Source organism: Streptomyces sp. NPDC002309, from assembly GCF_053593375.1.
The window spans coordinates 114,416-226,741 of record NZ_JBSFCI010000007.1; the positions used below are offsets into that span (position 1 = coordinate 114,416).

Annotated in this window: 95 protein-coding genes, 1 rRNA gene and 6 pseudogenes (1 of these 102 running past the window's edge); 40 read left to right on the plus strand and 62 right to left on the minus strand. The window is 72.7% G+C overall.

Features of this window, described 5'->3' with window-relative positions; all coding sequences use genetic code 11:
- Together ACWCPM_RS08525 and ACWCPM_RS08530 are read left to right on the plus strand one after the other, a co-directional pair.
- Positions 1 to 640: the 3' portion of a phosphotransferase family protein gene (locus ACWCPM_RS08525; RefSeq protein WP_450975367.1), read on the plus strand. The gene continues 383 nt to the left of window position 1, outside the view; the window shows 640 of its 1,023 coding nt (coding positions 384–1,023); its start codon lies beyond the left edge, outside the window; the stop codon is at positions 638 to 640.
- Between the two features lie 5 nt (positions 641 to 645).
- Positions 646 to 1,860 carry an acyl-CoA dehydrogenase family protein gene (locus ACWCPM_RS08530; RefSeq protein ID WP_450975368.1) on the plus strand — a complete coding sequence of 405 codons (1,215 nt, stop codon included), beginning with the start codon at positions 646 to 648 and terminating at the stop codon, positions 1,858 to 1,860.
- A gap of 51 nt (positions 1,861 to 1,911) precedes the next feature.
- On the opposite strand, the gene ACWCPM_RS08535 is transcribed toward ACWCPM_RS08530, so the two are convergent.
- Positions 1,912 to 2,505: a TetR/AcrR family transcriptional regulator gene (locus ACWCPM_RS08535; RefSeq protein ID WP_450975369.1), complete on the minus strand. Its 594-nt coding sequence runs from the start codon at positions 2,503 to 2,505 to the stop codon at positions 1,912 to 1,914.
- Positions 2,506 to 2,746: 241 nt separating this feature from the next.
- Positions 2,747 to 3,511 carry an SDR family oxidoreductase gene (locus ACWCPM_RS08540; RefSeq protein ID WP_450975370.1) on the minus strand — a complete coding sequence of 255 codons (765 nt, stop codon included), beginning with the start codon at positions 3,509 to 3,511 and terminating at the stop codon, positions 2,747 to 2,749.
- Positions 3,512 to 3,689: 178 nt separating this feature from the next.
- Between ACWCPM_RS08540 and ACWCPM_RS08545 the strand changes: the two genes are divergently transcribed.
- The 4 genes and pseudogenes from ACWCPM_RS08545 (at position 3,690) to ACWCPM_RS08560 (ending at position 7,603) form a co-directional block, all read left to right on the plus strand.
- On the plus strand, positions 3,690 to 4,934 hold the full coding sequence (locus ACWCPM_RS08545) for an exo-beta-N-acetylmuramidase NamZ family protein (RefSeq protein ID WP_450975371.1): 1,245 nt from the start codon (positions 3,690 to 3,692) through the stop codon (positions 4,932 to 4,934).
- A gap of 368 nt (positions 4,935 to 5,302) precedes the next feature.
- Positions 5,303 to 5,905 carry a hypothetical protein gene (locus tag ACWCPM_RS08550; RefSeq protein ID WP_450975372.1) on the plus strand — a complete coding sequence of 201 codons (603 nt, stop codon included), beginning with the start codon at positions 5,303 to 5,305 and terminating at the stop codon, positions 5,903 to 5,905.
- Positions 5,906 to 5,974: 69 nt separating this feature from the next.
- Positions 5,975 to 6,463 (plus strand): annotated as a pseudogene (locus tag ACWCPM_RS08555) (3-keto-5-aminohexanoate cleavage protein); the annotation flags it as partial.
- 72 nt (positions 6,464 to 6,535) lie between these two features.
- A complete protein-coding gene (locus tag ACWCPM_RS08560; protein WP_450975373.1) occupies positions 6,536 to 7,603 on the plus strand; it encodes an RNA ligase (ATP) in 1,068 nt (355 codons plus the stop codon).
- Between the two features lie 64 nt (positions 7,604 to 7,667).
- On the opposite strand, the gene soxR is transcribed toward ACWCPM_RS08560, so the two are convergent.
- Positions 7,668 to 8,183, minus strand: coding sequence for a redox-sensitive transcriptional activator SoxR (gene soxR, locus ACWCPM_RS08565; protein ID WP_450975374.1), 516 nt, complete (start codon positions 8,181 to 8,183; stop codon positions 7,668 to 7,670).
- Positions 8,184 to 8,295: 112 nt separating this feature from the next.
- Between soxR and ACWCPM_RS08570 the strand changes: the two genes are divergently transcribed.
- Positions 8,296 to 8,757: a MaoC family dehydratase gene (locus tag ACWCPM_RS08570; RefSeq protein WP_450975375.1), complete on the plus strand. Its 462-nt coding sequence runs from the start codon at positions 8,296 to 8,298 to the stop codon at positions 8,755 to 8,757.
- 159 nt (positions 8,758 to 8,916) lie between these two features.
- On the opposite strand, the gene ACWCPM_RS08575 is transcribed toward ACWCPM_RS08570, so the two are convergent.
- The 3 genes from ACWCPM_RS08575 to ACWCPM_RS08585 form a co-directional block, all read right to left on the minus strand.
- The gene (locus ACWCPM_RS08575; RefSeq protein ID WP_450975376.1) at positions 8,917 to 9,558 is read right to left on the minus strand and encodes a TetR/AcrR family transcriptional regulator; all 642 of its coding nucleotides are present in this window, start codon (positions 9,556 to 9,558) and stop codon (positions 8,917 to 8,919) included.
- A gap of 101 nt (positions 9,559 to 9,659) precedes the next feature.
- The gene (locus ACWCPM_RS08580; protein WP_450975377.1) at positions 9,660 to 9,947 is read right to left on the minus strand and encodes a YiaA/YiaB family inner membrane protein; all 288 of its coding nucleotides are present in this window, start codon (positions 9,945 to 9,947) and stop codon (positions 9,660 to 9,662) included.
- Between the two features lie 59 nt (positions 9,948 to 10,006).
- Positions 10,007 to 11,158, minus strand: coding sequence for an acyl-CoA dehydrogenase family protein (locus ACWCPM_RS08585; protein ID WP_450975378.1), 1,152 nt, complete (start codon positions 11,156 to 11,158; stop codon positions 10,007 to 10,009).
- An 88-nt stretch (positions 11,159 to 11,246) separates the two neighbouring features.
- Here ACWCPM_RS08585 and ACWCPM_RS08590 point away from each other — a divergent pair, with 88 nt between their 5' ends.
- Entirely contained in the window at positions 11,247 to 11,942 is a 696-nt protein-coding gene (locus tag ACWCPM_RS08590) for a TetR/AcrR family transcriptional regulator (protein ID WP_450975379.1), read from the plus strand.
- 13 nt (positions 11,943 to 11,955) lie between these two features.
- On the plus strand, positions 11,956 to 12,894 hold the full coding sequence (locus tag ACWCPM_RS08595) for a DMT family transporter (protein ID WP_450975461.1): 939 nt from the start codon (positions 11,956 to 11,958) through the stop codon (positions 12,892 to 12,894).
- A 10-nt stretch (positions 12,895 to 12,904) separates the two neighbouring features.
- Here ACWCPM_RS08595 and ACWCPM_RS08600 read toward each other — a convergent pair.
- Positions 12,905 to 13,297: pseudogene (locus ACWCPM_RS08600) on the minus strand (MFS transporter); the annotation flags it as partial.
- Between ACWCPM_RS08600 and ACWCPM_RS08605 the strand changes: the two are divergent.
- Positions 13,296 to 13,460 (plus strand): annotated as a pseudogene (locus ACWCPM_RS08605) (transposase); the annotation flags it as partial. The pseudogenes ACWCPM_RS08600 and ACWCPM_RS08605 sit on opposite strands and share 2 nt — an antisense overlap.
- A 115-nt stretch (positions 13,461 to 13,575) precedes the next feature.
- Here ACWCPM_RS08605 and ACWCPM_RS08610 read toward each other — a convergent pair.
- The 7 genes and pseudogenes from ACWCPM_RS08610 to ACWCPM_RS08640 form a co-directional block, all read right to left on the minus strand.
- Positions 13,576 to 14,047, minus strand: a pseudogene (locus ACWCPM_RS08610) (MFS transporter); the annotation flags it as partial.
- Positions 14,048 to 14,205: 158 nt separating this feature from the next.
- Positions 14,206 to 15,291 (minus strand): Zn-dependent alcohol dehydrogenase, encoded by a 1,086-nt coding sequence (locus ACWCPM_RS08615; RefSeq protein WP_450975380.1) that lies wholly within the window; start codon positions 15,289 to 15,291, stop codon positions 14,206 to 14,208.
- A gap of 14 nt (positions 15,292 to 15,305) precedes the next feature.
- Entirely contained in the window at positions 15,306 to 16,694 is a 1,389-nt protein-coding gene (locus tag ACWCPM_RS08620) for an aldehyde dehydrogenase family protein (protein ID WP_450975381.1), read from the minus strand.
- A gap of 100 nt (positions 16,695 to 16,794) precedes the next feature.
- Complete coding sequence (locus ACWCPM_RS08625) at positions 16,795 to 17,256, minus strand: DUF3574 domain-containing protein (RefSeq protein ID WP_450975382.1); 462 nt, start codon at positions 17,254 to 17,256, stop codon at positions 16,795 to 16,797.
- Positions 17,257 to 17,417: 161 nt separating this feature from the next.
- Positions 17,418 to 19,670, minus strand: coding sequence for a molybdopterin oxidoreductase family protein (locus ACWCPM_RS08630; RefSeq protein WP_450975383.1), 2,253 nt, complete (start codon positions 19,668 to 19,670; stop codon positions 17,418 to 17,420).
- 257 nt (positions 19,671 to 19,927) lie between these two features.
- On the minus strand, positions 19,928 to 20,545 hold the full coding sequence (locus ACWCPM_RS08635) for a TetR family transcriptional regulator (RefSeq protein WP_450975384.1): 618 nt from the start codon (positions 20,543 to 20,545) through the stop codon (positions 19,928 to 19,930).
- The gene (locus ACWCPM_RS08640; protein ID WP_450975385.1) at positions 20,542 to 21,132 is read right to left on the minus strand and encodes a hypothetical protein; all 591 of its coding nucleotides are present in this window, start codon (positions 21,130 to 21,132) and stop codon (positions 20,542 to 20,544) included. The genes ACWCPM_RS08635 and ACWCPM_RS08640 overlap by 4 nt, the downstream gene beginning before the upstream one ends.
- Before the next feature lie 166 nt (positions 21,133 to 21,298).
- Between ACWCPM_RS08640 and hmgA the strand changes: the two genes are divergently transcribed.
- From hmgA to ACWCPM_RS08655, 3 genes are read left to right on the plus strand one after another with little or no spacing between them, the layout of a single operon-like run.
- Complete coding sequence (gene hmgA / locus ACWCPM_RS08645) at positions 21,299 to 22,651, plus strand: homogentisate 1,2-dioxygenase (RefSeq protein WP_450975386.1); 1,353 nt, start codon at positions 21,299 to 21,301, stop codon at positions 22,649 to 22,651.
- Between the two features lie 46 nt (positions 22,652 to 22,697).
- A complete protein-coding gene (locus ACWCPM_RS08650) occupies positions 22,698 to 23,447 on the plus strand; it encodes a GntR family transcriptional regulator (RefSeq protein ID WP_450975387.1) in 750 nt (249 codons plus the stop codon).
- Positions 23,448 to 23,473: 26 nt separating this feature from the next.
- Positions 23,474 to 24,616, plus strand: coding sequence for a type ISP restriction/modification enzyme (locus ACWCPM_RS08655; protein ID WP_450975388.1), 1,143 nt, complete (start codon positions 23,474 to 23,476; stop codon positions 24,614 to 24,616).
- A gap of 629 nt (positions 24,617 to 25,245) precedes the next feature.
- Here the strand turns inward: ACWCPM_RS08655 and ACWCPM_RS08660 are convergent.
- The 3 genes from ACWCPM_RS08660 to ACWCPM_RS08670 all read right to left on the minus strand — a co-directional run bounded on the left by ACWCPM_RS08660 (position 25,246) and on the right by ACWCPM_RS08670 (position 27,037).
- A complete protein-coding gene (locus tag ACWCPM_RS08660) occupies positions 25,246 to 25,515 on the minus strand; it encodes a hypothetical protein (protein ID WP_450975389.1) in 270 nt (89 codons plus the stop codon).
- A gap of 126 nt (positions 25,516 to 25,641) precedes the next feature.
- Positions 25,642 to 26,451, minus strand: a complete 810-nt coding sequence (locus tag ACWCPM_RS08665; RefSeq protein WP_450975390.1) for an anti-sigma factor — start codon at positions 26,449 to 26,451, stop codon at positions 25,642 to 25,644.
- Positions 26,452 to 26,494: 43 nt separating this feature from the next.
- On the minus strand, positions 26,495 to 27,037 hold the full coding sequence (locus ACWCPM_RS08670; protein ID WP_450975391.1) for a sigma-70 family RNA polymerase sigma factor: 543 nt from the start codon (positions 27,035 to 27,037) through the stop codon (positions 26,495 to 26,497).
- A 204-nt stretch (positions 27,038 to 27,241) separates the two neighbouring features.
- Here ACWCPM_RS08670 and ACWCPM_RS08675 point away from each other — a divergent pair, with 204 nt between their 5' ends.
- From ACWCPM_RS08675 to ACWCPM_RS08690, 4 genes are all read left to right on the plus strand, one after another.
- Positions 27,242 to 28,765, plus strand: coding sequence for a DUF4331 domain-containing protein (locus tag ACWCPM_RS08675; protein ID WP_450975392.1), 1,524 nt, complete (start codon positions 27,242 to 27,244; stop codon positions 28,763 to 28,765).
- Positions 28,766 to 28,864: 99 nt separating this feature from the next.
- On the plus strand, positions 28,865 to 30,370 hold the full coding sequence (locus tag ACWCPM_RS08680) for a tetratricopeptide repeat protein (protein WP_450975393.1): 1,506 nt from the start codon (positions 28,865 to 28,867) through the stop codon (positions 30,368 to 30,370).
- A complete protein-coding gene (locus tag ACWCPM_RS08685; protein ID WP_450975394.1) occupies positions 30,367 to 31,971 on the plus strand; it encodes a HoxN/HupN/NixA family nickel/cobalt transporter in 1,605 nt (534 codons plus the stop codon). The genes ACWCPM_RS08680 and ACWCPM_RS08685 overlap by 4 nt, the downstream gene beginning before the upstream one ends.
- Before the next feature lie 58 nt (positions 31,972 to 32,029).
- Positions 32,030 to 33,634: a serine/threonine-protein kinase gene (locus tag ACWCPM_RS08690; protein ID WP_450975395.1), complete on the plus strand. Its 1,605-nt coding sequence runs from the start codon at positions 32,030 to 32,032 to the stop codon at positions 33,632 to 33,634.
- 3 nt (positions 33,635 to 33,637) lie between these two features.
- Here the strand turns inward: ACWCPM_RS08690 and ACWCPM_RS08695 are convergent, their stop codons facing one another.
- On the minus strand, positions 33,638 to 34,441 hold the full coding sequence (locus ACWCPM_RS08695) for an SGNH/GDSL hydrolase family protein (protein ID WP_450975396.1): 804 nt from the start codon (positions 34,439 to 34,441) through the stop codon (positions 33,638 to 33,640).
- Between the two features lie 380 nt (positions 34,442 to 34,821).
- Between ACWCPM_RS08695 and ACWCPM_RS08700 the strand changes: the two genes are divergently transcribed.
- The 7 genes from ACWCPM_RS08700 to ACWCPM_RS08730 all read left to right on the plus strand — a co-directional run bounded on the left by ACWCPM_RS08700 (position 34,822) and on the right by ACWCPM_RS08730 (position 43,569).
- A complete protein-coding gene (locus ACWCPM_RS08700; RefSeq protein WP_450975397.1) occupies positions 34,822 to 35,142 on the plus strand; it encodes a DUF6191 domain-containing protein in 321 nt (106 codons plus the stop codon).
- Between the two features lie 316 nt (positions 35,143 to 35,458).
- Entirely contained in the window at positions 35,459 to 35,884 is a 426-nt protein-coding gene (locus tag ACWCPM_RS08705) for a hypothetical protein (RefSeq protein WP_450975398.1), read from the plus strand.
- 1 nt (position 35,885) lies between these two features.
- Positions 35,886 to 36,983, plus strand: a complete 1,098-nt coding sequence (locus tag ACWCPM_RS08710) for a GNAT family N-acetyltransferase (protein ID WP_450975399.1) — start codon at positions 35,886 to 35,888, stop codon at positions 36,981 to 36,983.
- Between the two features lie 324 nt (positions 36,984 to 37,307).
- Entirely contained in the window at positions 37,308 to 38,129 is an 822-nt protein-coding gene (locus tag ACWCPM_RS08715; protein ID WP_450975400.1) for a glycosyltransferase family 2 protein, read from the plus strand.
- Positions 38,126 to 39,124, plus strand: a complete 999-nt coding sequence (locus ACWCPM_RS08720) for a glycosyltransferase (protein ID WP_450975401.1) — start codon at positions 38,126 to 38,128, stop codon at positions 39,122 to 39,124. Before ACWCPM_RS08715 ends, ACWCPM_RS08720 begins: the two co-directional genes overlap by 4 nt.
- Positions 39,117 to 39,917 carry a polysaccharide deacetylase family protein gene (locus ACWCPM_RS08725; RefSeq protein ID WP_450975402.1) on the plus strand — a complete coding sequence of 267 codons (801 nt, stop codon included), beginning with the start codon at positions 39,117 to 39,119 and terminating at the stop codon, positions 39,915 to 39,917. The genes ACWCPM_RS08720 and ACWCPM_RS08725 overlap by 8 nt, the downstream gene beginning before the upstream one ends.
- Entirely contained in the window at positions 39,910 to 43,569 is a 3,660-nt protein-coding gene (locus ACWCPM_RS08730) for a lipopolysaccharide biosynthesis protein (RefSeq protein WP_450975403.1), read from the plus strand. Before ACWCPM_RS08725 ends, ACWCPM_RS08730 begins: the two co-directional genes overlap by 8 nt.
- Positions 43,570 to 43,573: 4 nt before the next feature.
- On the opposite strand, the gene ACWCPM_RS08735 is transcribed toward ACWCPM_RS08730, so the two are convergent.
- Positions 43,574 to 44,986: a GH39 family glycosyl hydrolase gene (locus tag ACWCPM_RS08735; RefSeq protein ID WP_450975404.1), complete on the minus strand. Its 1,413-nt coding sequence runs from the start codon at positions 44,984 to 44,986 to the stop codon at positions 43,574 to 43,576.
- A 168-nt stretch (positions 44,987 to 45,154) separates the two neighbouring features.
- Here ACWCPM_RS08735 and ACWCPM_RS08740 point away from each other — a divergent pair, with 168 nt between their 5' ends.
- The gene (locus tag ACWCPM_RS08740; RefSeq protein ID WP_450975405.1) at positions 45,155 to 46,264 is read left to right on the plus strand and encodes a DUF5925 domain-containing protein; all 1,110 of its coding nucleotides are present in this window, start codon (positions 45,155 to 45,157) and stop codon (positions 46,262 to 46,264) included.
- Positions 46,265 to 46,368: 104 nt separating this feature from the next.
- Positions 46,369 to 47,142 (plus strand): DUF72 domain-containing protein, encoded by a 774-nt coding sequence (locus ACWCPM_RS08745; protein WP_450975406.1) that lies wholly within the window; start codon positions 46,369 to 46,371, stop codon positions 47,140 to 47,142.
- A 95-nt stretch (positions 47,143 to 47,237) separates the two neighbouring features.
- Here ACWCPM_RS08745 and ACWCPM_RS08750 read toward each other — a convergent pair whose 3' ends face one another.
- Positions 47,238 to 47,627, minus strand: a complete 390-nt coding sequence (locus tag ACWCPM_RS08750) for a GntR family transcriptional regulator (protein ID WP_450975407.1) — start codon at positions 47,625 to 47,627, stop codon at positions 47,238 to 47,240.
- 70 nt (positions 47,628 to 47,697) lie between these two features.
- Here ACWCPM_RS08750 and ACWCPM_RS08755 point away from each other — a divergent pair, with 70 nt between their 5' ends.
- Positions 47,698 to 48,660, plus strand: a complete 963-nt coding sequence (locus tag ACWCPM_RS08755; protein WP_450975408.1) for a GNAT family N-acetyltransferase — start codon at positions 47,698 to 47,700, stop codon at positions 48,658 to 48,660.
- 45 nt (positions 48,661 to 48,705) lie between these two features.
- Here ACWCPM_RS08755 and ACWCPM_RS08760 read toward each other — a convergent pair whose 3' ends face one another.
- Positions 48,706 to 49,287 (minus strand): class I SAM-dependent methyltransferase, encoded by a 582-nt coding sequence (locus ACWCPM_RS08760; protein WP_450975409.1) that lies wholly within the window; start codon positions 49,285 to 49,287, stop codon positions 48,706 to 48,708.
- A gap of 139 nt (positions 49,288 to 49,426) precedes the next feature.
- On the opposite strand from ACWCPM_RS08760, the gene ACWCPM_RS08765 reads away from it, so the two are divergent.
- Both ACWCPM_RS08765 and ACWCPM_RS08770 read left to right on the plus strand, forming a co-directional pair.
- Entirely contained in the window at positions 49,427 to 49,564 is a 138-nt protein-coding gene (locus ACWCPM_RS08765; protein WP_450975410.1) for a hypothetical protein, read from the plus strand.
- A 188-nt stretch (positions 49,565 to 49,752) separates the two neighbouring features.
- Positions 49,753 to 49,974: an LAETG motif-containing sortase-dependent surface protein gene (locus tag ACWCPM_RS08770; protein ID WP_450975411.1), complete on the plus strand. Its 222-nt coding sequence runs from the start codon at positions 49,753 to 49,755 to the stop codon at positions 49,972 to 49,974.
- Positions 49,975 to 50,038: 64 nt separating this feature from the next.
- On the opposite strand, the gene ACWCPM_RS08775 is transcribed toward ACWCPM_RS08770, so the two are convergent.
- The 6 genes from ACWCPM_RS08775 to ACWCPM_RS08800 form a co-directional block, all read right to left on the minus strand.
- Positions 50,039 to 50,893 carry an esterase/lipase family protein gene (locus tag ACWCPM_RS08775; RefSeq protein WP_450975412.1) on the minus strand — a complete coding sequence of 285 codons (855 nt, stop codon included), beginning with the start codon at positions 50,891 to 50,893 and terminating at the stop codon, positions 50,039 to 50,041.
- 255 nt (positions 50,894 to 51,148) lie between these two features.
- Positions 51,149 to 52,159, minus strand: a complete 1,011-nt coding sequence (locus ACWCPM_RS08780; RefSeq protein WP_450975413.1) for a DNA polymerase Y family protein — start codon at positions 52,157 to 52,159, stop codon at positions 51,149 to 51,151.
- Complete coding sequence (locus ACWCPM_RS08785; protein WP_450975414.1) at positions 52,156 to 55,719, minus strand: DNA polymerase III subunit alpha; 3,564 nt, start codon at positions 55,717 to 55,719, stop codon at positions 52,156 to 52,158. The genes ACWCPM_RS08780 and ACWCPM_RS08785 overlap by 4 nt, the downstream gene beginning before the upstream one ends.
- A gap of 407 nt (positions 55,720 to 56,126) precedes the next feature.
- Complete coding sequence (locus ACWCPM_RS08790; protein WP_450975415.1) at positions 56,127 to 57,209, minus strand: S1 family peptidase; 1,083 nt, start codon at positions 57,207 to 57,209, stop codon at positions 56,127 to 56,129.
- 439 nt (positions 57,210 to 57,648) lie between these two features.
- Positions 57,649 to 58,554, minus strand: coding sequence for a S1 family peptidase (locus tag ACWCPM_RS08795; RefSeq protein WP_450975416.1), 906 nt, complete (start codon positions 58,552 to 58,554; stop codon positions 57,649 to 57,651).
- Positions 58,555 to 59,423: 869 nt separating this feature from the next.
- Positions 59,424 to 60,611 carry a DUF5685 family protein gene (locus ACWCPM_RS08800; RefSeq protein ID WP_450975417.1) on the minus strand — a complete coding sequence of 396 codons (1,188 nt, stop codon included), beginning with the start codon at positions 60,609 to 60,611 and terminating at the stop codon, positions 59,424 to 59,426.
- Between the two features lie 335 nt (positions 60,612 to 60,946).
- Between ACWCPM_RS08800 and ACWCPM_RS08805 the strand changes: the two genes are divergently transcribed.
- A complete protein-coding gene (locus ACWCPM_RS08805) occupies positions 60,947 to 61,384 on the plus strand; it encodes a cell division protein SepF (protein ID WP_450975418.1) in 438 nt (145 codons plus the stop codon).
- A 35-nt stretch (positions 61,385 to 61,419) separates the two neighbouring features.
- Here ACWCPM_RS08805 and ACWCPM_RS08810 read toward each other — a convergent pair whose 3' ends face one another.
- Positions 61,420 to 62,610, minus strand: a complete 1,191-nt coding sequence (locus tag ACWCPM_RS08810) for an acyl-CoA dehydrogenase family protein (RefSeq protein ID WP_450975419.1) — start codon at positions 62,608 to 62,610, stop codon at positions 61,420 to 61,422.
- A gap of 125 nt (positions 62,611 to 62,735) precedes the next feature.
- Positions 62,736 to 64,358, minus strand: a complete 1,623-nt coding sequence (locus tag ACWCPM_RS08815) for an MFS transporter (RefSeq protein WP_450975420.1) — start codon at positions 64,356 to 64,358, stop codon at positions 62,736 to 62,738.
- Between the two features lie 262 nt (positions 64,359 to 64,620).
- On the opposite strand from ACWCPM_RS08815, the gene ACWCPM_RS08820 reads away from it, so the two are divergent.
- Both ACWCPM_RS08820 and ACWCPM_RS08825 read left to right on the plus strand, forming a co-directional pair.
- Positions 64,621 to 65,862 (plus strand): mannosyltransferase family protein, encoded by a 1,242-nt coding sequence (locus tag ACWCPM_RS08820; protein WP_450975421.1) that lies wholly within the window; start codon positions 64,621 to 64,623, stop codon positions 65,860 to 65,862.
- Positions 65,863 to 66,102: 240 nt separating this feature from the next.
- Positions 66,103 to 67,155 (plus strand): phosphatase PAP2 family protein, encoded by a 1,053-nt coding sequence (locus tag ACWCPM_RS08825; protein WP_450975422.1) that lies wholly within the window; start codon positions 66,103 to 66,105, stop codon positions 67,153 to 67,155.
- Between the two features lie 81 nt (positions 67,156 to 67,236).
- On the opposite strand, the gene ACWCPM_RS08830 is transcribed toward ACWCPM_RS08825, so the two are convergent.
- On the minus strand, positions 67,237 to 67,446 hold the full coding sequence (locus ACWCPM_RS08830) for an I78 family peptidase inhibitor (RefSeq protein ID WP_450975423.1): 210 nt from the start codon (positions 67,444 to 67,446) through the stop codon (positions 67,237 to 67,239).
- 411 nt (positions 67,447 to 67,857) lie between these two features.
- Here ACWCPM_RS08830 and ctaD point away from each other — a divergent pair, with 411 nt between their 5' ends.
- Positions 67,858 to 69,558 carry an aa3-type cytochrome oxidase subunit I gene (gene ctaD, locus ACWCPM_RS08835; RefSeq protein ID WP_450975424.1) on the plus strand — a complete coding sequence of 567 codons (1,701 nt, stop codon included), beginning with the start codon at positions 67,858 to 67,860 and terminating at the stop codon, positions 69,556 to 69,558.
- Positions 69,559 to 69,560: 2 nt separating this feature from the next.
- Here the strand turns inward: ctaD and ACWCPM_RS08840 are convergent.
- From ACWCPM_RS08840 to ACWCPM_RS08855, 4 genes and pseudogenes are all read right to left on the minus strand, one after another.
- Positions 69,561 to 69,920: pseudogene (locus tag ACWCPM_RS08840) on the minus strand (DNA-binding transcriptional regulator); the annotation flags it as partial.
- An 81-nt stretch (positions 69,921 to 70,001) separates the two neighbouring features.
- Positions 70,002 to 72,176, minus strand: a complete 2,175-nt coding sequence (locus ACWCPM_RS08845; RefSeq protein ID WP_450975425.1) for an acyltransferase family protein — start codon at positions 72,174 to 72,176, stop codon at positions 70,002 to 70,004.
- 175 nt (positions 72,177 to 72,351) lie between these two features.
- Complete coding sequence (locus ACWCPM_RS08850; RefSeq protein ID WP_450975426.1) at positions 72,352 to 72,954, minus strand: transglycosylase family protein; 603 nt, start codon at positions 72,952 to 72,954, stop codon at positions 72,352 to 72,354.
- 115 nt (positions 72,955 to 73,069) lie between these two features.
- A complete protein-coding gene (locus ACWCPM_RS08855) occupies positions 73,070 to 73,726 on the minus strand; it encodes a LysM peptidoglycan-binding domain-containing protein (RefSeq protein WP_450975427.1) in 657 nt (218 codons plus the stop codon).
- 546 nt (positions 73,727 to 74,272) lie between these two features.
- On the opposite strand from ACWCPM_RS08855, the gene ACWCPM_RS08860 reads away from it, so the two are divergent.
- The gene (locus tag ACWCPM_RS08860; RefSeq protein ID WP_450975428.1) at positions 74,273 to 75,055 is read left to right on the plus strand and encodes a hypothetical protein; all 783 of its coding nucleotides are present in this window, start codon (positions 74,273 to 74,275) and stop codon (positions 75,053 to 75,055) included.
- Between the two features lie 132 nt (positions 75,056 to 75,187).
- Positions 75,188 to 75,565 carry a hypothetical protein gene (locus ACWCPM_RS08865; protein WP_450975429.1) on the plus strand — a complete coding sequence of 126 codons (378 nt, stop codon included), beginning with the start codon at positions 75,188 to 75,190 and terminating at the stop codon, positions 75,563 to 75,565.
- Positions 75,566 to 75,603: 38 nt separating this feature from the next.
- Here the strand turns inward: ACWCPM_RS08865 and der are convergent, their stop codons facing one another.
- The 16 genes from der to ACWCPM_RS08945 all read right to left on the minus strand — a co-directional run bounded on the left by der (position 75,604) and on the right by ACWCPM_RS08945 (position 92,945).
- A complete protein-coding gene (gene der, locus ACWCPM_RS08870) occupies positions 75,604 to 77,088 on the minus strand; it encodes a ribosome biogenesis GTPase Der (protein WP_450975430.1) in 1,485 nt (494 codons plus the stop codon).
- A 122-nt stretch (positions 77,089 to 77,210) separates the two neighbouring features.
- Complete coding sequence (locus ACWCPM_RS08875) at positions 77,211 to 77,882, minus strand: lysophospholipid acyltransferase family protein (protein ID WP_450975431.1); 672 nt, start codon at positions 77,880 to 77,882, stop codon at positions 77,211 to 77,213.
- Positions 77,879 to 78,559 (minus strand): (d)CMP kinase, encoded by a 681-nt coding sequence (gene cmk, locus ACWCPM_RS08880; protein ID WP_450975432.1) that lies wholly within the window; start codon positions 78,557 to 78,559, stop codon positions 77,879 to 77,881. The genes ACWCPM_RS08875 and cmk overlap by 4 nt, the downstream gene beginning before the upstream one ends.
- Before the next feature lie 114 nt (positions 78,560 to 78,673).
- Positions 78,674 to 79,759, minus strand: a complete 1,086-nt coding sequence (locus tag ACWCPM_RS08885; protein ID WP_450975433.1) for a prephenate dehydrogenase — start codon at positions 79,757 to 79,759, stop codon at positions 78,674 to 78,676.
- Positions 79,756 to 80,118 (minus strand): chorismate mutase, encoded by a 363-nt coding sequence (gene aroH, locus ACWCPM_RS08890; RefSeq protein ID WP_450975434.1) that lies wholly within the window; start codon positions 80,116 to 80,118, stop codon positions 79,756 to 79,758. Before aroH ends, ACWCPM_RS08885 begins: the two co-directional genes overlap by 4 nt.
- A gap of 117 nt (positions 80,119 to 80,235) precedes the next feature.
- Positions 80,236 to 81,258: an ADP-ribosylglycohydrolase family protein gene (locus ACWCPM_RS08895; protein ID WP_450975435.1), complete on the minus strand. Its 1,023-nt coding sequence runs from the start codon at positions 81,256 to 81,258 to the stop codon at positions 80,236 to 80,238.
- On the minus strand, positions 81,255 to 81,974 hold the full coding sequence (locus ACWCPM_RS08900) for an NUDIX hydrolase (RefSeq protein WP_450975436.1): 720 nt from the start codon (positions 81,972 to 81,974) through the stop codon (positions 81,255 to 81,257). The genes ACWCPM_RS08895 and ACWCPM_RS08900 overlap by 4 nt, the downstream gene beginning before the upstream one ends.
- Before the next feature lie 67 nt (positions 81,975 to 82,041).
- The gene (locus ACWCPM_RS08905; RefSeq protein ID WP_450975437.1) at positions 82,042 to 83,163 is read right to left on the minus strand and encodes a pseudouridine synthase; all 1,122 of its coding nucleotides are present in this window, start codon (positions 83,161 to 83,163) and stop codon (positions 82,042 to 82,044) included.
- Positions 83,163 to 83,816 carry an SMC-Scp complex subunit ScpB gene (scpB, locus tag ACWCPM_RS08910; protein WP_450975438.1) on the minus strand — a complete coding sequence of 218 codons (654 nt, stop codon included), beginning with the start codon at positions 83,814 to 83,816 and terminating at the stop codon, positions 83,163 to 83,165. The genes ACWCPM_RS08905 and scpB overlap by 1 nt, the downstream gene beginning before the upstream one ends.
- Positions 83,813 to 84,961 carry a segregation and condensation protein A gene (locus ACWCPM_RS08915; protein ID WP_450975439.1) on the minus strand — a complete coding sequence of 383 codons (1,149 nt, stop codon included), beginning with the start codon at positions 84,959 to 84,961 and terminating at the stop codon, positions 83,813 to 83,815. Before ACWCPM_RS08915 ends, scpB begins: the two co-directional genes overlap by 4 nt.
- Before the next feature lie 18 nt (positions 84,962 to 84,979).
- Positions 84,980 to 85,549, minus strand: a complete 570-nt coding sequence (locus ACWCPM_RS08920) for a hypothetical protein (protein ID WP_450975440.1) — start codon at positions 85,547 to 85,549, stop codon at positions 84,980 to 84,982.
- Positions 85,534 to 86,712: a ParA family protein gene (locus ACWCPM_RS08925; protein ID WP_450975441.1), complete on the minus strand. Its 1,179-nt coding sequence runs from the start codon at positions 86,710 to 86,712 to the stop codon at positions 85,534 to 85,536. Before ACWCPM_RS08925 ends, ACWCPM_RS08920 begins: the two co-directional genes overlap by 16 nt.
- Before the next feature lie 357 nt (positions 86,713 to 87,069).
- A complete protein-coding gene (ald, locus tag ACWCPM_RS08930; RefSeq protein WP_450975462.1) occupies positions 87,070 to 88,185 on the minus strand; it encodes an alanine dehydrogenase in 1,116 nt (371 codons plus the stop codon).
- A gap of 140 nt (positions 88,186 to 88,325) precedes the next feature.
- Positions 88,326 to 90,389: a tetratricopeptide repeat protein gene (locus tag ACWCPM_RS08935; protein WP_450975442.1), complete on the minus strand. Its 2,064-nt coding sequence runs from the start codon at positions 90,387 to 90,389 to the stop codon at positions 88,326 to 88,328.
- 172 nt (positions 90,390 to 90,561) lie between these two features.
- Positions 90,562 to 91,188, minus strand: a complete 627-nt coding sequence (locus ACWCPM_RS08940; protein WP_450975443.1) for an NUDIX domain-containing protein — start codon at positions 91,186 to 91,188, stop codon at positions 90,562 to 90,564.
- A gap of 107 nt (positions 91,189 to 91,295) precedes the next feature.
- Positions 91,296 to 92,945 carry a CTP synthase gene (locus ACWCPM_RS08945; RefSeq protein WP_450975444.1) on the minus strand — a complete coding sequence of 550 codons (1,650 nt, stop codon included), beginning with the start codon at positions 92,943 to 92,945 and terminating at the stop codon, positions 91,296 to 91,298.
- A gap of 505 nt (positions 92,946 to 93,450) precedes the next feature.
- On the opposite strand from ACWCPM_RS08945, the gene ACWCPM_RS08950 reads away from it, so the two are divergent.
- The 3 genes from ACWCPM_RS08950 to ACWCPM_RS08960 all read left to right on the plus strand — a co-directional run bounded on the left by ACWCPM_RS08950 (position 93,451) and on the right by ACWCPM_RS08960 (position 98,458).
- On the plus strand, positions 93,451 to 95,253 hold the full coding sequence (locus tag ACWCPM_RS08950) for a glycoside hydrolase family 15 protein (RefSeq protein ID WP_450975463.1): 1,803 nt from the start codon (positions 93,451 to 93,453) through the stop codon (positions 95,251 to 95,253).
- A 90-nt stretch (positions 95,254 to 95,343) separates the two neighbouring features.
- Entirely contained in the window at positions 95,344 to 96,723 is a 1,380-nt protein-coding gene (locus tag ACWCPM_RS08955) for an FAD-binding oxidoreductase (RefSeq protein WP_450975445.1), read from the plus strand.
- Between the two features lie 88 nt (positions 96,724 to 96,811).
- Positions 96,812 to 98,458, plus strand: a complete 1,647-nt coding sequence (locus ACWCPM_RS08960; protein ID WP_450975446.1) for a PucR family transcriptional regulator — start codon at positions 96,812 to 96,814, stop codon at positions 98,456 to 98,458.
- Positions 98,459 to 98,540: 82 nt separating this feature from the next.
- Here ACWCPM_RS08960 and ACWCPM_RS08965 read toward each other — a convergent pair whose 3' ends face one another.
- The 5 genes from ACWCPM_RS08965 to ACWCPM_RS08985 all read right to left on the minus strand — a co-directional run bounded on the left by ACWCPM_RS08965 (position 98,541) and on the right by ACWCPM_RS08985 (position 103,779).
- The gene (locus tag ACWCPM_RS08965) at positions 98,541 to 99,677 is read right to left on the minus strand and encodes a glycosyltransferase family 4 protein (protein ID WP_450975464.1); all 1,137 of its coding nucleotides are present in this window, start codon (positions 99,675 to 99,677) and stop codon (positions 98,541 to 98,543) included.
- Positions 99,678 to 99,935: 258 nt separating this feature from the next.
- Complete coding sequence (gene recN, locus ACWCPM_RS08970; RefSeq protein WP_450975447.1) at positions 99,936 to 101,678, minus strand: DNA repair protein RecN; 1,743 nt, start codon at positions 101,676 to 101,678, stop codon at positions 99,936 to 99,938.
- Between the two features lie 97 nt (positions 101,679 to 101,775).
- Entirely contained in the window at positions 101,776 to 102,681 is a 906-nt protein-coding gene (locus tag ACWCPM_RS08975) for an NAD kinase (protein ID WP_450975448.1), read from the minus strand.
- Positions 102,678 to 103,493: a TlyA family RNA methyltransferase gene (locus tag ACWCPM_RS08980; RefSeq protein ID WP_450975449.1), complete on the minus strand. Its 816-nt coding sequence runs from the start codon at positions 103,491 to 103,493 to the stop codon at positions 102,678 to 102,680. The genes ACWCPM_RS08975 and ACWCPM_RS08980 overlap by 4 nt, the downstream gene beginning before the upstream one ends.
- Positions 103,494 to 103,500: 7 nt before the next feature.
- The gene (locus ACWCPM_RS08985; RefSeq protein WP_450975450.1) at positions 103,501 to 103,779 is read right to left on the minus strand and encodes a hypothetical protein; all 279 of its coding nucleotides are present in this window, start codon (positions 103,777 to 103,779) and stop codon (positions 103,501 to 103,503) included.
- 42 nt (positions 103,780 to 103,821) lie between these two features.
- Between ACWCPM_RS08985 and ACWCPM_RS08990 the strand changes: the two genes are divergently transcribed.
- A complete protein-coding gene (locus ACWCPM_RS08990; protein WP_450975451.1) occupies positions 103,822 to 104,169 on the plus strand; it encodes an SCP2 sterol-binding domain-containing protein in 348 nt (115 codons plus the stop codon).
- 94 nt (positions 104,170 to 104,263) lie between these two features.
- On the opposite strand, the gene ACWCPM_RS08995 is transcribed toward ACWCPM_RS08990, so the two are convergent.
- The 4 genes from ACWCPM_RS08995 to ACWCPM_RS09010 all read right to left on the minus strand — a co-directional run bounded on the left by ACWCPM_RS08995 (position 104,264) and on the right by ACWCPM_RS09010 (position 108,335).
- Positions 104,264 to 105,139 carry an ABC transporter ATP-binding protein gene (locus tag ACWCPM_RS08995; RefSeq protein WP_450975452.1) on the minus strand — a complete coding sequence of 292 codons (876 nt, stop codon included), beginning with the start codon at positions 105,137 to 105,139 and terminating at the stop codon, positions 104,264 to 104,266.
- Positions 105,136 to 106,182 (minus strand): FecCD family ABC transporter permease, encoded by a 1,047-nt coding sequence (locus tag ACWCPM_RS09000; protein WP_450975453.1) that lies wholly within the window; start codon positions 106,180 to 106,182, stop codon positions 105,136 to 105,138. The genes ACWCPM_RS08995 and ACWCPM_RS09000 overlap by 4 nt, the downstream gene beginning before the upstream one ends.
- Entirely contained in the window at positions 106,179 to 107,222 is a 1,044-nt protein-coding gene (locus ACWCPM_RS09005; RefSeq protein ID WP_450975454.1) for a FecCD family ABC transporter permease, read from the minus strand. Before ACWCPM_RS09005 ends, ACWCPM_RS09000 begins: the two co-directional genes overlap by 4 nt.
- A gap of 84 nt (positions 107,223 to 107,306) precedes the next feature.
- The gene (locus tag ACWCPM_RS09010) at positions 107,307 to 108,335 is read right to left on the minus strand and encodes an HAD hydrolase-like protein (RefSeq protein ID WP_450975455.1); all 1,029 of its coding nucleotides are present in this window, start codon (positions 108,333 to 108,335) and stop codon (positions 107,307 to 107,309) included.
- A gap of 82 nt (positions 108,336 to 108,417) precedes the next feature.
- Here ACWCPM_RS09010 and ACWCPM_RS09015 point away from each other — a divergent pair, with 82 nt between their 5' ends.
- Positions 108,418 to 109,704, plus strand: a complete 1,287-nt coding sequence (locus ACWCPM_RS09015; protein ID WP_450975456.1) for a DUF1015 family protein — start codon at positions 108,418 to 108,420, stop codon at positions 109,702 to 109,704.
- A gap of 71 nt (positions 109,705 to 109,775) precedes the next feature.
- Here the strand turns inward: ACWCPM_RS09015 and ACWCPM_RS09020 are convergent, their stop codons facing one another.
- From ACWCPM_RS09020 to rrf, 3 genes and pseudogenes are all read right to left on the minus strand, one after another.
- Complete coding sequence (locus ACWCPM_RS09020) at positions 109,776 to 110,615, minus strand: tetratricopeptide repeat protein (RefSeq protein WP_450975465.1); 840 nt, start codon at positions 110,613 to 110,615, stop codon at positions 109,776 to 109,778.
- A 510-nt stretch (positions 110,616 to 111,125) separates the two neighbouring features.
- Positions 111,126 to 111,908: pseudogene (locus ACWCPM_RS09025) on the minus strand (tetratricopeptide repeat protein); the annotation flags it as partial.
- A 125-nt stretch (positions 111,909 to 112,033) separates the two neighbouring features.
- A 5S ribosomal RNA gene (gene rrf, locus ACWCPM_RS09030) occupies positions 112,034 to 112,150 on the minus strand.
- Positions 112,151 to 112,326: the final 176 nt, after the last annotated feature.

Below are 112,326 nucleotides of genomic sequence, written 5' to 3' on the forward strand. Positions count from 1 at the left end.
CACCCGCGAGGTGGTCCTGTCGCTGGTGGACACCCTGGTCGACCTGCACGCGGTCGACCCGGGGCAGGTCGGGCTCGGAGACTTCGGCCGCCCCGAGGGCTTCCTGGACCGCCAGCTGCGCCGCTGGGGCAAGCAGCTGGACGCCTCCCGCAACCGCGACCTGGCCGGCATCGACGAGCTGCACGCGGCCCTCGGCCGGTCCCTGCCCGCCTCCCCCGCCCCGGCCGTCGTCCACGGCGACTTCCGCCTCGACAACGTCCTGGTGGGCGCCGACGACGAGATCAACGCGGTCCTCGACTGGGAGATGTCCACACTGGGCGACCCGTTGACCGACCTGGGCCTGCTGGTGATGTACAGCATGCCGCTCGGTATGCCGAAGTCGCCGGTCTCCACCACGGCCGAGGCCCCGGGGCACCCGAGCCCGGCCGAGCTGATCGAGCGCTACGCGGCCCGTTCCGGCCGCGATGTCTCCTCGGTCTCCTGGTACACCGCGTTCGCCTGGTTCAAGCTCGCCGTGATCCTGGAGGGCATCCACTACCGCTACACCCTCGGCCAGACCGTCGGCCGCGGCTTCGACCGCATCGGCGACCTCGTCCCCGTCTTCATCGAGCACGGTCTCACCACACTTCAGGAAGGCTGACCGGCATGGACTTCGCGTTCGACGCACGTACCGAGGAGCTGCGCGCCCGGCTGCTCGCCTTCATGGACGAGTACGTGTACCCGGCCGAGGCCGTTGCCGAGGAGCAGCGGGCCGCGCTCGCCTCCCCGTGGGACACCCCGGCGGTCGTCGGGGAACTGAAGGCCGAGGCACGCCGCCAGGGCCTGTGGAACCTCTTCCTGCCCGACGCCGAGCACGGCGCCGGCCTCACCAACCTGCAGTACGCCCCGCTCGCCGAGATCACCGGACGCTCCCCGCAGCTCGCGCCGACGGCGACGAACTGCGCCGCGCCGGACACCGGGAACATGGAGGTGCTCGCGCAGTTCGGTGACGACGCGCAGAAGAAGCAGTGGCTCGAACCGCTGCTCGCCGGTGAGATCCGGTCGGCCTTCGCGATGACCGAGCCCGACGTGGCCTCCTCGGACGCCACGAACATCACCACCCGCATAGAGCGGGACGGCGACGAGTACGTCGTCACGGGGCGCAAGTGGTACATCTCCGGGGCGATGAACCCGGACTGCAGGATCTTCATCGTGATGGGCAAGACCGACCCGGACGGGCCGGACATCCGCCGCCAGCAGTCCATGATCCTGGTCCCCCGCGACACCCCGGGCGTGACGGTGAAGCGGGCGATGCGGGTCTTCGGCTACGAGGACCACTCCCACGGCGGCCACGCCGAGGTGGTCTTCGACCACGCGCGCGTGCCGGTGTCCCACCTCGTCGGCGAGGAGGGCGGCGGCTTCGCGATCGCCCAGGCCCGGCTCGGTCCCGGCCGGATCCACCACTGCATGCGGCTGATCGGCATGGCGGAGCGGGCGATCGAGCTGATGTGCCGGCGCGCGGTCGCGCGCGAGGCGTTCGGCAAGCCGCTGGCCGGGCAGGGCGTGGTGCACAACTGGATCGCGGACGCCCGGGTGGCCGTCGAGCAGCTGCGCCTGCTGGTCCTGAAGACCGCCTGGATGATGGACACGGTCGGCAACAGGGGTGCCCACACCGAGATCCAGGCCATCAAGATCGCCACGCCGCGCACGGTCGTCGGCATCCTCGACAAGGCGATCCAGCTGCACGGCGCGGGCGGTGTGAGCCAGGACTTCCCGCTGGCCGAGCTGTACGCGGGCGCGCGCACGCTGATGATCGCGGACGGCCCGGACGAGGTGCACCAGCGGTCGCTGGCACGGCGAGAGCTGAAGAAGTACGTGTGAGGCGCGCGTGCGGGGCGAGCGCCGCGGCGGGCGCCCCGCACGCGCGGGGCGTTACGGCCGCAGCGCCCGCAGCAGCAGGTCGGCGAGGTGGTCGGCGACCTGCTGGGGGCTCATCGGCCCGTCGGGGCGGTACCAGGTCGACAGATGGTGGACGGACCCGAAGTGGTAGTCCACCACCAGGTCGGCCGGGGTCGCCGTGGAGAAGACGCCCGCCTGCTGGCCCTCCTCGATGAGCGCGCGGAAGCGCTCGTGGTAGCGCCGGCGCTCCGCGCGGACCTGCTTGTTCTTCTCCGGGCTGAGATGGTGCATCGACCGGAAGAAGATCATCGCGTCGTCGAGGTTGTCGATGGTCGTCACCACGACGTCGGCGGCGGCGTCCCGCACCCGCTTCTCCACCGGCTCGTCGGCGTCCGCGAGCGCGTCGAGGCGTTCCTGCTGGACCCGCAGCACGCGCGCGTACACCTCGTGCAGCAGATCGTCCTTCGAGCCGAAGTAGTGGTACAGGGCTCCCTTGGTGACGCCCGCCGCCTCGACGATCTCCTGCACCGAGGTGCGGTCGTAGCCCTGCTCCGCGAAGAGCCGGGTGGCGGCGGCCAGCAGCCGCTGCGGCACAGGCGTCCCGTCCGTGTCCGTCGTCCTGGGCACTGCCGCCACCTGCCTTCCGTGATGTCCTACTGATTTTCTCGCGAACGGGAGCGCAACTCCCGACGGAGGATCTTCCCACTCGCCGTCCTCGGCAAGTCCGGCAGGATCTCCACGAGCCGCGGGTATTCGCAGGCGGCCAGTCTCCCCCCGCGGAACGCCGCGAGTTCGTCGGGGCTGACGGGCGCCCGCCGGGCCTCGTCGAGCGGCGCGAGGCAGGGCCCGGCGGCGCGGCGCGAGCGGGTCACGGGGCCGACTCCCACTTCTGCTGGATGTGGTTCATACCGGTCAGCCAGCGGTCGGGCCGCGTGGCCCGGGCCTCGTAGTACGCGGCGACCTCGGGGTGCGGCAGGATGAGGAACCGGTCCTCCTCGATCCCCGCGAAGAGCGCGTCGGCGACGGCCTCCGGCTCGATCGCGGTCGGCGCCAGCACCAGGTCGCCCGCGCTGCCGGTGGCCGCGAGCATGTCGGTGCGCACGCCCTGCGGGCAGATGGCGTGCACCTTCACCCCGCGGTGGCGGTAGGTGAGGGACAGCCACTCCGCGAAGGCGTAGGCGCCGTGCTTGGTGACGCTGTAGGGGGCGGCGCCGATCATGGTGAGCAGCCCGGCGGCCGACACGGTGGACACGAACCGGCCGCCGCCGCGCTCCAGCCAGTCCGGCAGCAGCGCGTGGGCGGCCCGCACATGGGCCATGACATTGACGTCCCAGGCCAGCTGCCAGACCTCCTCGGGAGCCGCCTCGGTTCCGCCGGAGCCGACCCCGGCGTTGGCGCAGTAGACGTCCACGGCACCGCCGAGCGCGTCCTTGGCCTCGGCGACGATCGCGGAGGCGTCGCCGGGGACGGCGATGCCGCCGATCTCCTCGGCGACGGCCTTGGCCTTGTCCGGGTCGAGGTCGTTGACCACGACCCGGCCGCCCGCCGCGGCGAACCGGCGGGCCAGCGCGGCCCCGATCCCGCCTCCTGCACCGGTGACGACCACTCCCGCACCCTGCATGGCTCCCACCATCGGTTCGGTCTCCTTCGACGCGCCTCGGCCTACCCCCGCGCGGTCAGACTAACCGGTCGGTATGTAGTGGCGGAAGGGCGAAGCGGGAGCCGAAGTCCGGCCCGGTTCGTTCCGGTGACGGAGGGGGCGCGCTAGCGTGCGTGAGCATGACACCCGCCGCGATCACGGAGGCCCTCGCATGAAGTTGTCCCGACGCAGCCTGCTCGCCACCACGACCGCGGCGGTCGCGGCATCGGGGGCCCCGGCGGCGGCCACCCCCGCGGCGGGCGGCACCCGCCGGTTGCGCACCGGGTTCGAGCGCCTCGCCGCGGCGGGCTACGACGTCCTCGACGGCGACCGCGTCGGCATCGTCACCAACCCGACCGGCGTCACCCGGGACGTACGCCACATCGTCGACGTGATGCACGCCGACGACCGGGTGAACCTCACCGCGGTCTTCGGCCCGGAGCACGGCTTCCGCGGCACCGCGCAGGCCGGCGGGTCCGAGGGCCGCCACGACGACCCGGCGACCGGCCTGCCCGTCTACGACACCTACCAGAAGAGCGGTCAGCCGCTGGCCGACATCTTCACGGCCTCCGGCGTCGACACGGTCGTCTTCGACATCCAGGACGTGGGCGCGCGCTTCTACACCTACATCTGGACCCTGTACGACTGCATGGAGGCCGCGCGCCTCGCGGGCAAGCGCGTCGTCGTGCTGGACCGGCCCAACCCGGTGACCGGCCGGTCGGCCGAAGGGCCCGTGCTGCACAAGGAGTTCGCCACCTTCGTGGGGCGGCAGCCGATCTCGCAGTCGCACGGTATGACGGTGGCGGAGCTGGCGCTGCTGTTCAACGAGGAGTTCCTGACCGCACCGGTACGCCTGGACACCGTCCGCCTGAGCGGATGGCGGCGGTCGGAATTCCATGACGCCTCCGGGCTGCCGTGGGTCCCGCCGAGCCCCAACATGCCGACGCCCGAGACCGCCCTGGTCTACGCGGGCACCTGCCTGTTCGAGGGCACGAACCTCTCCGAGGGCCGGGGCGCCACCCGCCCCTTCGAACTGCTCGGGGCGGAGGGCATCGACCGCGGCTGGGCGGCGGCGGCGAACGAACTCGCCCTGCCGGGCGTGCACTTCCGCGAGGCCTACTTCGCGCCCACCTTCTCCAAGTTCCAGGGCCGCACCGTCGGTGGGGTGCAGGTGCACGTGCACGACCGGGCCGCGTTCGACCCGGTGCGCACCGGGATCGCGCTGCTGATCACCGCGAAGCGCGCCTGGAGCGGCTTCACCTGGCGCTCCGACAACTGGATCGACAAGCTGACCGGTTCGACGCTCGTGCGCACGATGATCGACGCCGGGGCGGAGACGGACGACGTGGTGGCGGGCTGGGAGCAGGAGCTGACGGCGTTCCGGAGGATCCGGCGGGAGTACCTCCTCTACCGCTGAACCCTGCGCGGTGCCACCCCTGTATCCGCACCTGCGCCGGGCACGGATCCGGACCCGCGCCTGCGCCCGCACCTGTACCGACCGGCCCGATGGCCGTCCCTCCTGGCAAAGCCTGGACAAAGGACCGGCAATCAGCACGCATACGGTAGCCGTCTCCAGGAACCCGTGGGATATGCGGCGAGTTCTCGGACTGTCGAGCGCGATTCCCGGTTTCCACGGGTGGCGACGACCGTCCGGGAGCCGCCGCCGGCACGCGGAGGACATCGGATGGAGCCGAATCGCCGGTCGAGACGTCTATTCGGCGACGTCCGTACGACGACGCCGAAGTGACCGAAGTACAGGTGCAGGTGTGACGGAGGTGCAGGGCGATGGCCGGTTTCCGGAGTCTGGCGAGACAGGTACGCGACCCCCGATGCGATCTGGCGCTACGGCGCTACTCGCTGCGCAAGTGCCTTGAGCGATTCGCCCCCTACGGGCACAGGGCGACGTGGAACCACTTGTGCACCCGGGCCGGCTTCGGCCCGGAGGACCGTTCTCCCGACCCTGCGCGGCTCGTGGCCGCGTTGGAGGAGCTGGAGGCGGCGCGCGCGGTGTGGCTGGCCTACGAACTCGAGTTCGCCGAGCGCCGCAAGAAGGAGAAGCACGACGGGCTGCGCCGGCCGGGCACGGTCGACGACTGGCACCGGCTGACCTGGGGCGGGTTCGGGGTCGCCTGGTGCGACGACCCCGAGGTGCACCCGGCGGAGCCGCTGGCCGAGGTGCTGCGGCAGCTGATCGCCGCGCTGGAGCGCGAGCCCGGATCGGCGTGTCCCGTCTGTGACGGGGAGCGCCTGCGCTGGAAGTACGACCTGGATCACGAGCCCTCGTCGGGCCCGGTCTGCGCGGAGTGCGGAATCCTCGTCCCGCGTCCCGTGCTCACTCCCGAGGCGTTGGCGTACGCCCGGCGCGAACGACTGCTGATGTCCGCCTGAGATGCGACGAGTGCCACGGCCACGGGGGAACGGGGAGTGCGTGGCGGGCCATGTGCCGTCCGCCGCGGGCCGGCTGGGGGTGCACGGCTGGAACGCGTGCGCGGCTGGACGGTGCTGCCCGACCACGCGTCGGTCGACTGGCACGAGCCGGGCGCCGAGGAGCTGGCCGCCGCGTTGATCGGCGTGGGAGTGGGTGTCGAGGCGGCCATCCGGTCCGGGACGGACGGGGCGGCGCGGTTCGCCCGCTCGCCGCTCGGGCCGAAGGTGCTGCGGGTGCTCGCGGAGGTGGCCGATCCCTCGCCGGCGACGGCCGAGGACAGCGCGCGGGCGCTGCTGGCCGAGCTGGGCTCCGCGCACGGCCGCCCGGTGCTGCTGCACGGCACGGACGGCAGCGCGTGGCCCGTGCTGCGCCTGGCCGGGCGGCTGGGGCTGGCGGCACGCGCCGGTCTGGAGGACATGCTCGTCCTGCCGGACGGGCGACCGGCCGACTCCAACGCGCGGTTGGTCGTGGAGGCGGTGCGGGCGTATGCGCGGGCCCGGGACGGTAGCAGCCGGTAAACCGGTCGCTCCAGTGCTTTCGGCTGAGGACAGTTGGGGCGAGAGGAACCGCCGAGGACCGAGGAGTCCCCCATGTCGACGCTGCGCGTCACCGCCGAAGTGCTGACCGTCCACGAGCATCCGAACGCGGACGCGCTCGATCTGGCCCAGGTCGGCCTGTACCGGGCCGTCGTCGCCAAGGGCGCCTACCGCACCGGCGACGCCGCGCTCTACATCCCCGAGCAGGCCGTGCTGCCGGCGGCGCTGATCGAGGAGCTGGGGCTGACCGGGCGGCTGGCGGGCGGCGACGCGGACCGCGTCAAGGCGGTGCGGCTGCGCGGTGAGCTGTCGCAGGGCATCGTGTGCCGGCCCGAGGCACTGGCGGACGTCGACCTGGCGGACGCGGCGGCGCGCGGCACCGACTTCGCGGAGCGGCTCGGCATCACCAAGTGGGTCCCGCCGGTGCCGCCCACGATGAGCGGCGAGGTCGAGTCCGCACCCGAGCTGCTGCCCTGGGTCGACATGGAGAACGTCCAGCGCTACCCGGACGTCTTCGCACCGGGCGAGCCCGTCGTGCTGACGGAGAAGCTGCACGGTTCGGCCTGCCTGGTGACCTACGTCGCCGGCGAGGACCGGGTGTACGTCTCCTCCAAGGGCTTCGGTGTGAAGTCGCTGGCGCTGCGGGAGGACCCGCGCAACCTGTACTGGCGGGCGGTGCGCGGGCACGGCGTCGCCCGGGCCGCGGCACGGCTGGCCGAGCGGCTGGGGGCGCGGCGGGTCGGGATCTTCGGCGAGGTGTACGGCGCGGGGGTGCAGGACCTGACGTACGGCTCGGACGGGCGGCGCGACACCCTGGGGTACGCGGTGTTCGACGTCTCGGCGGAGGTGGACGGCCAGGTGCGCTGGCTGGACGCGGAGCAACTGCTGGGCGGCGAGCTGCCGTTGGTGCCCCGTCTGTTCGCCGGGCCGTACGACATCGACCGTGTGATGGAGTTCGCCTCGGGCCGCGAGACAGTGTCCGGGCGGGCTCTGCACCTGCGCGAGGGCGTGGTGATCCGTCCGGCGAGGGAACGCCACAGCCCGGTGACCGGCGGCCGGGCGATCGCCAAGGCGGTGAGCCCCGCGTATCTGACGCGGAAGGGCGGGACCGAGTTCGAGTGAGCGGCGGCGGGCGGGGCGGGCGGGAGCGTGCCGGGGGCGCGTCCCCTCGCGTCGGCCGTTCCCGTCAGCGGCACTCCTCCGGCTCGGGCCGCCGCTCCGGCGACGCCCGCCGCCGCCCGCCGGACGGACGGTCCACCAGGAGGCGCGAGCCCGAGAGGTGTTCGCCGGAGATGTCGTCGGGGTTGGACAGGACACAGGTGTCCAGGGAGAGGCAGCCGCAGCCGATGCAGTCCGTCAGGTGGTCGCGGAGCCGGTTGAGCTGCTTGATCCGCTGGTCGAGCTCCGAGCGCCACGCCTCGGACAGCCGGGCCCAGTCGTCCCGTGTGGGCGTGCGTTCCTCGGGCAGTTCGGCGAGCGCCTCGCGGATCGTCGCCAACGGGATGCCGACACGCTGGGCGGCGCGGACGAAGGCGACCCGGCGCAGCGTGTCCCGGGTGTAGCGGCGCTGGTTGCCGGAGGTGCGGCGGCTGCTGATCAGCCCCTTGGCCTCGTAGAAGTGCAGGGTGGAGACCGCGGCGCCGCTGCGCGCGGCGAGCCGGCCGACCGTGAGCTCGTGGACCTTCTCGGGAATCTGGGGCACCTCTCGAAGCCTACCGAGTCGCCGACGGCCCGGGTCCGTTGACAGCGCCCCGGGACGGCACCATGCTAAGCAGTTGCTTAGACATTGCTGTCGCCACGCGAGAGGCCGGGACATGGCAGAGCCGAGGATCTTCACGTCAACCGACGAGCTGAAGGCGGCGGTGGGCGAGCAACTGGGGTACACGGACTGGCTGGAGGTCGACCAGAAGCGGATCGACCTGTTCGCCGAGGCCACCGGCGACCACCAGTGGATCCATGTCGATCCCGAGAAGGCCGCCTCCGGCCCCTTCGGCACCACGATCGCGCACGGCTATCTGACACTCTCCCTGCTGCCGCTCTTCGGTCCGCAGCTGATCGGTGTCGAGGGTGTGAGGATGGGTGTCAACTACGGCACCAACAAGGTCCGTTTCCCCGCCCCCGTCCCGGTCGGCTCCCGGCTGCGGGCCACCGCGAAGATCACCGGGGTCGAGGACGTGACCGGCGGCGTCCAGGTCAGCGTCGCCTTCAGTGTGGAGCGCGAGGGCGGCGACAAGCCGGTGTGCGTGGCCGAGTCGGTGTCGCGGTACTACCTCTGAGCCCCGGCCGCGCCTGAGCAGCGGCCGTCTACCGGGTCCCGCCGCCCCCGAACGGCGACCGTCTCCCGGGTGCCGCCGCCCCCGAACGGCGGCCGTCTCCCGGGTGCCGCCGTCACTGAGCCGCCGCCGTCTCCGGGAGGCCACCGTCGTCGACCGCCGCTAACGCGCCGACGGGGCCTTGCGCGCGCCCACCATCCGCAGCACGAGGTCGGCGTAGAGCGCGCCGACCTCGTCGGGCGTCCAGGGCCCGTCGATGCTGAACCAGCGGGCGACGTCGATGCACAGCGACAGCACCGCGAGCGTCGTCCCGTGGACGTCGAGGACCTCGAACTCGCCCGCGGCGACGCCGTCCTCGATGATGCCGCGCACCTCGGCGTCGCACTGCCGGCGCAGGGCGACGATCTCCGCGCGCGCCTCGGGGCCCAGCGAGTCCAGTTCGTACTGCACCACACGCGCGGTGGTGCGTCCCCCGGCGTGCCAGCGGACGAAGGAGCTCACCGCGTCGGCGAGCCGCTCGCTCGCGCCGCCCTCGCGCCGGGCGGCGGTGCGCAGGATGTCGAGGGCCCGTTCGTGGCCGATCCTGCTGATGCGGTGCAGCAGTTCTTCCTTGGTCTTGTAGTGGATGTAGAGCGCGGCCGGGCTCATCCCGGCGCGGCCCGCGATGTCGCGGGTCGTCGTGGCGTGGTAGCCGCGCTCGGCGAAGGCCTCCACGGCGGCGATCAGCAGTCGCCGGGCCGCCTCGGGGGTGACCTCGGCCCATGGCTGCGTCTCGCCGCCGGCCGTCTCCTCCGCCGTAGTCATCGCTCGTTAGCCCCTCTCACCGATCAGAGGCACCACCATACCGCCGAAGCTGAGCGAGCGCTTAGCGAGGCCGCCGGGAAGGGCGTCCGCGCTCCGCTCCCTCAGAGCTTCTCGAAGGGGTCGTGCTCGGCGAGCAGTTTCTCCAGCCGGGCCTGGTCCACCCGGCTCACGATCTGCCCGGCCTCCTGCCGGTCCCGGATGACCTTGGCGAGCGTGAAGGCGGACGTGACGAGATAGAGGACGGCGACGGCGAGGAAGGCCCGGACCCAGGGGTCGGTCTCGAGCTGGAAGATGCCCACGGCGGTGGCGCCGAGGGCGACGGCGAACGAGGCGACGGCCTGTCCGTAGAAGGCGGCCGTGCTCTGCTGTCTGACCGGTGAGTCGCTCATGGGGAACAGGGTCGGCGGTTGTGCCGCCCACCACATCCGCCGAAGTACTCAGAACGTACTCAGAACGCCGAGACCCCCGTCAGAGCCCGCCCGATGAGCAGCTTCTGGATCTGGCTCGTGCCCTCGTAGAGGGTCATCACCCGGGCGTCGCGCAGCAGCTTGCCCGCCGGGTACTCGTCGATGTAGCCGTAGCCGCCGTGGACCTGGAGCGCGTTGTTGGCCGCGCGCACGGCGGCCTCCGAGGCGAAGAGCTTGGCCTTGGACGCCTCGGTGGCGAAGGGCAGCCCTCGGTCGACCAGGTCGGCGACCCGCCAGGTCAGCAGCCGGGCCGCGTCGACATCCACGGCGATGTCGCTGATCAGCTCCTGGACGAGCTGGTGATGGGCGATGGACCGGCCGAACTGCTCGCGCTCGCCCGCGTGGCGGACCGCCGCGTCGAGGGCGGCCTGGGCGATGCCGACGCAGCCCGCCGCGACCGACATCCGCCCCTTCGCCAGGGCGGACATGGCCACGGAGAAGCCCTTGCCCTCCGGACCCAGCATCGCGGAGGCGGGGACCCGGACGTCCTGAAGGACCAGCTCGGCGGTGGCCTGGCCGCGCAGGCCGAGCTTGCCGTGGAGCGTGCGCCGGGTCAGTCCGGGGGTGTCGGCGGGGACGAGGAACGCGGAGACGCCCCGGTGACCGGGCTCGGGGGTGGACCGGGCGAAGAGCAGGACGACGTCGGCCCAGGTGCCGTTGGTGATGAACATCTTGCTGCCGTTGATGACGTAGTCCCCGCCGTCACGGACCGCGCGCGTGGTCAGGTTGCCGGCGTCGGAGCCGGTGCCCGGTTCGGTGAGGCCGAAGCAGCCGATGTAGGCGCCCGACGTCAGACCGGGCAGCCAGCGCCGCTTCTGCTCCTCGTCGCCCCACGCCGCGACGGTCTTGGCGACCAGGCCGAGGGAGACGGAGACGATGCCGCGCACGGAGGAGTCACCGCGGCCGAGTTCCTCCGTGACCAGGCAGTACGCGAGATGGTCGCCGCCGCTGCCGCCGTACTCCTCGTCGACGGTCAGACCGAGGAAGCCGACCTCGCCGAGTTTCTCGACGATCCCCCGGTCGACCTCCTCGGCGCGGTCCCAGGCGACGACGTGAGGGGCGATCTCGCGGTCCACGAAGTCCCGGGCGAGCTGCCGTACGGCGGCCTGCTCCTCGCTCAGTTCCAGGTTCACGACACGTCACCCCACTGGGAAAGACACCTTGGACGTCGAGCATTAAATTAGCAGTGCTAGTTTCTGGCTCCGCCCTACTATGTGCGCCATGGCCCGACCGCGCAAGCCCCTGCTCAGCACCGACCGGATCGTCGACGCGGCCCGGGCTCTGGTGGACGCGGAGGGCCTCGCGGCCGTCTCCACCCGTCGGCTCGCCGCGGAGCTGGGAGTGAGCGGGCCCTCTCTCTACAACCACTTCCGCACCAAGGACGAGATCCTGGAAGCGGTCGCCGACTCGGTGAGCGCGCAGGTCGACCTGTCGATGTTCGAGGACGGGCGGAACTGGCGGACCGCTCTGCACGACTGGGCGGTCTCCTACCGTGCCGCCCTGCGCGACCACCCGAACATCGTGCCCGTGCTGGCTCGCGGTCCAGGCCGCCGCCCGGCCGCGCTGCGCCTCGCGGACGCCGTCTACGGCGCGATGGTCGCGGCGGGCTGGCCCCCGGCGCAGGCCACCTCCATCGGCGCGCTGATGCGGTACTTCATCATGGGTTCCGCGCTCGGCTCGTTCGCCGGGGGCTTCGTGACCGACGAGAGCGCGTACGACCCCGGCGACTACCCCCACCTCGGGCAGGCGCACCTCCTCGCCGAGCGGCAGGAGAAGATCGACGAGCGGGCCTTCGAGACGGGGCTCGGCGCCCTGCTGGACGGGCTGGCGCAGCAGTACACGCAGGTCGCGCGGCCCGCCCGGGCGGCCTGCTCCCCGTCCGAATTCCGCGAGCCCCCGGCCGCCTCCTCCTCCTAGTCTCGAGACCATGATGAACGTCGCCCCTCGCTCCCAGCTGCCGGCCGCCGGTGCCGCCACCGTCACGGTGGTGCTCTGGGCCTCCGCCTTCGTCTCGATCCGCAGCGCGGGAACCGCGTACTCGCCGGGCGCGCTGGCCCTGGGGCGACTGCTCGCCGGGGCCCTCGTACTGGGGGCGGTCCTCCTCGTCCGGAGGGAGGGACTGCCGCCGCGCGAGTCCTGGCGCGGGATCGCGATATCGGGCGTGCTGTGGTTCGGCTTCTACATGGTCGCCCTCAACTGGGGCGAACAGCAGGTCGACGCCGGTACGGCGGCCCTGGTCGTGAACGTCGGCCCGATCCTCATCGCCCTGCTCGGCGCCCGGCTGCTCGGTGACCGGATGCCGCCGCGGCTGCTGGCCGGGATGGCGGTGTCGTTCGCCGGTGCGGTGACCGTGGGGCTGTCGATGTCGGGCGAGGGCGGCTCGTCGGTGCTCGGGGTGGTGCTCTGCCTGCTGGCCGCGGTCGCCTACGCGGGCGGGGTCGTCGCGCAGAAGCCGGCCCTCGGGCGGGCGAGCGCGCTCCAGGTGACGACGTTCGGCTGCCTGGTGGGCGCGGCGTGCTGCCTGCCCTTCTCCCGGCAGCTGGTGACGGAGGCCGCCGCCGCGCCCCTGTCCGCCACACTCAACATGCTGTACCTGGGCGTCTTCCCGACCGCGCTGGCGTTCACCACCTGGGCGTACGCCCTGTCCCGTACGACCGCCAGCCGCATGGGCGCGACGACGTACGCCGTGCCCGCCCTGGTCGTGCTGATGTCGTGGCTGGCGCTGGGCGAGGTGCCCGGGCTGCTCACGCTGACGGGCGGCGCGCTGTGCCTGGCCGGGGTGGCGGTGTCGCGGTCCCGGCCGCGGCCCGCGGCGCCGGGGACGGAGCCGGCGCCGCGGACCGGACAGGCGGCCTCGAAGTCGGTCTGAACGCGCCGGGTCAGTCTGAAAGCGCCCGGTCCGCGAGGACCTTGATGGACAGCAGCGCGATCACGGCGAGGCCGATGATGTAGGCGGACACCGCCATCGACGTGCCGGTCGCCTCCAGCAGCAGCACCATGACGAACGGCGCGAGACCGCCACCGGCGACCGCCGCGATCTGGTAGCCGAGAGAGGCGCCCGTGTAGCGCATCTCGGGCGTGAACAGCTCGGCGAACAGGGCGGCCTGGGGGCCGTACATGATGCTGAGGAAGCAACTGGCGACGAAGGTGCCGACCGCCAGCCACAGCAGTGATCCGGTGTCGATCAGCAGGAAGTGCGGTACGGCCCACAGCCCGATGCCGACCGCGCCGAACGCGTAGATCCTTATCCGGCCGACCCGGTCGGAGAGCGTCAACTCCCTCAAGGGCGTCAAGTCCCGCAGGCTCCGCCCGGAGTACGACAGCCACGTCCACCGGAACCTATGGAACGGACACTTCCGGTCCGGCCCCTACTTCGCAGGATCATGCGACGGGGCACCCCCGACCGTCGTCAAGCAGTACATCGAAAACCAGCAGCGTCCCGTCCGACCGTCACCCCTCAAACGCAGAGCACGCCAGCGCTCCACGCCTCCGGGCCAAGGGACGGCCTTCACCCCCGCCCTGAAGGGCCGAGCACTGGCCAAGATCAGAGGTAGACGCCGCGTTTGCACTCGGGGGCGTACTCGGTGGCCAGGAGCATCGCGCCGCCCCACTGGGCGCCGACGGCGACGCCCTGCGCCACCCGCAGCAGGACGAGGAGGACCGGCGCGGCGACGCCGATCGTCTCGTACGTCGGCAGCAGGCCGATGGCGGTGGTGGCGACGCCCATCAGCGTGAGCGCGAGGACCAGCATCGGTTTGCGGCCCCGTTTGTCGCCGAGGTGTCCGGCGACGATGCCGCCGAGCGGGCGGGCGAGGAAGCCGACGGCGAAGGTGGCGAAGGCGGCCAGCACGCCGGCGGTGGAGCTGCCGGAGGGGAAGTACAGGTCGCCGAGGACCAGGGCGGCGGCGATGCCGAAGACGAAGTAGTCGTACCACTCCACGGCCGAGGCGAGGGCGGCGGCGGTTGCCCGTGGGGTGGGCGGTGGTGGCGGGGGCGGGGTGAGCGGAGGGAGGCGTGTCCATGCCTGCACACGCCGGTGGGTGCGGTGGGGACGTTCCCGGGAACGTACTGACCGGACGGTATGGGGTCAACGGTCGTGCGGGAAGTTGCCGGGGAGACGAGAGGGACCCGGGTGGCACCCGGGTCCCCTGAGGTCAGAACTCCACGTCCGCGCCCGGCGTCAGAAGATCACCAGCGCCCGGCCGCCCTTGCCCGCCAGCATGTTCTCGAACGCCGCCGGGATGCCGTCCAGGGCGATCCGCTCCGTCACCAGCGCCGAGAGGTCCAGACGGCCCGCGCGGATGTGCTCGGCCAGCACCGGCAGGTCCCGCTCCGGGTCGGAGTTGCCGTAGACACAACCGGACAGGGTGCGGCCCCAGTGGAAGATCTCCAGGGCGTTGAACGTGACCTGCTGGTCCTTGCCGCCGATGCCGACCACCGTGGTGCGGCCGCCGCGCCGGGTCGACTCCCAGGCCGTGCGGATGGTGACCGCGCGGCCCACGCACTCCACGGCCACGTCGACGCCCTGCTTGTCGGTCAGGGCGCGGATCTCGCGGGCCGTGGTGTCGGAGGCGACGAGGTAGTCGGTGGCACCGGCGGCGCGGGCCAGTCCCTCCTTCTCCGGGGTGACGTCCACCGCGACGATCCGTGAGGCACCCGCGATCCGCGCCGCCTGGAGCGCCGCGAGTCCCACCCCGCCGACGCCGAACACCGCGACCGTCTCGCCGGGCCGGACCCGCGCCGAGTGGCGCACGGCGCCGTAGCCGGTGAGGACCGCGCAGCCCAGCAGCGCGGCATCGGCCAAGGGCACCCCGGCGGGCGCGGGCAGCGCGCAGGACGTCGGCACCACCGTCTCCTCGGCGAACGCGGCCACGTTCAGCCCGGGGTGCAACTCCGCGCCGTCGGAAACGCGGTGGGCGTGGACGGCGGCGGCACCCTTCAGGGCGTCGGCGCACAGCCACACCTCGCCGCGCGCGCATGCCGGGCAGTCGCCGCAGGACGGCGCCCAGTTGAGGACCACGCCGTCGCCCGGCGCGAAGCGGGTGACCCCTTCGCCGACGGCGACCACCGTGCCCGCGCCCTCGTGGCCGAGGACGGCCGGGACGGGGACGCGCATGGTGCCGTCGGAGAGCGAGAGGTCGGAGTGGCACACCCCGGCGGCGGCGAGGCGGACCCGGATGCGGCCGGGTCCCGGTGCGGGAAGGTCGATCTCCGTGACCTCCAGCGGGGCACCGACAGCCGGAAGGACGGCGGCACGCACAGCCATGGCAATGGACTCCTCTAGAACTGGAGGGACTTGGTCTGGAGGTACTCGGTCAGGCCGTGCACCCCGAGTTCACGGCCGACACCCGACCGCTTGTGGCCGCCGAAGGGCGCAAGCGGGTTGAAGCGCCCCCCGTTGATGTCGACCTGGCCGGTCTCCATCCGGCGCGCGAAGGCCACGGCCTCCGCCTCCTCGCCGGCCCAGACCGCACCGGCGAGCCCGTACACCGTGCCGTTCGCGATCCGCAGGGCGTCCGCCTCGTCCTCGTAGCGCAGGATCGACAGGACCGGGCCGAAGATCTCCTCCTGGGCGATGGTCATCTCCGGCGTGACGTCCGCGAAGACGGTCGGGCTGACGAAGTAGCCGCGCTCGCGTGGGGCGTCCGGGCCGCCCGCGACCAGACGGGCGCCCTCGGCCACGCCCTTGTCGATGTAGCCGCGCACCCGGTCGCGCTGCCGGGCGTTCACGAGGGGCCCGATGCGCTCGCCGTACTTGGCGGCAGCGGCGGCGGCCAGTTCGACGGCCGCGGCGTACTGCGAGGTGTGCACGAGCATCCGCGTCCACGCGCTGCACGTCTGACCCGAGTTGGACATCACGTTGGCCACACCCACGTTGACCGCCTTGGCCAGGTCGGCGCTGGGCAGGATGACGTTGGCGGACTTGCCGCCGAGTTCGAGGGCGACCTTCTTCACGGCGGCGCCCGCCACGGCGGCGATCCGGCTGCCGACGGCGGTGGAGCCGGTGAAGGAGACCATGTCGACGCCCGGGTGCTCGGCGAGCGCCTGCCCGGCCACCGGCCCGAGACCGGTGACCAGGTTGAACACACCGGCCGGGAGGCCGGCCTCGTGCACCGCCTCCGCGAAGGCCTGGGCGGTCAGCGGGGTGTCCTCGGCGGGCTTCAGGACGACCGTGCAGCCCGCGGCGAGTGCCGGGGCGACCTTGGCGACGATCTGGTGCAGGGGGTAGTTCCAGGGGGTGATCGCGCCGACCACGCCGACGGGCTCCTGGTAGACCGTCGAGTTGCCCGCCTTCTCCTCGAAGGCGTAGGTCGCGGCCAGTTCGGCGTACGAGCCCGCGACCGCGATCGGGGCGCCCAGGTGCACCGCCTGCGAGAAGGACAGGGGCGAGCCCAGCTCGGCGGTGATCGTCTCCGCGATCTCGTCCTTGCGGGCGACCAGTGCGTCGCGCAGGGCGGCCAGGCGCGCGGCGCGTTCGGCGGGCGGCGTCGCCGACCAGCCCGGCAGGGCGGCGCGGGCGGCCCGCACGGCCTGGTCCACGTCCTCGGCGGTGCCCGCGGGGACCCGGCCGACGACCTCCTCGTCGGCCGGGTTCACGACGTCGATCACGTCCTGGCCCGCGGCCGGGCGCCAGGCGCCGTCGATGTACATCCCGTCCCGGGCCTTCATGGCCTACCTCCCGAACAGCGGCGTCGTCGGCACCCAAACTAGCGGCGATAGTTTTTCCGCGCCAGGCCCGGCGGAGGGCACCGGAAGCCCGCGGGGCGGCTCAGAAGTCGACCCGCACCTCGTCGTCCACACGGCCGACCGACTCCTGCCCGAACGCCTTCTCGTAGTCCCGGCGGATCTCCTCCACCTTGCGGTCCCTGGCCGCCGCCTCGCCCGCCGGGTAGAGCAGGATCAGCTCGTACGACCGTTCCTTCGCGATCGTGCCGCTCGCGTCCCGCCACTGTCCGCGCCCGCTCTGCACGGTCAGCCCCTCGGGGAAGTCCGGGGTCACCTCCTTGTCGACGAAGGCCATGAACTGCCGCTCGGTGACCGCCGATCCGCCGTCGGGCCGCGCGGTGCCGAAGAGCAGCCGCGTCTCGGCGTACACCGCGCCGCGCACGGAGGCGGGGGCGGGGGCGCGCGTCTCCTCGCCCAGCGTGGCGTACGCGGCCGGCGCACCGAGGGCGAGCAGGGCGGAGGCGGTCACCGTGGCGACCCGGGCACGGGTGAGTCGAGGAGTCATGTCCCTTCTCCTACCGGGCTTGCCGGCAGGAGATGCGGTGGCCTCGCCGGAGAGCCGGCGTCAGTCGGCCGTACGGGAGCGCGGGGAGGCGCACCGGGGGGCGGGGGACGGACGGGGGCACGTACGGTCAATCGGCGCAGAACTCCTGGTCAGGGCATTGCTCAGGTCAGCGCGGTGAGCTCTTCGGGCACCGGCGCGAGTTCCACGGGCACGCCGTTGAGGACGGCGTTGCCGGAGAGCGGGTCGAGCAGGCTGCCGTCGAGGAGCTGGTTGACGTTGACGCCGGGGTCGGCGGCGGCGTGCGTGAGACGGGTGCCGGGGCGGTCGTGGCCCCAGCCGTGCGGCAGGCTGACCACGCCGGGCCGTACGCGGTCGGTGACCTCGGCGGGGGCCGTCACCTCTCCCCCGGCCCCCTTCACCCGCACCGCTGCCCCGTCGCGCACGCCGAGCCGGTCGGCGTCCTCGGGGTGGATGTGGAGCGTGCAGCGGTTGGTGCCGCCGGTCAGGGCGGGGACGTTGTGCATCCAGCTGTTGTTGGACCGCAGATGGCGGCGCCCGACGAGCACGAGACCGTCGGCGCGCTCCGTCATGGCCCGCCGCAGGCGCGGCAGATCCCCGGCGATGGGCGCCGGCAGCAGCTCGACCTTGCCGCTCACCGTCTTCAGCGGCTGCGGCAGCCGGGGGCGCAGCGGCCCGAGGTCGACGCCGTGCGGGTGGGCGAGCAGCTTCGCGAGGCTCAGCCCGTCCGGGCGTGCGCCGAAGCCGTCGCCGTACGGGCCGAGGCGCAGCATCATGTCGAGGCGCCGCTCGGGGCCCGTGTCGCCGTCGAGCGCGGCGGCGAGTTCCCGCGGGTCCCGGCCGTGCACGGGTGAGTGGGGCTCCGTCACGGCCTTGCCGAGGGTCTGGTCGACGACCATCGCGTCGACGGCACCGGGGTCGGCTCCGTGCATGCCGGAGACGGCCAGCACGAGCCGCGCGAGGATCTCGGTCTCGGCCGTCCGGCCCGGCTCCAGCGGGACGGCGGGGCGGGTGTAGCGGACCTGGTTGCGCACGGCGAGGGTGTTGAAGGCGAAGTCGTGGTGGGCGCTCTGGGACGGCGGGGGCGGCGGCAGGACGACATGGGCGTGACGGGAGGTCTCGTTGAGGTAGGGGTCGACGCTGACCATGAAGTCCAGCGAGTCGAGGGCCTTGTCGAGCCGGGCGCCGTCGGGCGCGGACAGCACCGGGTTGGTGGCGACGGCGATCAGCGCCCGGACCGGCTCCCCCTCCTCGGTGGCGGTGTCGATCTCCTCGGCGAGCGCGGAGAGCGGCATCTCGCCCTTCGCCTCGGGGTGTCCGCTCACCCGGGAGCGCCAGCGCCCGAGGGCGAAGCCGCGGCCGGGTCCGGCCGGGCGGGGTGTCCGGTCGGTGGCGGCCTGCGGGAAGAGGGCGCCGCCGGGCCGGTCGAGGTTTCCGGTGAGGATGTTGAGGATGTCCACGAGCCAGCTGGCGAGCGTGCCGTGCGGGACCGTGCAGCTGCCGATGCGTCCGTAGACGGCGGCGGCGGGGGCTGCGGCCAGTTCCCGCGCGAGGGCGCGCGTCACTCCGGGTTCGACGTCGCAGGCCCCGGCGACGGCCTCCGGGGTGAAGTCCTCCATCGCCTCGCGGAGTTCGGCGAGTCCCTGGACATGGGGCGCGAGGTCGCCGAGCGCGACCAGGTCCTCCTCGAAGAGGACATGCGCCATCGCCGCGAGCAGCAGGGCGTCCGTGCCGGGCCGGATGGCGAGGTGGCGGTCGGCGAGCCGCGCGGTGCGGGTGCTGCGCGGGTCGATCACGGTGAGCGTGCCGCCGCGCGCCTTGAGCGCCTTGAGCCTGCCGGGGAAGTCGGGCGCGGTGCACAGACTCCCGTTGGACTCCAGGGGGTTGGCGCCGATCAGCAGGAGGTGGGCGGTGTGGTCGAGGTCGGGCACCGGGATGGCGTTGGCGTCGCCGTACAGGAGTCCGCTGGAGACGTGCTTGGGCATCTGGTCGACCGTGGACGCGGTGAACACGCTGCGGGTGCCGAGGGCGCCGATCAGGAGCGGCGGGTAGAGCGCGCCGGCCATGGTGTGCACGTTGGGGTTGCCGAGGACCACCCCGACGGCGTGCGCCCCGTACCGCTCGACGACGGGCCGGATCCCGGCGGCCACGGCGTCGAAGGCCTCCTCCCAACCGGCCTCGCGCAGCTCCCCGTTCTCGCGCACGAGCGGCCCGCGCAGCCGGTCGGGGTCGCCGTCGACGGCCCCGAAGGCGGCGCCCTTGGGGCAGATGAACCCCTCGCTGAAGACGTCGTCGCGGTCACCGCGGGCTCCGGTGACCCGGGTCCCCTCGATGGTGAGCGTCAGCCCACAAGTGGCCTCGCACAGGGGGCAGATGCGCAGGGCGGTGCGGGACACGGGTCCTCCCGGGGTCTGACGACTACGGCGGCGCACGGACGGTTCGAGCATACCGACCGGTATGCACGGAGGGGAGCCCTTACGCGAAGGCGATCCGCGCGGTGTACGGAGGGAGCCCTCGCGCGAAGGCGATCCACGCAGAGGTGCGGGGGCGGCGCCCTCGTGCGAAGGCGATCCGCTCAGAGGTGCCGGGGGGAGCCCTCGCGGAAGGCGAGCCGCTCAGGGGCGGAGGGCCCCCGGGCGGCCCCTCCGTCCCGTCAGTCCAGCACCCGTCCCAGATAGGCCCGCAGCATCTCCCGCATCTCCGCGATGACGTCCGCGTCGCCCTCCGGATCCACCCGGAACGCCAACTGCACCAGGGCGTCCGCGGTCTCCACGGCGATCAGGAAGGTGCGCCGCAGCCCTGCGTCGGGTTCGCGGGTGAGATGGCCGCCGAGGAGGTCGGTGAGCCGGTCGGCGACCCGGTGGTTGGGTTCGGTCTGACGGCTGCCGACGGGGATCTGGTTGCCGAAGTCGACGAGGGAGAAGCCGGGGGCGGTGCGCTTCATGGCGAGGTACTCGTCCAGCACGGCGTCCATGGCGGCCCGCCAGTCGCCCGGCGCGGCGCCCTTCAGACGCGCGGTGACCCGCTCGGCGTACCGGTCGAGGTTGCGCTGCGCCAGCGCGGCGGCCATCTGCCTCTTGTTGCCGAAGAAGCGGTAGACCGAGCCGATGGGCACGCCCGCCCGCTGGGCCACCGCGCGGGTGCTCAGGTCGTCGTAGCCGACCTCGTCGAGGAGGTCGGCGCAGGAGTCGAGGATGCGGGTCAGCCGCTCGGCACTGCGCCGCTGGACAGGCGCACGACGGAGGTTGGTCGGATGGGGCACGGGCTTCATGATGCCTGTCCGCCGGGATCCGGTGAACCTCCGCCCCGGGCAGGGGTTTTCACGCCCCGCGCGCTCGTCACGGCCGTCGGCTCGCCGCCCGACGCGGTGATGTCGGCCGTGCACTCGACGGGCTCGCCGTCCACCGCCCAGACGGTGCCGTCGTCGGCGTACAGCCGCGCGGTCACCTGGTGCGTGCCGCGCGGGACCAGGCCGCCGGCCAGGCGGTGCTCGGGGTCGCGCAGTTCGGCGACGGGGCGGCCGTCCACGAAGAGGCGGGCGACGCCCCGGCCGGGCACCGCCCTGGGTGCCGTACCGGCCGGCGAGAGGCCGAAGTCGCGCAGCCGCAGGCGTACGTCCCACCCGGCACCGGAGGCGTCGGGCTGCACCTCGATGCCGATCCCGGGCGCGTCCTGCGCGCGCACCTCGCGGTAGGGGCGGCCGGCCTCGTCGGTGTCGTCGAGCAGTCGGCCCACGGCCGACGACCGGCCGTCCTCGCGCCCCGCGGCATCACCGGTGCCGCAGCCCGCGACGGCGACCGCGGCCACCAACAGGGCACAGCCCGCGAGCGAGGCACGAGATCGGCGCGTCCATGACATGCGGGTGAGCGTAGAACACCCGTACGCCACCCCGAATCCCCCTGGAGTCTGGTTCCCGGCCGTCCCGCGTCGTCCGTCGCAAGGAGGCCGGACGTCCCCCTTGCGCCGGAGCAACCGCAATCCTACGGTGAGCCATAGGAATCGAACGGGCAAGGGAGCAGCGATCATGAGCGATGGGGGTACCTCGCGCGCGGGCGTGTCCGGGCGCGGGGAGGCACGGAAGACCGCCGAAGGGCTGGCCCATCTGTCCGGCTTCGGCAACGAGCACAGCTCCGAGGCCCTCCCGGGCGCGCTGCCCGAGGGCCGGAACTCGCCCCAGCGCGCGCCCCTCGGCCTCTACGCCGAGCAGCTCAGCGGTACGGCCTTCACCGAACCCCGCGCCCACAACCGCCGTTCGTGGCTCTACCGCATCCGCCCCTCGGCCGCGCACCCGGCGTTCACCCGCACCGGCAACGGCGGACTGCGCACCGCCCCGTTCACCGAGACCGTGCCCGACCCGAACCGGCTGCGCTGGAACCCCCTGCCCGAACCGCCGCCCGGCACCGACTTCCTGGCCGGTCTGTGGACCCTCGGCGGCAACGGCGACGTCACCCAGCGCACCGGCATGGCCGTGCACCTCTACCACGCCGACGCCGACATGGACCGTGTCTTCAGCGACGCGGACGGCGAGCTGCTGATCGTGCCGGAGCGCGGCGGGCTGCTGCTGCGCACGGAGTTCGGGCTGCTGGCGGTGGAGCCCGGCGATGCCGCCCTCGTCCCGCGCGGGGTCCGCTTCCGGGTGGAGCTCCTCGACGAGGTCGCTCGCGGATACGTCTGCGAGAACTACGGCGCCCCCTTCCGCCTCCCCGACCTCGGCCCGATCGGCGCCAACGGCCTCGCCAACCCCCGGGACTTCCGCGCACCGGTCGCCGCGTACGAGGACGTCGAGGGCCCGGTGGAGGTGGTCAACAAGTTCTGCGGCAACCTCTGGACGGCGACGTACGACCACTCGCCGCTCGACGTCGTCGCCTGGCACGGCAACCATGTGCCCTACGTATACGACCTGCGCCGCTTCAATGTGATCGGCACCATCTCCTACGACCACCCGGACCCGTCGATCTTCACGGTGCTCACCTCGCCCTCCGACACCCCGGGGCTCGCGGGCGTGGACTTCGTGGTCTTCGCGCCGCGCTGGCTGGTGGGCGAGGACACGTTCCGGCCGCCGTACTTCCACCGGAACGTGATGAGCGAGTACATGGGGCTCGTCGAGGGCGCGTACGACGCGAAGGCCGAGGGGTTCGTGCCGGGCGGCGGCTCGCTGCACAACATGATGTCGGCGCACGGCCCGGACCGGGAGACGTTCGACCGGGCGAGCGCGGCCGAGCTGCGGCCCCAGCGCATCGACGACGGGCTCGCGTTCATGTTCGAGACGCGCTGGCCGATGACCCTGACGGCGCAGGCGGAGCACGCGGAGCACCTGCAGCAGCGCTACGACGACGTGTGGCGGGGCATGGAACGGCACTTCCGCCCCCTGCCATGACCGACGCCCCTTGCACCGACGGAATCCTGCCGGTACGGATGGCCCCGTGACCTCCTTCGCCCCGGACTCGATCGTCCTGAACCGCAAGCTGCCGCTCTGGTACCAGGTGTCGCAGTCGCTGCGCGCCTCGATACTCGGCCGCTCGCCCCGGGACCCGCTGCGCCTGCCGACCGAGGAGCAGCTGGCGGGGCACTACGGCGTGAGTGTGCTGACCATGCGGCAGGCGCTGAAGGAGCTGGAGGACGAGGGTCTGATCAGCCGGCACCGCAGGCGCGGCACGTTCATCGAGCCCAGCGCGCGCCGGGGCGCCCCGGTGCGGCTGCTGGGCTCGGTGGACGCGATCGTGGCCCAGCAGTCCGGCATGACCGCCGAGCTGCTGGACCACGGACACGCCCCGGTGTCCGCGGAACTCGCCGAGTACTTCCCGGACCTCGCCGAGGTGGCGACGTACCACCGGCTGCGCAGCGACGAGAAGACCGGCGAGCCGACCAACCACGCCCACAACTACGTCCGTCCCGACGTGGCCGCCCGGATCGACCTGGACGACCTGGGCCGCCGGCCCATGACCAAGGTGCTGCGGGACGTGGCCGGGGCGGACATCAGCCGCATCACGGACACGGTGGAGGCCCGGCTCGCGGACCCGGAGACGGCGCGGCTGCTGAACGTGCCGCTGCTGAGCCCGATCCTGCACTACACGGGGGTGACGTACGACGGGGACGGGCGGGTGCTGGACGTCGCCGTCATCCACTACCGGGGCGACCGCTTCTCCTTCACGGTGACGCTGGACGCCACCTGACCCGTGCGCCGGAGTGCCGACGTACGATGCCCAGCGTGACGCGCGACGACGCTCCGCTGCTCGCGGACCTCATGCCGTGGTCCGTCGCACCGCCGCGACTCGGCCGGGGGTGGCCGACGGCCCCCGATCCGTCCTCCCTCAAGGCGCGCTGGGACGCCTTGATGAAGGCCGAGGGAGCGGACCGCGAGGCCCTGTTCGAGCCGTCGCGCTCCCGCACGCTGCACTCGGCGGTCGGGCAGTTGCCGGGCCGCTCCGCCGGCACGGAGAAGCTGCTGCGCGCGCAGGGGCCCTGCCCGGAACCGGTCCGGGTGCTGTCGGCGCCCTTCGACGAGCAGTGGCTGATCCCGGACCACCGGTTGATCGACGCGGCCCGCCCGGAGTTGTGGCGGGTGGCCGACGAGCGGCAGGTGTTCGTGGTCGAGAACACCGGGGGTGAGCCCCGTCTGCTGGCCACCTCCCTGCTCCCGCTGCTCCGCCCCGGCCGGGTCCGCCCCCTGTACCGCCGCCCCGGCGGCGTCGAACCGAACCTGGCCCCCGGCCTGCTGGAGCACCTGGCCCTGGGTCTCGGGCAGGCCCCCGACCCGGTCGACGTGCTGGCGTGGATCCTGAGCGCGGTGCGTGCTGACCTCACGGTGCCGCTCACCGCGGACCCCGCGCTCTGGTCGCGGGGCGTGGAGACGGGGCACCGCCTGCTCTGGCTGCTGCGCCGCGACGGCGACCGCCCGAGACTGCCCGGTGGCCGCCGCCCCTACGTCCGCGCCCCGCTGCCCGCGCATCCGCGCACGCTCCACTACGACCGCGACGAGGAGACCCTGCACCTCGACGAGGGCCGCGTCTCCCCCGTGCCGGCCGGGGCCTGGGACTTCGAGGCGGGCGGCGTCCGGGTCCTGGAGCAGTGGTTCGCGGCCCGGACGGCCGGGGGCGAGCCCGGCACGCTCCTCGCGATCCGCCCGGCGACCTGGCCCCAGGCATGGACGTCGGAGCTGCTGGAGCTGATCACGGTCCTCACGCTGCTGTCCGGACTCCCGCGGCCGGAAGCCGGGCCGGCGCTGACCGCGACCGAACTGCGCGCCGCCGGCGTCCTGCCGGTCCCGGCATCGGCCCACCGTCCCGCCTCGGTCCTCGACCATCACGAGGAGGGCCCGGAAGGCCAGTTCGCCCTGCTCTAGGACCTCTCGTCGCCCTGCCGCCCCGGCACGAAGGCGCCCAGCACCCGCGCCGAAGCCGGAAGGGCCCGCAGGCTCGGGACGTGAGCCGTCCCACGCACGCAAAGGGAAAAGGGCACCCGCTGCACGAGGGGATGCACGACGGCGCACCACCGGCGCGCACGGGCCTCGCGCACGCCGTCATCGCGCCCACGACAGCTGTGCCACGACCGACCGAGAGCGGGCGATGCGGTTGATGCCGTCGTGCGGAAACGGGCCGGGAGGGGCTGCGGCTCACCGAAACGGGGCGTCGGGCAATACGCGGTCGGGGAGCGATCCGGCATCCGCGACGGACCGGGTGCCGGGTGAAGCACCAGGGACGGCACGGGGGTGACGGCGCGCCTACAGGCGGCGGCCCGGTAGCGGTGGCGGGAGGTGGGTTCGCCTGCCACCGCTCAGGGCGCCTGCGCCCCCGCTCACCTTGCCGGGTGGGGAGCCGGCGTGGAGTGGGGACGTACCCGCGCTCGGGCATCACACCGAAGCATCGCTGCGTGCCGTGGGGATGACGGGCGGCCAGATCGCAGCGCTGCGCCGGGACGGTGTGGCTGTCCGAGCGCGGGCCCTCGAAAGTACGTCGGGGGTGTCCGTGCGGGTCAGTGGCCGCCGAACAGCGAACGGCGCAGACGACGCAGCGGGGCGAAGAGAGAGACCCGGCGCACCCGGGACACCCGCTCGCTGCGCTCGTGCGCGGTGTCACGCGCAGTTATCTCCCGCATCAGCGAGGTCGCCTCGGCCGCCTCACGCTGCGGGACGGCGGGGCCGGCCAGCACCGAGAGATGGCGGTCGAGACGCGAACTGGTCGCGCTGCTCCCGCAGGTGATGGCAGGGACCCTTGCCCTGCTGCGCACTGTTATCTGTTCCATGTCACTCCCCACCCGTACGAATCCACCCGGCCCGGGCAGGGTAACCCTATCTCCCCCTTGGGGCACGCGTGTATCGCGGTCACAGGATTCACCTTCCCCGTAAGGGCGTTGACCATCCCTCTTCGATCACCCTCCGAATCCAACCGATTCCAGGGCGAGTTGGACAATTGGTTGAGTGGTGGGTCGGGGCGACCCGCCGTCGGGCTCGACGGTCACAGCGAGTGACGTCGCCCCCGTGTCCAGGCCGTTCGTGACGAAGGGCGTGTCGCCGTCCAGGAGGCCCAGGGAGCGTGGTTGCGCCTGGGGGCGCATGAGCCACAGTTGATGCACGCGGTCGCCCGGAAGGCTGTCGTAGCCGTTCAGGGTGACGACCGCGCTCCCCTCCGAAGCGGAGGCGATGACTCCGATCGTTCCCCCACCGGCATCCCGTCCGGTGGCCGCACGGACGTCCGGAGCGGCCAGGACCTGGGCGATCTCACGCGATCTGTCTCGCTCGGCGGCCAGTTGCCCGCCGGTCCGGTCGGCCTGGACGGCGAAGAGGGCGGCGACGACCAGGGCGGCGGCGGCCGTCGCGGTGGCGAACGGGACGAACAGAGGGCGCATCCGGGGCGCACGGGCGCGCTCCGGTGGCGGCGGCCGCACACCCCGGACGTGGGGAGGCAGCAACGCCTCCCGCGCGCGCGGCGGCTCCTGCGGGGTCGTGCGCACGGCCGCCAGCACCCGGTCGCGCAGGACCGCGGGTGCGGGGACGGCGGTGGACCAGGCGAGCCGTACGGCGTCCTCGGAGAGCATCCGTACCTCCGGTGCGCAGCGCTCGCAGGCCGCCAGATGCTTCTCGAAGCGCGCGCGTTCGTCGGGTTCCAGGGCGTCGAGCGCGTAGGGGGCGGCGAGGCTGTGCAGGTCGGCGCGGCCGCGCAGCCGGTCGAGCAGGCTCATGCCGTACCTCCTCGGCCCTCGGGGTGCGGACGGTCCAGGAAGCTCACGCGGCTCCTCCGAGGCACTCGCGCAGCCGGGTCAGTCCGTCGCGCATCCGGGTCTTGACCGTACCGAGCGGCAGCGAGAGCCGTTCGGCCACTTCACGGTAGGTGTAGCCGTCGTAGTAGGCGAGGGTGACCGACTCCCGCTGCAGGGCGGTGAGCCGGTTCAGGCACCGGCGCACCCACTCGCGTTCGAGCCCGGCCTCCACCTCCTCGGCGACCTGGTCGAAGGCGGGCGTCCCGGAGCGCAGCGCCTCGCGCTGCTCCCGCTCGCCGGCCGCGCGGGCGCTGCGCACCCGGTCCACGGCGCGGCGGTGGGCGAGCGTGAGGATCCAGGACACGGCGCTGCCGCGGGCGGGGTCGAAGCGGGCGGCGGACCGCCACAGTTCGAGCAGGACCTCCTGGGCCACCTCCTCGGACTGCGCGGGATCCCGCACCACCCGTTTGACGAGCCCGAACACCGGTCCGGACACCAGTGCGTAGAGCTCCTCGAACGCCATCTGGTCCCCGCCGGCGACGCGGATCAGCAGTCTGTCCGCCTCCACTCGCTCCCCCTTTCCGCGACCGCACCCCGGCCGCCCCCTCACACCGGACATTCGCAACGCACGCACCTCCGTATGGGGTTACGGATCTGCGCGCCGAAAACGCGGGTCGAACAGCCGGGAAAACAATCTCCCGTCGGACCAATCCGGTCCACCCCCGGCGTCGAATCCACCGCGTCAGGGAAGTTGGGACTGAGGACGGACGGCATGACAGCTATCTCCAAGCGCGGCGCGGGACTCAGGAGCGTCGCCACTCTCGTCTGTGGTGCGCTGGCCGCCGGAGGGCTCGCGGCCGCCGGTGTGACCACGCTGGAACCGGGGGCGGCCACCGCCTCCAGTCACCGGGAGGCCCCGCTGATATCGGGGACCCCGCAGTACGACAACACCGACGTGTACGCGTTCGTGAGCCCGGACAAGCCGGACACGACGACGATCATCGCGAACTGGAACCCCTTCGAGGAGCCGGCCGGCGGACCGAACTTCTTCACGTTCGCCGACGACGCCCAGTACGACCTCCACATCGACAACAACGGGGACGGACAGGGCGAGCTGCTGTTCCGCTACACCTTCAGGACGCACGTCAAGAACAAGAAGACGTTCCTCTACAACACCGGTCCTGTCGAGACCCTCGACGACAAGGACCTCAACGTCACGCAGACCTACGACATCGATCTGCTGCGGCTGAAGAAGCAGCGGCTGCTGTCCCGCACGAAGATCGCGGACGACGTCCCGGTCGCGCCCTCGAACGTCGGCAAGGCGTCCATGCCCGACTACGCGGCGCTGCGCAAGGCGGCGGTGCACGAACTGGCCGGCGGCTCCACGACGTTCGCGGGCCAGGCCGACGACCCGTTCTTCCTGGACCTGCGGGTCTTCGACCTGCTCTACGGCGGCAACCTCTCCGAGGTCGGCAACGACACCCTCAAGGGCTACAACGTCAACTCCATCGCCCTGCAGGTGCCCAACCACCTGATCCAGGAGTCCGCCCGCCAGCCCGTCGTCGGCATCTGGTCGACCACGCAGCGCAAGAACGCCCAGGGGCACTTCCGTCAGGTCTCGCGCCTCGGCAACCCCCTGGTCAACGAGGTCGTCAACCCGATCGAGGACAAGGACACCTTCAACGCGTCCGGGCCCTGGGGCGACGCCCAGTTCCTGGAGAACGTCACCAAGCCCGAACTGCCCAAACTGATCGAGGCGATCTACAAGATCCCGGCACCCGCCGAGCCGCGCAACGACCTGGTCGACGTCTTCCTCAAGGGCGTGAAGGGCCTCAACCAGCCGCCCCGTGTGACGCCGTCCGAGATGCTCCGCCTGAACACCTCGATCAAGCCCACCGCCACCCCGAAGAGGCTGGGCGTCCTGGACGGCGACAACGCGGGCTTCCCCAACGGCCGCCGCCTCACGGACGACGTGATCGACGCCTCCCTCCAGGTTGTCGAGGGTGAACTGCTCGGCGCCAAGAACGACCTGGGCGACGCGGTGGACAAGAACGACAAGGAGTTCGAGAAGGCCTTCCCGTACGTGGCCCTGCCGACGGAGGGTTCGCGCGGCCCGCTGGCCAAGGGCACCTCGGGCGGCAACGACGTCCGCAGCCAGATCGGCGACGCCCTGGAGCCCGCCGGCTCGGACGACACGACCCTGATCGCCGCCTCCGCGGGCGCGGGTGCGGGCGGAATCCTGCTGATCGGCGCCGCCCTGCTGTGGTGGCGCCGGCTGCGGCGCCGCGCGTACTGACGCCCCACCGAACGGCGCGGCCCGCACCCCCTCCGTCCCCCACGGCGCGGGCCGCGCCTCCCCGTCCACGTACCCACCGCCGCCACACCGAGGAGAGGCATGCTCCCGCGTACCGACGACGAAGACCCGCAGAGCGAGAACGGCCCGAGGGCAAACGCCGGGGACCGCGGGACCCCTGCGGGCGCCGACGCCCCGGTCGCGTCCGGCGGCACCACGTCCGCGGCGCCGCAAGCCGGCGAGCGGGTGGCCGCGCCGCGGCGGGTCGCGGCGGCCGGACGGCTCGGGCGCCGGGCCCATCTCGCCGCCTGCGTCGTGCTGCTGGCCGTGGCGCTCACCGGAGCGTCGATCGCGGTCGGCACCACACGGGCCGACGACGGACCGGTCCTCGCGAGGACCGGCAGCGGGGTGTCCCCCGTCGCTCTGTCCGCCATGGGCGACCTGAACGAGGCCGTCTCCGGACTCCAGGCCCATCTCCGCGCCCAGCCGCGCGACTTCGGCGCCTGGGCCACCCTCGGGCTGGGCTATGTCGAACAGGCGAGGGTCGACGGCGACCCCTCGCGCTACCCGCAGGCCGACAAGGCGCTGGACCGCTCGCTCCGACTGCGCCCCGGCAACGACCAGGCGCTGGCCGGGCGGGCCGCCCTCGCCGCCGCCCGCCACGAGTTCGAGGACGCCCTCGACCACGCGGACCGTGCCCTGGAACGGAACCCCTACAACGAACGCGCCCTGTGCAGCCGCGTCGACGCCCTGCTGGAGCTCGGCCGGTACGAGGAGGCGGCGAAGGCCGCCCGCACCGCGGACGCCCGGCGACCGGGCATCCCCGTCTTCACGCGGTACGCCTACGTGAGCGAACTGCGCGGTGACGTCGGCACCGCCCGCCGGGTCCTGGAGCAGGCGCTCGACGCCGCCGCCACACCCGCCGACACCGCCTACGTCGCCACCGCGCTCGGCCGGCTCGCCTGGAACCAGGGCGACCACGCGGGTGCCCTGCGGCACTACGCCCGCGCGCTCGCCGCGGACGACGGCTACCTCCCCGCCCTGGAGGGGCGGGCCCTCGCGCAGGCCGCGGGCGGCGACCGCGCCGAGGCAGTGCGGGGCATGGAGGCGGTCGTCGCCCGTGCCCCGCTGCCCGGCGCGCTCGTCGCCCTCGGCGAGCTGTACGAGGCGGACGGCGAGCGGGCCGAGGCCCGTGCGCAGTACGCCCTCGTCCACGCCTGGACCGCGCTCGCGCGCGCGGGAGGCGTCAACGCCGACCTCGACACCGCGCTCGCGGCAGCCGACCACGGTGACGCGAGGCTCGCCCTGAAGGCCGCCCGTGCCGAGTGGGACCGGCGCCGGACCGTGCACACCGCGGACGCCCTCGCGTGGGCGCTGTACGTCAACGGCCGTGCGGAGGAGGCCCTGCCGTACGCCCGCCGGGCCGCCGCCACCGGCTACCGTAACGCCGCCTTCCTGTACCACCGCGGCATGATCGAGCGCGCCGCCGGCCACCCGCGGGAGGCCCGCGCCTCCCTGACGGCGGCACTGAAGCTGAACCCTGGCTTCTCCCCGCTGTCCGCCCGCGAGGCCCGGACCGTCCTGAAGTCCCTGGAGGTGACGGGGTGAGGCTCCTTCGTCCGCTCGCCGTCCTGGCCGCGACCGGCGCCCTGGTGCTCGTCCCGGCCGGCACCACGGCGGCGCACCCGCTCGGCAACTTCACCGTCAACCACTACGACGGCCTGGTCGCCGCCCCCGGCGAGCTCCGCGTCGACCATGTCGAGGACCTCGCCGAGATCCCCGCGACGCAGGCGGCGCCCGACGTCGAACGGCTCGGTCTGGACGGGTGGGCGAAGCAGCGGTGCGCCGCCGCCGCCCGGGACGGCGAGGTCACCGTCGACGGGCGCCGGGTCCCCCTCCGGGTCACCGACAGCCACGCGCGCGTGCGGCCCGGTCAGGCGGGGCTCGACACCCTCCGGCTGGAGTGCGGGCTGACCGCCCCCCTGCCGGAGGGCGAACCCGCCACCGTCGGATTCCGCAGCGCCGGTGCCGGTTCGGGGCCCGGCTGGCGGGAGATCACCGCGCGCGGGGACCGTACGACGCTCACCGCGTCGGACGTGCCGAAGGAATCGGTGTCGCGCGAACTGACCTCCTATCCTGCGGAGTTGCTGTCGTCCCCGGCCGACACCGGTTCCGCGGCCCTGCGGATACGGCCCGGCGGCCCCGCCCTCGCCGAGGAGCGGGGCGAAGCGCCCGCCGGTTCCGTCCTGCCGCGCGGCGCCGACCGCTGGACCAGGGCCCTGGACTCCCTGGTGGCCCGCCAGGACCTCACCGCCGGCTTCGCCGCGCTGGCCCTGCTCGTCGCGACCGGCCTGGGCGCCCTGCACGCTCTCGCGCCGGGGCACGGCAAGACGCTGATGGCGGCCACCGCGGCGGCCCACGGCGGCCGCGCCCGCATGAAGGACGTCCTGCCCCTGGCCGCCTCCGTCACGGTCACCCACACCCTCGGCGTGGTCGCCCTCGGCCTGCTGGTCACGGGCGGCTCCGCGGCGGCCCCCTCGGTGGTCGCCTGGCTGGGCATCGCGAGCGGCCTCCTGGTGACGCTGGCGGGCGCGGGCCTGGTCCGGCGGGCGATCCGCAACCGGAGGCACGCCCTGGCGCACGCGCACGAACACGGCCGGGGGCACGGCCACTCCGGGCGCGAGCACGCCCACGCCGCCGACCACCACGAGGCGGACACCCCCCGCGACCACGCGCACGACCACGCGCACGGCCACAGCCACACCGACGGCCCCGGAAACCAGGACCACCCGCACCCCCATCGACACACCCACACCGGCCACACCCACACGCACGGCGGCCACACCCACACCCACCCCGTCGCCCCCACCCTGCGCGGCACGATCCTCATGGGCTTCGCCGGCGGCATGGTCCCCAGTCCCTCCGCGGTCGTCGTGCTCGTGGGAGCCGCCGCCCTCGGGCACGCCTGGTTCGGGCTGCTGCTCGTCGTCGCCTACGGCGCCGGGCTGGCGCTCACCCTGACCGCCGCGGGTTTCGCCGTCGTGAGGTTCGGTGCCGGGGTGACCCGTGCGCTGGTGCGCCGGCCGCGCTGGGCCGCCAACCCCCTGGCGGCGCTGGTCCGCCGCGGCGCACCGGTCGGTTCCGCCTTCGTCGTCGTGGCTCTGGGCGCCGGATTGGTGCTCAGGGGGGCGGCAACGGCATTCGGGTGAGCTACTTTTGGGGAGAAATCAGACGACACACCACTCACGGCTGCGAAGGGGGGCGCCCGTGTCCGCGTCATCGGGCAGTGAACGCGTGATCGCCGGCAGGTACCGCCTGCTGTCCCCGCTCGGCGAGGGCGGGATGGGCACCGTGTGGCGCGCCCGGGACGAGGTGCTGAACCGCGAGGTCGCCGTCAAGGAGGTGCGGGCCCCGGCCGGACTGCCGGCCTCCGACGTGGAGCGGATGTACGCCCGTCTGGAACGCGAGGCGTGGGCGGCGGCGCGGATCACCGACCGCAACGTCGTGACGGTGTACGACGTGGCCACGGAGGAGGACCGGCCCTGGATCGTGATGGAGTTGGTCCGCGGCATCTCGCTGGCGGACCTGCTGGACGCCGAGGGCCCGCTGCCGCCGCAGCGCGCGGCGCGGATCGGCGCGGAGGTGCTGTCAGCGCTGCGCGCCGCGCACGAGGCCGGGGTGCTGCACCGGGACGTGAAGCCGGCCAACGTCCTGCTGTCGAACGACGGTCGGGTCGTGCTCACCGACTTCGGAATCGCGACGGTCGAGGGCAGCTCCGCGCTGACCATGACCGGCGAGGTCGTCGGCTCGCCCGAGTTCCTCGCCCCGGAGCGGGCGCTCGGCCGCACACCGGGTCCCGAGTCGGACCTGTGGTCGCTGGGCGTGCTGCTGTACGCGGCGGTGGAGGGGTACTCCCCGTTCCGGCAGGACACCCCGCTGAGCACCCTGCGCGCCATCGTCGACGAGGAACTGCCGCCACCGCACCGGGCCGGCCCGCTCGCCCCGGTCGTCGAGGGTCTGCTGCGCAAGGACCCTGCCGAGCGGCTGTCGCCCGAACGGGCCGAGCAGGACCTCAGGTTGGCGGCCGCCGGGGGCACTCCGCGCGCGAGCACCGCGCCGACGACGCCGTACACCCCGTATCCGCCGACGGTCGCCGGGCACCAGCAGCCGCGGTCCCCCGCTCCGCCGCGGCCGGCGGCCCCGACGGCCATCACCAGGAACAGCGAGCCGCCGCCTCGCGACCGTCGCGCCGTCACGGCGCTGGTGGCGGGCATCGCGGCGCTGGCGCTGGCGGTCGGCGGGCTGACCTACGCGCTGCTGAACGACGACGACGGTGACGGCGGCGACGGGAAGGCGGGGGGCCCGGAGACGTCCGCCCCGCGGACGGCGGGACCGCCGGAGTCGAGCCCGCCGGAGGAGACGGACACCAGCGAGGCCACCACCCCGACGCCGGACGAGAGCCCCTCGTCCACTTCCCCGCCCCAGACGGTGACCGTCACCGTCTCCGGTACGCGCGCCGACTACTCGGGCTCCTGCCCGCCACCCGCCGACCGGGCGCCGGTGTTCACGGCGACCTTCACCGTGGGCAGGCTCCCGGCCGAGGTGAGCTACCGGTGGGTGACCCGGGACGGCAGGGTGACCGACCCGGGCTGGCGGACGCTGTCCTTCCCTCAGGGCGGGGAGCGGACCCGGCAGGACCGGGTGGTCGTGACGACGTACGAGGAGAGCGGGACGTACGAGAACGCGCTCGGTGTGGAGGTCCGGGAGCCGGTGCGGGTCACGTCCGACGTGGTGGCGTTCTCGGTGACCTGCGTGACGGAGACCCCGACGGGCGGGGCCTCCTCCTCACCTGCTTCTCCACCGGCTCCCTGACGGTCAGGCGACGCTGTCGAACACCGGCAGATAGCCGCCGGACTGGCCGTTCGCGGTCGGGTGGTACGAGTCGCCGATGTTGAGCCAGTTGACGCTGTGCAGCCACGAGGAGCCGGAGCAGATCTCGTGGCCGGTGAAGGTGGTGCGGACGTCCACGAAGGTGAAGCCGTGGTTCAGGGCGCGCTTCTCGATGGCGGTGTTCAGGACGTCGGAGGCGTCGTTGATGGCCCTGCGCTTGGTCTCCGACAGACCGAGGCACGACTGGCCGAGCTTGTAGAAGCGGGGGTAGCCGATGACGACGACCTGGGCGGAGGGTGCCCTGCCGCGGATCGTCGCGTAGACGTTGTCGAGCTTGCCGGGGAGCGTGGTGTCGACGTACGCGCGTGCGGTGTTGATGCGGGAGATGCAGGCGCTGTCGGACTGGAGCACGCACGTCGTCATGACGTCCGCGAAGCCGGCGTCGTTGCCGCCGACGGTGAGGGAGATCAGGCCGGTGCTCGCGTTGACGGGCGCCAACTGGCCGGCGAGAACTTCATCCGTTCGGGCGCCCGAGCAGGCCGTGAAGTGGAACGTGGAGGGTGAGTTGGCGGCCGCCCAGAGGTAGGGGTACGCCCGCGTGCTGCGCTTGCAGTCGCCGCTGGAGCTGATGTAGCTGCCCGCGCCGACACCGGAGGAGTAGGAGTCGCCGAGCGCCACATAGCTGGTGGCGGCGGCTTCCGACGCCTGCGCCGAGGACGCGCCGGTGAGCGCGGCCGTGGCGGCGAGGAGGAGTGAGCCGAAGAGTACGACAAGTCGGGAACGTCTCATGGAACCTCCCTTTAGCAGGATCTCTGCCTCAACCGTGGTACCAACTACGCGTGTTGAATGGAAGTGTCCATGCCAAAACTGTTGCCGTTTCACCCATACGGGCCCCGGGTGACGGGTCGTGCGATGACGCGCTCGGCGCCGGGCCCACCGACAGCCACTCAACTCCACGCCCCCGCACGCGCGCTCACCCCGGGCACCGTGACGCCCGGGGCACCGTCGCGCCCGGGGCACCGTGACGGCCCGGCGGCGGGCTCGGGATCCGGGAGGGGGCCGGGCTCCGTAACCCGGGCCGGGGCCCGCGCCGTGAGCCGCATCGAGCGTCGCAGTCGGCCATGCCGTCCGCCCTCCCGGGATCGCCGCGGGGCCTGGATACTGGGGCCATGGAGTTCGCCGTCTTCATGACCCTGCCCGGGCTGGTCATCCTGCTGACCGGCATCGCCTTCGCGGATCAACTGCTCGTCCGTGCCGGGCGGGCCGGACTGCTGCCATGGCGCAACAGCGTCCGGCAGGGCCAGATATCGGCCACCGGGTTCGAACTGCTCCACGCGAGCCTCTCGCCGGGGAAGCAGAACGAACTCAAGGAGCGACAGTCGGCACTGGTCATGCGGGACGACGAGGAGGACGGCGCGCCGCCGAACCGGACGACGGTGGACCTGGAGGGCGGGGTCGCGGTCGTCCGGATGCCGCAGACAGAGAGATAGCGGGCGGCACGACCCTCGCCGCCGCACGCTCACCTTCGGGCACCCAGGGCCGCGCGCCAGGGCGGCCGACCGCATCGCCCGGCCGTGCGCGCGGGACGCGCCCCACGCGCACGCCCCCACACGGCGCGTGAGCCGCTTCGAGCCCCTTCGGCGACACCGATGAGCCAGGTGTGACAGGCCGTTCCCCGGGGGCGAACCACCCTTGCGACGACGGTCCTTCCGGATCGCAGAGAGCGCATTCCGCGTCTTGACGCCCCCACGAGGGCTGCGCGACATTGAAGCCCGGCATCCGGCGCTTCGGGGGGCAAAGTCGCCCATGCAGACCATCCGTGCGAAGAGAGACGCATCAGACGGCGCCGAGCGGACGGGGCCCGGTTCGGGGAGGGACCTGGTCCTGACGCTCGCGGGCGCCGCGACCGCCGTGGGCGCGATCGGCGCGCTGCTGGCGCTCATCGAGTCCGACTCGCCACTGCGCGCTCCGTTCACGCTGTTCTTCCTGCTGGCGGCGCCGGCCGTGGCCATCGCCGCGGCGCTCGACGGGCTCGATCCGCTCGGCCGCGCCATCGTGGCGACGGCGGGCGCGATCGCCGTCGACATGCTGGTCGCCCAGGGCATGCTGGCCCTGCGCCTGTGGTCGGTACGCGGCGGCATCGTGGCCGTGACCGTGCTCAGCGCCCTCACTCTCCTGCTGGTCCTGGTCCGGCGCCTCCGTGGCCACGCCGCGAGAAGAGAGGGCTCATGACGTGGACATCACTGTGTACCGGCCGGGTGAGCTGACCGCCGCCGACCGGGCGGCCTGGACGGCGATGCAGGCGAAGGCCCCTCTGCACGGTGCGCCCGGGCTGGCGAACCCCTTCCTGTCCCCGGAGTTCGCGCTGGCCATGGGCCGGTGCAGACGCGGCGTACGGATCGCGGTGGCCCGCGAGGAGGGCGAGCCCGCCGCGTTCCTCGCGTTCCAGAGAACCGCCGCGGGGGTCGGCCGGGCCGTCGGACTCGGCGTCAGCGACGCGCAGGGCGTGGTGCACCGCCCCGGGTTCACCTGGGACGCCGGAGAACTGCTGCGGGCCTGCGGGCTCGCCGTATGGGAGTTCGACCATCTGGTGGAGGGGCAGCGGCCGTTCGAGGCGCACGCCTCCGGCGCCTTCCCCTCCCCCGTCATCGACGTCGACCAGGGCTACGACGTGTATCTGGCCGGGCTGCGCGACCGGTCGCCGAAGTTCACCAGGTCCACCCTCGCCAAGGAGCGCAAGCTCGGCCGGGACGTCGGCGAGGTCGTCCACGTCCACGACGAGCGGGACCCCGCCGCACTGCGCACGCTGATGGGGTGGAAGTCCGCGCAGTACCGCAGGACCGGGCGCAGCGACCGTTTCGCGCACGAGTGGATCACGCGGCTGGTGGAGCAGTTGTTCCACACCCGCTCGGAGCCGTTCGCGGGGATCCTGTCGGTGCTGTACGCGGGCGGCAGACCGGTGGCCGCGCATTTCGGACTCCGCAGCGAGCGCGTCCTCGCCTGCTGGTTCCCGGCGTACGACCCGGCGTACGCGAAGTACTCCCCGGGACTCGTGCTGCATCTGCGGATGGCCGAGGCGGCCGCCGCCGAGGGAATCGCCCTTCTCGATCTCGGACGGGGTCCGAAGGAATACAAGGATTCCCTGAAAACACGCGAAATCCAGGTGTTCGAAGGGTGGGTGGCGCGACGTCATCCCGTGGCCCTCGGGCATCGCGCCCGGCGTGCGCCGGTGCGCGCACTGCGCAATGTCGTGGTGGCGCGACCTGAGTTGTTCCAGCCGGCGGACAAACTGCTGAAGCAGCTGGGAAAGATCAGGCCAGGACGCCGGTAACGACCCTACCGACCGGAAAGTGAGGGGAGGTCCCAGGTCTTGCCATAAAGCATGATCCGTCAATATCTTCATACTTTCGTCCGCACCGGACCATCACCACGACGGACCCAGGGGAGGGCTCAGGGGCCGTGGTGCTGTGCCGGAGCGGCGCGCGGTGGGGGGTGCCGTGCCCGGTGACGTCGAGACGTGACCGGGCCGTTCCGCGCAAACGGCTGCCGTTGTCCGGCACCGGTGAGCTGTGCCAGTACAAACCCCCCTTTCGCACCGGACAAAGAGCCGGACCGCCCGGGGGTGGGCGGTCCACCGGACGAGAGGGACCAACTCATGAGTTCTGTTCTGGACTCGGCGGCGACCGACGAGAAACCGTCGACGGCCGGCGTCTTCCGGCCGATATCCACGCATCTGGCGATCACGCCGCCGGTGAGCGTGGTCATTCCCGCGATGAACGAGGCGGAGAATCTCCCGTACGTCTTCAAGACCCTTCCGCACTGGATCCACGAAGTGGTCCTGGTGGACGGCAATTCCACCGACGACACCGTCGGGGTCGCCCGTGACCTGTGGCCGGACGTGAAGGTCGTCGAGCAGCGCGGAAAGGGCAAGGGCGACGCGCTGATCACCGGATTCGAGGCGTGCACCGGCGACATCATCGTGATGGTCGACGCGGACGGCTCGGCCGACGGCAACGAGATCGTCAGCTATGTCTCCGCGCTGGTCTCCGGCGCGGACTTCGCCAAGGGGTCGCGGTTCGCCAACGGCGGCGGCACCGACGACATGACCTTCATCCGCAGGATGGGCAACCGCACCCTGTGCGCGGTCGTCAACCGCAAGTTCGGCGCGCGCTACACCGACCTGTGCTACGGCTACAACGCCTTCTGGCGGCACTGCCTGGACAAGATCGACCTCGACTGCACCGGCTTCGAGGTCGAGACGCTGATGAACATCCGGGTGGTCAAGGCCGGACTGAAGGTGCAGGAGATCCCCAGCCACGAGTACCTCCGTATCCACGGCACCAGCAACCTCAGCGCCGTGCGCGACGGGCTGCGGGTGCTGAGGGTGATCCTGCGGGAGCGCTCCAACCGGCGCGCGCTGCGCCGCCGCGGCCGCCCCTCGCCGATGTTCGACACGGCCCGGGGAGAGGTCTCTTGAGCGGTCCCGGCATCTCCGTCGTGATCTGCGTCTACACCGAGGACCGCTGGGAGGACATCCTCGCGGCCGTCGACTCGGTGCGGGCGCAGTCCCGGCCGGCCCTGGAGACGCTCCTGGTCGTCGACCACAACGAAGCGCTCCTGGACCGGCTCGCCCACGAGTACAAGGAGTCCGCGCGGGACGCCGTCGTGCGGGTGCTCGCCAACGCGGGCCCCCGCGGCCTGTCCGCCGGGCGCAACACCGGCATCGCCGCCGCGCACGGCGAGGTGATCGCCTTCCTCGACGACGACGCCGTCGCCGAACGCGACTGGCTGCGGCACTTCGCCGCGTCCTACGCCGACCCGCGCGTGATGGCGGTCGGAGGCCGCACGGAGCCCGTCTGGGCGTCCGGGCGGCGCCCTGTCTGGTTCCCGGAGGAGTTCGACTGGGTGGTCGGCTGCAGCTACCGGGGTCTGCCGCCCGGCCTGGTCCGGGTCCGCAACGTGCTGGGCGGCAACGCGTCCTTCCGCCGCACGGCGTTCGACGCGGCGGGCGGCTTCGCCACCGGCATCGGCCGGGACGGCGACAGACGCCCGCTGGGCTGCGAGGAGACGGAGCTGTGCATCCGTCTGACCCGCGCCGTGCCCGAGGCGGTCCTGCTGATCGACGACCGCGCGGTGATCCACCACCGGGTGCCGCCGGCGCGTGAGCGGTTCGGCTACTTCCGCGCCCGCGCGTACGCCGAGGGCCTGTCGAAGGCGCTGGTGGCCCGGAGCGTGGGCGCCCGCGAGGGGCTGGAGTCCGAACGCCGGTACACGATCCGGGTGCTGCCGGCCGGGGTGGCGCGCGGCCTGCGGGACGCGGTGCTGGCCCGGCCGGGCGGCGCGGGCAGGGCGGGGGCGATCGTCGCCGGCGTGTGCGCGGCGGCCGGCGGCTACGTGGTGGGCAGCGTGTGTGCGCGCAGGAGCGGTACGGCGTTCCCGGTGACGCCGGTCGGGGGCGGCGGACGTGACTGACACCCGCGTGCCGATCCTGATGTACCACGCCGTCGCGTCCGAGCCGAACGACGCGACCCGGGCCCTGTCGGTCACTCCCGACGCCTTCGCGCGGCAGATGGAGGCCGTCGGCGACCTGGGGCTCACCCCGCTCACCACGGCGGAGCTCGCGGGGCGCTGGCGCTCCGGCCGTCCGCTGCCGCCGCGCCCGGTCCTGGTCACCTTCGACGACGGCTACGTGGGGGTGCACCGCCATGCCCTGCCCGTACTCACCGAGCACGGCTTCCCGGCCACGCTGTTCGTCGCCACCGGCTGGATCGAGGGCGCCCATGACACCGGGGGCGGCCTGGACCGGATGCTCGGCTGGGACCAGGTGCGCGAACTGGCCCGGTCGGGCGTCGAGATCGGCGGCCACAGCCACAGCCACCCGCAGCTCGACCAGCTCGGCGACGACGCCCTGCGCTTCGAACTGAGCCGCTGCCGCGACGTCGTCGCCGCCGAACTGGGCACCCCGCCCACGTCGTTCGCCTACCCGTACGGCTACTCCAGCCGGCGGGTCCGGCGCGAGGTGCGGGCGACGGGATACGGCCAGGCACTCGCCGTCGGCAACGACCTCGCCCGCCCCGCCCAGGGACCGTACGCCCTGCGGCGGGTCACCGTGCGCCGCGGCACCGGGATCGAGGAGTTCGCGCGGCTCGTCCAGGGCCGCGCGATCACCCGCGCCTTCGTCAGGGACCGCGCCCTCACCAAGGGCTACGCGTTGGTCCGCCGTGCACGCCAGGTCCGCCGGAAGGCCACCCGTACCCGTGTCTGACACGAGCACCGCCCAAGCCGCGCCCGCCGGGAAGGAGCCCGCCGAGGAACCCCGGCGCCGCTCGGGACGGCCGGGGCCCGGCCGGTCCCCGGGCGGCGGCCACCTGCTGCGCAACGCCTACGCGCTGATGCTGAACACCGGCATCTCGGCCGTGCTCGGTCTCGGCTACTGGCTGCTCGCGGCACGGCACTACTCCGAGGCCGCGGTCGGGCAGGGCTCGGCCGCGATCGCCGCGATGAAGCTGCTCGCGGGGCTCACCGCGGTGACGCTCACCGGCGCACTGGCCCGGTTCATCCCGGTCGCCGGCCGGGGCACCGGACGGTTGATCCTCAGGACGTACGCGGGCAGTTCGCTCGTGGTGGCGCTGGCGGCGGGCGCGTTCCTGCTGACGCTGGAGGCGTGGGGACCGTCGTACCGCTTCCTGCACTCGCCGCTGCCGGCCGCGGTCTTCGTGGTGGCCGTCGTCGCCTGGAACCTGCTCACCCTCCAGGACGGGGTGCTCACCGGGCTGCGCAACGCGCCGTGGGTGCCGGTGGGGAACACCGTCTTCTCGGCGGTGAAGCTCGGCCTGCTGGTGGCGTTCGCGGTGGCGATCCCGATGACCGGGGTCTTCGTCTCCTGGGTCGCGGCCATCGCCACCTCGGTACTGCCGCTGGGCTGGCTGGTGTTCCGGCGGCTGGTGCCCCGGCACGTGCGGGCGACCGAGGGGCAGGCGCGGACGCCGACGCTCCGGGAGGTCGGGCGCTTCCTGGCCGGCGACTGCACGGGGTCGCTGTTCTCGCTCGCCGTGGTCTATCTGGTGCCGGTGATCGTGGCCGCGCAGGTCGGCGCCGAGGACAACGCGTACTTCTACATCACCGCCGTCATCGCCGGCACGGTCAACCTGCTCGCCGTCAACATGGGCGCCTCGCTGACCGTCGAGGGCGCGCACGACCCGGCCAGGCTCGCCGCCGACACCCGGGCCGCGCTGCGGCGGATGGCCCGGATCACGCTGCCCGTCGCCGCGGTGCTGTTCCTCGGCGCGCCCTGGATCCTCGGCGTGTTCGGCGCGGGGTACGCGGAGGCGGCCACGCCGCTGCTGCGCTGGTTGGCGGCCGGGGCCGTGCTGCGGGTCGTGATGGAGACGTACTTCGCGGTGCTGCGCGCGCAGAGCCGTACGGCCGGACTGGCCTGGCTGCAGGGGCTGCTCTGCGCGCTGGTGCTCGGCCTGACGCTGGTGCTGCTGCCGCGGATGGGCCTGACCGGGGCCGGCATCGCCGAGATCGCCAGCCTCTCGGTGATCGTGGCGATCGCCGCGCCCCGGCTGTACCGCACGGTCCAGGGCGCCGCGTCCGACGTCCCGCCCGGCGCGGCACCCGACGGGGACCTCGCCGACCCGGGTGCGCGCGACGTCCCGGCGGCCGGCGGGGCGGCGCGCGGGCGGGGACCGTCCTGGGCGCAGGACAGCGACACCCTGGTGCTGGGCCTCCCGGTCGACTTCGACCACCAGGAACGGCGACCGGACGTCCGGCCGGGGCCGGGGACTTTGCCCACGGGGGTGAGCACGACGGAGAAGCAGGTCCCGGCGCGGGACCCGGAGCCCGTCGCGGTCACAGCCGCGCGGGGCGCGCGTCCGGCGAGCCCTTGGCGGCAGCGGCTGATGCCCACCCCCGTCGGTGTGGTCCTCGGTGCCTTGCTGGTCGCCGCGCTGGCGCTCTACTGGGTTCCGGCGTCCCGCCTGGGCGAGGCCGACCTGGACCGCATGGGCGGGCTGGGCCTGGTCTCCGTCCTGCCCGTCCCGACGCTGATCGGCGCCGCACTGCTCGTCGTCGTGTTCGCCGCGCTGCTCCGGCCGGGCCGTGAGCACCGGGCGCTGCTGCTGGTCACCCTGCTGGCGACGGTCGTGTCGCTGCACGCGCTGCCCGCCGTGATCGAGACCGAGCCCCGGTTCGCCACGGCCTGGCAGCATCTCGGCTTCCTCGACCACATCGACCGCACCGGCACGGCCGTGCCCGACCTGGACGCGCGCTGGAGCTGGCCCGGGTTCTTCGCGGTGGCCGCCTTCGTCGCCCGGGCCTGCGGGGTGGCCGATCTGACCGAGGTCATCCGCTGGTGGCCGTCGGCCCTTCAACTGCTCTGCCTGGCGCCGCTGTTCCTGCTGACCCGCGCGCTCCGGGCGAGCTGGCGCGCCCGGTGGGCCGGCGTGTGGGTCTTCGCGCTGAGCGGCTGGGTCGGGCAGGACTACTTCTCCCCGCAGGGCTTCACCTATCTGCTGTATCTCGTCCTGGTGGCGATCCTGCTCGTCTGGTTCCGCTCCCCGCGCGTGATCTGGACGAGGCTCCGCCCCGGCGAGGCGGAGGTGGAGCCCGCGGGCCGGCGGCAGCGGGCGGTGCTGCTGCTCGTCGTGATCGGCCTGTTCGCGGCGACCGTCCCGGCCCACCAGCTCACGCCGTTCGTGATGCTGGGCGTGGTCACGGCGCTGGTGCTGCTCGGGATGTCCCAGCCGCGCGGGCTGCCCGTGCTGTTCGGCGTGATGGTCGTGGCCTGGATCGGCTTCATGGCCGAGCCGTACTGGTCCGGGCACTTCGACGAGTTGTTCGGCGGCGTCGGCGGCGTCGGCGGCAATGTGTCGTCGTCGGTGTCCGGGCGGATCGAGGGCGGCGACTCCACCCACGGACTCGTGCTGTACACGCGTGTGGCGCTGGCCGGCGGGGTGCTGGCCCTCGCCTGCTGCGGCTGGTGGCGACGGCGCGCGCACGGCTACCGCGAGCGGGCCCTGCCGGTCCTGGCCTTCGTGCCGTTCCTGGGCTTCGGCATGCAGTCGTACGGCGGTGAGATGGCGCTGCGCGTCTTCCTGTTCGCGCTGCCCGGCGCCGCCCTGCTGGCCGGTCTCGCGCTCTTCCCGCGCGTCGGTGAGGGCGCCGTGCGGCGGACCTGGTACCGGGCGAGCCTCGCGCCGCTGGCCGCGCTGACGGCGGGGCTGGTGCTGATGGGCGGCTTCCTGGTGGCGCGGTGGGGCAACGAGCCGTTCGAGCGGGTGCGGCCCGGCGAGGTCGCCGCGATGGAGTTCGTGTACGCGCACGACGACCCGAGCGTACGGCTGCTGTGGCTCAGCGACGACCCGCTGGAGACCGTGACGCCCGCGCTGCCGTGGGGGGCGCGGGACATGGAGAAGGTGGAGTACGTGCCGACGCGGGCGCCCGCCGACCCGGAGCTGGTGTCGGGTCTGGTCGAGGCGCTGGAGGACGCCGGCCCGAACTCCTGTCTGATGGTCAACAGCGGCCAGGTCGCCTCTCTCCGCCTGGATGCCGGCTACCCGGCGTCCTGGGGGCCCCGGCTGATCCGCGCGCTGGACGAGCGGCCGGAACTGCGGCGGGCCTTCGCCGGGTCGGACGTCACCGTCTACGCCCTGGCCCGGGAGCCGGCCGGACCCGTCCCGGCGGCCGATCCCGGTCCCCCGGGACCGCTGGTGACCTGGACGCCCTGGTCGGTGGTGGGTGCCGTCGCGGCCGTCGCGCTGATCGTGCTGCTGTCCGCGCGGGAGGTGGTCCGGGTGGCGACGCGGCCGGGCGTGCGGCGCCTGCGCCGTCTGCAGGGCGGCTTCTGGTTCTCGCTGCCGTTGCTGGCGATGCTGTGCGCGGCGCTGGTGCAGCGGTTCCTGACGTTGAGGTGACGCCCTACCGCTCGACCCACTTCACCTCGTGGGGCCGCAGGTCCAGACGCACGCCGTCGACCTCGGCGCCGGTCGCCCGGTCGCGGGTGTTGACGACCAGGAGGGTCCTCGCGGTGGCGAGGACCCGCACACCGGCCGGGGCGGTCACGCTCTCGTACGCCGTCCCCGGCGGGAACGCGGCGGCGAAGCGGGCGAGGAGGTCGTACAGGGGCAGCGCGACGCCGCCGTCCTCGGTGCCGGTGGGCGACCACAGGCAGCCGGGGCAGCCGGGGCCGGTCTTCTCCTGCGGGTTCCAGTAGAAGCCCGAGGAGGCGCCGCCCTCGACCATGGCGATCATGGCGGTGGCCTGGACGGCACGCCGGTGGGGCTCGGACCAGCCGTGCCGGTCGTCGTCGCCGTCGGCGGGCTCGACGTAGTACTCCGCCCACCACAGCGGCAGCTCGCCGCCGGTCCGTCCTCTCACCCACTGCCCGACGGCCTCGAACTTCCCGGTGGCGGCGAACTCGTCCGGCAGCGGTTCGCCGTCCTTGGTGTAGCTGGAGCCGTCCACGACGACGAAGTCGGCGCCCGCCTTGTGCTCGTTCCAGTAGGAGAAGGCGTCGAGGACACGCTGGTCCAGGGCGCCCCAGGGGCCCCTGACGGTGGTGGAGGCGATGTCCGTCCGCCGCGGGTCGACGCTGTCCATCACCAGATAGGGCCCGCCGACCATGATGTCCGGGTCGACGTCCTTCAGCGCCTTGTGGACCCGGTTGTACAGCTCGGTGTAGCCCTCGTGGTCCCAGCGCCGCTCGGCGTCGTTCCAGAAGCCCTTGAACTCGTTCCACACGATGAAGTGGCGTACGTCGGGGTAGCGCCTCGCGACGGTCGCGGCCAGGGCGGCGAAGTCGCCGTAGTGCTCGGGCAGCGGGGCGGTCTCCAGCGCCGCCTGGCTCCAGTCCGTCTCGCCGGTGCCCTCCCCCTCGCCCTTCATCCAGTCCGGGGCGCAGCACAGCGTGATGACCGGGGTGCCGCCGGAGGCGCGGACGAAGTCGACGCGGCGGTCGAGGGCGGCGAAGTCGTAACGGCCCTTCAGCGGCTCGGGGTTGTCCGCGCCCCAGCCCATGATGTGCTGGTTCTGCGGCAGCGCCGACCGTGCGAGGCGGTCTCCGACCCGGCCCACGGCGGCCGCGGCGCCCTCGTCGGCGCTGTACTGGGTGTGGGTGAAGCCCCATCCGACGTCGGGGCGCGGCTGCCCGGGCGGGATCACGGGCGTGCCGTGCGGCTCGCCTCCGCCGGGTGAGGTGCCGGCGGTGCTCGCGCCGTCGCCGGGGAGCGTGCCGAGCAGGGTCACCGCCAGCGCCACGACGGTCGCCGCCACGCCGAACAGCGCGGTGAGCCGCCATCGCCGTTCCCCCGTGTGCCCCTCGTGACGTCCCATCGGGGGAAACAGTAGCCGTGGAAGGCGGGTTGGGGGCAGATGTCGTACATGTGCGACCCGGGAACCGGAGGTGCCGGCGCGCGGCGGAACGAGGGACGCGCGGCCGACACTCCGCGCTCACCGCGGAAAGCGGGTGCACGGGGGGCCCATGTGCCCGATCATGGCGACATGTCTGCCAACCCGCACGACGCTCTGCCGATCCGGCTCCACGTCGACGACAGCGACTCACCGTCCGACGTCGTCGACGCGCTGTTCCTCGGCCGCTTCGCGACGGGCGAGCAGCCGTACTCGCACGCGGCCAACATCGACCGCGTGCGCTCCGGCGCGACGCTGCTGCCGTCGGGCGCGCGCGTGCTGCGCCTGGCCCGCGACGACGACCGCAGCGCCACGCTCGCCGAGGGCGACGGCTGGACGCTGCTGGTCTCCCGCTGGAACCGGGGCGCCGACGTCACGGTGACCGCCACCAGCGCCGACCTGGCAAAGAAGGTCCTCGACCAGGCGACGGACGGCGCGGCGGACGAGCCCGAGCCGCAGCCGGAGAACGTGACGATGGGCTTCTGGTACGTCTCCCCCCGGCGCGGCCCGCACCGTACGACGCGGCAGATCTCGGCGGGCACCTGGGACGATGTGCGCCCCAACTACACCGAGCCGGTCGCCAAGGCCATGGACCAGCTGATGCGGACGACGCCGGAGGACATCGCGGGCCGGCTGCTGCTCCTGCACGGACCGCCCGGCACCGGCAAGACGTCGGCGCTGCGCACGCTGGCCCGCTCGTGGCGGGACTGGTGCCAGGTGGACTGCGTCCTGGACCCGGAGCGGCTGTTCAGCGACGTCGGCTATCTGATGGACATCGCGATCGGCGAGGAGGACGCGGCGGGCAAGGCCCGCTGGCGGCTGCTCCTGCTGGAGGACTGCGACGAGCTGATCCGCGGTGAGGCCAAGCACACGGCGGGTCAGGCGCTGTCGCGGCTGCTGAATCTGACGGACGGACTGCTCGGTCAGGGCCGCAACGTCCTGGTGGGCGTCACGACCAACGAGGACCTGGAGCGCCTGCACCCCGCGGTCGTCCGCCCCGGCCGCTGCCTGGCCCGCATCGAGGTGGGGCCGCTGACCCGGCGCGAGGCGATCGACTGGCTGGGCGGCGAGGTCCCCGACCGGGCGGAGGCCGTCGTCCGCGAGGGGGCGACGCTGGCGGAGCTGTACGCGCTGCGGCGGGGCACGTCCCCGACGGCGCTGCCGGAGCCGCGGGGCGGTTCGGAGGCGGGGCTGTACCTCTAGGGGGCCGTCCGGCCCACCCCGGCCCACCCCCCGGCCCACCCCGGTCCGCTCCGGTGCCGTGACTCCTGGGGCCGTCCGGTCCCGTCCGGTGCTTTGATGGACGTATGACCCTGTTCGTCGGCACGTCGGGGTGGCAGTACAAGGACTGGCGGGGGCGGTTGTACCCGGGCGGCTGCCCCACGCGGCTGTGGCTGGAGGAGTACGCCGCAGGCTTCGCCACGGTCGAGATCAACAACGCGTTCTACCGGCTGCCGACGCGGGAGAACTTCGAGACGTGGCACGACCGGGTGCCGTCGGACTTCGTGATGGCGGTCAAGGCCGGCCGCTATCTGACGCACGTCAAGCGCCTGAAGGACCCCGAGGAGCCGGTGCGGCGCCTGATGAGCCACGCGTCCGGGCTCGCCGGCCGGCTCGGTCCGGTCCTCCTCCAGCTCCCGCCGAACCTGCGCGCGGACGCCGGGCTGCTGGACGCCTGCCTGGCCTGTTTCCCGGCCGGCACGCGGATCGCGGTCGAACCGCGGCACGAGTCGTGGTGGACGCCGGAGGTGGAGGAGGTGCTGCGCTCCCGCGGCGCGGCCCTGTGCTGGGCCGACGTCCTCTCCCACCCCGTGACACCGCTGTGGCGCACCACCGGCTGGGGCTATGTCCGCTTCCACCAGGGCCGCGCCCGGCCCTGGCCGCACTACGGCCGGCAGTCCCTGCGGACCTGGCTGCACCGCGTCACGGACGTCTTCCCCGACGACCACGACGTGTACCTGTACTTCAACAACGACCCCGGCGGGGCGGCGGTGGAGGACGCGGTGACGTTCGCGGAGCTGGCGGGGCGGGAGGGGCGGAGGGTGACGCGGACGCCCGGCGTGCCGGTGACGCGACCGTGAGACACGCGGGCCCGCCCCGCCCTGCGACGGTCAGACCGGCGCACCCGGACACGACCGTCCGTCACGCGCAGCCGCGGGCGGGGACGGGGACCCGCTCAGCCCTTCGGCTCCCGCTCCCCGTACACCGCCCGCAACGCCTCCCGCACCGCGCGCAGCGCGGCCTCCTCACCGAGTCCCAGCCTGCGCGCCCGCTCGGCGTACGCCTGCGCGGCCCCCGCCGCCTCACGCTCCGCCGCCGGGCCCGTCGCGGCGACGAACGTGCCGTTGCGTCCCCGCGTCTCGATCACACCGTCCGTCTCCAGCGCCCGGTACGCCTTCGCGACGGTGTTCGCGGCCAGGCCCAGCGTCTCGGCCAGTCCCCGGACCGTCGGCAGCCGGTACCCCACCGGCAGCGCCCCCGACCGCGCCTGCGCGGAGATCTGCGCCCGCACCTGCTCGTACGGCGCCTCCGCGGCGCCCTCATCAATGTCGATCTTCAAGGTCACGGCCCGATTCTCCCGTACCCGCCGGAAAATGAGAGGCGTCCGTCCCGTCCCCGCACCTAGCGTGCGCCCCATGACAGTGATCGTGCGCGACCTCCGCCCCGACGTCCCGGCCGACGTCGAGGGCTTCGCCCGTGTCCGCCGGCTGGCGCTGCCGTTCCTCCTGGTCACGCCGGCGTCCGTCGTCCACCACCTCACGCGGAACCATCCGGACGCCCACTTCCGTTCGCTCGTCGCGGAGCAGGACGGCGAGGTGGTCGGGACCGCGCAGGTCGGCATGGCACCTCAGAGCACGGAGCCGGGCCAGGGCTCGCTGAACGTCTACGTACACCCCGGGCACACCGGGCACGGTGCCGGCTCGCTCCTGGTGCGCACGGCCGAGGAGCACCTCGCGGCCCACGGGGCCACCAAGCTCCTCTCCTGGGTCCTGGACGAGCCCGCCCACCGTGCCTTCGCCGAACGCCGCGGCTACCGCGCGAGCCGCTCGGCCCACTTCCTCCGCCTGGACCTGGCGCACGGCACGCTGCCGCCGCTCCAGGACCCGCCGCCCGGCGTCGAACTGCGCACGGCCGCCGACTGGGCCGACGACCCGCGTCCGCTGTTCGCGCTGGACGCCGAGACGACGTCCGACGAACCGAGCGACGTCGAAACGGAGTTCACCGACTACGAGGCGTGGATCGAGGAGACCTGGAAGCACCCGCTCCTCGATCTCGACCTCACCTCGGTCGTGGTCGTCGACGGCCGCCCGGCCGCCTTCAGCGTCGTCCACACGGACGGCACCCTCCCCCACTCTCGAACGCGCGCGAGCGGGGAGACCCCCATCGCCACCGCCATGACCGGCACCGCCCGCGCCTTCCGGGGCCGGGGCCTGGCCAAGCTCGCCAAGAACGCCTCCCTGCACCGCGCCCGCGCCGCCGGGTGCACGGAGGCGTTCACGGGCAACGACACCGGGAACGGCCCGATGCTCGCGATCAACAAGTGGCTCGGGTACGACATCCGCGCGACGGAGGTGCGCCATGTCCGGCAACTCGGCTGAACCCCGGGCGGAGCGGAACACCACGGTGGACGTGGTCCTGCGACGTCACGCCTGCGCGACGACCGCGTACCGCTCATCGTCCGCGGCCCTCCCCCACAGCGCCGCGTCCTGGGACAGCCGCTCCACCCGCACCGGCCCGGCGACCGTCCCGAGCAGCTCCCGCAGCCGGCCCGCGTCGACACCGACCGGCGTCACCGTCCCCCAGACTCCCTCGACCAGCACCAGCCGCCCTCCCGGCCGCAGCAGCGCCCGCCAGTGCCGCAGCGCCCCGCTCTGATCCGGCAGCGTCCACAGCACATGCCGTACGAGCACGACGTCGAAACGCTCCCGTTCCACCGGCGGTTCCGCCGCGTCACCGACCAGGAACACGGCGTCACGTCCGGCGAGCTTCGCGCGGGCGAGGTCCACCATGGCCGGGGAGAGGTCGACGCCGGTGACGCGATGTCCCTGCTCGGCCGCGAGGAGCGACAGACTGCCCGTGCCGCAGCCGAGGTCGAGGACGTCGCAGGGCGCGCCGGGCAGCCAGGAGCGCAGCCGTCGCGCCCAGGCGTCCCGCACCACGGGGTCGCGCAGCCCGTGGTCCGGCTCGTCGTCGAAGGTCGCGGCCCGCTCGTCCCAGTCGGTCATGCCACACAGGGTGACAGCCACGACTGACAACCGAATCGTGACGGCCATCACAGACATATCGGCAGAGATAAGGAACTCTCCCCGAAATGGTCTACCTCCGTGAGAACACGGAACTCGGTAGGCACTGAAGGAGGCAGCCATGCGCCGCATCACAGTGCACAAGCCCCCGCGGAAGACGGACTCCCGAAGACTCCGTGAGGAGACCGACGAGCCCACCTGCGAACGCCGGCCCGAGGTGCGCAAGGACATCGCCCGCACCTGGTGGCCGGCCGACTGATCCGGCCCTGCCGCACCTACCTCAGCGCAGTCTCAGCGGTCCCTTAAAGGGACCATAAGGATCTCCTCCACCCGCCTTCAGCAGGCGATTTCGCGCTCTCCTCGGGCTAGCTTCGAAGCGCCCCCACGGGACCCCCGTCGGGACCGGTCCCGGGATCCACCCGAGTGAGCGCTGCGAGGAGTTCCCCCATGCCCGCACGCCGCAAGGCCGCCGCGGACGGCCGGCCGAAGGCCGCGCCCGCCGGGGCCACGGGGACCGGCGGGGCCGGCGGGAACCTCGCCGAGACCGGCGGCGACAGCGGCACCCCGTACATCGCCGTCGGCGGCGCGGCGGCGCTCGCGCCGGGGTCGGCGGCCCTGTTCGCCGCGGTCCGCCGGCAGGCGGTGAGCGGCGGCCGGTACGGCCGCTGACGAAATACTCCGGGGCCTGACCGGCGGCTCAGGTCGGCCAGGCCCCGGCGCCGCGGCACGGGCGTCAGCTGAAGACCGACGCGCAGGTCGTCGGCTTGGCCCGCGCCGGATCGAGGGCGTTGGCCACCTCGTGGAAGGCGATCCGGTCGAACAGCCCGATCGCCAGATGCTCGGAGAGATCGACCGCGCACAGGTCCTGGAGCAGCACGTTGCGTACGTCCGGCCCCTCCAGGAACTGACTGCGGTACGGCGTGACCACCTGGTCGTACTTGGTGGTGATGACCGTGTAGCGCACACCGGGCACGGTGTCGCCGCCCGCGTTGAGTTTGGCGAGGAAGGCCGAGCCGGGGATCTGGTCGGCGAGGGCGGGGGTGGCGGCCGAGAGCAGGTCCTCGGCGCCGGGGAAGTACGGCAGCAGGTGGGTGAGTCCGCTCAGCGTCGCGCCGTGGTTGGAGGGCGCGAGGCCGATGAGGGCGTTCACCTCGGCCGCTCCGCCGAGGAACTTGAGGTAGTGGCGGGGCATCATGCCGCCCTGCGAGTGCCCGACGAGGTCGGCCTCGGCGGCGCCGGTCGAGGCGAGCACCTTGTCCACGAACGCGTCGAGCTGTCCGGCCGACTTGTCGATGGGGCCGAGGCCGTGGAAGAAGGGGACGCCGGGCAGTTGGCCGTAGTCGAGGGAGAAGACGCAGTAGCCGCGCTTCGTCAGGTACGGGGCGAGTCCCAGCCAGTTGTCGACGGAGTTGCCGAACGTGCCGTGGACCAGGACGACGGGGCGGGGGTGGGCGGCGGAGGGCTTGCAGGAGTAGTCGTTCCAGCCACTGCTGGTGGCGGCTTGGGCACCGGCGGCGGGAAGGGTGGCGACCGCGGCGGTCAGCAGCAGCGCGAGAACGGGTCTGATCACTTTTTTCCAGGGCAGCACCGGGTGATCTCCTTGCGGCTCAAGGGAGTTGCGATGTCCATACGCCCTGTGATCCGGATCACGAGGATGCTGTTCACTCGTCAAGTTACGGGCGAGTAGTTCAAGGGGGAAGTTACGCGTCAGTAAAAACTTCCAGTGATAACCGGTCGTCTTCTCGGTGACCGCGGGACGCGGTGGATCACCCCGCCCGCCGGCCTTCGTCAGCCGGCTCCGCCCCTCATCACCCCGTCCCGGGCCGACCGGACCGCAGAAGCCCTACGCCGCCAGCGACCCCCATGTCACCGCCCGCGGACCGAACCTGGCCCGCGCGCGGTCCGCGACCTCCTCGATCCGGCGGACCTTCTCGTCCACGGGGTCGAAGGTCAGCTGGTGGGAGGAGAGTCCGGCGGACGTGAGCCCCTCCGCGCGCAGGGCGATCGCGCGGACCCGGGCGCGCTGGAGGCCGAGCGCCTCGTACATCCCGTAGGCCGCGCGCGCCAGCTCCGGCGAGTGCGCGGTGGGTTCCTGAAGGGTGCGGTTGCGGGTGGTCGAGTCGGGGGTCCTCCCGCGCGAACCTGTTCGAGCGGGAGGAAGGCCGGCGTAGCGGACGCTGAGGGTCAGGGTGCGGCAGACCTTCCCCACGGCGCGCAGCCGGGTGCCCAGTTCCTCGGTGGCCGACAGCAGCGCGCGGCGGTGCCGCCCGGGATCCAGTTCGTCGCGCGGGAAGGACCGTTCGGCAGCCAGGGAGCGGGAGACACCGTTCGGCACGACCTGGCCGCGGTCGATACCGGCGGCCTTCTCACGCAGTTCCCGGCCCGCCTTCGCGCCGATCAGCCGCTGGAGCGTGGACGGCGGCGCGCCGGCGACCCGGCCGAGGGTGTCGAGGCCGTACTCGCACAGCGTGCGGGCGGTCGCTGTCCCGACGCCGGGCAGTACGGCGACGGGCTTGTCGGCGAGGAACTCCGCGAGGGCGTCGGGCTCCTCGGGCACACCGCAGGTCACCCCGGGCCGGGCGTACCGCAGCGCCACGCGGGCGAGCATCGGTCCGGGCCCGGCGCCGATCGCGCAGTCGACCCCGTGACGGGCGAGCGCCCGCACCCGGATCACCGACGCCAGCTCCACGGCGCCGCGCCCGAAGTACCGTTCGGCGCCCCGCAGATCGGCCAGCGCCCCGTCCGGCGGCAACGCCTCGACGACCGGTGTGAACTCCTCCAGCAGTCCCAGCAACCCGGGCAGGGCCGCCTCGTGCGCCGACGGCAGCTGGAAACGTACGCAGAGGATGGTCATCCCGCACTCCCCGGACTCCGGTGCCACAACTTCCTTCCCACCGCGGGCCCCTCGCCCGCGGGGCGCAGATCGGCCCAGGGGTGCATCTCGTACCCCGTGGACATGCGGATCTTCCGGTCCCCCGCGCCCTTCCGGTGCTCCGTCTCCGTCTCCGCCTCTCCCTCCCGCTCTCCCTCCCCCTCCGCCCCGGCCCTCCGCCGGCCCCCGCCGTCTCCATTTCCGTTTCCGTTTCCGTCTCCGTCTCCGTCTCCGTCTCCGTTTCCGTTTCCGTTTCCGCCGGACGTGTTCGCGAGCCGGGCCGCGACACCCTCCAGCCCCTCCTCCCGGCGCGCCTCCTGCAGTTCGGCCAGGTTCCAGGCGGCGGCCCCCACCACGCTGACGCTGCGCGGGCCGCGCCGCTGCACCACACCGCGCACCAGCAGCAGCCAGGAGTGGAAGACGGTGTACGCGCAGGCGTCGTGCGAGTCGTCGAAGAAGGCGAGGTCGACCAGGCCCGTCCCGTCGTCCAGCGTGGTGAAGACGACCCGCTTGCCGGACCGGATCGGCGGCGTCTGCGTGGCCGCCTTGGCACCGGCGACCAGCACCGTCTCACCGTGCCGGGCATCGCGCAGCCGTCGCGCCGACATCACGCCCAGCTCGTCGAGGAACTCGCGGTGGTCGTCCATCAGGTTGCGCGAGGCGTCCATGGACAGCACCCCCAGTTCGGCGCTGAGCCGCTCCGTCGCGGACAGGTCGGGCAGCCCGGCCGGCGCGGTCCGCCGCCCGCCGGGCAGCGGGAGCTGGGCCCCGCCCCCGCCACGGCTCCGGGCGGCCCGGTGCAGCTCGGCCAGATGCAGTTGCAGGTCACGGCGGTTGGCGCCGAACGAGTCCAGGGCACCGACCTGGGCCAGCCGCTGCGCCAGCGGCCGGCTGGGCCGCGCCCGCTCCCAGAAGTCCACGAGGGAGGCGTACGGCTGCCCGTCCGCGACCCGCGCCGCCTCGGCCTCGCTGATGCCGTGCACGTCGGAGAGGGCCAGCCGGAGTCCCCACCCCTTTGATTCAGACACCAGTTCGATCCTGTGTGCGACCCCGGACTTGTTCACGTCCAACGGCAGGATCGGCACCCCCCGCCGCCGCGCGTCCGCCAGCAGCAGCCGCTTGGGATACATCCCGGGGTCGTGCGTGAGCAGCCCCGCGTAGAAGGCGGCGGGGTGATGCGCCTTCAGCCACGCCGACTGGTAGGTCGGCACGGCGAAGGCGACCGCGTGCGCCTTGCAGAAGCCGTACGAGCCGAACGCCTCGACGATCTCCCAGGTCCGCCGGATCGTCTCCGGGTCGTATCCGCGCACCGTCGCGTGCTGGGCGAACCACACCTTGATCCGCCCCTGCGACTCCGGGTCGGACAGCCCGCGCCGCGCCCGGTCCGCCTCGTCGCGCCCGCAGCCGGTCATGATGTCGACGATATGGATGATCTGCTCGTGGAAGACGACGACCCCGTACGTCTCCTTCAGCGGCCCCTCCAGATCGGGGTGCGGGTAACGGACCGGCGCCCGCCCGTGCCGCGCCTCGATGAACGGCCGCACCATGTCTGCGGCGACCGGGCCGGGCCGGAAGAGCGAGATGTCGACGACCAGATCGTGGAAGGTGGCCGGCTGCAGCCGCCCGACCAGATCCCGCTGCCCCGGCGACTCGATCTGGAAGCAGCCCAGCGTCTCGGCGGTGCGGATCAGGCCGTACGTCGCCGGATCGCCGTCGCGGACCGCGTCGAGGTCGATCCGCTCCCCCGTCGCCCGCCGCACCTCGGCGACCGCGTGGGCCATCGCCGACTGCATCCGCACCCCGAGCACGTCGAGCTTGAGCAGCCCGAGCTTTTCGACGTCGTCCTTGTCGAACTGCGACATGGGCAGCCCCTCGCCGCTGGTCGGCATGACCGGCGTACGGGAGAGCAGGGAGGCGTCGGACAGGAGCACCCCGCACGGGTGCATCGCGACCCCGCGCGGGAGGGCGTCCAGGGCCTCGACCAGCTCCCACAGCCTCCCGTGGCGCTCCTTCTCCCCCGCCAGCCGTTTGAGCTCGGGCAGCTCGTCGAGGGCGGCACGGGCGTCCCGCGCGCGGATGTGCGGGAAGGACTTGGCGATGCGGTCGATGTCGGCGGGATCCATGGACAGGGCCGCGCCCACGTCACGGACGGCGTGGCGGACGCGGTACGTCTCCGGCATCGCGACCGTCGCGACCCGCTCGGTGCCGAACCGGTCGATGATCGCCCGGTAGACCTCGATCCGGCGCGCGGACTCCACGTCGATGTCGATGTCGGGCAGCACCAGGCGCCGCTTGGACAGGAAGCGCTCCATCAGCAGCCCGTGCTCGACCGGGTCGGCATGGGCGATGCCGAGCAGATGGTTGACGAGGGAGCCCGCGCCGGAGCCGCGCGCGGCGACGCGGATGCCCATGTCCTTCACGTCGTCGACGACCTGGGCGACGGTCAGGAAGTAGGAGGCGAAGCCGTGGTGGGCGATGATGTCCAGCTCGTCGTGCATCCGCTCCCAGTAGGCGCGCCGGCCTGCGTAGCCGCGCCGCACCATTCCCGCCGCCGCCCGGGAGGCGAGCACGCGCTGGGCGCTGCGCCGGCCCGCACCGACCAGATGCGGCTCCGGGAAGTGGACGGTGCCGATGCCGAGGTCGTCCTCGGGGTCGACCAGGCACTCGGCGGCGGTCGCCCGCGTCTGCTCCAGCAGCCGGTGGGCGGTGTCCCGCCGGAAGCCCGCGGCCTCGACGACCCGCTCCGCCACTCCGAGCATGGCGTCCGCGTCCTTCAGCCAGGCCTCGCCGGAGTCCAGCTCCTTGGCCGGGTCGATCGGCACCAGACGCCGGGCGGCGTCCAGGACGTCGGCGACCGGACCCATACCGGGGTCGGCGTACCGGACGGCGTTGCTGAGCACGGGCCGGACCCGCTGTTCGGCGGCGAAGCCGACGGTACGGGCGGCCAGGCGCAGGGAACCGGGGCCGGTGCCCTCGCGGCCGTGCCAGACGGCCTCCAGGCGCAGGGCGTCGCCGTAGACCTCCCGCCAGGGGACCAGGAGCCTCGCGGCGCGGTCCGGGCGGCCCGCGGCGAGGGCGCGGCCGACGTCGGAGTCGGGGCCGAGCAGGACGGTGAGGCCGTCGGCGTGGTTGGCGGCCCAGGGCAGCAGGGGCGTGCCCTCGCCCCGCTGCGCCGCAGTGACGATTCTGCACAGGTCGGCCCAGCCGTGGGCGCCGTCCCGGGCGAGGAAGGTGACGCGCGGTGTCGACTCGTCGATGAAGGCACCGCCGCGTACGGGGGCGCGGCGCCGCCGGTCCTGCCGTACGCGCGCGGGCTCGGGTTCGGGTTCCGCCACCGCCAGCTCCACCCCGAACAGCGGACGGACGCCCGCCTTCGCGCAGGCCTTGGCGAAGCGGACGGAGCCGGCGAGCGTGTCGCGGTCGGTGAGCGCGAGGGCGTCCATGCCCCGCTCGGAGGCGCGCTCGGCCAGCCGCTCCGGATGGGACGCGCCGTACCGCAGGGAGAACCCGGAGACGGTGTGCAGATGCGTGAAACCCGGCACACGCACCTCCCGCACTCGTGAGCCCGAACCGGCTCTCGAACATCAGTTCCCAACTCTCCCACCCCCACCATAGACCAATTTCCGAACATCTGTGCGACATCCGTTCGAGCCTGTCCCACCTGCGGAAACGCGCTCCGGCGAACGGTGGGGACATGACAGGGGCCGGAAGCCGTCGGACCCGCCCGCCGGCCTGGGGAGGAGCCGCTGCGGCACCGGCCCGAGCGGAGAATCGCGACGGACCACACGCCGGCAAGGGGCGCGGGGAACTGCGCGACAAGCCCACGGCGGCCCGCGGAATCCCGGACGAGACACCACCCACGGCGAACGCACCGCGCCCCGCACATGCGGAAGCCCCGCCCCTCGCGCGCGGGACGGGACTTCACACAAGCACGAGCCGTGCGGAAGGATCAGCCGATCTGCGTACCGGTCGCCGACAGCGCCTCGGTCACCGGCTGGAAGAACGTCTCGCCGCCGGAGGTGCAGTCACCGCTGCCGCCGGAGGTGAGGCCGACCGCCTTGTCGCCCGAGAAGAGCGCGCCGCCGCTGTCGCCGGGCTCGGCGCAGACGTCGGTCTGGATCAGGCCGTTGACGATGTCGCCGTTGCCGTAGTTCACGGTGGCGTCCAGGCCGGTCACCGCGCCGGAGTGCACCTGCGTGGTCGAGCCGCTGCGGGTGACCTGCATACCGACGGTCGCCTCGGCCGCGCCGGAGATCTGCTGCGTCGAGCCGTCGTAGAGGTTGACCTCGCTCGGGTGGTCGACCTCGGCGGTGTACTTCACCAGACCGTAGTCGTTGTCCGGGAAGCTGGAGTCCGCGTTCTCGCCGATGACCGTGCCGGCCGAGTCGGACCAGGTGGTGATGGACTCGGTGCAGTGCCCGGCGGTCAGGAAGTGCGGCTCGCCGCCCTTGACCACGTTGAAGCCGAGCGAGCAGCGGCCGCTGCCGTCGGTGATCGCGTCACCACCGGCGATGAAGGGCTTGTACTCCCCCTTGGTCCGCCGGAGTTCGGCCGTGCCGCCGAGCTCCTCGACGACCTGGCTCAGCTTCTTCCACTCCGCCGCGGAGACGGTGCGGTCGGCGGTGACCACGACCTTGTTGGTGGTCGGGTCGGTCACCCAGGCGGTGCCGGGAACGGTCGCGTCCTGCTTGAGGGTGGTCCGCGCGCTCTTCAGCTCGGCGAGGGAGTTCTCGACGATTCTGGCCTGGGCGCCGGCCTCCTCGACCAGCTGGGCGGCGGTCTCGTCGAGCACGTTCACCACGAGGCTCTTCGCCTCGGCGTCGTAGTACGTCCCCGCGGCGTCGGTGCCGAGGTCCTGACCGAGCGTCGAGGCGAGCTTTCCGGCCGCGAGGGCCGACAGCGTCCTGACCTCCGGGGCGTCCGGGGTCTCGCTGGCGTTCGCACTCTGGAAGGTCACTCCCGCGGCAACCAGTGCGGCGATGCCCGCACCTGCCACGGCGGCCCGCCGCTTGGGTATGCGTCGGTGCTTCAACTCACGTCCTCCTGTGGGGGGTTGATCCGACGAGGCTGTGGGGGCTGCGACGGATCAGAAGGTCTGTGGACTGGGCGACCACTATTCCTAGACCCACAGGGAGCACACAAGGTCGACTTCAGGACGCGCGTACGGCAATTGACGTACGCTCCCCACCCCTTGCCCCACCTTGACCGTTCACGGTCAGCGCAGGATTTTTCGCACTGCAAACACTACGTGCGAGTAACCTGTATGCGGTCCGTGAGGTCTACTCCTGTCTTGAATTCGCCCCTCGGACCGGATCCGGTCGGGCCCCGGACAGACATGAGCCCCCGTACGCGAGGTCGCGTACGGGGGCTCACTCGATGGTCGGCCGACCAATGCCCCTAAGGGGCGCGGGGACTTGCGCGACGGGCCACGGACGACGCGCGGCCGCCCGCGCCCGTCATCGGCGGGGCGCTCAGTACACGCTCACGCCGTAGGCGCTCAGCGCCTCCGTGACGGGCTGGAAGAACGTCGTACCGCCGGAGGAGCAGTTGCCGCTGCCGCCGGAGGTCAGACCGTACGCGGTGCCGTTGCTGCCGTAGAGCGGGCCGCCGGAGTCGCCGGGCTCGGCGCAGACCGTGGTCTGGATGAGGCCCGAGACGATGTCGCCGCCGCCGTAGTTCACGGTCGCGTTGAGCGCGGTGACCCGGCCGCTGTGCGTACCCGTGGTGGAGCCGTCACGGATGACGGTGGTGCCCACGCTCGGGGTCGCCGCACGGGTGATGTCGACGCCGTTGGCGGTGCCCGGCCGGCTCACGGAACCGGTGTACTGCACGATGCCGTAGTCGTTGCCGGGGAAGCTGGAGCCGGCGGTCGAGCCGATGACCGTGGTGCGGCCGGAGTTGGAGTACCAGGTACCCGCGCCGTCGGTGCAGTGACCGGCGGTCAGGAAGTACTCGGCGCCGCTGGAGGAGCGGACGTTGAAGCCGAGGGAGCAGCGCCAGCTACTCGCATAGATGGCGTCGCCGCCCTGGATGAGCTTGCTGAACGTACCCGGGGTGCGCTTGATCGTCAGCGCGCCGGCGTCGCCGCCGGCCTGCCGCTCGATCTCGGCTATCTCGGCCTGCGACACCGTGCTGTCGACGGTGACGATCACCCGGTTGGTCTTGCTGTCGACGGCCCAGGCGGTGCCCGGGACGTCCGCCTCCAGCACGGAGCCGCTGACGCCCTTGAGCTCGGCGGCGCTGAAGGTGGTGGGCGTGTCCGACGCGTTCGCGCTGGGGACCGTGAACGCGGCTGCGGCCACGAGGCCGGCGGAAACGGCGATCAGCCGGGTCCGTCTCGCGGTTCCGCTGCGGGGGGTCGTGCGCTTGATCCTCACTTTTCGTTCCTCCACATGGGAAGTAGGGGGCCCGCGTGGGGTCGGGGCCCGGTGAGGCGCAGCCAGCGGCATCGGCGTCCGGATTCCGAACCCGTCGTGCCCCTGACAAGCGCTGTGGGGGAGTATTCGGCCGCGCGGCCGACGGGCGCAAGGGCGCCTTTCGGCCGTCAACAATTGAACGATGGATCAGGACCGGGCCGCCGTCCCCCGCCGGAAACCACCGGATCACGCAGCTGAGGCGGCCGGTGAAGGCGCGGGGGGCAGCAGCACGCGAGGGAAGCCGGTCGCCGTGCACCGACCGGCGCGGGGGCGCGCCCGGCCGCCGGATCCGGACGCGGCAGCCGGCCTTCTCCCCCGCCGCCGACGCCGCGGGCCATCACCCACGACGTGAAGTCACCGGCCTCCCGGGCCCCTTCACGGAGGAGCGGGGCGACCGCACCTCGTTCGTCGAACGCCCCCGGACCGCGGCCGTCGGCCGCCCAGGAACCGGGGATGTCCGGAAGTCGCCCCTCCGGATGCTCACCGCTCTTCCGAATGCCGTAGCCACTCCAGACGGCCGCCGCGACTCCGGACAGCCGCCCCCGACTCCGGACACCCGCCACCACTCCGGACACCCGCCCCCGACTTCGGACACCCGCCGCCACTCCGGACAGCCGCCCCCGACTTCGGACACCCGCCGCCACTCCAGACAGCCGTCGCAACTCCGGACGGCCGTCGCAACTCCGGACGGCCGTCGCAACTCCGGACAGCCTTCGGGCCGGAGGCCGTGCGCTCCCGTGGTGGCCGTACACACCGACGGGTGGCCGTACGCGCCGACGGACGGCCGTACCCGCCGACCGGGCCGGTGGGCCCGGACACCGTTTCCGGGGTCAGCAGTTGCAGTCGCAGCCGCAGCCGTCGCAGCACTTCCCGCAGCCGTTGCAGCAGTCGCAGCACTCACAGCAGTCGGAGCAGTCGTCACACCGATTGCAGAAGCCCTCCTTGGGCTCCCGCGTCCACGGGTCCTCGTACTCGCCGCAGCACATCTGGCACGTACACGCGAGGCCCGCCCAGACGAGGCATCCCGCGAGCAGCCCTCGCCGGTCGCGGCGCGGCGGCCCGGGCGGCAACGGAGCGCCGGGCCCGCCGGGCGGACCGTAGGGATTACCCGGCGGCGGACCGTAGGGACCGGCCAGTTCGGGCCCGTGCCCGCACGAGGCGGTGCCGAAGGCGCGGTCGACCGAGGCGGGCAGTTCGTGCACGAGCAGCCGGTGCGCCAGCCGCCCGTCGGAGAACTCGACCTCGCGCAGCGCGAGCCGGATACCGTGCACGGCGTCACCGGCGAGCCGGCGGGCCTCGGTGAGCGAGGTGCCCGTCGCGGCGAGCGGGTTCCAGGCACCCGACGCGGCGTCAGTTTCCCGGTCCTCCACGGCGTCCAGCAGATGCGCCAGCCGCCCGAAGAGCCGCCCGGCCTCCGCGAGCGGCTCGGCGTTGCCCGGACGCCCGGCCAGAACGGCGGTGTGCGCGAAGGCGGCGGCCGTAGCGGTCTCCGTCGGTTCGGTGACCGCCAGGATCGGCGTCCCGAGTCCGGCGAGCGCCTCGATGCCGGCCTGCCTGTCCACGGCGTCGACCAGCACCGCGGTGTCGAAGCCGACTCCGGCCCCGCCCCGGGCCCCGGCACGCCCCCACCGGTCCGCGACCCGGCGCGCGGCGAGCGCCACGGGCGCCCGGGCCAGCAGCCCGTCCCCGTCGGCCACGTGGTCACGCACCTTGGCCGAGGCGAGCACCAGCGAGACGGCGGCCGCCAGCCGAGCCCCCTCGCCCTGGGCGACGGACGCGCTCCGCATCCCGCGCAACGGGCACGGCCCGGCCGTACGCCGCAGCTTCCCGCCGTCCGGCGCGAGCGCCTGAGCCTCCGTCAGAACGGAGACCAGCAACCCGTCGTAATTGGTCACCACGCGTGCGAACTGCCCGTGGTCGCTGCGCAGCGCGAGACACAGTCCGCACAAATGCGCCATCCACTCGGTCTTGAGCCGCTCTCCCAGCCGGTGCCGGCACGGTCTGACGATTCCGAACATGGTGATCCCCCGTGGTACGCGCGATGTTGAGCGGCGGCATCGTATCGAGATCGAGCACTTCTTCGTATCGGCCGATTTTCACATCGGTTCGATCGCTCCGGTTCACCCGTACGCCCCGGCGCTCACCCGTACGCCGGTAAGAATCATATTTCACTCACAGTCAGCAGCTGTGTATGGCAACACCCTTGGGGTATCCGGGCTCTCGACGGATCCGCCGTGCACCAGTACCGTCACAAACCCCCCGTGCGGCGTCTATCCACTTGGCGCGCCGTCCGCATCATGGATGACGATAGGGATGCGGAAAGCGAGAAGGATTGCTGTGAGAGGAGGCGTCCATGGGATCGGTGCGCAAGGCGAGTGCGTGGCTCGGCCTCGTCGACGACAACGATGACGAGCGGTACTACGACGACGAGTACCCCGAGGGGACCGAGTCCGGCGACGCCTGGGTCACGGACCCGCGGGTGAAGGTGGCCGCGGACACGGCCGAGCAGAAGGAGCGCCGGATCGCGACGGTGACCCCGGACGGCTTCCGGGACGCCCGTGCCATCGGCGAGCTGTTCCGGGACGGCGTGCCGGTCATCATGAACCTGACGGCGATGGAAGCCGCCGACGCCAAGCGCGTGGTGGACTTCGCGGCCGGCCTGATCTTCGGGCTGCGTGGATCGATCGACCGCGTGTCCAACCGCGTGTTCCTGCTGACCCCCTCCGACACGGAGATCGTCAACGGGGACCCCTCCGCCCACCGGACGGACGGGTTCTTCAACCAGAGCTGAGGCAGGGCCGCTCACCGGAGCCGCCCCGACGGGGGCTAGCGGAAGGCATCCAGTCCGGTGAGCGCCTTGCCCAGTACGAGCTGGTGCATCTCGACGGTGCCCTCGTAGGTGAGCACCGACTCCAGATTGGTCGCGTGCCGCATCACCGGGTACTCCAGGGAGATCCCGTTGGCACCGAGGATCGTCCGGGCCGTCCGGCAGATCTCGATGGCCTCCCGCACGTTGTTGAGCTTGCCGAAGCTGACCTGCTCCGGCCGCAGCCGCCCCGCGTCCATCCGCCGCCCCAGATGATGGGCGAGCAGAATCCCCTTGTGCAGCTCGACCGCCATGTCGGCGAGCTTGGCCTGGGTGAGCTGGAACCCGCCGATGGGCCGCCCGAACTGCTCCCTCGTCTTCGCGTACGCGACGGCGGCCTCGAAACTGGCCCGCGCCGCGCCCATCGCTCCCCAGACGATGCCGTAGCGCGCGTGGGACAGACAGCTGAGCGGTCCCCGCAGTCCGGACACCTCCGGCAGTACGGCATCCGCGGGCAACCGCACGTCGTCGAGGACCAGTTCGCTCGTCACGCTCGCCCGCAGCGACCACTTGTGCTTGATCTCGGGCGCCGAGAAGCCGGGGGCGTCCGTGGGCACCACGAACCCGCGGATCCCGTCGTCGGTCTGCGCCCACACCACGGCCACCCCGGCGACGGACCCGTTGGTGATCCACATCTTGCGCCCGTCGAGCACCCAGTCGCCGCCGTCGCGCTTGGCGTACGTGCGCATGGACGCCGGGTCGGACCCGTGGTCGGGCTCGGTCAGCCCGAAGCACCCGATGACGTCACCGGAGGCCATGTCCGGCAGCCAGCGCTGCTTCTGCTCCTCGGAGCCGAACCGGTGGAGGGCGTACATGGCGAGCGAGCCCTGCACCGACACCAGCGACCGGATCCCGGAGTCGGCGGCCTCCAGCTCCAGACAGGCGAGGCCGTACTGCACCGCGCTGGCGCCCGCGCACCCGTACCCGCTGAGCGACATGCCGAGGGCGCCGATCCCGCCGAGCTCCTTGGCCAGTTCCCTGATCCCGGGCAGCTCGCCCGCCTCGTACCACTCGGCGACGAAGGGCAGCACACGATCCGCGGCCCAGTGGCGCACGGTGTCCCGGACGGCCAGGTCCTCGGGCTCCAGCAGATCGTCGATCCCGAGCGGGTCCGACGGGTCGAAGGCGGGCGGTTTCGGGGACACGGGCATCCTCCGGGCAGCTCAAACTAGCAGCGCTAGTCACGGACTGGGGGTGACGTTACGACGCGGGGAGTCCCGGAGCAACCACCCGCGGGCCGCCGCCGGCGATGATCCGCGCGGGCGACGTCCCTCCCTCAGCGGACCCGCACAGGGGGAGCATGGGCGGGGGCCCCGATGTCGGCACGGGGCGACGGCACATCGACGGCGACATCGGCCTCGCAGTGCATCACCCGGGGCAACCGCAGCGCCATCACGGCCCCGAGGAACAGCAACCCCGCGCTCACCAGCAGCGTCACATGCAGTCCGTGCACGAAGCTCTCGCGGGCCGCCCGCCGCAGCGCCAGTCCGGCCGAGCCGCCGAGCTCCTCGGCGACGTCGTACGCCTCGCCCAGGGAACGCCCCGCCGCGGCCGACGCCGTCGCCGGAACGCCGGGCACGGAGGACAACCCGGGCGTGTAGGCCGCGTTCATCACCGTACCGAGCAGCGCGATCCCGATTCCCGCCCCCAGTTGGTACGACGTCTCCCCTATCGCCGCCGCACCGCCCGCCTGCTCCGCGGGGGCCTCGCTCAGCATGGACTCGTACGCCCCGAACAGCGTCGTCTCCAGCCCGAATCCCAGCAGCACGAAGCCGGCCAGCAGCAGCGGGGGCCGGTCCTCGTGCCCCATCGCGGTCAGCAGCACGACCGCCGCCGCGGTCAGGCAGAACCCGGCGCAGACCATCAGCCGCGGCCCGAACCGCCGCAGCATCCGCGCCCCGAAGAGTCCCGCCGCCATCGCCGCCACGGTCAGCGGCAGCAGCCTCAGCCCCGTCTCCAGCGGCGACAGCCCGAGCACGAGCTGCAGATACTGAGCGGCGATCAGCTCCAGCCCCACCAGGGCGAGCATCGCCAGCACGATGCACCCGACCGACGTGCTGAACGCCGGCCGCGCGAACATCCGCAGGTCCACCAGCGGATGCTTGCGGCGCCGCTGTCGCCGTACGAACAGCACGAGAAGCGCCGCGCCCACGAGCAGCGGCACCACGGTGAGCAGGCCGGCGGCCGGCTCCTGGCCACCCAGCCGCTTGACGCCGAACACCACGCCGAACAGACCGGCCGCCGCCATCAGCGCGCCGCCCACGTCCCAGGGCCCGTCGCCGCTGCCCGTCGACTCGGGCAGCAGAAGCCGTCCCACCGGCAGGCTGACCAGCATCAGCGGGATGTTGACGAGGAAGACCGACCCCCACCAGAAGTGCTCCAGGAGAAAGCCGCCGAGCAGCGGCCCGACCGCCGCGCCGACGGCGGCCACCGCGCTCCAGATACCGATGGCGAGCGCCCGTTCGCGCCGCCCGGGGAAGACCTGCCGCAGGATCGACAGCGTGGCGGGCATGATCATCGCGCCGCCGACGCCGAGCAGCGCCCGGGCGAGGATCAGCAGTTGCGGGTCCTGGGCGACGGCCGCCATCGCGGAGGCGACACCGAACAGGGCGTATCCGAGCAGCAGGATCCGTCTGCGGCCCACCCGGTCCCCGAGGGTGCCGAAGAGGATCAGCAGCGAGGCGCAGACCAGCGGGTAGGTGTCGACGATCCAGAGCAGCTCTGTCGCGCTGGGCCGGAGGTCCTCGGTGACGGCGGGCACCGCGACGTGCAGCACGGTCGCGTCGACCGCGACCAGCAGCAGACTGGTGCAGAGGACCACGAGGACGACCCAGCGGTTGGCACCGGCCCCGGCCGCCCGACGGCGCAGCCCGACGGCAGCCGTGGTCGTCCCGGACATGTACGTACCTCCCAGATGTTTCCTCGCGCTCGGCGGGCTCACGGGGGCGGGGGACCTCCCGCGACTCGGCCGGAGAGGAGCGGTGGTCTCCGGCCCGCGCAACGAAGGGCGAGTGAAGCGTCAGCGTACGCGAGTTCCCGCCCAGGTCGGGTGGCGGACCTCTCATACATCTGGCGTAACGATGTGGCGTGCGCCACTGCCCTTCCCCTCCAGCACGCGAGGGCCGTCGGACCGGTTGCGGGCGCCGTCGATAATCGGGCCCGTGACCGATCTCGAGACACGCGTGGCACCCCGGAGACTCATGGGAGCGGGCCCGGCCCTGCTCGGGTACGCGGCCGTCCGCGCCCTGGGCCTGCTGGTGCTCGCCGTCTGGAGTGCCGCGCGCGACAAGAGCGCGTTCACCCTGCTGACCGCCCGCTGGGACTCCCTCTGGTACACCCGGGTCGCCGAGCTGGGGTACGGCTACGAGGTGCGGCTGCCCAACGGCGACGTGCACTCCAACCTCGCCTTCTTCCCGCTGCTACCCTGGCTGGAGCGGCTGCTGCACGCGACGACCCCGCTGTCGTACGCCGGCGCCGGCTTCGTCGTCGGCCTGCTCGCCTCGCTCGCCGCGGCGTGGGGGATCTTCGCGGTGGCCGCCCATGTCCACGGGCGACGGGCGGGCGCCTACGCGGTGCTGCTGTGGGCGGTGCTGCCGGTCGGGATCGTGCAGTCGATGGCGTACAGCGAGTCGCTGTTCACCGCGCTCGCCGCCTGGTCGCTGTACGCGGTCCTCACCGGCCGCTGGCTCACCGCGGGCGGCCTGGCCCTGCTGGCGGGTCTGACCCGGCCGGTGGGTCTCGCGGTGGTGGCGGCGGTCTGGGCGGCCGGCATCGCCGCCTTCCTCCGGGAGCGGGCCGGCACTGCTCCATCCGCGCACCACCGGAGCACAGTTCACGAACCAGGCGCGCACCTCGACGCACACGCCCCCTCCCCTACCCGCCGACGGCCCCAGGACGGCGCACCGGCCTGGCGACGCGCCCTCGGCATGTTCCTCGCGCCCCTCGGCGCCGCCGGGTACGTCCTCTGGGTCGGCCACCGCACCGGCTCCGGACCGCTCGGCTATCTCGACGTCCAGGCGGGCTGGCGCAACGGCTTCGACGGCGGATACGCGTTCGCCCGCTTCGTCGCCGAGAAGTTCACGTCGTTCCCCTCGGCCCTGGCCGGCCTGGGGCTGGTCACCGGGGTGGCCCTGGTGATCGGGCTGTACGTCGTCTGCGTCCGCCAGCGCCAGCCGCTGCCGCTCCTGGTCTACGCGGGGGTCGTCACCGCCCTGGCCCTGTGCGCGTCGAGCTACTTCGGTTCGAAACCGCGCCTGCTCCTCCCGGCGTTCCCCCTGCTGCTGCCCCTCGCCCTCGCCCTGGCCCGGCGGCGCGGTGCCACCTCGGCAACGGTGGTCGGCGCCGTCGCGGTCGCCTCCGCGGTGTACGGCGCGTTCTGGCTGAACGGTTCCGGTCCGCCGTGAGCCGCCGCGGACGTTCGGTGAGCGCATGGCGAATTCCTTCGGATGTTCGGGTGAACGATTACACAAGCGGCCTAAAACAACCCCACTGGAATGATCAAAGGAAATGAAGGGAACGAGACCTGCGTATTGCCGGATTCCTTGGAGATAAACCCGTTCCTGAGGGCAATGACACATCACATCGTCATTACAACCCCGGTGATTCGTCGGGGATCAGAGCTCACTCGCTGTAACGTCGATTGGGTGCGTACCGAACCAAAGCTGACCCGGCTCGACCGGATCTTCGCCCGGCTGGACCGTGAACCCGAGCGGCCGGCCCTCGACGTGCCGCGCATGACGCGGCACCGGGTGGTGCTCTTCGGCGCGACGCTCGCCTTCTACCTCACGATCGTCCTGGCCGTGGTGACCACCTCGTGGCTGGTCCGGTTCGACTGGCAGGCGATGCTCTTCCGGCCGTACCAGCAGTGGTCCGAGATCCACGCGTTCCTCGACTACTGGGTGGTCCTCGGCCAGCGCGGCCCGACCGCCGTGATGGTCGCCGCCTGGCTGGGCTGGCGCTCCTGGCGGCAGCACACCGTACGGCCGCTGCTGGCCTTCGGTGCGGCGCTGCTGCTGCTGAACGTGACGGTCGGCGCCGTGAAGTACGGCCTGGGCCGCTCGGGCCCGCACTACGCGACCGAGGTCGGCTCCAACGAGATGTGGCACTGGTTCCAAGCCGGCAGTGACATATTTCCCTCGGGTCACACCGCGAACGCCGTGGTGACCTGGGGCATCCTCGCCTACCTCGCCACCTCGCCGCGGGCCCGGCGCTGGCTGTCCGCGCTGTCGGCCGTGCTCTCGCTCAGTGTCGGCCTGACCACCGTCTACCTCGGTACGCACTGGCTCAGCGATGTGCTGCTGGGCTGGGCCGCGGGTCTGCTGATCCTGCTGGGGCTGCCGTGGTTCGAGCCGCCGATCGCCCGCGCCGAGGCATGGCTGCTGGAGGTGCGCGGCCGCCTGCTCACGGGAGCGCGCCGGACGGCGCCGCAGCCCGCGCCCGTCCCCGCCGCGGCACCGGTCGCGGTCGGCCCGCTCACGGCCGCCGAGGAGGAGGCCCCGTCGCGCGAGACGGTCTCCCAGGCCACGGCCCACGCCCCCCGCGCGTCGCTCTTCCGGACGCCGGTCGCGCACACCACCCGCGCGGAGCGCACGCCGGTCAAGCCCGCGGGCAGCCGGCGTCCGCCGCATCCCGAGCGCGTCACACGCGGCTCGACACCGGCGGCACGCCCGCTCACCGGCGGCGCCACGGGCGTCTGACAGGCACGGACGACACGGGGTGAGGGCCCCGGTCCCCCGCTCGGGGGACCGGGGCCCTCACCCCGTTCGCGGTCGTCCTGGTCAGCCCTTCCAGGCCCGTGCCACGCTGCCGTCCCTCACCTCGAAGTTCAGCCGGCCCACCCGGTACTCCATGGTGATGATCGCCCCGGGCGGCAGCGAGCGCACCGAGGTCCAGCCGTGCCCACGCGCGCGCTGCTCCGCGTCGGCCTGGGCGAGGCCGACGTAGGTCTCGGGGTCGTCATCGGGTTCGGATGTCGAGAACGGTGCCATGCCGTCACGCTAGGCGCTGCGCGGCGGGCGGGGAAGTGGAAGTGCGAGCCGTGCACCGTCCGTCACTGATCCCCCTCCGGTCACACTTCTGTCACAGCCTCACGACATGCGTTTCCGTACGCCTTCCTCACACGGACGGGCGGTTCCGTACGCCTTACGCACGTATTCGAACGCAATTCCCGCGTGTCGGCACGGCACTCCGAATTGTCGGCGGAAAGCTCGCGGATGACTGCCCCCTGACGGTCCGGCGAGCGCCTTTTCATTCCGGTTCGGTCCCGGTCCGCGAGACGACGGAACGACACAGGAAACACACGCATTCCGCACAGGATCCCCGCGGCGCGGACCCGGCCGGCCCGGGACGCGAAGGGGCGAAGGGGCGAAGGGGCGAAGGGGCGAAGGGGCGAGCACAGCATGCGGACGCAGACCGTACCGGCGACAGAAGGCCCCCGACCGGCCCGGCGACCCGGCCGGGTGGTCGTCGACTGGCTGACCACCACCGACCACAAGAAGATCGGTCACCTCTACCTGATCACGTCGTTCGCGTTCTTCCTGGTCGCCGGGGCGATGGCGCTGGTGATGCGCGCCGAGCTGGCCCGGCCGGGACTGCAGATCGTGAGCAACGACGAGTTCAACCAGCTCTTCACGATGCACGGCACGATCATGCTCCTGCTGTTCGCGACGCCGAGCTTCGCGGGCTTCGCCAACGAGCTGATGCCGCTGCAGATCGGCGCGCCCGACGTGGCGTTCCCCCGGCTGAACATGCTCTCGTACTGGCTGTTCCTGTTCGGTGGGCTGATCGTGCTGGGCTCGCTGCTCGTGCCCGGCGGACCGGCCTCCTTCGGCTGGTTCGCCTACGCGCCGCTCAACAGCCTGGAACGCTCACCCGGCGTCGGGGCCGACCTGTGGATCATGGGGCTGGCGCTGTCCGGGTTCGGCACGATCCTCGGCGCGGTCAACTTCATCACCACGATCATCGTGATGCGCGCCCCCGGCATGACCATGTTCCGGATGTCGATCTTCACCTGGAACACGCTGTTCACGTCGATCCTGATCCTGCTGGCGTTCCCGGTGCTCGCGGCGTCCCTGCTGGTGCTGGAGGCGGACCGGCGGTTCGGCAGCCAGGTCTTCGACGCGGCGAGCGGCGGGGCGCTGCTGTGGCAGCACCTGTTCTGGTTCTTCGGGCACCCCGAGGTCTACATCATCGCGCTGCCGTTCTTCGGCATCGTCACGGAGATCATCCCGGTCTTCAGCCGGAAGCCGGTCTTCGGTTACGCGGCGCTGGTCGGGGCGACGATGGCCATCACCGGTCTGTCGGTGGTGGTGTGGGCGCACCATATGTTCGCGACCGGCGCGGTGCTGCTGCCGTTCTTCTCCTTCATGAGCTTCCTGATCGCGGTGCCGACCGGGGTGAAGTTCTTCAACTGGACCGGGACCATGCTGGGCGGCTCGCTGTCCTTCGAGACGCCGATGCTGTGGTCGGTCGGCTTCCTGGTGACGTTCCTGTTCGGCGGGCTGACCGGGGTGATCCTGGCGTCTCCGCCGCTGGACTTCCATGTCACGGACTCGTACTTCGTCGTCGCGCACTTCCACTACGTGGTGTTCGGCACCGTCGTCTTCGCGATCTTCGCGGGCTTCTACTTCTGGTGGCCCAAGTTCACGGGGAGGATGCTCGACGAACGGCTCGGCAGGATCCATTTCTGGACGTTGTTCGTCGGCTTCCACACCACGTTCCTGGTGCAGCACTGGCTGGGCGCCGAGGGTATGCCCCGCCGCTACGCGGACTACCTGGCCACGGACGGTTTCACCGCCCTGAACACCCTCTCGACGATCGGCGCGTTCCTGCTCGGCCTGTCGACGCTGCCGTTCCTCCACAACGTCTGGAAGACGGCGAGGTACGGCACGAAGGTCGAGGTCGACGACCCCTGGGGCTACGGCCGCTCCCTGGAGTGGACGACCTCCTGCCCGCCGCCGCGGCACAACTTCACGGCACTGCCGAGGATCCGCTCCGACTCGCCGGCGTTCGACCTGCACCATCCGGAGTACGCGGAGCGTCATGCCCTTCCGGAGCCCGGCGCTCCAGAGCCCGGCTCAGACGGCCCCGGGCGGCCGTGAGGGCGACGCGTTTCCACGGTGCGGCGGGGGGCGGTGCCGTCGTGGTCCAGGTACGCGGGACGCGGCCGTTCGGCGTCCCGGCACAGTCCCGCGAACTCGCTCAGCACGGCCGGGTCGACGACCGCCCGTGAGCCCCTGAGCATCGGCACGGTGAAGGCGTTGAGCGCACCGCCCCTGCGGCGCAGCCGTTCCGGCAGCACCTGCTCCACCTCGGCGAACGCGCGCACGGAGGTCTCGCCGATGTCCTCGACGCCCCGCCCGGCGGCCGTGCGCAGTCCGACGGCGACCGCGACGGCCTCTTCGTCGTCGAGCAGCGGCGGCGGCTCGGCGCCCGCGCCCAGCGTGCAGCCCCCGCCCGTGCCCCGGACCGGTCACGGTGGTGGGCCTGGGGCAGGGACAGCGGACTCGGCAGCCGGGCGGAGGTTCCAGCACGGGCCCGAGTGTCACGCACCCGGGCGGCGGCTCAGGTCCTCGCCGTAGAGCTCCAGAAGACGGTCCTCCACCACCGGGGTGAGCGCCTCGACGTAGGCGTCCGCCAGGTGCCCGAAGTCGCGGTAGACCATGGTGTTGCCGACCACGGTCGGGCAGGTGCCGGACGGGGCGCAGATCCAGTCGTAGGGGTCGAGGACCGTCACGTCCTCGGCGGCGGCCGCCTCCCGGATGGCCTGGGTGACCTCGGGCTTGCGGTCGGCCTCGGAGCGGTGCCGGGCGCAGTCGCTCAGGGAGTCCGGGTGCGCCACCGCGCAGTCCACCGCGTTGTTCTTCGGCCAGGGGTTGTCCAGCACGGTCAGCACCCGGGTGCCGCCCTCCTGGAGCATCCGGTACGTCTCGGCCTGGCCCTTGCCCCAGACCTCGGCCATGTCGCCCTCGCCGTACAGCTTGGCCGAGTTGGAGCTCGACGTGATGACGAGTTCCGGCTTCATCTCGCGGATCTTCTCGATGGTGACCGCCCGCCAGTCGTCACAGGTCGAGTAGGGACCGCCGTTCCACTCGATGGTGATCTGGGAGACCTTGCAGGCGTTCTTGGTGAGCGAGTACAGCTTCCAGTGGTGCTTGCGGGCGATCGCGTCGAGCGCGGGGAACCACTGCGCGACGTGCGAGTCGCCGAACAGCACCACGGTGCGTTCGCCGTCCTTGTCGCCGTACAGGCAGGGCTGCGTCTGCACCGTCCCGGTCATGGTCAGCGCACAGCCGTCGGTGTAGACCGCGGACCGCTCGTAGGCCGTCTTGCGCATGCTCGGCGTGAGGTTGGACGGGAGCTGCTCCACCGGCTGCCGCAGCAGTTCGGTCAGCGCGGCGTTCGGGTCGGACGCGGTGGCGATGGTCTGCCTGGTGTCCGGCCGGGCACCGCCCTCGCTCAGAGCCGGCGGGAACTGCGCGGCGAGCAGCGCTACCGCGGCCGCCGTGGCCGACAGGCCGAGACCGAGTGAGAGGCCCCGGCCGGCCCGGGCCTTGAAGGCGCGGTGGAAGCGCATCGGGTTCTCGACGAGGTGGAGGGTGCCCCAGGCGAGGACGATGCCGCCGAGCGCCGCGATGAGGCGCAGCGGTCCCTCGTGCTCGCCGAACCCGAGCGCGGCCGGGACGATGATGATGAGCGGCCAGTGCCAGAGGTACCAGGCGTAGGAGATCCCACCGATCCAGACGGCTGGACGCAGGGAGAGGACCGCCCCGGCGCCCCGGCGCCCGGCGGCGGCGCCACCGGCGAGGACGGCGGCGGCACCGAAGACCGGGATCAAGGCGTGGTGTCCGGGGAAGGGGGTGCTCTCGTCGAAGGAGACCGCCGCGTAGGCGATGGCGGCGAGACCTCCCCAGCTGAGGACGACCGCGACGGGGCGGGGAATGTCGTCCAGGCGGTGTGCCACGAGGGCCAGCAGGGCACCCACCGCGAGCTCCCAGATCCGCGCGTGCGAACCGAAGTAAGCCCAGGACGGCGAGGCCTCGGTGAGGTGGAGGCTCAGCGCGAAGGAGCCGACGGCCAGCGTGAGCAAGGGAATCCCGAGCAGCACACGGCGCCGGAACAGCTTGAGCGCGACGATCAGGACGACGGGCCAGACGAGATAGAACTGCTCCTCCACCGCCAGCGACCAGAAGTGCTGGAACGGCGAGGGCGGCACGTCCGTGTTGAAGTAGTCCGTCCCGACCTCGGCCAGCCGGAAGTTGACGACGTACCAGGCGGAGGCGATGGCGTCCTTGGCGTGGTCCGCGAAGCGCAGCGGCCCGAGGAAGAGCCAGGAGCCGGCGAGTGTCGCCAGCACCACGAGGGTGGAGGCGGGCAGCAGGCGCAGCGCGCGGCGGGCGTAGAAGCGGCCCAGGGATATCCGGCCGTCGCGGGCCCATTCGCGGAGCATCAGCGAGGTGATCAGGAATCCGGAAATCACGAAGAAGACGTCGACGCCGACGAATCCGCCGGCGACCGAGGTCACCCCCGAGTGACCGAGCACCACGAGCGTGACCGCCACCGCGCGCAGGCCCTGGATGTCGAGTCTCAGTCCCGAGCCGCCCGCTGCCCGAGCCGGCGGCTTCCCGCCGCCCCCGGGAGCACCGTCCCGTGCTTCCGGAACGGACGGGACGACTTCGGCGAGAGGCCGCGGGGGATGTACGAGGCGGCGGACGGGCACCGTGAGGATCTCCTTGCTCGGGGGACGTCACCCGGCCGGCGCTGGTGGTCGCCCCGGAGCCGGATGATCGAACTTACCCTCGACCGGGTCCGCGAGTCATGACGTGGTGGTCACATCAGCGTAACGAGCAGGTGAACCGGGTTTGAAGCCAAACCGACGGCGTGGGACACCCTACTCAACGCACGGGAAGCGGCGGTCCGAAGTCCGCGGGGGCGTTGTGCGAGCGGGCCGCGCTGTCCGGGATGATCAGGGTCATGCCGGTGTCGATCCGGCCGGGACTCGGCCCGATGGTCTCCCTGTTGGCGTCGTAGAGCGCCTTCCAGCCACCCCCGATCCGGTACCCGGCGGCGATCGAGGACAGCGTGTCCCCGCGCTTGACCGTGTACCAGCGGCCCTTGAGGCCGTAGCGCTGCGCGCAGACCGGCCATGCCTGCCATCCCTGCTCGGCGACCACCTCCCGCGCGACGGCGATCTGCTCCGCCCGCGTGGCGAGGTCGGCGCGCGGGGCGTACTTCAGGCCGCCGAACGCCTTCCAGGTGGGCTGCGAGAACTGCAGTCCCCCGTAGTAGCCGTTCCCGGTGTTGATGTGCCAGTTGCCGCCGCTCTCGCACTTGGCCATGCAGCCCCAGGGCCACTGGTCGTCGGCACAGGCGAGGGAGGAGCGCGGGGCGGCCGGGGCGGTCGCCGGGGCCTCCGGGACCATCGCCTGGGCGGCGACCGGGGCGAGGACGGTGAGCAGGGCCGCGGCGAGGCCGAGCGTGAGTGATTTTCCGTTCATCGGATCACGCTAGGCAGTGTGCCGGGCGCGGCGGCCGAGCCGCGCCCGGCACGGGCCGGGGCCCCACCCGGTCGGCGGACCGGGCGGAGCCCCGCGCCGCGCGCGAGGACGCGGCTCAGAGGACGAGGCGCTGACCGGGCACGATCACGTCGGGATCCCCGCCGATGACCGCCTTGTTGGCGGCGAAGAGCCGCTGCCAGGTGGTGCCGTTGCGGGCCGCGATGGCGCTCAGCGTGTCACCCGGGCGGACGGTGTGGTCGCCGCGGGACGCGTCCCGGTCGCTGTGCCCCGCCTCGCGCGCGGGAGCCTGCGCGGGCCGCGACGAGGACGGCCGGGACGGCTCGGACCGCGTCGGGGCCGAGTTCCCGGCGGACACCCCGGGTGCGGCCGGCGCACCGCCGTACGCGCCGGCGCGCGTGGAGCAGGTCGGCCAGGCACCCCAGCCCTGGGCGCTCTGGACCTTGGTGGCGACGGCGATCTGCTGCTCCCTGGACGCCTGGTCGGCGGTCGCGGCGTAGGCGGTGCCGCCGTACGCGCGCCAGGTTCCGGCGGAGAACTGGAGTCCGCCGTAGTAGCCGTTGCCGGTGTTGATGTGCCAGTTGCCGCCGCTCTCGCACTGGGCGATGCGGTCCCAGACTCCGCCGTCCGCCGCCGTGGCGGTGCCGCTCGCGGCCAGCAGCCCGAGCGGGGCCAGCAGGGCCGCCCCGGCGAGCACCGCCGCCGTACGGGCCTTACGCGCGTCGTCGCGGGTGGTATCGGCACATTCGGACATGTGATTCCCTCTCCACGTACCCGGGGTCCCCCAGGCCGGGCGCGCTCCCACGCGAGGGCGTGGTCGTCGCGCCGGCCCCGTCCGCCGGCGGTGGTGCGGCGGGCCGGCCTGTCACGGCCGGCCCGGGCCGGTGGACGTACCCGAGCGGTGCTCGATGCACACGGCGCAGGAATGTACGGAGCATGCCGCCTCGGGTTCAACCAACCGCCCTTCCCTCCAGGCCAGTTCACGGTTACCCGAGGTAGCGGAATTTTTCGGCCACCCATTTCATTCGCCGATTTCAGGATTTGTCGACCAGTCCACCCTTTATGCTGTGACCTACCTCACCAACTCAAGTCCCTTACGGTGAGCGTCACTTGACGGAGTGTGTTCGAATTCATGCCGCTCGTGACCGTGTGCGGTGGATGGTTCGATTCCGTTCGCTCTTCAGCGTGACTACCGCCACAGCTCGGCCGTTGTCTTCTTCATGAGCCGGAGACGCGTCCCCGGCCCACGGGCCGGGAGCCACCCGGCCTCGCCACGTACCGCATCCCGAGGGAGCCACCCGTGCCGCGCATGCTCGACGTCAGCGACGAGGTACGCGCCGAGATCGGCGACGAAGAAGCCGACCGGCTGCTCGCCGGAGACAACGCCCCGGGCAGTTACGACTGCACGTCCTGCCGCACCCCGGGCGACTCCGAGCTCGAGCGCACCAGCACCGTCCTGTTCATCGGTGACGAGACCGCCGTGCTCGCCTTCGCCCACGCCGGCTGCCTGCCCTCACAGGTCGTCCAGGTCACCGAGGAGCAGCTCCAGGGCGCCGTGAGGTCCATCAGCGGCAACTCCGCCGACCTGGGGCCCGCGAGGGCCATGCCCGAGCAGGCCGTGCTCGGCGTGACCAGCGGCCTCGTCCTGATCGCCGGGGAGCTGCACCCGGCGCTGGTCGTCGAGCCCACCGGCCCGATCGCACGTCCCGGCTCCACCGCGGCCGGGGACGACTTCCTGCCGCTGCTGATCGAGCAGGGCTTCATGCCGGTGACCGAGCTGACCTCCCTGCCGCCGGTGCTGCACGGCTGGTCCGTACTGCTCGCCATGGGGCAGTTGCACGCGGTGCTCCAGCCCGGGATGAACGGCGGGCAGTCGGTGGCGTGGTGGCAGGCGCACCAGCCGCTGCAGGTCACCGAGGGCTGGCGGGCGGCGGCGAACAAGCACCAGCAGGTGCTGATGTTCGCCGCGCCGGTCGGTTCCATCGGGCGGCAGCCCCGGGAGGACCTGCTGCGGGACGCGCTGGACAAGGCCGCGGCGGGCGGCAAGCTGGTCGCGAGCGTGCTGCCGCTCGCGGGCACCTGACGTCCGGCGTCGTCCGGGTGGTGAGGAGCGCCGGTGGCCGCGGGTCCTCCGCGGCCGGGCGCTCCGCCCGCCGCGCCCCGTGAGGCGCCGGCTCGCCCGCATCTCTTCCGGTTCGGGGTCGTTTGGACATACGTGCACGCATACGACGTTCCCCGCCGCCAGTCCTTGCAGCCGATCCCGTCCGCTCGGTCGGGTCAGGATCACGTCGGCGGGTCATCGGCCACGCCGATCTACGACGCGCTCTGCGCCGAGTACGTGAAGTCCTTCCGTGCGCTGCCGGGCGACCGGCGCGGCGAGGAGCACCTGGGGTTCACCGCGTTCGGTTTCCTCCCGCAGGGCCCGGAGACGCACGGCGGCTCGTACGACGCCTACAGCGCGGGGGCGCAGAGCACCCGGCACAGCACCGGGCATCAGCCGACCTGGCAACGGGTCGGCACGCTCGGGCAGCAGTACGCCACCGGGATGCATCACATCCCCGCTCTGCCACCCGGCCCCCGCCGGGGGATCTGAGAGGGCGGCCCCCGACGGGGGCCGCCCTTCCGCTGTACCTACTTCTTCTTCGCGCCGCGCTTCTCGCGCACCCGCACCGAGATGTGGATCGGCGTCCCCTCGAAGCCGAACTCCTCGCGCAGGCGGCGCTCGATGAAGCGCCGGTAGCCCGCCTCGATGAAACCGGAGGCGAAGAGCACGAACCGCGGGGGCTTCGTGCCGGCCTGGGTGCCGAACAGGATGCGCGGCTGCTTGCCGCCCCGGACCGGGTGCGGGTGGGCGGAGACCAGCTCACCGAGGAAGGCGTTCAGCCGGCCCGTCGGAACACGCGTCTCCCAGCCCGCCAGGGCCGTCTCGATCGCCGGGACCAGCTTCTCCATGTGCCGGCCGGTGCGCGCCGAGACATTGACGCGAGGCGCCCAGGCGACCTGGGCCATCTCGGTCTCGATCTCCCGCTCCAGGTAGTAGCGGCGCTCCTCGTCGAGGGTGTCCCACTTGTTGTAGGCGATGACGAGCGCGCGCCCCGCCTCCACGGCCATCGTGACGATCCGCTGGTCCTGCACCGAGATGGAGTCGGCGCCGTCGATGAGCACGACGGCCACCTCGGCCTTCTCGACGGCGGCGGCGGTGCGCAGCGAGGCGTAGTAGTCGGCGCCCTGCTGAAGGTGGACCCGCTTGCGGATACCGGCCGTGTCGACGAACTTCCAGGTCTTGCCGCCGAGTTCGATCATCTCGTCGACCGGGTCCCGGGTGGTGCCGGCGATTTCGTTGACCACGACGCGCTCCTCGCCCGCCACCTTGTTCAGCAGCGAGGACTTGCCGACGTTCGGGCGGCCGATCAGGGCGATCCGGCGCGGGCCGCCGACACCGGCTCCGCCGAAGCTCTGCTGCGGTGCCACCGGCAGTGCCTCGAGGACCGCGTCCAGCATGTCGCCGGTGCCGCGGCCGTGCAGCGCCGAGACGGGATGGGGCTCACCGAGGCCGAGGGACCACAGGTAGGAGGCGTCGGCCTCGCCGCTGGGGCCGTCGACCTTGTTGGCGCACAGGACGACGGGCTTGCCGGCCTTGCGCAGCAGCCGTACGACCGCCTCGTCGGTGTCGGTGGCGCCCACCTTGGCGTCGACCACGAAGACGACCGCGTCGGCCGCCTCGATGGCGAACTCGGCCTGCGCCGCCACGGAGGCGTCGATGCCGAAGACGTCCTGCTCCCAGCCGCCGGTGTCGACGACCTTGAAGCGGCGGCCCGCCCACTCGGCCTCGTAGGTGACGCGGTCGCGGGTGACGCCCGGCTTGTCCTCGACGACGGCCTCGCGGCGGCCGATGACGCGGTTCACCAGGGTCGACTTGCCGACGTTCGGGCGGCCCACGACGGCGAGGACCGGCAGGGGTCCGTGCCCGGCCTCCTCGATGGCGCCCTCGACCTCCTCGAGGTCGAAGCCCTCTTCGGCGGCGAGCTCCATGAACTCCGCGTACTCGACGTCGCCGAGCGCCCCGTGATCGTGCTCGAACGCGTCCGAGCCGTCGGGCTGGGTCTGGTCGTTCATGAAGTCCGTACCTCGTAGTTCATCGTGGTGATCGGTGGAGTGCCCGGTTCAGGGTGATCCACTACTCAGTGTCGCCCAGCGCCCGGCCGGGCGCCTGACGTTTTCCGTTCCGCCGCCGGGCCTCAGGACCGGCCTCCGGGGGCGGACGACCGGCCCGTGAGCCGTCTGGCCAGCTCCAGGTGTTCGGTGAGCTGCTTCTGGACACGCTCGGTCGCCTCGTCCAAGGCCGTGCGGGTACGCCGTCCGCTGCCGTCGCCCGCCTGGAACGGGTCGCCGAAGACGACATCGATCCGGTGCCGCAGTGGGGGCAGCGCCTTGACGAGCCGTCCCCGCCGGTCCGAGCTTCCCAGGACGGCGACCGGGACGACCGGGGCGCCGCTGCGCACGGCGAAGTAGGCGAGCCCGGCACGCAGCGAGGCGAAGTCGCCCTCGCCCCGGGTGCCCTCCGGGAATATCCCGAGCACCCCGCCGCCGGACAGCACGTCCAGCGCCCGGGTGATCGCCGTGCGGTCGGCGCTCTGCCGGTCCACCTTGACCTGGCCGATCCCGGTCAGGAAGGGGTCGAGCGGACCGACGAACGCCTCTTTCTTGATCAGGAAGTGCACCGGCCGGGGCGCGACGCCCATCACCATCGGGCCGTCGACGTTGTGGGAGTGGTTGACGGCGAGGATGGCCGGGCCGCTCGCCGGCACCCTCCAGGCACCGAGCACCCTGGGCCGCCACAGCGCGTGCATCAGCGGGAGGCCGATACGGCGGCCGACCTCCGCGCCCCGCGGGGACGGTGCCTCGGTCACTTCGCCGCCCGCTTCTCCTCGACGAAGGTGACGACGCGCTCGATGACCTGCTGCAGCGTGAGCTCGGTGGTGTCCACCTCGACCGCGTCGCCTGCCTTGGCGAGCGGCGATGTCTTCCGGCTGGAGTCGGCCGCGTCCCGCTTGATCAGGGCCTCGCGGGTGGCCTGCAGGTCCGCGTTCTTCAGCTCACCGCTGCGCCGGGCGGCGCGGGCCTCCGCGGAGGCGGTGAGAAAGATCTTCAGATCGGCGTCCGGCAGCACCGTCGTACCGATGTCGCGGCCCTCGACGACGATGCCCCGCTCCGCGTCGCTCGCGATCGTCCGCTGCAGTTCCGTGATCCGGGCGCGGACCTCGGGCACCGCGCTGACGGCGCTGACCTGGGAGGTGACCTCCTGGGTGCGGATCGGGCCCGCGACGTCCACCCCGTCGACCGTGATCGTCGGGTCGGCCGGGTCGGTGCCGGAGACGATGTCCGGCTTGCCGGCCACGGCGGCGATCTCCGAGGGGTCGGTGACGTCGATGCCGTTGGTCACCATCCACCAGGTGATCGCCCGGTACTGGGCACCGGTGTCCAGGTAGCTCAGGCCGAGACGCGCGGCCACCGCCTTCGACGTGCTGGACTTGCCCGTGCCGGAGGGGCCGTCGATGGCGACAATCACTGCCGGGACGCTTTCCACTGTGGGGACCTTCCTGGGCCGGGGTGGCGATCTGGGGCGGGACGGTGCCCCGCACAAGGTTACTGGGTGCGGGTCACTCGTCCGGCCCACCTTCCCCGGCGAGGGGCGGACGCCCTACTGGCGCAGCGCCCAGCCCCGCTCCCGCAGCGCCGCGGCCAGCACCGGTACGGCCTTCGGCTCCACGATCAGCTGCACGAGGCCGGCCTGCTGCCCCGTCGCGTGCTCGATCCGGACGTCCTCGATGTTGACCCCGGCCCGTCCCGCGTCCGCGAAGATCCGGGCCAGCTGTCCCGGCTGGTCGTCGATGAGCACCGCGACGACCTCGTACACGCGCGGCGCGGACCCGTGTTTGCCGGGGACGCGGACCTGTCCGGCGTTGCCCCGCCGCAGCACGTCCTTGATGCCGTCCGTCCCCGCCCGGCGCTTGGCCTCGTCGGAGGACTGCAGGGCGCGCAGCGCCTGGACGGTCTCGTCGAGGTCGGCGGCGACGTCGACGAGCAGGTCGGCGACCGGGCCGGGGTTCGCGGACAGGATGTCGATCCACATCCGCGGGTCGGAGGCGGCGATCCTTGTCACGTCCCGGATGCCCTGGCCGCAGAGCCGCACGGCGGCCTCCTCGGCGTTCTCCAGGCGGGCGGCGACCATGCTGGAGACCAGGTGGGGCATGTGCGAGACCAGTGCGACGGCCCGGTCGTGGGCGTCGGCGTCCATGACGACCGGCACGGCGCGGCAGTGCGAGACGAGTTCCAGGGCGAGGTTCAGCACCTCGGTGTCGGTGTCCCTCGTCGGGGTGAGCACCCAGGGGCGGCCCTCGAAGAGGTCGCCGGTCGCGGCCAGCGGGCCGGACTTCTCCCGGCCGGACATGGGGTGCGTGCCGAGGTAGCGGGTCAGGTCCAGCCCGAGCGCCTCCAGGTCGCGGCGCGGGCCGCCCTTGACGCTGGCGACGTCGAGGTAGCCGCGTGCCAGGCCGCGCTCCATGGCGTCGGCGAGCACCGCGGCGACGTGCGCGGGCGGGGCGGCGACGATCGCGAGGTCGACGGGCCCCTGGGGCGCCTCCTCCGTGCCGGCGCCTAGCGCGGCGGCCGTGCGGGCCTGCTCGGGGTCGTGGTCGGCGAGGTGGACGACGACACCGCGCTGGACGAGGGCCAGCGCCGCGGAGGTGCCGATCAGCCCGGTGCCGATGACGAGTGCGGTTCTCACTGGGCGATGTCCTTGCGCAGAGCGGCGGCGGCGCCGAGGTAGACGTGCTGGACGGCGTGGCGCGGCTCGTCGGACTCGATGTGCGCCAGCACCCGGACGACACGGGGCATCGCGCCCTCGATGTCGAGTTCCTGGGCGCAGATCAGCGGTACGTCGAGAATGCCGAGCTTGCGGGCCGCGGCGGCGGGGAAGTCGCTGTGCAGATCGGGCGTCGCCGTGAACCAGATGCTGATCAGGTCGTCGGAGGTCAGCCCGTTCCGTTCCAGGACGGCGGTGAGCAGGGCCCCGACCTGCTCGTCCATGTGGCCGGCTTCGTCCCGTTCGAGTTGGACGGCGCCCCGGACCGCTCGTACCGCCACGGTTGCTCCTTGCTGGTGTGCGACATCGGCTCCACGTGCGTCAAGCCTAGTCAGCCCGGTGCGGGCGGGCGCGGGGCGCTCGCCCGCTGAGACGGCGGTGGGGGCCGGCCGGCGGTCTCAGTGGTCCCAGAGCGCGCCGAGCGTCACCAGCTCGCCCCGGTACTCGATCCGGTCCGCCCACTGCGCCGGCCAGACCTCGGCGCCGAGGTGGGCGCCCGCGAAGGCCCCGGCGAGGCAGGCGATCGAGTCGGAGTCGCCCGCGGTGCACGCGGCCCGGCGCAGGGCGGTCAGGGGCTCGTCCACGAACTGCAGGAAGCACAGCAGCCCGGTGGCCAGCGCCTCCTCGGCGATCCAGCCCTCCCCCGTGGCGAGGCAGGGGTCTTCCTCCGGCGAGAAGGTCCGTACGGCGTCCCGCAGCCGGTCGAGGACCCCCAGGCACTCGTCCCAGCCGCGGGCGATGAAGTGCTCGGGGCCGGGGTCCTGGGAGCGGGTCCACAGGTCGCCGAGCCAGGACTCGTGGTAGCGGGTGCGGTTGTCGTAGGCGTAGGAACGCAGCAGGCCGATGAGTCCGGTCGGTTCGGCGCCCTCGGCGAGCAGCCGTACGGCGTGCGCGGTGAGGTCGGAGGCGGCGAGCGCGGTGGGGTGCCCGTGCGTGAGGGCGGCCTGCAGCTGACTGGCGCCCGCGCGCTGTTCGTCGCTCAGCCCGGGGATCAGGCCGAGGGGCGCGACGCGCATGTTGGCGCCGCAGCCCTTGGAGTGGATCTGGCTGGCGTCCTGCCAGGCGCGACGTTCGTCCTTGAGCAGATTGCAGGCGACGAGACAGGTACGTCCCGGCGCCCGGTTGTTCTCCGGGGACTGGTACCAGTTGACGAATTCCTCGCGTACCGGCCGCTCAAGACGCTTGGGCCCGAGGACCCCCCGGTCCATCGCCGTCCGCAGCCCGCGCCCCAGCGCCAGCGTCATCTGCGTGTCGTCGGTGACGATCGCGGGCGTGGGCAGTTCCATCTGCCGCCAGGGACCGCACTTGGCGAGGATCGAGGGCACATCGTTGAACTCGGTCGGGAAGCCGAGCGCGTCCCCGAGGGCGAGGCCCAGCAGGGAGCCGGTGGCGGCGCACTTGCGGACGGTGGTCGAGGTCATGCGGGGCGTCCTTCCCTGGGCGGGCGGAGGAGGGGCGGGTGCAGGGCGGCGGCGCCGCCCGCGCGGTAGAGCGCGGCCGGTTTGCCACGGCCGCCGGTCAGGCGCGCGGCGCCGGGTACCGGGTCGACGAAGCCGGGGGTGGCGAGCACCTTGCGCCGGAAGTTGGGCCGGTCGAGCGGGGTACCCCACACGGCCTCGTAGACCTGCTGCAGCTCGCCGAGGGTGAACTCGGGCGGGCAGAAGGCGGTGGCGAGTCCGGTGTACTCGAACCGGGAGCCGACCCTGTCGTGCGCGTCGGCCAGGATCCGGTCGTGGTCGAAGGCCAGCGGCCCGGCCGAGGCGTACGGCACCCAGCGGGCCTGCGCCGCGTCGCCGCCGCCGAGCGGCTCGGGAAGGTCGGGCAGCAGCGCGGTGAAGGCGACGGACACGACCCGCATCCTGGGATCGCGGTCCGGCTCGCTGTAGGTCCGCAGCTGTTCCAGCGGCGGGCCGGGGACGCCGGACAGGCCGGTCTCCTCGGCGAGCTCGCGCCGGGCGGCCGTCTCCGCGGACTCGTCGGGCAGCACGAAGCCGCCGGGCAACGCCCAGCGGCCGGCGTACGGCTCCTGCCCGCGCTCGACGAGCAGCACGTGCAGCGCGCCGGCGCGGATGGTGAGGACGGCCAGGTCAACGGTGACCGCGAAGGGCTCGTACGCGTACTTGTCGTAGACCGGCATGCACCACCACCCCCTTAATAGTCGTACTGACTATAAAGGGGGTGGGTCGTCGCTCACAAGGGACCGCCTACAGCTCCACTTCCTTCATCAGCATGCCGACCTCGGTGTTGCTCAGCCGCCGCAGCCAGCCCGACTTCTGGTCGCCCAGCGTGATCGGGCCGAAGGCGACGCGCACCAGCTTGTCGACCGGGAACCCGGCCTCGGCGAGCATCCGGCGCACGATGTGCTTGCGGCCCTCGTGCAGGGTGACCTCGACGAGGTAGTTCTTGCCGGTCTGCTCGACGACCCGGAAGTGGTCCGCGCGGGCGTACCCGTCCTCCAGCTGGATGCCGTCCTTCAGCCGCTTGCCCAGATCGCGCGGGATCGGGCCGACGATGTGCGCGAGGTAGGTCTTCTTCACGCCGTACTTGGGGTGGGTCAGCCGGTGGGCCAGCTCGCCGTGGTTGGTGAGGAGGATGACGCCCTCGGTCTCCGTGTCCAGCCGCCCGACGTGGAAGAGCCTCGTCTCCCGGTTGGTGACGTAGTCGCCGAGGCACTGCCGGCCCTCGGGGTCCTCCATCGTCGAGACGACACCGGCGGGCTTGTTCAGCGAGAAGAACTGGTACGACTGGGTCGCCACGGTCAGACCGTCGACCTTGACCTCGTCCTTCTCCGGGTCGACCCGCATGCCCTGTTCGAGCACGATCTCGCCGTTGACCTCGACCCGGGACTGCTCGATCAACTCCTCGCAGGCGCGCCGGGAGCCGTAGCCCGCGCGCGCGAGGACCTTCTGCAGACGCTCGCCCTCCTGCTCGGCGCCCGGGAAGGTCTTCGGCGGCTTGACATCCTTCTTGCCCGCGTACCGCTCGCGGTTGCGCTCCTCGGCGCGGGCGTCGTACTCCCGGGAGGTGGCGGGCGCCCAGCGTCCCCGCCCGGTGCCCGGAGACTGCTTCGGGCCGCCCTTGGCCCCTCCGCGCGCGGAAGCGCCACGTCCGGACTTCGGACCCGCCGGCGAGGCGCCGGGACCCACGTCGTAGCGGCGCTCCTCGGGGCGGGGCTTGCTCGGCCGCCCGCCCGGGTTGTCGTCGCGGTTCTTGCCGGCGCCACGGGGATTACCGCGGCCACCACTGCTCCCGCCGCGGCCGCTGCTGTTGCCACCACGGCTCCCGCCGTTGTTTCCGCTGCTGTTCCTGCCGCTGCTGCTTCGCATCAAAGTTCCGTCTTGTCGTCTGCGTCCTCGGAATCCGGAGCGTCCGGATCGAACGACGGGACCGCTTCCAGCGTCTCGGCCTCGATCGCCGCCGCCTCCGGGAGGAAGGGCGCGAGCTCCGGGAGCTCGTCCAGGCCGCGCAGGCCCATCCGCTCCAGGAAGTAGTTCGTCGTCGTGTACAGGATCGCACCTGTTTCGGGTTCCGCGCCCTCCTCCTGGACGAGACCGCGTTGGAGGAGGGTGCGCATGACGCCGTCGCAGTTGACTCCGCGCACCACCGAGACGCGGCTGCGGCTCACCGGCTGGCGGTACGCCACCACCGCGAGCGTCTCCAGCGCCGCCTGCGTGAGGCGGGCGGTCTGGCCCTCCAGGGCGAGCCGCTCGACGGCCGGCGCGTACTCGGGCCGGGTGTAGAAACGCCAGCCGCCCGCGACGAGCCGCAGCTCGAAGCCACGACCCTGCGCCGTGTACTCGTCGGCCAGTTCCCGCAGCGCCTGGGAGACCTGCCGCTTGGGCCGGTCCAGTATCTTCGCGAGATGCTCCACGGTCGCGGGCTCGTCCACGACCATGAGGACGGCCTCCAGCGCGGGTCTCAGCTCCAGATCGGCGACGGCGCGCAGCCCGGCCGGCAGCTCGGTGGTCTCCTCGCTCACTCGTTCTCCTCCTGCTCCTCGGGCTTCTCGGCCCGTTCGGGCGGCGCGGGCGGCGCGGGCGGCCGGTCGAACTCGTCCGTCACCATCGGAGCGGCGTCCTGCTCGCCGCCGGTCCAGCGCACCAGCAGCTCACCGAGGGCGGTCTCCTGCTCCAGCGCCACCGCCTTCTCGCGGTACAGCTCCAGCAGGGCCAGGAACCTCGCCACGACGGTGAGGGTGTCGTCGGTGTCCTCGACCAGCACGCGGAAGCTCGCCTCGCCGAGCACCCTCAGCCGTGAGACGACGATCCCGGCCTGCTCCTGCACGCTCACCAGCGGCGCGTGGATGTGGTCGACGTACACCTGCGGCTTGGGCTTGGGCTGCATCGCCTTGACCGCGAGTTTCGCGAACCCCTCCGGGCCGATGCTGATGACGACCTCGGGGAGCAGTTCGGCGTGCTGCGGTTCGAGGCCGACGGTACGGGGGAAGCGGCGGGCCTCCTCGTCGAGGCGGCGGGTGAAGATGTCCGCGACGTGCTTGTACGCGCGGTACTGGAGCAGGCGCGCGAACAGCAGGTCGCGGGCCTCCAGCAGGGCCAGGTCGGCCTCGTCCTCGACCTCGGCGGCGGGCAGCAGCCGCGCGGCCTTCAGGTCCAGCAGGGTGGCGGCGACGACCAGGAACTCGGTCGTCTCGTCCAGGTCCCACTCCGGCCCCATGGCCCGGATGTGCGCCATGAACTCGTCGGTCACCTTGGACAGGGCGACTTCGGTCACGTCGAGCTTGTGCTTGGAGATCAGCTGGAGCAGCAGGTCGAAGGGGCCCTCGAAGTTCGCGAGCCGCACCTTGAAGCCACCGGACTCGCCCTCGACGGGCTGTACGGGCTCCACCGGCTGTGCGGGCGGCGCGGCGTCCTGGGCGGCGGGGCGCTCCTGCCCGGCATCCGGCGCGGCGGCCTCCGCGACCACGGCGGCCCCGGTGACGTCGACCGTCTCGGGAACGTCGACCGTCTCGGCGGCCTCGACGGTCACGGGTTCCGGCTCGGGTCGCGGTGCCTGTGCCGTGACGGGCGTCTCGGCGGGCGCCGCCGGAGCCCCTGGCCCCCTCCCCAGCGCACGCCTGCGGCCGGCCGGGCCGGAGGGCGGGACGGGGGAGCCGTTCGAGGTCATAGCCTCCGCAGGCTACCGCTACCGCCCGCGAAGCCGTCGTACGAGGATGCTGGCGTCCCCACGGGTCTCCAGGTCGGCCAGCACCACGGCGACCGCCTCGCGCACGATGCGCCCCCGGTCGACGGCCAGCCCGTGCTCGCCCCGGAGCACGAGGCGCGCGTGCTCCAGGTCCATCAGCTCCTCTGCGGACACATACACGGTGATCTTCTCGTCGTGCCGCTCGCGCCCGCTGGGCCGCCGGGCGGCCGCACGGCCCCGTTTGTTGCGGGGCGTCGACGCGGCAGAACCTTCCTGCGCCGCCGACTGCCCCTGGCGCCGCGAGGAGCGCTCAGTGCCCCTGCTGCGGGGCTCGGTGTCGGCCGGCTCCGCGTCGGCCGCGACATGCTCCGCGCCGTCCCCGTCGCCGCCCTGCGCGGGCACCGCCGGCGGCGCGTCGTCCGTGACCGCCGCCGTGTCGGCCTCCCCCGCGGGGGGCGGCACCCGGGCCTCGCCGCCCCCGCCCCGCCGGGGAGTGGATGCCTGGAGCGCCATGCCCCCTGTCGTTCGGAACAGTTCGTCGGCCCCCGGCAGACTCACTCGGCGTGACACCGGGCGAGCACCTCCCTGGCGAGCTGGCGATAGGCGGCGGCGCCGACGGAGTTGGACGCGTAGGTGGTGATCGGCTCACCGGCCACGGTGGTCTCCGGGAAGCGGACCGTGCGCCCGATGACCGTGTGGTAGACGTGGTCGTCGAACGCCTCGACGACCCGCGCGAGCACCTCGCGGCTGTGCACCGTGCGCGAGTCGTACATCGTCGCCAGGATGCCGTCGAGCTCCAGCTCCGGGTTGAGCCGCTCCTGGACCTTCTCGATGGTCTCGGTCAGCAGCGCCACACCGCGAAGGGCGAAGAACTCGCACTCCAGCGGCACGATCACCTTGTGAGCCGCCGTCAGGGCGTTCACCGTGAGCAGGCCGAGCGAGGGCTGACAGTCGATCACGATGTAGTCGTAGTCGGGCAGCAGCGGCTTCAGGGCGCGCTGGAGCGTCGACTCGCGGGCCACCTCGGAGACGAGCTGCACCTCGGCCGCCGAGAGGTCGATGTTGCTGGGCAGCAGGTCCATGTTGGGGACCGCCGTCTTCAGCAGCACCTCGTCGGCCGCCATGCCCCGCTCCATGAGCAGGTTGTAGACGGTGAGGTCGAGCTCCATCGGGTTGACGCCGAGGCCCACCGACAGCGCGCCCTGCGGGTCGAAGTCGACGAGCAGCACCCGTCGCCCGTACTCCGCGAGCGCGGCACCCAGGTTGATGGTCGACGTCGTCTTGCCGACGCCGCCCTTCTGGTTGCACATCGCGATGATCTTCGCGGGGCCGTGGTCGGTCAGCGGTCCCGGGATCGGGAAGTACGGCAGCGGGCGCCCGGTCGGGCCGACGCGCTCACGGCGCTGGCGGGCCGCGTCGGGCGCGAGCGTGGCCGCGTACTCCGGGTCGGGCTCGTACTCGGCGTCGGGGTCGTAGAAGTGCCCCTCGGGCAGTTCGTCGTAGTCGGCGAAGTGGTTGTGGGGCGCGCCACTTCCGTCGCCGGCCATGGCGTTCACGTGATGGCCATCCATGCTCTGGTGTGCTGGGTGAGTCACGCCTGACCTCAGGTGACTCTGGTGGGCTGCGAAGGTGCGCACCGCGACGGAGCCGACAGCCTCGAACCCCGCGGGAGCCTGGCCCCGCGCAGGGCTTCCTGGTTGACCACCCCCGGGAGAAAATGTCGACTCATTCACAAGTCGTCTTACCTCCTTGGTGACCAGGAAACTTCTAGACAGGTCAGCGTGGCACCATGCCGACGGTTGGCGACTCTATGGCGTGTCGGCGGTCCGCAGCAACACAATCCGCCGGACCCGGCAGGATGTGTCGGCAATGAAACATCCCTCTGTCAAGGGCGTACGGCCGTCGCACGGCAGGTTTCACCGGTGTACGAATCGGCTCAAGGGTTACGTTCGACGCGAGTTGACCGAGCGTCGCAAAGTGACCATACACACACGCGGCCGGACCTTGCGCAAGGTCCGGCCGGGTGCTGACGGTTGACAAGCCGTGTTGACGTATCGCCTTTTCGTTGGTGACGACTTGGGGCCCGGCGGTCAGCCGAGCAGCGCCTCCAGCTCGATGTGGTCCAGCCCGTGCGCCTCGGCGACCTCGCGGTAAACGACCTGGCCGTCATGCGTGTTGAGGCCCCTGGCCAGCGCGGGGTCACGGCGCAGCGCCTCGACCCAGCCGCGGTCGGCCAGCTCCACGATGTACGGGAGCGTGGCGTTGGTGAGGGCGTTGGTGGAGGTGTTCGGCACCGCGCCCGGCATGTTGGCGACGCAGTAGAAGACCGACTGGTGGACCTCGAAGGTCGGTTCGGCGTGCGTGGTCGGACGGGAGTCCTCGAAGCAGCCGCCCTGGTCGATCGCGATGTCGACAAGGACACTTCCCGGCTTCATCCGGGAGACGAGCTCGTTGGTGACGAGCTTCGGCGCCTTGGCGCCGGGGATGAGCACCGCGCCGATGACGAGGTCGGCGTCGAGGACGGCCTTCTCCAGCTCGTAGGAGTTGGACATGATGGCCTTGACCTTGGTGCCGAAGATCCGGTCGGCCTCGCGCAGCTTGTTGATGTCGCGGTCCAGCAGGGTCACCTCGAAGCCCATGCCGACGGCGATCTGGGTGGCGTTCCAGCCGGAGACGCCGCCGCCGATGACGACGGCCTTGGCGGGGGTCACCCCGGGCACGCCGCCCGGCAGCACACCGCGGCCGCCGGCCGCGCGCATCAGGTGGTAGGCGCCGACCTGCGGGGCCAGACGGCCCGCGACCTCGGACATCGGGGCGAGCAGCGGCAGCGCGCGGCTCGGCAGCTCGACCGTCTCGTAGGCGATGGCGGTGGTGCCGGACTCCAGCAGCGCGTCCGTGCACTCCTTGGACGCGGCCAGGTGGAGGTAGGTGAAGAGCGTCTGGTCCTTGCGCAGGCGGTGGTACTCCTCGGCGATGGGCTCCTTGACCTTCAGCAGCAGGTCGGCGGAGGCCCACACCTCGTCGGCCGTCTCCAGGATCTGCGCCCCGGCGGCCACGTACTCGGCGTCCGTGATCGAGGAGCCGAGACCGGCGTTGCGCTCGATGACGACCTGGTGGCCGTGGCGCACCAGCTCGTGCACACCGGCGGGGGTGATGGCCACCCGGAACTCGTTGTTCTTGACCTCGCGGGGGATGCCGACCTTCACGTCGATCACGGTCCTTGGCTCAGAGGGGGTGTTTTGCTCGACATACCCGGATGTTCAGGGCACACCGGGAGACACCGCAGGAGAACGTGCGGCAGAGCCAGTTTAATGAAGGTGTTCCCGCTGTCTAGCCTTTCATTGTTTCAATCTTCTTCGGATGGACTACGGATTTCGCAGGCATTTGCGGGTTGCTCCATGGCTGGATCCGGCTTTTCGGACTCTTGGATCTCCTCCCCCAGCATGCGCTCGGCGGCGCTGCGGTGCAGCAGCGCGGCAGCGGGATCGCCGAGCCGCTCCAGGGTGTCGGCCAGCCGCAGATGCAGGGCGGCCTGGAGGCGCGCGTCGTTCGCGCGCCGTGCCCAGTCGACCGCTTCCTGACAGGTACGCAGCGACTCCTCGGGCCGCCCCGCGTACTCCTGGACCCGCGCCAGCTCGCTCAACGCGCGGGCGTGTGCGGCCACATCGCCCAGCTTGCGGTAGCCCGCGACGGCCGCCTTCCAGCCCCGCTGCGCCTCGCCGTAGCGGCCCGCGTAGGTGTGCGCGGTCGCGATCCGGCCGTACAGCCGGGCGGCCTCCTCGCGCTCCTCACGGGCCAGGCGCTCGGCCAGGGCCCGGCCGAACCAGTCGGCGGCCCGGTCGTGATCACCGAGTTCCTGGTGGGCGCCCCCTACGGATTCCATCGCGCGACCCGTCGCGTACGGATCGTTCGCCCGGCGCCCGGCGTCCAGCGCGGCCCGGTACCGGACCAGGGCGTCGGCCGTGCGGCCGGTGCCGGCGTCCAGGTCGCCCAGGTTCAGCAGCGCCGCCGCCTGCTCCCGGGGCAGGTCCCGGCGCTCGGCCACGTCGAGCACCAGCCGGTGGACGCCGTACAGGTCCGCGGCCGCCGCCCGCATCCCGAAGTGGGCGACCATCGCCCGCACCAGCTGGGACATCAACCGCCGGGCCAGGGTGTCGAGCTCCCCGTCGGCGACCGCGAGCCGGGCCGAGGCGAGCAGGGCGGGGCGGCGCAGACGCAGCCACTCCGCCGCCGCCCGCGGGGTGGGGAAGCGCAGGGCGCGCGGGGTGCCGGCCAGCTTCTCGCGGGCCTGCGGGTTGTCCGTCTCGGTGATCGCCCGGCAGGACTGCAGCAGCCGTACCGTCCGCTCCAGCATCCGGGCGCGGGCCAGCTGGAGCTCGGCGGGGCGGTCGTCGTTCTCGGCGGCGGCCCGCAGCAGCGGGTGCAGGCACCCGGGCACCTCGTACTCCGGCAGCGGTGAGTCGATCGCGCGCAGCAGGCCGAGGCCGGCGAAGTCGTCCAGGGTGTGCCGGGCGCCGTTGACCGAGCAGCCGGCGAGCGCGGACGCCGTGTGCTGGTCGATCCTCCCGGCGGGGGCCAGCGACAGCAGGCGCAGGATCCGCGCGGCGCTGCCCGGCAGCGAGGAGTGCACCAGCCGGAAGACCCGGCTCAGGGGCGTCCCGTCGTCGCCCTCGGCGTGCAGCTGCTTGGTGAGGTCGGCGACGGCCGCCTGGGGCCGGGCCGCGAGCCAACCGCCCGCCAGCACCAGCGCGGCGGGCTGGGCCTGGCACGCCTCGACGAGACCCTCCGCCGCCCGCGGGTCGACGGTGATCCGGACGGAGCCGGTGAGCCTGGACAGCAGTTCGACGGCGGACTTGGTGTCGAGGCCGCCGAGGGTGCACGGGCGGACGTCGGTGATGCCGGTCAGCGGGCCCCGGGCGACGGCGACGACCAGGGAGTCGGGGCTGTCCGGCAGCAGGGCGTCGACCTGCTCGGTGTCGGCCGCGTCGTCCAGCAGGAGCAGGACACGGCGGCCGGTCAGGGCCTCGCGGAGCTCCGCCGCGAGGTCGTCGTCGTCGGCACCGGGCGGGGTGGGCAGGTCCAGGGCGGCGAGCAGGTCGCCCGCGGCGCGGGCCGTCGGCACGGCGGTGCCGTCGGGTTCGCTGAGCCGGGCACGGAGCACCCCGTCCGGGTAGCGGCCCGCGACCTGCCGTACCAGCTCTTCGGCGAGGGCGGTGCGGCCGGAGCCGGGCCGACCCGCGATCAGCAGCACGCGCGCGCGGGGCGCCTTGCGGCCGGCGAGGGTGTCCAGTCCGGCACGCTCGATGTCGGCCCGCAGCTCCTTCAACTCCCGTGTACGGCCCAGGAACTGGGTCTTCGCAGACGTGCCCGACGCCCGCACGCCGCCCCGGTCCACCGCCTGATCCGTCACGGGCCACACTCCCGTCCCACCGCACGCGCAAAAGCCCGCCGGGACTCCGGTTCGGGCGTTCCCGAGCCTAGTTCACGCTCTGCGACGAACCCGGTGGAGCACGGCGGGGACGTCGCCCGATCGGATCAGGCGATCGTCACACCGGAGGAGATCCGGGGTGAGGCGCGGCGGCTCAGGCCCTGAAGGGGCGCGCCGGCCACGGCGCCGTCGCCGGGCGCAGCGCGTCGAGCCCGTCGCCCCGCTCCGCGGCGACCAGCGAAAGAACGCCGACGACGAGGCAGTTGTTGTGCAGTTCACCGGCCAGCACGCCCCTCACCAGCTCCTCGACCGGGACCCGCGCCAGCTGGAGGTCGATCTCCTCGTCCTCCGCCGCGAAGCGCTCGCCCTCGGCCTCGGCCAGCTCGCGCGCCAGGAAGATCCGCACGGCCTCGTCGCAGCCACCGGGCGTGGTGTAGACGTCGGTCAGCACCCGCCAGTCCCCGGCCTTGACGTGCGCCTCCTCGTAGAGCTCGCGCTGGGCGGCGTGCAGCGGGTTCTCGCCGGGCACGTCGAGCAGGCCCGCGGGGATCTCCCACAGCTTCTCGCGCACGGGGTGGCGGTACTGGCGCAGCACCAGCACGCGGCCGGCGTCGTCGAGGGCGAGGATCGCGACGGAACCCGGGTGGACCTGGTAGTCGCGACGCACGACCGTACCGTCGGGCATGACCACGTCGTCCGTGCGGACGGAGGTCTTGTTGCCCACGAAGGGGGTTCGTGTCGCCCGGATCTCCCACTCCTCGTGGGTGTCCTTGATCGTCATGCCCTGTCCTTCCCGAGGTGTCACCGGCGCGCGAGAGCCGCGCCGGGGTGCGCACCCTCAGGACGACCATGGAGACGCGGCACCCCGGCAACCGTACAACCGGTGTGTTACTTGGAGATCTTCCGCTCGACCGCGGCCTTCACCAGGCCGGCGAACAGCGGGTGCGGACGCGTCGGCCGGGAACGCAACTCCGGGTGCGCCTGGGTGGCGACCAGATAGGGGTGGACCTCGCGCGGGTACTCCACGTACTCGACGAGCTTGCCGTCCGGGGAGGTGCCCGAGAAGAGGATGCCGGCCTTCTTCTCCAGCTCCGAACGGTAGGAGTTGTTCACCTCGTAGCGGTGGCGGTGCCGCTCCTCGACGTACTCCTTGCCGTCGTACACCTCGCGCACGATCGAGCCCTCGGCCAGCTTCGCCGGGTACATGCCCAGGCGCATCGTGCCGCCCATGTCGCCCTCGCCCGCGACGATGTCGAGCTGCTCGGCCATGGTGGAGATGACCGGGTGGGCCGTCGCCGGGTCGAACTCGGTGGAGTTGGCGTCGGCGATACCGGCCAGGTTGCGCGCCGCGTCGATCACGATGCACTGCAGGCCGAGGCAGAGGCCGAGCAGCGGGACCTTGTTCTCGCGGGAGTACCGGATGGCGCCGACCTTGCCGGAGACACCGCGGTCGCCGAAGCCGCCCGGGATGCAGATGGCGTCCACGTCGGACAGCTGCGCCTCGGCGCCGGCGGGGGTCCGGCAGTCGTCGGAGGCGACCCACTTGATCTTCACGCGGGTCTTGTTGGCGAAGCCGCCCGCGCGCAGCGCCTCGGTGACCGAGAGGTAGGCGTCGGGCAGGTCGATGTACTTGCCGACCAGCGCGAGGGTGATCTCGTGGTCCGGGTTGTGGACGCGGTCGAGCAGGTCGTCCCAGGTCGTCCAGTCGACGTCGCGGAACGGCAGGTCGAGGCGGCGGACGGCGTAGGCGTCCAGGCCCTCGGAGTGCACGACCTTGGGGATGTCGTAGATCGACGGCGCGTCGGGGCAGGCCACCACGGCGGCCTCGTCGACGTCGCACATCAGCGAGATCTTGCGCTTGATCGCGGTCGGCACCTCGCGGTCGCAGCGCAGCACGATGGCGTCCGGCTGGATGCCGATGTTGCGCAGGGCGGCGACCGAGTGCTGGGTGGGCTTGGTCTTCAGCTCGCCGGAGGGGCCGATGTAGGGCAGCAGGGAGATGTGCACGACGAAGACGTTGTCCCGGCCGACCTCGTGGCGGACCTGGCGGACGGTCTCCAGGAACGGCAGCGACTCGATGTCGCCGACCGTGCCGCCGACCTCGGTGATGACGACGTCCACGTCGTCGGTGGCCATGCGGCGGATGCGGTGCTTGATCTCGTTGGTGATGTGCGGGATGACCTGCACGGTGTCGCCGAGGTACTCGCCGCGCCGCTCCTTGGCGATCACCGTCGAGTAGACCTGGCCGGTGGTGACGTTGGCGGTCCCGTCGAGGTCGCGGTCCAGGAAGCGCTCGTAGTGGCCGATGTCCAGGTCGGTCTCGGCGCCGTCGTTGGTGACGAACACCTCACCGTGCTGGAACGGGTTCATCGTGCCGGGGTCGACGTTGATGTACGGGTCGAGCTTCTGCATCACGACGCGCAGACCCCGGGCCTTGAGCAGCATTCCCAGGCTGGACGCGGTCAGTCCCTTGCCGAGAGAGGAGGCGACACCCCCGGTGACGAAGATGTGCTTGGTCGTCGAAGATTTGGGCGTCATGGCCAAGAGGAGGCTCCCGTGGTCTCGGTCTGGGGGGTGCGGGGCGGCTGCCGTGCCGGGCTTCGCCGGGGGTGCCGTCGCTGCGGTTCGGGGGTTTCGAGCCCACCGGTCCACGGGCTACCAGGGTAACAGCGCCTCGACCCGAAGGTGCCCGGCCACGCTCCGCGCACGGACCGCCACGTACCCGTACCGCTCACGGGTTTCTCACCCCGTGCTCACTCGTTCGGCGCATGTACGTTGCCCGGAGGGGCACGCAGATCAACTACGTGCGTCGTATCCTGCTCGGACACTCGCTGCCGAGCCCGCCGGCGACACGGCACCACCCCCCGCCCGTAAGCACCGGAAGAACAAGAGCTCGTCAGATCGTCGAGCGATGACGGTCGTTTGCCTCCGGGCACAGCGGCGGTTTTACTTCACAGCTCGACGACGCATTACAACGACCCCTTGACCGCACACAGCGAAAGCCCCGTCATGGGGCTACGTGGCCGTTCGACTGGAGTTGCACGTGGCCGGGCGCATCGAAGACTACGCACTCATCGGAGACATGCAGACCGCCGCCCTGGTCTGCCGGGACGGCACAGTCGACTGGCTGTGCCTGCCCCGCTTCGACTCGCATGCCATCTTCGCCGGTCTGCTCGGCACGGAGGAACACGGTTTCTGGCGGATCGGCCCGGCGCACGCCGCCGACTCCGAGCCGCCGACCGCGGCCCGGCGCTCCTACCGCGGTGACTCGCTGATCCTGGAATCCGAGTGGGACACCCCCCGCGGCACGGTCCGCGTGACGGACTTCATGCCGCCGCGTGACGGGGCACCGCAGCTGATCCGGATCGTGGAGGGCGTCTCGGGCCGGGTGCCGATGCGCTCCGCCCTGCGGATGCGGTTCTCCTACGGGCGGATCGTCCCGTGGGTGCACAAGCACGAGGGCCGCACGGTCGCCGTGGCGGGCCCGGACTCCGTGTGGTTCGACACCTCCGCCGAGACCTACGGCAAGGCCCTGACCACGTACTCCGACTTCACGGTCGCCCCCGGCGACCGGATCGCGTTCACCATCTCGTGGCAGGCCTCGCACCGCCAGCCGCCGCCGCTGCCGGAGCCCGAGCAGTCGCTGGAGGCGACGGAGGACTTCTGGCGCGAGTGGGTCGAGCACTGCACGTACCACGGGCCGTACCGCGAGGCGGTGGTCCGCTCGCTGATCACGCTGAAGGCGCTGACGTACGCGCCCACCGGCGGCATCGTCGCCGCGCCCACGACCTCGCTGCCGGAGGAGATCGGGGGCGTGCGCAACTGGGACTACCGCTACACCTGGCTCCGCGACGCCGCGATCACGCTCTCCTCGCTGCTGCGCACCGGCTACCGCGAGGAGGCCCGCGCCTGGCGCGAGTGGCTGCTGCGCGCGGTCGCCGGCGACCCGGAGAACCTGCAGATCATGTACGGCATCGCCGGTGAGCGCGAGCTCGGCGAGGCGGAGCTGGACTGGCTGCCCGGCTACGAGAACTCGGCGCCCGTCCGGGTCGGCAACGGCGCCGCCCACCAGCTCCAGCTCGATGTGTACGGCGAGGTCACCGAGGCCCTGCACCTGGCCCACATGACCGGCCTGGCCCGCAGCGACTACGCCTCGCTGCTGCAGCTCAAGCTGATCCGCTACCTGGAGGACCACTGGCACGAGCCGGACGAGGGCATCTGGGAGGTGCGCGGCCCGCGCCGCCACTTCGTGCACTCCAAGGTCATGGCCTGGGTCGCCGTCGACCGCACGATCAAGCTGCTGGAGTCCGGTGACGCGGACGGCCCGCTGGAGCGCTGGCGCGAGCTGCGCGACGACATCCACCGGGACGTGTGCGAGAAGGGCTACGACAAGGAGCGCAACACCTTCACACAGTCGTACGGCTCGCAGGAGCTGGACGCCTCGCTGCTGCTGATCCCGCAGATGGGCTTCCTGCCGCCGGACGACAAGCGGGTCATCGGCACCATCGAGGCCATCCAGCGCGAGCTGTCCACGCCGGACGGCTTCATCCTGCGCTACCCGACCTCCGGCGAGGACGCCGGCGTGGACGGCCTGCCCGGCGACGAGGGTGCCTTCCTCGCCTGCTCGTTCTGGATGGCCGACGACCTGGCGATGATCGGCCGGGTCGACGAGGCGCGCAAGCTCTTCGAGCGGCTCCTGGCACTGCGCAACGACCTCGGCCTGCTCGCCGAGGAATGGGACCCCTGCCGTCAGCGGCAGGTCGGCAACTTCCCGCAGGCGTTCAGCCATGTCCCGCTGATCGACACCGCCCTGCGCCTGACGGCCTCGGGGGCCTACGGCGGCTGAGCCCCGCGGCGGGCCCGCGCGAGCGGGCCACGAGGGCCCTGCCCGCCTAGGCTGGAGGCGCATCTGACCCCTTTCGGGAAGGGGGCGGCCATGTCCTCCAAGGCGCACACAGCCCTCGTCGAGCTCCGCGAGGATCTCGACGGCGAGGTGTTCGCCCCGTGGGACCCGGACTACGACGAGGCCCGGTCCGGGTTCGACGCCAGGGCCGACCCGCACCCCGCGGTGATCGCGCGGTGCGCGCACCCGGCCGACGTGGTCCGGGCGGTGCGCTTCGCCCGGGACCTGGACCTCCACGTCGCGGTGCGCGGCGGCGGCCACGGCGTCGGCGGCATGGGCACCGGCGACGCCGGTCTCGTCGTCGACCTGCGCCGGATGCGGGACGTGAGCGTCGACCCCGCGTCCGAGGCGGTCCGCGTCGAGGGCGGAGCCACGACGGGCCGGCTGGACCGGGCGGCCCAGCCGTACGGCCTGGCCACCACCGGCGCCCGGGACTCGGCGACCGGCGTCGCCGGTTTCGTCCTGGGCGGCGGCAGCGGCTGGCTGGAGCGCTCCTGCGGCCTCGCCTGCGACAACCTGCTCGGCGTCGAGCTGGTCACCGCGAGCGGCGCCCGGATCCACGCGAGCGCCGACGACAACGCGGAGCTGTTCTGGGCCCTGCACGGCGGCGGCGGCAACTTCGGCGTCGCCACCGCCCTCACCCTCAAGCTCCACGAGGTGCCGGACTTCTCCCTCGCCCTGCTGCTGTACCTCCCGGAACACGCCCGCGAGGCGATCCGCACCTACCGGGAGGTCATCGGCTGCGGCCCGCCGGAGGCCGGCGGCGCCGTCGTCCTACGGTCGGGCGGCCCGCCGGACGCGTTCGCGGCGCCACCGCTCGCCGGCGAGCCGCTGTGCGGGGTGCTGCTGACCTACGCGGGACGCGAGGAGGACCTGCGCAAACTGGCCCAGCCGCTGCTGGCGCTGCCGCACGTGTCGGCGTCCCTCCGCGCGCTGCCGTACGCCGACGCGCAGCGCCTGTTCGACCAGCCGCCCGGCCTGCGCCACCACTGCTCGGCGGAGTGCCTGTCCGGTGCGCCGGACGACTTCGTGGACGTCTTCTGCGCCCTCGCCGAGTCACTGCCGGGGCCGACGGGCAGCCGGCACCTGCTGTTCCCGCTGGGCGGCGCGGTCGCGGACGCCCCGGCCGACCACCCCGTGCCGTACCGCGACGCGGCCTGGGTCGCGCACCCCTGCGGCAGCTGGGCGGACCCGGCGGACGACGAGCGGTGCGTGGACTGGGTCCGGGAAGCGGGCGCCGCCGTCCGGCCGTGGAGCACCGGGGCGGTCCACCCCGACTTCGTCGGCGACGAGGGAAGGGAGCGCGTGCGGGCCGGGCTCGGTCCGCGCAATCTGTGGCGGCTGGGCGTGGTGAAGCGGCGCTTCGACCCGGACAACGTCTTCCGCTTCAACCACAACATCAAGCCGGTGTAGGCCCGTACGCGCCGCCTGCGGGCCGGTGGCCGTTGCCGTGGCCGCCCGGAGATGTCGTCGCGGCATGCGCGCGGGTAGCGTCCGCTGCATGGACAGCCGATTCGACAGCACGGGCGCCGGCGTCACCGTGCAGCGGGCACTGGAACTGCCCGGCCTGCGCGGTGGCCTCCCGGAGGTGCTCGCCGGCGCGGAGCGGCTGCAGCGGACCGTGCGCTGGGTGCACGCGGGCGAGGTGCCGCACATCGCCTCGCTGCTGAAGGGCGGTGAACTGCTGCTGACCACGGGCTACGGCCTCGGCACCCGCCCCGCGGAGCAGCGCGCGTTCGTCCGCACCCTGGCGGAGCGCGGTATCGCGGCGCTGGTCGTCGAGCTCGGACCGCGCTTCACGCGGCTGCCGTCGGCCCTCGTGGAGACGGCCCGCTCGGCGGGGCTGCCGCTGGTCCAACTGCACCGCGAGGTGCCCTTCGTGACCGTCACGGAGGAGATCCACACCGAGATCGTCAACGGGCACTACGCGCTGCTCCAGCGTGCCGAGGAGGTGCACCGCCGTTGCACGGAGGCCCTGCTGTCCGGCGGTGGCGTCCCGCAGGTCCTGTGCATCCTGGCCGACTTCAGCGGCAACCCGGTCTTCCTGGAGACCACCGACGGTCAGCTCCTGTACGCCGCCGGGGCCGGGCCCGCGGGGGCGGAACCGCTCCAGGTCTGGGAGGGGCTGCGCGGCCGGCACAAGGACGCCCCGCCGGCCGGTTCGGTGCTGGTGGACGTGCCGGGGGGCGGGGCGGGCACGGGCTCGGTGCGGGCGCGGCTGGTGCTGCTGCCGGTGCGCACGCCGCTGGCGCCGGTGCACCGCATCGCCGCCGAGCGGACCGCGGGCGTCCTGGCCGTGGTGCTGATGCAGGCCCGTCAGGAGGAGGAACTGGCCGCACGCGGGCGCGGCGACTTCCTGACCGACCTCGCCGAGAGCCGGATCGCCGCCGGGGACGCTCCGGCGCAGGCGCGGGTGCTGGGTTTCAAGCCCGGCGACGGCCCGCTGCTGCCGGTGGTGATGAGGCTGGGCGACGCGCTGTCCGCCGGTGGAGGCTGGGCGGTGCTGGCCCGCACGGTCCCGGAGGAGCTGGCCGCGGTGGGCGTACCGGTCCTGCTCGGTGTACGGCCGATGGAGGGCCGGGTACTGGTGCTGCTCGGCCTGCGCTCGGAGTCGGAGCGCTCGGCGGTCGCCGACCGGGTCGCGGCGGCTCTGCGGGCCGGTGTGGAGCGGGCGGGAATGCAGCGTCCGGGGGCACAGCCGCCCGTCGTGGTCGTCGGGGTGCCCGGCGGCTGGGCGGCGGCCTCGGCGGGGCTGCGGCACGCGGCGGAGACGGCGACCGCCGCGCAGGGGCTCACGGACCGGCCCTGGTACGACGCCCGGCGCCTGGACATCGACCTGCTGCTGTGGCGGCTGCGCGACCATCCCGGCCTGGCCGCCTTCGTGGAGCGCGCGATCGGGCCGGTCCGGGACCACGACAGCCGGTCCAAGCCGCCGCTGCTGCCGACCCTGGAGACCTATCTCGCGCACGCCGGACGCAAGGCCGAGACGGCCCGCGAACTGCATCTCAACCGGCAGACGCTCTACAACCGCCTCGCCCGCATCGGCGAGTTGCTGGGCACCGACCTCGACGACCCGCAGACGGTGCTGGCGTTGAGCCTCGCGCTGCGCGCCCGCCGGCACACCGGGCAGAACGGCGGCACGGGCTGAGGGGTACCGGTCCCGGTGCCGGCCCTGGTCCCGGTGCCAGGCCCAGTCCCGGCGCCGGGATCGGACGGTTGCGGGGCTCGGGTCAGATCATCGGCCGGGGCTGCGTCAACTCGTCGTACACGCTGAGAACCTGGGCGACCGTCTCGTCCTCGGTCGGCCATGTCGCCGCCTGCCGTACGCCCCGCTCCGCGAGCGACTGCCGCTGCCCGGGATCGTCCAGCAGCCGCACGACGGCGTCGGCGAGCGCCTTCGCGTTCCCGGCGGGGACGAGTTCGGCCGCGTCGCCGACGAGTTCGGGAACGCCTCCGACGGATGTGGCGACCAGCGGCACGCGCGCGTGCAGGGCCTCCTGCGCCAGCACGGATCGCGACTCCGCACGGCTCGGCAGCAGGGCCAGATCGGCGGCGGCGAGCAGTTCGCGCACGTCGTCGCGCCGGCCGATGAGCCGCACGGGCAGCCCTTCGTCCTCGATCCGGCGTTGCAGCTCGGCGCGCAGCGGTCCCTCCCCCGCGACGGCGACCAGCGGCACCGGATCGAGCCCTCGCCAGGCCCGGGCGGCGTCGAGCAGGACGTCGTAGCCGCGCCGGGGGTCGAGGGAGCCGACGGCCATCAGCAACGGGCGCCCGACGGCACCGAGTTCGGCACGGAGCTTGGGGCTCGCGAGGTCGGCCTCGTCGGTCCCGACGGAGGTGCGGCGGCCGGGCAGGGCGACTGCCGCGAGCCGTGCGTCGCGCGCCCCCGCCTTCCGCGCCCGGTCGACGAGACCGGAGGTGGTGCCGAGCACCACGGTGGCCGACCGCACCACCCGGCGTTCCAGCATCCGCAGGAAGTGGGCGCGCGCCCCCTCGGAGTGGGCGCGGTCGTGCCAGGTGACGATCAGCGGGGTGTGCCGTCCGGCGAGCGCGAGCACGGCCCGGAAGGAGGCGTGCAGCCCGTGCGCGTGCACCAGGTCGGCGCCCGTGCAGGCGGCCCGCAGCGCCGCCACCGACCCCGGATCGCTGCTGCGCGGCACGTGGACGTGCTGGGCGCCGGCCCCGCTGAAGTCGTAGGAGCGATCCGCCTCGACGGGGGCGCACACCGTGACCCGCACGCCCCGTGCGACGAGCCCCGCCGCCAGTGAGCGCACATGGGCGCTGCTGCCGGCGTTGCCTCCGCCGAGCACCTGCACGGTGCGCAGCGTCGACCGGCCGGGCGGAGAGTGGCTGCTCGCGGGGATCACGTGGGCCGGGGCTCCTGGGTTCGGCATGGGACGGTCACGGCTGGTCACGACGGTCTCGGAGAGACGTACGGAAGGCGCGGCGGACGGGGTGCACCGCGCGACGTCCTCCGCGTACACGCTCAAGGATGCCAGGACACTGGGCCGTTCCGGCAACGCCGGAGATCACACGCTCCCACACGCCGGGGCAACGCGCCGCCGCGCGTCACTCCCCCGAGTGACCGCCGGTGTGACCCGCCGTACCGCGGCGCGGCCGATGCGCTACCCGTCCGCCCGCGCCGCCGCCAGCAGTTCCTCCGCGTGCGCCCGGGCCGTCTCCGAGTCCTCCTGGCCGGCCAGCATCCGCGACAGCTCCCTGATCCGCTCCTCACCCTCCAGCACCTTCACACCGGACCGGGTCACCGACCCGTCGTTCGTCTTCTCGACCAGCAACTGCCGGTCGGCGAAGGCGGCCACCTGCGGCAGGTGCGTGACGACGACGACCTGGGCGGTCTTCGCCAGCCGGGCCAGCCGCCGCCCGATCTCCACCGCGGCCTTGCCGCCCACACCGGCGTCCACCTCGTCGAAGAGGTACGTCGGCACGGGATCCGTCCCCGCGAAGACAACCTCCACGGCCAGCATCACGCGCGACAGCTCACCGCCGGAGGCGCCCTTGGCGATCGGCCGGGGCGGCGCGCCCGGGTGGGGCGCCAGCAGCAGCTCGACCTCGTCGGCACCCGACGGACCGTACGCGACCGGACGGCCGCCGACCTCGACGCCCTCCGGGTCCTCGGTCTGCCGGATCGCGAACGACACGCGCGCGTGCGGCATGGCGAGCGAGGCCAGCTCCGCCGTCACGGCCGCCGCGAACCGGTCGGCCGCCTCCGTGCGCGCGTCCGTCAGCGCCTGCGCCAGAGCGCCGAGTTCCGCCCGCAGCGCGTCCCGCTCCGCGGTCAGCTCCCCGATCCGCTCGTCGTCGCCGTCGAGTTCGGTGAGCCGGACGGCGCTGCGCTCGGCCCAGGCGAGCACGGTGTCGACGTCCTGGCCGTACTTCCGGGTCAGCGCGGTCAGCGCCGCCCGCCGCTCCTCGACCGCCGCCAGCCGCAGCGGGTCGGCGTCCAGGTCGTCGGCGTACCCGGCGAGTTCGCCCGCCACGTCGCCCAGCAGGATGCCGATCTCCCCGATCCGGTCCGCGAGCGCGGCCAGCGCGGGATCGTGCGACCGTACGGCCTCCAGGGCCCGGTGCGCCCCCGCGACGAGCGTCGACGCGTCGACACCCTCGGGGTCCTCGGGGTTGCCGACGAGCGCGCCGTGCCCGGCCGTGGCGGCCGACGCGAGCGCCTCCGCGTGGCCGAGCCGCTCGGCCTCCTCGGCCAGCTCGGCGTCCTCCCCGGCGCGAGGCTCCACCGCGGCGATCTCGTCGAGCCCGTACCGCAGCATGTCGGCTTCCTGGGCCCGCTCACGCGCGCGCGTGGTGATCTCGTCCAGCTCGACGGAGACCGCCCGCAGCCGCCGGTAGGCCCCGGAGTACTTGTCGAGCGGCCCGGCCACGGCCTCGCCCGCATACCGGTCGAGCGCCTGCCGCTGCCGCGTCAGCTTCAGCAGCCCCTGCTGGTCGGTCTGCCCGTGCACGGCGACCAGCTCGTCGGCGAGCTCGGCCAGCACCCCCACGGGCACCGACCGCCCGCCGACATGCGCCCGGGACCGCCCTTCGGCGGAAACGGTACGGCTGATCAGCAGGGCGCCGTCGTCGAGCTCGGCCCCGGCCTCCTCGGCGCGTACGGCGACCGAGGCGTTCGCGGGCACGGTGATCCGCCCCTCCACGACCGCCTTGTCGGCGCCGATCCGCACGAGCGCCGGGTCCGCCCTGCCGCCGAGCAGCAGCCCCAGGCTGGTGACCACCATGGTCTTGCCCGCACCCGTCTCACCGGTGACGGCGGTGAACCCCGGCGACAGCTCGACGACGGCATCGTCGATGACTCCGAGTGACCGTATCCGCATCTCCTCCAACACGGACACGACCATACGAGGTCCGGCACCCGAAGCGCGACGCCGGTCCCCCTTGTCACTCACGCGAGTGCACCCGGTGAGAGCGCGGGGAACCGGACGCGGCCACGGACGGCTAGTGCGGAGCCCCCCGCCACCCGGAGACCGGCAGCGCGAACTTCGCCACCAGCCGGTCCGTGAACGAGGCGTGGTGCAGCCGGGCGAGGCGCACCGGCACGGCCCCTCGCCGCACCTCCACCCGCGCCCCGGGCGGCAACTCGACCGTCCGCCGGCCGTCGCACCACAGCACCCCCGGGGTGATGTGCGGCAGCACCTCCACCGCGAGCACCGAATCGGGTGACGTCACCAGCGGCTTCGCGAACAGCGCGTGGGCGCTGATCGGCACCATCAGCAGCGCCTCCACCTCGGGCCACACCACGGGCCCACCGGCGGAGAACGCGTACGCGGTCGACCCGGTGGGCGTCGACAGCACGATCCCGTCGCACCCGAACCCGGTCACCGGCCGCCCGTCGATCTCCAGGACGACCTCCAGGAGCTTCTCGGCGCCGGCCTTCTGCACCGCCGCCTCGTTCAGCGCCCAGTCGGTGTGCACGATGTCGCCGTTGCTGTGCACGACGACGTCGACGGTCATCCGCTCCTCGACCTCGTAGGCCCGCGTCACCACCCGGTCGACGACCTTGTCGAGGTCGTCGCGCTCGGCCTCGGCGAGGAACCCGACCCGGCCGAGGTTGACGCCGAGCATCGGCACCCCGGACGCCCGCGCGAACTCCGCGCCCCGCAGCAGCGTCCCGTCACCTCCGAGCACGATGAGCAGCTCGCACCCGTCGAGGCACTGCGGTGTCGCCTCCTTGACCAGCTGCACCTCGTCGGGCAGCGGCAGGTCCGGCGCCTCCGCCTCCAGCACCCGCACGCCTATCCCGGACTGCAGGAGTCCCTTGACCACCAGCTCGGCGCTGCGCACGGCCGCGGGCCGTCCGGTGTGGGCGAGCAGAAAAACAGTACGAGCTCGGTTCTCTGTCAACGCGGCCCCTCCGCAACTGCACGGTCGACGTCGGCCGGGTCCAGTCGGGGAGCCCCGGCCCGAAGCCACAGAAAGTACTCCACGTTCCCCGAGGGCCCGGGCAGCGGGCTGGCCGTCACGCCCTTCACCCCGAGCCCCAGCTCCGCGGCGCGCCCGGCCACACCGCGCACGGCCTCGGCCCGCAGCTGCGGGCTGCGCACCACTCCCCCGCTGCCCAGCCGTTCCTTGCCCACCTCGAACTGCGGCTTGACCATCATCACCAGATCGGCGTCCGGTCGCGCGCAGCGTACGAGGGCGGGCAGGACCAGCCCGAGCGGGATGAAGGACAGATCCCCCACGACAAGATCCACAGGCTCCCCATCGATCGCCTCGAGCGTCAACTCCCGCACGTTCGTACGGTCCTTGACGGTGACGCGTTCATCGCTCTGCAGAGTCCAGGCGAGTTGGCCGTATCCCACGTCCACGGCGACGACGTGCGCGGCCCCCGCCCGCAGCAGGACGTCGGTGAATCCGCCGGTGGAGGCCCCGGCGTCCAGCGCCCGCCGGCCCTCGACGGCAAGCCCCTGCGGCACGAAGACCTCCAGGGCCCCGGCGAGCTTGTGCCCGCCCCGGGAGACGTAGTCGGGATCGCCCTCGTCCACCGTGACGACGATCGCCGCCGCCGTCTCCACCTGGGTGGCCGGCTTGGTCGCGACGGTCTTGCCGACGCTGACCCGCCCGGCGGCGATCAACTGGCCGGCGTGCTCGCGCGAGCGCGCGAGCTTCCGGCGGACCAGTTCCGCGTCCAGACGGCGGCGTGCGACTCCTGCCACGTTCGGTTCAGCTCCCCTGTCGGTACGTCGAAGGGGGCGCCGGAGGTCCCGGGCGGGCGTCGAGCGCGGTGAGCGCGTCACGCAGCCCCCGGTGTACATCCTCGTACACCTCGACATGTCCGTCGGTGTCCAGGTGGTCGGCGTCGGCCAGCCGCTCCAGCAGGGCGTCCACCCCGGCGTCGCCCGTGGGGGTGCGGGGCACGCCGAGCGGGGCGGGCGCGGGGGGCTCGTGATCGGGCAGCGCCCCCTCCTGGGGGGCGTGCGTCGGGGGAACCGCGTCGTTCATGCCCCGACGCTACCTCGTGGCCCTGCGGTACCGTCGACCGCGATGGCCACGATCGAGGAGTGCCGCGCCGCACTCGAGAAGTTCTCCCGGAACCTGCTGGACGCCGAGGGCGACGCCCGCGCGGCCGCCGCCATGGACCGCTCCGTCAGCTGTCACATCACCGACCTGGACATCACCTTCGCGGGCCGCCTCCAGGACGGCTCGATCAAGGTCCGGGAGACCCTCCAGGGACCGCCGCGCGAGAAGGCGGACCTCCGGCTCGCCCTGACCGGCGACGATCTGGTGGCCCTCGTGGACGGCGAACTGCACTTCGCCAGGGCCTGGGGGTCGGGCCGGGTGAAACTGGAGGCGGGCCTGCGGGACCTGTTCCGTCTCAGAAAGCTTCTGTAGCCGCCTCAGGAAGCTTGTGCAGCCCTCCTCAGGAAGCTTGTGCAGCCGGCTTCAGGAAGCTTCTGTAGCCGCGTCAAGAAACTGTGCAGCTGCTTCAGGAAGCTTCTGCGGCCGTGACCTTCCGGACGCCCGCCCGCGCCTTGCGCGCCGCCGGCACCACCAGGGGGGTACCCGTCTCCGGGTCCTCGATGACCTGGCAGCGCAGCCCGAAGACCTCCTCGACCAGCTCCGCGGTGACGATCTCTCCCGGCGGCCCCTCGGCGATCACCGAGCCGTCGCGCAGCGCGACGAGGTGCGTGGCGTAGCGGGCGGCGTGGTTGAGGTCGTGCAGGACGGCGACGAGCGTGCGCCCCTGCTGCTCGTGCAGCTCCGCGCACAGGTCCAGCACATCGATCTGGTGCTGGATGTCCAGATACGTGGTCGGCTCGTCCAGCAGCAGCAGCGGCGTCTGCTGGGCCAGCGCCATCGCGATCCACACCCGCTGCCGCTGGCCACCGGAGAGTTCGTCGACATAGCGATCGGCGAGCTCGGCGACGCCGGTCTGCGCCATGGACTCCCGCACGACCCGTTCGTCCTCGGCCGACCACTGCCGCAGGATGCCCTGGTGCGGATACCGTCCACGGCCCACCAGGTCGCCGACGGTGATCCCGTCGGGCGCGATCGACGACTGGGGCAGCAGACCGAGGGTGCGGGCGACCTTCTTGGCCGGCATCGACTGGATGACCTGGCCGTCGAGCAGCACCCGGCCCTCGCTGGGCCTGAGCATCCGCGACAGCGCGCGCAGCAGCGTCGACTTGCCGCAGGCGTTCGGGCCGACGATCACGGTGAACGAGTTGTCGGGTATCTCCACCGACAGCCGCTCGGCGATGACGCGCTGGTCGTAGGCGAGGGTGACGTTCTCGGCGGACAGGCGGTTCACGGTGCTCCTTCGGACGTTCGGGTGGGCGGGGGCGGATCCGGCGGCGCTCATATCCGCCCCGCCCTGCGCTCGGCGACCAGCAGCCACAGCAGGTAGGCACCACCGAGCACGCCGGTGACCACCCCCACGGGCAGCTGGTCGGCGCCGAAGACGCGCTGCGAGACCCAGTCGGCGGTGACCAGCAGGGCCGCACCCATGCACAGGGACGGCAGCAGGTTCGGACCCGGCGACCGGGTCAGGCGGCGGGCCAGCTGCGGCGCGGTGAGCGCCACGAAGCTGACGGGACCGGCGGCGGCGGTGGCGGCGGCGGTCAGCAGCACCGCGGACACCAGCAGCAGCAGTCGTACCCGCTCGACGCGCACCCCCAGGGAGTACGACACGTCGTCGCCCATCTCCAGCATCCGCAGCCCGCGCGCGTTGGCGAGGACGAGGGGCACGAGGACGGCGCACAGCGCGAGCAGCGGCCAGACCTGCGCCCAGTCACGGCCGCTGAGCGAGCCGGTCATCCAGACCACGGCCCGAGCCGCGTCGACGATGTCGGCCTTGGTCATCAGATAGCCGTTGACGGCGGTGACGACGGCGGAGACACCGATACCGACCAGCACCAGCCGGTATCCGTGGACGCCCTGCTTCCACGCCAGCACGTAGATCGCCAGACCGGTGCCCAGGCCGCCCACCAGCGCGCCCAAGGTGACGGCGCCCGCGTCGCCGGAGAACAGCACGATCACCACGAGCGCGCCCGCCGCCGCTCCCTGCCCGAGGCCGAGTACGTCCGGGCTGCCCAGCGGATTGCGCGAGACGGACTGGAACAGGGCGCCGCCGAGCCCCAGCGAGGCTCCCACCAGCAGCCCCACCAGGACCCGCGGCAGCCGCAGTTCGGTGACGATGAATTCGTGCGCGGGGTCCCCGTCGCCGGCCAGGGTCTTCAGCACGTCGCCCGCCGGGATCGGGAAGTCGCCGGTGCCGATCAGCACCACGCTCGCGGCCAGCGCCGCGAGCAGCAGCAGGACGACGACGGTCAGTGCCCGGACGTCCAGGCGCACGGAGAGCCCGCCCGGCGTCCGTACGGCACGCTGGGCACGGTTGGTGGTCACAGCTGGGCCGTCCTCCGCCGTCGTACGAGATAGATGAAGACCGGGCCGCCGAGGATCGCGGTCACGATGCCGACCTGGATCTCCGCGGGCCGCGCGACGATCCGGCCGAGCACATCGGCACCGAGCAGCAGCACGGGCGACAGGACGGCCGAGTACGGCAGGATCCAACGCAGGTCGGGCCCGGTGAAGGAGCGCACGACGTGCGGCACCATCAGCCCGACGAACACGATCGGCCCGCAGGCGGCGGTCGCCGCCCCGCACAGCACGGTGGCGGCGAGCATCGACAGTGCCCGGGTGCGGTTGAGGTGGGCGCCGAGGGCCTTGGCGGTGTCGTCGCCCATGGCCATCGCGTTGAGCGGGCGGGCGAGCGCGAGCGCGAGAAGCGAACCGACCACCAGGAACGGCAGCACCTGCGTGATCGTGCGGTCGGTCGCCGCGCTCAGCGAACCGACCGTCCAGAAGCGCATCCGGTCCAGCGCCGCGTCGTCCAGGATCATCAGGGCCTGGAGGTAGCCGTAGAGCGCGGCGCTGATCGCCGTACCCGCGAGCGCGAGCCGCACCGGCGTGGCGCCCCGGCTGCCGCCCAGGAACCACACCAGCGCGCCGACCACGGCGGCGCCGAAGAACGCGAACCAGACATAGCCGCCGAGGCTGGTGACACCGAAGAAGGTGATGGCGGTGACGACCGCCGCGGACGCGCCGGCGTTGATGCCCAGCAGTCCGGGGTCGGCCAGCGGGTTGCGGGTGAGCGCCTGGAGCACCGCTCCGGACAGGCCGAGCGCGGCACCCGCCAGCAGCCCGAGCAGCGTCCGGGACAACCTCTCGCCCACCACGACGTCGCCGTAGGTCCCCGAATCCTGGAACAGACCGTGCCAGACCTCCGCGAGGGACAGCTCCTTCGCGCCGACCGCGATGCTCGTCAACGCGACAAGCACCACGATCGCCACGGCGAGGAGCAGGCCAAAGGCGCGTATCGCCCGGCGGGTCGGGGGCGCGGAGACTGCGTCCGCGCGCTGTTCAGGGGGACTCTCGACCAACACGCAGTTAGGTTAGCCTACCCTCGCATCGGATCCAGATCCTGGTCCGCGCCCCGGCACCGCACCGCACCGCACCCGGCGAGGCGGCTACAGCGCCAGCCGGCTCAGCGCCTTCCCCCCGTCCAGCTCGCAAACCCCTTCTCCGGCCGCCGTCCAGGCAGTCGCGCACAGCGCCCGCAACCCGTCGAGGTCGTCCCCCTCCCCGTCCAGTTCCAGCCGCTTCTCCCCGGCCGTCGCCGTCCAGCCACCGCACCGGAAGCCGGCCGCGGCCTCGACGACCTCCGGCTGCCCGGTCAGCATCCCCCGCAGATCCGCGTCGACATACGTCGGCCGGTGCCGTGGGGGCGCCGCCAGCAACTGCGGTCCGTCCGTCACACCGGTCAGCACCAGCAGCGAGTCGACGCCGCCGTTGAACGCGCCCTCGATGTCCGTGTCCAGCCGGTCCCCCACCACCAGCGGCCGCAGCGCGCCGGTCCGCAGGATCGTCTCCCGGTGCATCGGCGGCAGCGGTTTGCCCGCCACCCGCGGCTCCGCGCCGGTCGCGATCCGCACCACCTCCACCGCCGCCCCGTTGCCCGGCGCGATACCGCGCCCACTGGGGATCGTCAGGTCCGTGTTCGACGCGAACCACGGCACCCCGCGCGCGATCGCGTAACAGGCCTCGCCGAACCGGCCCCACGGCAACTCCGGCCCCCCGTAACCCTGTACGACGGCCACCGGATCGTCGTCCGCGGACTCCACCGGCTCGAGTCCCCGCTCCCGCAGCGCGACCCGCAGCCCCTCCCCGCCGACCACCAGCACTCGCGCCCCGGCGGGCACCTCCTCGGCGATCAGCCGCGCGACCGCCTGCGCCGAGGTGATGACGTCTCCGGCCTCGGCCGGTATCCCGAGCTCCGTCAGGTGCTCCGCCACCGCGTCCGGCGTCCGCAGCGCGTTGTTCGTGACGTACGCCAGACGCATACCGCCCGCGCGGGCCGCACGCAGCGAGTCGACCGCGTGCGCGACCGCCACCCCGCCCGTGTACACCACCCCGTCGAGGTCGAGCAGTGCCGTGTCGTACGCCTCGCCCAGCGCCCGCCCGCTGGCATCGGGCCTGGTCCTGACCTGCTGGCTCATTCCGCACCGCTCCTCGGTCAACCGGCTTTCCCCCGATCATGCCGCATGCCACCGACACCCGCGGCACCCGTACGATGCCGAGATGAACCCAGCAGGTCACTCGGAAGCAACGACGCGCCGAGGCCTCGAACTCACCCCGTTCCGAGGCCTTCGCTACGACCCCGACCGGGTCGGCAGCCTGGCGGCCGTGACGTCCCCTCCGTACGACGTCGTCGTCCGCCCCGACGGCGTGCACCACCTGCAGTCCGCGGACCCGCACAACATCGTCCGGCTGATCCTCCCCGAGGCCGCCACCCCCACCGCGCGCAACGCCCAGGCCGCCGCCACGCTGCACCACTGGCTCAGCGAGGGCGTGCTGACCACCGACCCCGAGCCCGGCCTCTACGTCTACGAACAGCACGACGGCGACGGCATGCTCCAGCGCGGCATCATCGGCGCCCTGCGGGTCTCGGACCCCTCCGACGGCGTGGTCCTGCCGCACGAGGACGTGATGCCGCACATCGTCGCCGACCGCGCCGACCTGATGCGCGCCACCTGCGCCAACCTCGAACCCCTGCTGCTGACCTATCGCGGCGACGGCCAGGACTGCGCCGAGGTCGTGGAACGGACCGCGGACAAACCCCCGCTCCTCGCCACGACCACAGAGGACGGCTACCACCACCGGCTCTGGTCCGTCACCGACCCCGACGACGTGGCCCGCGTCCAGTCCGGCCTCGCCGACCAGGTGGCCCTGATCGCCGACGGCCACCACCGCTGGGCTACCTACCGCCGCCTGCGCGCCGAGCACCCCTCGCCCAGCCCCTGGGACTACGGCCTCGTCCTCCTGGTCGACACCGCCCGCTACCCCTTGCGGGTCCGCGCCATCCACCGCCTTCTGCACGGCCTCGCGGTACCCGACGCGCTGAGCGCCCTCGACGGCCATTTCCGCGTGCGCCGCGTGGACGCCCCGCTCCCCGAGGCCCTCACGGCCCTCGCCGAGGCCGCGTCCGAGGGAAACGCCTTCCTGCTCGCCGGTGACGGCACGTTCCACCTGGTCGACCGCCCCGACCCGGACCTGCTCGCCCGCACGGTCCCCACCGACCGCCCCGAGGCGTGGCGCACCCTCGACGCCACGGTCCTGCACGCCACCCTGCTCGACCACATCTGGAACGTCCCCGAGGACTCCCCGGCCCACATCGCCTACATCCACGACACGGCGGCCACGGTCCGCAAGGCGGAACGCCACGGCGCCACGGCTGTCCTGCTGCACCCGGTCCACGAGGACCTCGTGCGCGACCTGGCCCGCCAGGGTGTGACGATGCCCCGCAAGTCGACGTCGTTCGGCCCCAAGCCGGCCTCGGGCCTGGTGCTCCGCACGCTGGACCTCTGACGCGCGGGCGGCGCACACGGCAAGTGGGCGGGACCCCGGATTCAGGTCCCGCCCACTGTCACGTCCGGACGTCAGTCCCGACCGCCGCGCCTGTCTTCCTCGTCGTCCTGGTCGTCCTCATCGAACTCATCGTCGACCTCTGTGAACTCGTCGTCCTCGTCGTCCTCGTCGACCGTGGCGTCGGCGGCGTCGGGGGCCGCGACGGCGTCCTCCGCCCCGGACTCGTCAAGAGCATCGACGAACTCCACACCGTCCAGCTCGGCCAGCCGGTCCGAGGCGTCCGTGCTGCCGTCCCGGTCGGCCTCCACGGCCTTCGCGAACCACTCCCGGGCCTCTTGGACCCGCCCGGCGGCGAGCAGCGCGTCGGCGTAGGCGTAGCGCAGCCGCGCGGTCCACGGCTGGACCGAGCTGGAAGCCAGCTCCGGGCTCTGCAGCGTCACGATGGCCGCGTCGAGCTGGCCCAGGTCACGCCTGGCACCGGCCGCGACGAGCCGCATCTCGACCTGCCCGGGCTTGTCGAGCTTCTGCACCTCGGGCGCACCGGCCATGTCCAGAGCCTTCTCCGGCCGGCCGAGCCCACGCTCGCAGTCGGCCATCACGGGCCACAGCTCCACGCTGCCGGTCATCCGCCGCGCCGCGCGGAACTCCGCCAGCGCCTCCGAGTACTTCTGGTTCGCGTACGCGGCGAAGCCTGCCGCCTCACGCACGGCGGCGACACGCGACGCGAGCCGCAGCGCGACCCGGGAGTAGCCGTAAGCCCCTTCGGGGTCCTCGTCGATCAGCCGCGCGACCATGACGAGGTTCTTGGCGACGTCCTCCGCGAGGGTCTTCGGCAGGCTCTGCAGCTCCTGCCGGACGTCCTTGTCGATCTCGTCGCCGGTGACGTCCTGCGGAATCGGGAGCCGCTTGATCGGCTCACGGTCCCGGTCCCGCTCGTCACGGAACCGGCTGCCGCCGGCACCGCGCCGGTCGTCGCGCCCGCGGAAGCCACCGTCGCGGCCGCCGCGGTCGTCCCGACGAGGACCTCGCGCACCACCGCGGTCGTCGCGCCCACGGAAGCCGCCGCGGTCACCACGGTCGTCCCGGCGACCGAAGCCACCGCGGTCTCCGCCACGGTCTCCGCGATCGTCCCGCCGGAAGCCACGGTCGCGGTCGTCACGACGGTCGTCACGACGCTCGTCGCGCCTGTCGTCACGACGGACGTAGGACCCCCGGTCACCACGGTCGTCCCTGCGGTCGTCGCGCCGGTCATCGCGACGGAAGCCGCCACGGTCGTCACCACGCCGGTCGTCACCACGGCGGTCATCACGACGATCGTCGCGGCGGAACCCACCACGGTCGTCCCTGCGGTCGTCGCGCCTGTCATCCCGGCGGAAGCCGCCACGGTCGTCACCACGCCGGTCATCGGGACGGGACCCAGCACGGTCGTCCCGGCGAAAACCGCCACGGTCATCAGGACGGGACCCACCACGGTCATCCCGACGATCGTCACGGCGGAACCCACCGCGATCGTCACCACGACGGTCGTCGCGGCGGAAGCCACCACGGTCGTCGCCACGACGGTCATCAGGACGGAACCCACCACGGTCGTCACCACGACGGTCATCGCGGCGGAACCCACCGCGATCGTCACCACGTCGATCGTCGCGGCGGAAGCCACCACGGTCGTCGCCACGACGGTCATCAGGACGGAACCCACCACGGTCGTCACCACGACGGTCATCCCGACGATCATCACGGCGGAACCCACCGCGATCGTCACCACGACGGTCGTCACGGCGAACGTAGGAGCCCCGGTCACCGTCACGACGGTCGTCGCGCCGGTCATCGCGACGGAAGCCACCACGGTCGTCACCGCGACGGTCATCGCGGCGGTCGTCCCGACGCTCTCCGCGGTCGTCGCGGCGGAAGGCCGGCCGGTCGCCTCGATCGTCGCGACGGAAGCCGCCGGGCCGGCCGTCGCGTCCATCACGATCGTCACGGCGCGGCCCACGATCGTCGCGCTGGAAGGACGGCCGCGACCCACGCTCACCGTCTCGACGGCCGTAGCCACCACGGTCGTTGTCACGTCGGAAGCCGCCGCGGTCACCTCGGTCGCCTCCGTCACTTCGGCCACCACGGAAGCCGCCGCGGTCGCCGCGTTCCCCACCATCCCGTCGTCGCTGGTCGCGTTCGGGTCGGTCCTCGGGAGAGTTGGTGGACATCGGTGACTCCTGTCTTTCGTACCGCAGTAATTCTCGCGCAGCCGGCAACCCGACGCGCTCCGTAAAAAACAAAAAGGACCCTTGGTCCCAGCTGAACGCTGGGACCAAGGGTCCTTCCAAAGATTGTTCGGCGGCGTCCTACTCTCCCACAGGGTCCCCCCTGCAGTACCATCGGCGCTGTAAGGCTTAGCTTCCGGGTTCGAAATGTAACCGGGCGTTTCCCTCACGCTATGACCACCGAAACCCTAATGGTTTCGAGCGAACAAGCACACTTTTTTGTTATGCGTTCTACTCAAGCCGACAACGGTCGTTGTCTCAGAACTAACACAGTGGACGCGAGCAACTGAGGACAAGCCCTCGGCCTATTAGTACCGGTCAACTCCACACGTTACCGTGCTTCCATATCCGGCCTATCAAC

Coding starts and splice junctions, on each gene's coding strand:
- ACWCPM_RS08995 (WP_450975452.1), bottom strand. CDS start 105,139: ATGAGCGCCGCCGGATCCGCCCCCGCCCACCCGAACGTCCGAAGGAGC.
- ACWCPM_RS08765 (WP_450975410.1), top strand. CDS start 49,427: ATGCGCCGCATCACAGTGCACAAGCCCCCGCGGAAGACGGACTCCCGA.
- ACWCPM_RS08580 (WP_450975377.1), bottom strand. CDS start 9,947: ATGAGCGACTCACCGGTCAGACAGCAGAGCACGGCCGCCTTCTACGGA.
- recN (WP_450975447.1), bottom strand. CDS start 101,678: ATGGTCGTGTCCGTGTTGGAGGAGATGCGGATACGGTCACTCGGAGTC.
- ACWCPM_RS08550 (WP_450975372.1), top strand. CDS start 5,303: ATGGCCGGTTTCCGGAGTCTGGCGAGACAGGTACGCGACCCCCGATGC.
- ACWCPM_RS08850 (WP_450975426.1), bottom strand. CDS start 72,954: ATGAACGGAAAATCACTCACGCTCGGCCTCGCCGCGGCCCTGCTCACC.
- hmgA (WP_450975386.1), top strand. CDS start 21,299: ATGAGCGATGGGGGTACCTCGCGCGCGGGCGTGTCCGGGCGCGGGGAG.
- ACWCPM_RS08810 (WP_450975419.1), bottom strand. CDS start 62,610: ATGCCCGTGTCCCCGAAACCGCCCGCCTTCGACCCGTCGGACCCGCTC.
- ACWCPM_RS08830 (WP_450975423.1), bottom strand. CDS start 67,446: ATGGCACCGTTCTCGACATCCGAACCCGATGACGACCCCGAGACCTAC.
- ACWCPM_RS08700 (WP_450975397.1), top strand. CDS start 34,822: ATGGAGTTCGCCGTCTTCATGACCCTGCCCGGGCTGGTCATCCTGCTG.
- ACWCPM_RS08705 (WP_450975398.1), top strand. CDS start 35,459: ATGCAGACCATCCGTGCGAAGAGAGACGCATCAGACGGCGCCGAGCGG.
- ACWCPM_RS08560 (WP_450975373.1), top strand. CDS start 6,536: ATGTCGACGCTGCGCGTCACCGCCGAAGTGCTGACCGTCCACGAGCAT.
- der (WP_450975430.1), bottom strand. CDS start 77,088: ATGAACGACCAGACCCAGCCCGACGGCTCGGACGCGTTCGAGCACGAT.
- ACWCPM_RS08660 (WP_450975389.1), bottom strand. CDS start 25,515: ATGGAACAGATAACAGTGCGCAGCAGGGCAAGGGTCCCTGCCATCACC.
- ACWCPM_RS08570 (WP_450975375.1), top strand. CDS start 8,296: ATGGCAGAGCCGAGGATCTTCACGTCAACCGACGAGCTGAAGGCGGCG.
- ACWCPM_RS08675 (WP_450975392.1), top strand. CDS start 27,242: ATGACAGCTATCTCCAAGCGCGGCGCGGGACTCAGGAGCGTCGCCACT.
- ACWCPM_RS08695 (WP_450975396.1), bottom strand. CDS start 34,441: ATGAGACGTTCCCGACTTGTCGTACTCTTCGGCTCACTCCTCCTCGCC.
- ACWCPM_RS08590 (WP_450975379.1), top strand. CDS start 11,247: ATGGCCCGACCGCGCAAGCCCCTGCTCAGCACCGACCGGATCGTCGAC.
- ACWCPM_RS08990 (WP_450975451.1), top strand. CDS start 103,822: ATGGCCACGATCGAGGAGTGCCGCGCCGCACTCGAGAAGTTCTCCCGG.
- ACWCPM_RS08745 (WP_450975406.1), top strand. CDS start 46,369: ATGACCCTGTTCGTCGGCACGTCGGGGTGGCAGTACAAGGACTGGCGG.
- ACWCPM_RS08915 (WP_450975439.1), bottom strand. CDS start 84,961: ATGACCTCGAACGGCTCCCCCGTCCCGCCCTCCGGCCCGGCCGGCCGC.
- ACWCPM_RS08780 (WP_450975413.1), bottom strand. CDS start 52,159: ATGACCATCCTCTGCGTACGTTTCCAGCTGCCGTCGGCGCACGAGGCG.
- ACWCPM_RS08960 (WP_450975446.1), top strand. CDS start 96,812: ATGGACAGCCGATTCGACAGCACGGGCGCCGGCGTCACCGTGCAGCGG.
- ACWCPM_RS08740 (WP_450975405.1), top strand. CDS start 45,155: ATGTCTGCCAACCCGCACGACGCTCTGCCGATCCGGCTCCACGTCGAC.
- ACWCPM_RS08805 (WP_450975418.1), top strand. CDS start 60,947: ATGGGATCGGTGCGCAAGGCGAGTGCGTGGCTCGGCCTCGTCGACGAC.
- ACWCPM_RS08735 (WP_450975404.1), bottom strand. CDS start 44,986: ATGGGACGTCACGAGGGGCACACGGGGGAACGGCGATGGCGGCTCACC.
- ACWCPM_RS08635 (WP_450975384.1), bottom strand. CDS start 20,545: ATGAAGCCCGTGCCCCATCCGACCAACCTCCGTCGTGCGCCTGTCCAG.
- ACWCPM_RS08855 (WP_450975427.1), bottom strand. CDS start 73,726: ATGTCCGAATGTGCCGATACCACCCGCGACGACGCGCGTAAGGCCCGT.
- ACWCPM_RS08615 (WP_450975380.1), bottom strand. CDS start 15,291: ATGGCTGTGCGTGCCGCCGTCCTTCCGGCTGTCGGTGCCCCGCTGGAG.
- ACWCPM_RS08655 (WP_450975388.1), top strand. CDS start 23,474: ATGCCCAGCGTGACGCGCGACGACGCTCCGCTGCTCGCGGACCTCATG.
- ACWCPM_RS08770 (WP_450975411.1), top strand. CDS start 49,753: ATGCCCGCACGCCGCAAGGCCGCCGCGGACGGCCGGCCGAAGGCCGCG.
- ACWCPM_RS08640 (WP_450975385.1), bottom strand. CDS start 21,132: ATGTCATGGACGCGCCGATCTCGTGCCTCGCTCGCGGGCTGTGCCCTG.
- ACWCPM_RS08665 (WP_450975390.1), bottom strand. CDS start 26,451: ATGAGCCTGCTCGACCGGCTGCGCGGCCGCGCCGACCTGCACAGCCTC.
- ACWCPM_RS08755 (WP_450975408.1), top strand. CDS start 47,698: ATGACAGTGATCGTGCGCGACCTCCGCCCCGACGTCCCGGCCGACGTC.
- ACWCPM_RS08760 (WP_450975409.1), bottom strand. CDS start 49,287: ATGACCGACTGGGACGAGCGGGCCGCGACCTTCGACGACGAGCCGGAC.
- ACWCPM_RS08955 (WP_450975445.1), top strand. CDS start 95,344: ATGTCCTCCAAGGCGCACACAGCCCTCGTCGAGCTCCGCGAGGATCTC.
- ACWCPM_RS08620 (WP_450975381.1), bottom strand. CDS start 16,694: ATGAAGGCCCGGGACGGGATGTACATCGACGGCGCCTGGCGCCCGGCC.
- ACWCPM_RS08545 (WP_450975371.1), top strand. CDS start 3,690: ATGAAGTTGTCCCGACGCAGCCTGCTCGCCACCACGACCGCGGCGGTC.
- ACWCPM_RS08945 (WP_450975444.1), bottom strand. CDS start 92,945: ATGACGCCCAAATCTTCGACGACCAAGCACATCTTCGTCACCGGGGGT.
- ACWCPM_RS08940 (WP_450975443.1), bottom strand. CDS start 91,188: ATGACGATCAAGGACACCCACGAGGAGTGGGAGATCCGGGCGACACGA.
- ACWCPM_RS08625 (WP_450975382.1), bottom strand. CDS start 17,256: ATGACTCCTCGACTCACCCGTGCCCGGGTCGCCACGGTGACCGCCTCC.
- ACWCPM_RS08895 (WP_450975435.1), bottom strand. CDS start 81,258: ATGACCTCGACCACCGTCCGCAAGTGCGCCGCCACCGGCTCCCTGCTG.
- ACWCPM_RS08905 (WP_450975437.1), bottom strand. CDS start 83,163: ATGCGAAGCAGCAGCGGCAGGAACAGCAGCGGAAACAACGGCGGGAGC.
- ACWCPM_RS09015 (WP_450975456.1), top strand. CDS start 108,418: ATGAACCCAGCAGGTCACTCGGAAGCAACGACGCGCCGAGGCCTCGAA.
- ACWCPM_RS08985 (WP_450975450.1), bottom strand. CDS start 103,779: ATGAACGACGCGGTTCCCCCGACGCACGCCCCCCAGGAGGGGGCGCTG.
- ACWCPM_RS08715 (WP_450975400.1), top strand. CDS start 37,308: ATGAGTTCTGTTCTGGACTCGGCGGCGACCGACGAGAAACCGTCGACG.
- ACWCPM_RS09010 (WP_450975455.1), bottom strand. CDS start 108,335: ATGAGCCAGCAGGTCAGGACCAGGCCCGATGCCAGCGGGCGGGCGCTG.
- ACWCPM_RS08680 (WP_450975393.1), top strand. CDS start 28,865: ATGCTCCCGCGTACCGACGACGAAGACCCGCAGAGCGAGAACGGCCCG.
- ACWCPM_RS08540 (WP_450975370.1), bottom strand. CDS start 3,511: ATGGTGGGAGCCATGCAGGGTGCGGGAGTGGTCGTCACCGGTGCAGGA.
- ACWCPM_RS08530 (WP_450975368.1), top strand. CDS start 646: ATGGACTTCGCGTTCGACGCACGTACCGAGGAGCTGCGCGCCCGGCTG.
- ACWCPM_RS08815 (WP_450975420.1), bottom strand. CDS start 64,358: ATGTCCGGGACGACCACGGCTGCCGTCGGGCTGCGCCGTCGGGCGGCC.
- ctaD (WP_450975424.1), top strand. CDS start 67,858: ATGCGGACGCAGACCGTACCGGCGACAGAAGGCCCCCGACCGGCCCGG.
- ACWCPM_RS08900 (WP_450975436.1), bottom strand. CDS start 81,974: ATGCCGGTCTACGACAAGTACGCGTACGAGCCCTTCGCGGTCACCGTT.
- ACWCPM_RS08595 (WP_450975461.1), top strand. CDS start 11,956: ATGAACGTCGCCCCTCGCTCCCAGCTGCCGGCCGCCGGTGCCGCCACC.
- ACWCPM_RS08800 (WP_450975417.1), bottom strand. CDS start 60,611: ATGTTCGGAATCGTCAGACCGTGCCGGCACCGGCTGGGAGAGCGGCTC.
- ACWCPM_RS08575 (WP_450975376.1), bottom strand. CDS start 9,558: ATGACTACGGCGGAGGAGACGGCCGGCGGCGAGACGCAGCCATGGGCC.